General features: G+C 64.1%; 108 protein-coding genes, 5 tRNA genes, 1 pseudogene and 1 other annotated feature (2 of these 115 only partly in view). Of the genes and pseudogenes, 64 read left to right on the top strand and 50 right to left on the bottom strand.

Annotated features, from left to right (window positions below; all coding sequences use genetic code 11):
- On the bottom strand, positions 1-3,471 hold the 5' portion of the coding sequence (gene putA, locus BN1132_RS03175) for a trifunctional transcriptional regulator/proline dehydrogenase/L-glutamate gamma-semialdehyde dehydrogenase (protein WP_042074933.1). It extends 477 nt beyond the left edge of the window; 3,471 of the gene's 3,948 nt are visible here — the first part of the coding sequence; it begins with the start codon at positions 3,469-3,471; its stop codon lies off the left edge, out of view.
- 408 nt (positions 3,472-3,879) lie between these two features.
- Here putA and BN1132_RS03170 point away from each other — a divergent pair, with 408 nt between their 5' ends.
- Complete coding sequence (locus BN1132_RS03170; protein WP_042074930.1) at positions 3,880-4,317, top strand: VOC family protein; 438 nt, start codon at positions 3,880-3,882, stop codon at positions 4,315-4,317.
- A gap of 85 nt (positions 4,318-4,402) precedes the next feature.
- On the opposite strand, the gene fumC is transcribed toward BN1132_RS03170, so the two are convergent.
- A complete protein-coding gene (fumC, locus tag BN1132_RS03165; protein ID WP_042074928.1) occupies positions 4,403-5,794 on the bottom strand; it encodes a class II fumarate hydratase in 1,392 nt (463 codons plus the stop codon).
- 362 nt (positions 5,795-6,156) lie between these two features.
- On the opposite strand from fumC, the gene nosR reads away from it, so the two are divergent.
- From nosR to BN1132_RS03125, 8 genes are all read left to right on the top strand, one after another.
- Entirely contained in the window at positions 6,157-8,265 is a 2,109-nt protein-coding gene (gene nosR / locus BN1132_RS03160) for a transcriptional regulator NosR (RefSeq protein WP_244462900.1), read from the top strand.
- 65 nt (positions 8,266-8,330) lie between these two features.
- Complete coding sequence (nosZ, locus tag BN1132_RS03155; protein ID WP_042074926.1) at positions 8,331-10,238, top strand: TAT-dependent nitrous-oxide reductase; 1,908 nt, start codon at positions 8,331-8,333, stop codon at positions 10,236-10,238.
- Between the two features lie 55 nt (positions 10,239-10,293).
- A complete protein-coding gene (locus BN1132_RS03150) occupies positions 10,294-11,628 on the top strand; it encodes a nitrous oxide reductase family maturation protein NosD (protein ID WP_244462899.1) in 1,335 nt (444 codons plus the stop codon).
- Complete coding sequence (locus tag BN1132_RS03145; protein WP_042074922.1) at positions 11,625-12,551, top strand: ABC transporter ATP-binding protein; 927 nt, start codon at positions 11,625-11,627, stop codon at positions 12,549-12,551. The genes BN1132_RS03150 and BN1132_RS03145 overlap by 4 nt, the downstream gene beginning before the upstream one ends.
- Entirely contained in the window at positions 12,548-13,378 is an 831-nt protein-coding gene (locus tag BN1132_RS03140) for an ABC transporter permease (RefSeq protein ID WP_042074919.1), read from the top strand. The genes BN1132_RS03145 and BN1132_RS03140 overlap by 4 nt, the downstream gene beginning before the upstream one ends.
- Positions 13,379-13,402: 24 nt before the next feature.
- Complete coding sequence (locus BN1132_RS03135; RefSeq protein ID WP_042074917.1) at positions 13,403-13,942, top strand: nitrous oxide reductase accessory protein NosL; 540 nt, start codon at positions 13,403-13,405, stop codon at positions 13,940-13,942.
- Positions 13,943-14,005: 63 nt separating this feature from the next.
- Positions 14,006-14,155 (top strand): twin-arginine translocase TatA/TatE family subunit, encoded by a 150-nt coding sequence (tatA, locus tag BN1132_RS03130; protein WP_042074916.1) that lies wholly within the window; start codon positions 14,006-14,008, stop codon positions 14,153-14,155.
- 130 nt (positions 14,156-14,285) lie between these two features.
- On the top strand, positions 14,286-14,603 hold the full coding sequence (locus BN1132_RS03125) for a c-type cytochrome (protein WP_042074913.1): 318 nt from the start codon (positions 14,286-14,288) through the stop codon (positions 14,601-14,603).
- A gap of 379 nt (positions 14,604-14,982) precedes the next feature.
- On the opposite strand, the gene pepE is transcribed toward BN1132_RS03125, so the two are convergent.
- The 11 genes and pseudogenes from pepE to BN1132_RS03065 form a co-directional block, all read right to left on the bottom strand.
- Positions 14,983-15,711: a dipeptidase PepE gene (gene pepE / locus BN1132_RS03115; protein WP_042074906.1), complete on the bottom strand. Its 729-nt coding sequence runs from the start codon at positions 15,709-15,711 to the stop codon at positions 14,983-14,985.
- Positions 15,712-15,927: 216 nt separating this feature from the next.
- Complete coding sequence (locus tag BN1132_RS03110; RefSeq protein ID WP_042074905.1) at positions 15,928-17,736, bottom strand: carbon starvation CstA family protein; 1,809 nt, start codon at positions 17,734-17,736, stop codon at positions 15,928-15,930.
- A 211-nt stretch (positions 17,737-17,947) separates the two neighbouring features.
- Complete coding sequence (btsR, locus tag BN1132_RS03105) at positions 17,948-18,685, bottom strand: two-component system response regulator BtsR (protein WP_042074903.1); 738 nt, start codon at positions 18,683-18,685, stop codon at positions 17,948-17,950.
- Positions 18,679-20,373 carry a sensor histidine kinase gene (locus BN1132_RS03100; protein WP_042074901.1) on the bottom strand — a complete coding sequence of 565 codons (1,695 nt, stop codon included), beginning with the start codon at positions 20,371-20,373 and terminating at the stop codon, positions 18,679-18,681. The genes btsR and BN1132_RS03100 overlap by 7 nt, the downstream gene beginning before the upstream one ends.
- Before the next feature lie 153 nt (positions 20,374-20,526).
- Positions 20,527-21,835 (bottom strand): annotated as a pseudogene (locus BN1132_RS03095) (endonuclease/exonuclease/phosphatase family protein).
- Between the two features lie 82 nt (positions 21,836-21,917).
- On the bottom strand, positions 21,918-22,649 hold the full coding sequence (locus BN1132_RS03090) for an EAL domain-containing protein (protein WP_042074898.1): 732 nt from the start codon (positions 22,647-22,649) through the stop codon (positions 21,918-21,920).
- A 136-nt stretch (positions 22,650-22,785) separates the two neighbouring features.
- Complete coding sequence (locus BN1132_RS03085; RefSeq protein WP_042074895.1) at positions 22,786-23,061, bottom strand: hypothetical protein; 276 nt, start codon at positions 23,059-23,061, stop codon at positions 22,786-22,788.
- Between the two features lie 135 nt (positions 23,062-23,196).
- A tRNA-Tyr gene (locus tag BN1132_RS03080) sits at positions 23,197-23,281 on the bottom strand.
- A 31-nt stretch (positions 23,282-23,312) separates the two neighbouring features.
- Positions 23,313-23,397: transfer RNA gene (locus BN1132_RS03075), tRNA-Tyr, on the bottom strand.
- Positions 23,398-23,440: 43 nt separating this feature from the next.
- Positions 23,441-23,525: transfer RNA gene (locus BN1132_RS03070), tRNA-Tyr, on the bottom strand.
- A 250-nt stretch (positions 23,526-23,775) separates the two neighbouring features.
- A complete protein-coding gene (locus BN1132_RS03065; RefSeq protein ID WP_042074893.1) occupies positions 23,776-24,864 on the bottom strand; it encodes a ketoacyl-ACP synthase III in 1,089 nt (362 codons plus the stop codon).
- A gap of 199 nt (positions 24,865-25,063) precedes the next feature.
- On the opposite strand from BN1132_RS03065, the gene BN1132_RS03060 reads away from it, so the two are divergent.
- From BN1132_RS03060 to BN1132_RS03040, 5 genes are all read left to right on the top strand, one after another.
- The gene (locus BN1132_RS03060; RefSeq protein ID WP_042074892.1) at positions 25,064-26,017 is read left to right on the top strand and encodes a LysR family transcriptional regulator; all 954 of its coding nucleotides are present in this window, start codon (positions 25,064-25,066) and stop codon (positions 26,015-26,017) included.
- A 129-nt stretch (positions 26,018-26,146) separates the two neighbouring features.
- Positions 26,147-26,758 (top strand): LysE family translocator, encoded by a 612-nt coding sequence (locus BN1132_RS03055; RefSeq protein ID WP_042074890.1) that lies wholly within the window; start codon positions 26,147-26,149, stop codon positions 26,756-26,758.
- Positions 26,759-26,921: 163 nt separating this feature from the next.
- Complete coding sequence (locus BN1132_RS03050; RefSeq protein ID WP_042074888.1) at positions 26,922-28,784, top strand: peptidase U32 family protein; 1,863 nt, start codon at positions 26,922-26,924, stop codon at positions 28,782-28,784.
- Between the two features lie 116 nt (positions 28,785-28,900).
- Positions 28,901-29,230 carry a DHCW motif cupin fold protein gene (locus BN1132_RS03045; RefSeq protein WP_042074885.1) on the top strand — a complete coding sequence of 110 codons (330 nt, stop codon included), beginning with the start codon at positions 28,901-28,903 and terminating at the stop codon, positions 29,228-29,230.
- Between the two features lie 44 nt (positions 29,231-29,274).
- Positions 29,275-29,532, top strand: a complete 258-nt coding sequence (locus BN1132_RS03040) for a DUF1272 domain-containing protein (RefSeq protein WP_042074882.1) — start codon at positions 29,275-29,277, stop codon at positions 29,530-29,532.
- A gap of 197 nt (positions 29,533-29,729) precedes the next feature.
- Here the strand turns inward: BN1132_RS03040 and BN1132_RS03035 are convergent, their stop codons facing one another.
- The 7 genes from BN1132_RS03035 to BN1132_RS03010 form a co-directional block, all read right to left on the bottom strand.
- Positions 29,730-30,104, bottom strand: a complete 375-nt coding sequence (locus tag BN1132_RS03035; protein ID WP_042074881.1) for a cupin domain-containing protein — start codon at positions 30,102-30,104, stop codon at positions 29,730-29,732.
- A 345-nt stretch (positions 30,105-30,449) separates the two neighbouring features.
- Positions 30,450-30,926 (bottom strand): methylated-DNA--[protein]-cysteine S-methyltransferase, encoded by a 477-nt coding sequence (locus BN1132_RS03030; RefSeq protein ID WP_042074878.1) that lies wholly within the window; start codon positions 30,924-30,926, stop codon positions 30,450-30,452.
- Positions 30,923-32,431: an AlkA N-terminal domain-containing protein gene (locus BN1132_RS03025; protein WP_042074877.1), complete on the bottom strand. Its 1,509-nt coding sequence runs from the start codon at positions 32,429-32,431 to the stop codon at positions 30,923-30,925. Before BN1132_RS03025 ends, BN1132_RS03030 begins: the two co-directional genes overlap by 4 nt.
- A 139-nt stretch (positions 32,432-32,570) precedes the next feature.
- Positions 32,571-34,049, bottom strand: coding sequence for a carboxypeptidase M32 (locus tag BN1132_RS03020; RefSeq protein WP_042074875.1), 1,479 nt, complete (start codon positions 34,047-34,049; stop codon positions 32,571-32,573).
- A gap of 106 nt (positions 34,050-34,155) precedes the next feature.
- Positions 34,156-34,737 (bottom strand): DNA endonuclease SmrA, encoded by a 582-nt coding sequence (smrA, locus tag BN1132_RS03015; protein WP_042074873.1) that lies wholly within the window; start codon positions 34,735-34,737, stop codon positions 34,156-34,158.
- 115 nt (positions 34,738-34,852) lie between these two features.
- Positions 34,853-35,002: a DUF3149 domain-containing protein gene (locus tag BN1132_RS19295; protein WP_010673287.1), complete on the bottom strand. Its 150-nt coding sequence runs from the start codon at positions 35,000-35,002 to the stop codon at positions 34,853-34,855.
- 155 nt (positions 35,003-35,157) lie between these two features.
- Entirely contained in the window at positions 35,158-36,045 is an 888-nt protein-coding gene (locus BN1132_RS03010; protein WP_041211227.1) for a TraB/GumN family protein, read from the bottom strand.
- A gap of 70 nt (positions 36,046-36,115) precedes the next feature.
- Here BN1132_RS03010 and BN1132_RS03005 point away from each other — a divergent pair, with 70 nt between their 5' ends.
- Entirely contained in the window at positions 36,116-36,448 is a 333-nt protein-coding gene (locus BN1132_RS03005; protein ID WP_010673289.1) for a DUF1904 family protein, read from the top strand.
- A 60-nt stretch (positions 36,449-36,508) separates the two neighbouring features.
- Here BN1132_RS03005 and BN1132_RS03000 read toward each other — a convergent pair whose 3' ends face one another.
- The 10 genes from BN1132_RS03000 to ltnD all read right to left on the bottom strand — a co-directional run bounded on the left by BN1132_RS03000 (position 36,509) and on the right by ltnD (position 48,533).
- Positions 36,509-37,336, bottom strand: coding sequence for an SDR family oxidoreductase (locus BN1132_RS03000; RefSeq protein ID WP_042074871.1), 828 nt, complete (start codon positions 37,334-37,336; stop codon positions 36,509-36,511).
- Positions 37,337-37,456: 120 nt separating this feature from the next.
- A complete protein-coding gene (locus BN1132_RS02995) occupies positions 37,457-38,857 on the bottom strand; it encodes an OprD family outer membrane porin (protein ID WP_042074868.1) in 1,401 nt (466 codons plus the stop codon).
- 656 nt (positions 38,858-39,513) lie between these two features.
- A complete protein-coding gene (locus BN1132_RS02990) occupies positions 39,514-41,451 on the bottom strand; it encodes a methyl-accepting chemotaxis protein (RefSeq protein ID WP_042074865.1) in 1,938 nt (645 codons plus the stop codon).
- 59 nt (positions 41,452-41,510) lie between these two features.
- Positions 41,511-42,401: a DMT family transporter gene (locus tag BN1132_RS02985; RefSeq protein ID WP_042074861.1), complete on the bottom strand. Its 891-nt coding sequence runs from the start codon at positions 42,399-42,401 to the stop codon at positions 41,511-41,513.
- Positions 42,402-42,491: 90 nt separating this feature from the next.
- Positions 42,492-43,997, bottom strand: coding sequence for a GntP family permease (locus tag BN1132_RS02980; RefSeq protein WP_010673294.1), 1,506 nt, complete (start codon positions 43,995-43,997; stop codon positions 42,492-42,494).
- On the bottom strand, positions 43,994-44,944 hold the full coding sequence (gene denD, locus BN1132_RS02975; RefSeq protein WP_042074859.1) for a D-erythronate dehydrogenase: 951 nt from the start codon (positions 44,942-44,944) through the stop codon (positions 43,994-43,996). The genes BN1132_RS02980 and denD overlap by 4 nt, the downstream gene beginning before the upstream one ends.
- A 35-nt stretch (positions 44,945-44,979) precedes the next feature.
- Entirely contained in the window at positions 44,980-45,753 is a 774-nt protein-coding gene (otnI, locus tag BN1132_RS02970) for a 2-oxo-tetronate isomerase (RefSeq protein WP_042074857.1), read from the bottom strand.
- The gene (otnC, locus tag BN1132_RS02965; protein WP_041214644.1) at positions 45,750-46,382 is read right to left on the bottom strand and encodes a 3-oxo-tetronate 4-phosphate decarboxylase; all 633 of its coding nucleotides are present in this window, start codon (positions 46,380-46,382) and stop codon (positions 45,750-45,752) included. Before otnC ends, otnI begins: the two co-directional genes overlap by 4 nt.
- The gene (gene otnK, locus BN1132_RS02960; RefSeq protein ID WP_042074855.1) at positions 46,375-47,628 is read right to left on the bottom strand and encodes a 3-oxo-tetronate kinase; all 1,254 of its coding nucleotides are present in this window, start codon (positions 47,626-47,628) and stop codon (positions 46,375-46,377) included. Before otnK ends, otnC begins: the two co-directional genes overlap by 8 nt.
- On the bottom strand, positions 47,625-48,533 hold the full coding sequence (ltnD, locus tag BN1132_RS02955; RefSeq protein ID WP_042074854.1) for an L-threonate dehydrogenase: 909 nt from the start codon (positions 48,531-48,533) through the stop codon (positions 47,625-47,627). Before ltnD ends, otnK begins: the two co-directional genes overlap by 4 nt.
- A 256-nt stretch (positions 48,534-48,789) precedes the next feature.
- Between ltnD and BN1132_RS02950 the strand changes: the two genes are divergently transcribed.
- Complete coding sequence (locus tag BN1132_RS02950; protein ID WP_042074853.1) at positions 48,790-49,578, top strand: DeoR/GlpR family DNA-binding transcription regulator; 789 nt, start codon at positions 48,790-48,792, stop codon at positions 49,576-49,578.
- A 41-nt stretch (positions 49,579-49,619) separates the two neighbouring features.
- Here the strand turns inward: BN1132_RS02950 and BN1132_RS19290 are convergent, their stop codons facing one another.
- Positions 49,620-49,775 carry an entericidin A/B family lipoprotein gene (locus BN1132_RS19290; RefSeq protein ID WP_084202561.1) on the bottom strand — a complete coding sequence of 52 codons (156 nt, stop codon included), beginning with the start codon at positions 49,773-49,775 and terminating at the stop codon, positions 49,620-49,622.
- Positions 49,776-49,791: 16 nt separating this feature from the next.
- The gene (locus BN1132_RS02945) at positions 49,792-50,853 is read right to left on the bottom strand and encodes a PQQ-dependent sugar dehydrogenase (protein ID WP_042074850.1); all 1,062 of its coding nucleotides are present in this window, start codon (positions 50,851-50,853) and stop codon (positions 49,792-49,794) included.
- A gap of 169 nt (positions 50,854-51,022) precedes the next feature.
- Between BN1132_RS02945 and BN1132_RS02940 the strand changes: the two genes are divergently transcribed.
- Positions 51,023-52,687 (top strand): SulP family inorganic anion transporter, encoded by a 1,665-nt coding sequence (locus BN1132_RS02940; RefSeq protein ID WP_042074846.1) that lies wholly within the window; start codon positions 51,023-51,025, stop codon positions 52,685-52,687.
- On the opposite strand, the gene ppk2 is transcribed toward BN1132_RS02940, so the two are convergent.
- From ppk2 to BN1132_RS02925, 3 genes are all read right to left on the bottom strand, one after another.
- Entirely contained in the window at positions 52,684-53,508 is an 825-nt protein-coding gene (gene ppk2, locus BN1132_RS02935) for a polyphosphate kinase 2 (protein WP_042074843.1), read from the bottom strand. The two genes, BN1132_RS02940 and ppk2, sit on opposite strands and share 4 nt — an antisense overlap.
- Before the next feature lie 271 nt (positions 53,509-53,779).
- Positions 53,780-53,856: transfer RNA gene (locus BN1132_RS02930), tRNA-Arg, on the bottom strand.
- A 50-nt stretch (positions 53,857-53,906) separates the two neighbouring features.
- Entirely contained in the window at positions 53,907-55,061 is a 1,155-nt protein-coding gene (locus tag BN1132_RS02925; protein ID WP_042074842.1) for a flagellar assembly protein FlgT, read from the bottom strand.
- Between the two features lie 265 nt (positions 55,062-55,326).
- Between BN1132_RS02925 and BN1132_RS02920 the strand changes: the two genes are divergently transcribed.
- Both BN1132_RS02920 and BN1132_RS02915 read left to right on the top strand, forming a co-directional pair.
- A complete protein-coding gene (locus tag BN1132_RS02920) occupies positions 55,327-55,947 on the top strand; it encodes a FlgO family outer membrane protein (protein WP_042074841.1) in 621 nt (206 codons plus the stop codon).
- Positions 55,948-56,052: 105 nt separating this feature from the next.
- Positions 56,053-56,478, top strand: a complete 426-nt coding sequence (locus BN1132_RS02915; protein ID WP_042074840.1) for an LPP20 family lipoprotein — start codon at positions 56,053-56,055, stop codon at positions 56,476-56,478.
- A gap of 111 nt (positions 56,479-56,589) precedes the next feature.
- Here the strand turns inward: BN1132_RS02915 and pheA are convergent, their stop codons facing one another.
- Positions 56,590-57,765, bottom strand: a complete 1,176-nt coding sequence (gene pheA / locus BN1132_RS02910; protein ID WP_042074838.1) for a prephenate dehydratase — start codon at positions 57,763-57,765, stop codon at positions 56,590-56,592.
- Positions 57,766-57,803: 38 nt separating this feature from the next.
- Positions 57,804-57,937: a sequence feature (Phe leader region), on the bottom strand.
- Between the two features lie 162 nt (positions 57,938-58,099).
- Here pheA and BN1132_RS02905 point away from each other — a divergent pair.
- The 20 genes from BN1132_RS02905 to galE all read left to right on the top strand — a co-directional run bounded on the left by BN1132_RS02905 (position 58,100) and on the right by galE (position 75,537).
- Complete coding sequence (locus tag BN1132_RS02905; protein ID WP_042074836.1) at positions 58,100-58,696, top strand: HAD family hydrolase; 597 nt, start codon at positions 58,100-58,102, stop codon at positions 58,694-58,696.
- A 117-nt stretch (positions 58,697-58,813) separates the two neighbouring features.
- On the top strand, positions 58,814-59,677 hold the full coding sequence (locus tag BN1132_RS02900) for an adenine nucleotide alpha-hydrolase family protein (protein ID WP_167335696.1): 864 nt from the start codon (positions 58,814-58,816) through the stop codon (positions 59,675-59,677).
- A 95-nt stretch (positions 59,678-59,772) separates the two neighbouring features.
- Positions 59,773-60,327, top strand: a complete 555-nt coding sequence (locus tag BN1132_RS02895) for a DUF3157 family protein (protein ID WP_042074831.1) — start codon at positions 59,773-59,775, stop codon at positions 60,325-60,327.
- A gap of 177 nt (positions 60,328-60,504) precedes the next feature.
- Entirely contained in the window at positions 60,505-61,134 is a 630-nt protein-coding gene (locus tag BN1132_RS02890; protein ID WP_042074829.1) for an outer membrane beta-barrel protein, read from the top strand.
- Between the two features lie 173 nt (positions 61,135-61,307).
- The gene (locus BN1132_RS02885; RefSeq protein WP_042074826.1) at positions 61,308-62,252 is read left to right on the top strand and encodes a YbgA family protein; all 945 of its coding nucleotides are present in this window, start codon (positions 61,308-61,310) and stop codon (positions 62,250-62,252) included.
- A gap of 140 nt (positions 62,253-62,392) precedes the next feature.
- The gene (locus BN1132_RS02880; RefSeq protein WP_042074824.1) at positions 62,393-63,274 is read left to right on the top strand and encodes a MerR family transcriptional regulator; all 882 of its coding nucleotides are present in this window, start codon (positions 62,393-62,395) and stop codon (positions 63,272-63,274) included.
- A complete protein-coding gene (gene phrB, locus BN1132_RS02875) occupies positions 63,271-64,692 on the top strand; it encodes a deoxyribodipyrimidine photo-lyase (protein ID WP_042074823.1) in 1,422 nt (473 codons plus the stop codon). The genes BN1132_RS02880 and phrB overlap by 4 nt, the downstream gene beginning before the upstream one ends.
- A gap of 1 nt (position 64,693) precedes the next feature.
- Positions 64,694-65,122: a nuclear transport factor 2 family protein gene (locus tag BN1132_RS02870; RefSeq protein WP_042074822.1), complete on the top strand. Its 429-nt coding sequence runs from the start codon at positions 64,694-64,696 to the stop codon at positions 65,120-65,122.
- Positions 65,119-65,853, top strand: coding sequence for an SDR family NAD(P)-dependent oxidoreductase (locus tag BN1132_RS02865; RefSeq protein WP_042074821.1), 735 nt, complete (start codon positions 65,119-65,121; stop codon positions 65,851-65,853). Before BN1132_RS02870 ends, BN1132_RS02865 begins: the two co-directional genes overlap by 4 nt.
- Complete coding sequence (locus tag BN1132_RS02860; protein ID WP_042074820.1) at positions 65,850-67,109, top strand: NAD(P)/FAD-dependent oxidoreductase; 1,260 nt, start codon at positions 65,850-65,852, stop codon at positions 67,107-67,109. The genes BN1132_RS02865 and BN1132_RS02860 overlap by 4 nt, the downstream gene beginning before the upstream one ends.
- Entirely contained in the window at positions 67,106-67,843 is a 738-nt protein-coding gene (locus BN1132_RS02855; protein ID WP_042074819.1) for a DUF1365 domain-containing protein, read from the top strand. Before BN1132_RS02860 ends, BN1132_RS02855 begins: the two co-directional genes overlap by 4 nt.
- Positions 67,843-69,099 carry an SAM-dependent methyltransferase gene (locus BN1132_RS02850; protein WP_042074818.1) on the top strand — a complete coding sequence of 419 codons (1,257 nt, stop codon included), beginning with the start codon at positions 67,843-67,845 and terminating at the stop codon, positions 69,097-69,099. The genes BN1132_RS02855 and BN1132_RS02850 overlap by 1 nt, the downstream gene beginning before the upstream one ends.
- Positions 69,100-69,101: 2 nt before the next feature.
- Positions 69,102-69,581 (top strand): DUF2878 domain-containing protein, encoded by a 480-nt coding sequence (locus BN1132_RS02845; RefSeq protein WP_042074817.1) that lies wholly within the window; start codon positions 69,102-69,104, stop codon positions 69,579-69,581.
- Complete coding sequence (locus tag BN1132_RS02840; protein WP_042074816.1) at positions 69,578-69,796, top strand: TIGR02450 family Trp-rich protein; 219 nt, start codon at positions 69,578-69,580, stop codon at positions 69,794-69,796. The genes BN1132_RS02845 and BN1132_RS02840 overlap by 4 nt, the downstream gene beginning before the upstream one ends.
- Positions 69,753-70,295 carry a chalcone isomerase family protein gene (locus BN1132_RS02835; protein ID WP_042074815.1) on the top strand — a complete coding sequence of 181 codons (543 nt, stop codon included), beginning with the start codon at positions 69,753-69,755 and terminating at the stop codon, positions 70,293-70,295. Before BN1132_RS02840 ends, BN1132_RS02835 begins: the two co-directional genes overlap by 44 nt.
- Positions 70,296-70,306: 11 nt before the next feature.
- Entirely contained in the window at positions 70,307-70,849 is a 543-nt protein-coding gene (locus BN1132_RS02830; RefSeq protein WP_042074814.1) for a DUF3833 domain-containing protein, read from the top strand.
- A gap of 130 nt (positions 70,850-70,979) precedes the next feature.
- Positions 70,980-71,447, top strand: a complete 468-nt coding sequence (locus tag BN1132_RS02825; RefSeq protein ID WP_042074812.1) for a Dps family protein — start codon at positions 70,980-70,982, stop codon at positions 71,445-71,447.
- Between the two features lie 234 nt (positions 71,448-71,681).
- Entirely contained in the window at positions 71,682-73,331 is a 1,650-nt protein-coding gene (gene hcp, locus BN1132_RS02820) for a hydroxylamine reductase (protein ID WP_042074810.1), read from the top strand.
- Positions 73,332-73,432: 101 nt separating this feature from the next.
- Entirely contained in the window at positions 73,433-74,440 is a 1,008-nt protein-coding gene (locus tag BN1132_RS02815) for an FAD-binding oxidoreductase (RefSeq protein WP_042074808.1), read from the top strand.
- Between the two features lie 83 nt (positions 74,441-74,523).
- Positions 74,524-75,537, top strand: a complete 1,014-nt coding sequence (galE, locus tag BN1132_RS02810) for a UDP-glucose 4-epimerase GalE (RefSeq protein WP_042074807.1) — start codon at positions 74,524-74,526, stop codon at positions 75,535-75,537.
- A 66-nt stretch (positions 75,538-75,603) separates the two neighbouring features.
- Here galE and BN1132_RS02805 read toward each other — a convergent pair whose 3' ends face one another.
- Positions 75,604-76,353, bottom strand: coding sequence for a DsbA family protein (locus BN1132_RS02805; RefSeq protein ID WP_042074806.1), 750 nt, complete (start codon positions 76,351-76,353; stop codon positions 75,604-75,606).
- A 198-nt stretch (positions 76,354-76,551) separates the two neighbouring features.
- Here BN1132_RS02805 and BN1132_RS02800 point away from each other — a divergent pair.
- From BN1132_RS02800 to arsC, 9 genes are all read left to right on the top strand, one after another.
- Positions 76,552-76,639 (top strand) — tRNA-Ser (locus tag BN1132_RS02800).
- Between the two features lie 289 nt (positions 76,640-76,928).
- On the top strand, positions 76,929-77,297 hold the full coding sequence (locus BN1132_RS02790) for an ArsR/SmtB family transcription factor (protein ID WP_042074803.1): 369 nt from the start codon (positions 76,929-76,931) through the stop codon (positions 77,295-77,297).
- Positions 77,298-77,301: 4 nt separating this feature from the next.
- Complete coding sequence (gene arsD / locus BN1132_RS02785; protein ID WP_042074801.1) at positions 77,302-77,673, top strand: arsenite efflux transporter metallochaperone ArsD; 372 nt, start codon at positions 77,302-77,304, stop codon at positions 77,671-77,673.
- A 46-nt stretch (positions 77,674-77,719) separates the two neighbouring features.
- Positions 77,720-79,534, top strand: a complete 1,815-nt coding sequence (gene arsA, locus BN1132_RS02780; RefSeq protein WP_042074799.1) for an arsenical pump-driving ATPase — start codon at positions 77,720-77,722, stop codon at positions 79,532-79,534.
- A gap of 118 nt (positions 79,535-79,652) precedes the next feature.
- Positions 79,653-80,150: a phosphatase domain-containing putative toxin gene (locus tag BN1132_RS02775; protein ID WP_244462898.1), complete on the top strand. Its 498-nt coding sequence runs from the start codon at positions 79,653-79,655 to the stop codon at positions 80,148-80,150.
- Between the two features lie 10 nt (positions 80,151-80,160).
- Complete coding sequence (locus BN1132_RS02770) at positions 80,161-81,177, top strand: ArsJ-associated glyceraldehyde-3-phosphate dehydrogenase (RefSeq protein ID WP_042074795.1); 1,017 nt, start codon at positions 80,161-80,163, stop codon at positions 81,175-81,177.
- Positions 81,178-81,184: 7 nt separating this feature from the next.
- Positions 81,185-82,417 carry an organoarsenical effux MFS transporter ArsJ gene (arsJ, locus tag BN1132_RS02765; RefSeq protein ID WP_042074794.1) on the top strand — a complete coding sequence of 411 codons (1,233 nt, stop codon included), beginning with the start codon at positions 81,185-81,187 and terminating at the stop codon, positions 82,415-82,417.
- A 41-nt stretch (positions 82,418-82,458) separates the two neighbouring features.
- Positions 82,459-83,520 (top strand): ACR3 family arsenite efflux transporter, encoded by a 1,062-nt coding sequence (gene arsB / locus BN1132_RS02760; protein WP_042074793.1) that lies wholly within the window; start codon positions 82,459-82,461, stop codon positions 83,518-83,520.
- Positions 83,521-83,553: 33 nt separating this feature from the next.
- Positions 83,554-83,979, top strand: a complete 426-nt coding sequence (arsC, locus tag BN1132_RS02755) for a glutaredoxin-dependent arsenate reductase (RefSeq protein WP_042074792.1) — start codon at positions 83,554-83,556, stop codon at positions 83,977-83,979.
- A 371-nt stretch (positions 83,980-84,350) separates the two neighbouring features.
- Here the strand turns inward: arsC and BN1132_RS02750 are convergent, their stop codons facing one another.
- Positions 84,351-84,926 (bottom strand): DJ-1 family glyoxalase III, encoded by a 576-nt coding sequence (locus BN1132_RS02750; protein WP_042074791.1) that lies wholly within the window; start codon positions 84,924-84,926, stop codon positions 84,351-84,353.
- Between the two features lie 32 nt (positions 84,927-84,958).
- Positions 84,959-85,906 (bottom strand): ketopantoate reductase family protein, encoded by a 948-nt coding sequence (locus tag BN1132_RS02745; protein WP_042074790.1) that lies wholly within the window; start codon positions 85,904-85,906, stop codon positions 84,959-84,961.
- A 370-nt stretch (positions 85,907-86,276) separates the two neighbouring features.
- On the opposite strand from BN1132_RS02745, the gene BN1132_RS02740 reads away from it, so the two are divergent.
- Positions 86,277-86,759 carry a YajQ family cyclic di-GMP-binding protein gene (locus BN1132_RS02740; protein ID WP_005303589.1) on the top strand — a complete coding sequence of 161 codons (483 nt, stop codon included), beginning with the start codon at positions 86,277-86,279 and terminating at the stop codon, positions 86,757-86,759.
- A gap of 115 nt (positions 86,760-86,874) precedes the next feature.
- Here BN1132_RS02740 and BN1132_RS02735 read toward each other — a convergent pair whose 3' ends face one another.
- The 6 genes from BN1132_RS02735 to BN1132_RS02710 form a co-directional block, all read right to left on the bottom strand.
- A complete protein-coding gene (locus BN1132_RS02735) occupies positions 86,875-87,681 on the bottom strand; it encodes a nucleoside-specific channel-forming Tsx family protein (RefSeq protein WP_042074788.1) in 807 nt (268 codons plus the stop codon).
- Between the two features lie 156 nt (positions 87,682-87,837).
- On the bottom strand, positions 87,838-89,241 hold the full coding sequence (locus tag BN1132_RS02730; RefSeq protein ID WP_042074787.1) for an AmpG family muropeptide MFS transporter: 1,404 nt from the start codon (positions 89,239-89,241) through the stop codon (positions 87,838-87,840).
- A gap of 84 nt (positions 89,242-89,325) precedes the next feature.
- The gene (locus tag BN1132_RS02725; RefSeq protein WP_042075022.1) at positions 89,326-89,655 is read right to left on the bottom strand and encodes a hypothetical protein; all 330 of its coding nucleotides are present in this window, start codon (positions 89,653-89,655) and stop codon (positions 89,326-89,328) included.
- Between the two features lie 114 nt (positions 89,656-89,769).
- Positions 89,770-90,321 (bottom strand): peptidylprolyl isomerase, encoded by a 552-nt coding sequence (locus BN1132_RS02720; RefSeq protein WP_042074786.1) that lies wholly within the window; start codon positions 90,319-90,321, stop codon positions 89,770-89,772.
- Positions 90,322-90,335: 14 nt separating this feature from the next.
- A complete protein-coding gene (locus BN1132_RS02715) occupies positions 90,336-90,908 on the bottom strand; it encodes a YajG family lipoprotein (protein ID WP_042074785.1) in 573 nt (190 codons plus the stop codon).
- A gap of 24 nt (positions 90,909-90,932) precedes the next feature.
- Positions 90,933-92,066, bottom strand: a complete 1,134-nt coding sequence (locus tag BN1132_RS02710) for a methyltransferase (protein WP_042074784.1) — start codon at positions 92,064-92,066, stop codon at positions 90,933-90,935.
- A gap of 224 nt (positions 92,067-92,290) precedes the next feature.
- Between BN1132_RS02710 and BN1132_RS02705 the strand changes: the two genes are divergently transcribed.
- The 9 genes from BN1132_RS02705 to nqrM all read left to right on the top strand — a co-directional run bounded on the left by BN1132_RS02705 (position 92,291) and on the right by nqrM (position 100,114).
- Complete coding sequence (locus BN1132_RS02705; RefSeq protein ID WP_042075020.1) at positions 92,291-92,599, top strand: BolA family protein; 309 nt, start codon at positions 92,291-92,293, stop codon at positions 92,597-92,599.
- A 417-nt stretch (positions 92,600-93,016) separates the two neighbouring features.
- Positions 93,017-94,360: a Na(+)-translocating NADH-quinone reductase subunit A gene (locus BN1132_RS02700; RefSeq protein WP_042074782.1), complete on the top strand. Its 1,344-nt coding sequence runs from the start codon at positions 93,017-93,019 to the stop codon at positions 94,358-94,360.
- A 3-nt stretch (positions 94,361-94,363) separates the two neighbouring features.
- Positions 94,364-95,593 carry an NADH:ubiquinone reductase (Na(+)-transporting) subunit B gene (locus BN1132_RS02695; RefSeq protein ID WP_042074781.1) on the top strand — a complete coding sequence of 410 codons (1,230 nt, stop codon included), beginning with the start codon at positions 94,364-94,366 and terminating at the stop codon, positions 95,591-95,593.
- Positions 95,583-96,371, top strand: coding sequence for a Na(+)-translocating NADH-quinone reductase subunit C (locus BN1132_RS02690; RefSeq protein ID WP_042074780.1), 789 nt, complete (start codon positions 95,583-95,585; stop codon positions 96,369-96,371). Before BN1132_RS02695 ends, BN1132_RS02690 begins: the two co-directional genes overlap by 11 nt.
- The gene (locus tag BN1132_RS02685) at positions 96,364-96,996 is read left to right on the top strand and encodes an NADH:ubiquinone reductase (Na(+)-transporting) subunit D (protein WP_005303545.1); all 633 of its coding nucleotides are present in this window, start codon (positions 96,364-96,366) and stop codon (positions 96,994-96,996) included. Before BN1132_RS02690 ends, BN1132_RS02685 begins: the two co-directional genes overlap by 8 nt.
- Before the next feature lie 3 nt (positions 96,997-96,999).
- Complete coding sequence (gene nqrE, locus BN1132_RS02680) at positions 97,000-97,596, top strand: NADH:ubiquinone reductase (Na(+)-transporting) subunit E (protein ID WP_005303538.1); 597 nt, start codon at positions 97,000-97,002, stop codon at positions 97,594-97,596.
- A gap of 17 nt (positions 97,597-97,613) precedes the next feature.
- A complete protein-coding gene (gene nqrF, locus BN1132_RS02675; RefSeq protein WP_042074778.1) occupies positions 97,614-98,837 on the top strand; it encodes an NADH:ubiquinone reductase (Na(+)-transporting) subunit F in 1,224 nt (407 codons plus the stop codon).
- A 3-nt stretch (positions 98,838-98,840) separates the two neighbouring features.
- The gene (locus BN1132_RS02670; RefSeq protein ID WP_042074777.1) at positions 98,841-99,878 is read left to right on the top strand and encodes an FAD:protein FMN transferase; all 1,038 of its coding nucleotides are present in this window, start codon (positions 98,841-98,843) and stop codon (positions 99,876-99,878) included.
- A gap of 11 nt (positions 99,879-99,889) precedes the next feature.
- Complete coding sequence (gene nqrM / locus BN1132_RS02665) at positions 99,890-100,114, top strand: (Na+)-NQR maturation NqrM (protein WP_042074776.1); 225 nt, start codon at positions 99,890-99,892, stop codon at positions 100,112-100,114.
- Between the two features lie 79 nt (positions 100,115-100,193).
- Here nqrM and BN1132_RS02660 read toward each other — a convergent pair whose 3' ends face one another.
- Positions 100,194-100,400: a hypothetical protein gene (locus tag BN1132_RS02660; protein ID WP_042074775.1), complete on the bottom strand. Its 207-nt coding sequence runs from the start codon at positions 100,398-100,400 to the stop codon at positions 100,194-100,196.
- Between the two features lie 124 nt (positions 100,401-100,524).
- Here BN1132_RS02660 and dinB point away from each other — a divergent pair, with 124 nt between their 5' ends.
- From dinB to rlmM, 6 genes are all read left to right on the top strand, one after another.
- Positions 100,525-101,577: a DNA polymerase IV gene (gene dinB, locus BN1132_RS02655; protein ID WP_042074774.1), complete on the top strand. Its 1,053-nt coding sequence runs from the start codon at positions 100,525-100,527 to the stop codon at positions 101,575-101,577.
- Between the two features lie 66 nt (positions 101,578-101,643).
- Complete coding sequence (locus BN1132_RS02650) at positions 101,644-103,779, top strand: methyl-accepting chemotaxis protein (RefSeq protein ID WP_042074773.1); 2,136 nt, start codon at positions 101,644-101,646, stop codon at positions 103,777-103,779.
- A gap of 294 nt (positions 103,780-104,073) precedes the next feature.
- Positions 104,074-104,994, top strand: coding sequence for a transcriptional regulator GcvA (locus BN1132_RS02645; RefSeq protein ID WP_042074771.1), 921 nt, complete (start codon positions 104,074-104,076; stop codon positions 104,992-104,994).
- Complete coding sequence (locus tag BN1132_RS02640) at positions 104,987-105,622, top strand: alpha/beta fold hydrolase (protein ID WP_042074770.1); 636 nt, start codon at positions 104,987-104,989, stop codon at positions 105,620-105,622. The genes BN1132_RS02645 and BN1132_RS02640 overlap by 8 nt, the downstream gene beginning before the upstream one ends.
- Positions 105,623-105,646: 24 nt before the next feature.
- Positions 105,647-106,033, top strand: a complete 387-nt coding sequence (locus BN1132_RS02635) for a DUF423 domain-containing protein (RefSeq protein WP_042074769.1) — start codon at positions 105,647-105,649, stop codon at positions 106,031-106,033.
- On the top strand, positions 106,026-107,120 hold the full coding sequence (gene rlmM / locus BN1132_RS02630; RefSeq protein WP_042074766.1) for a 23S rRNA (cytidine(2498)-2'-O)-methyltransferase RlmM: 1,095 nt from the start codon (positions 106,026-106,028) through the stop codon (positions 107,118-107,120). Before BN1132_RS02635 ends, rlmM begins: the two co-directional genes overlap by 8 nt.
- Positions 107,121-107,246: 126 nt before the next feature.
- On the opposite strand, the gene BN1132_RS02625 is transcribed toward rlmM, so the two are convergent.
- The 4 genes from BN1132_RS02625 to ppnN all read right to left on the bottom strand — a co-directional run.
- Positions 107,247-107,690 (bottom strand): hypothetical protein, encoded by a 444-nt coding sequence (locus BN1132_RS02625; RefSeq protein WP_042074763.1) that lies wholly within the window; start codon positions 107,688-107,690, stop codon positions 107,247-107,249.
- Positions 107,691-107,809: 119 nt separating this feature from the next.
- Positions 107,810-108,817 (bottom strand): isocitrate dehydrogenase, encoded by a 1,008-nt coding sequence (locus BN1132_RS02620; RefSeq protein WP_042074760.1) that lies wholly within the window; start codon positions 108,815-108,817, stop codon positions 107,810-107,812.
- A 142-nt stretch (positions 108,818-108,959) separates the two neighbouring features.
- Positions 108,960-109,769, bottom strand: a complete 810-nt coding sequence (gene xni, locus BN1132_RS02615) for a flap endonuclease Xni (protein WP_042074758.1) — start codon at positions 109,767-109,769, stop codon at positions 108,960-108,962.
- 134 nt (positions 109,770-109,903) lie between these two features.
- Positions 109,904-111,073: the 3' portion of a nucleotide 5'-monophosphate nucleosidase PpnN gene (gene ppnN, locus BN1132_RS02610; RefSeq protein WP_042074757.1), read on the bottom strand. Its footprint extends 186 nt past the window's final position; 1,170 of the gene's 1,356 nt are visible here — the last part of the coding sequence; its start codon lies beyond the right edge, outside the window — the gene reads right to left on this strand; it ends in the stop codon at positions 109,904-109,906.

The following is a 111,073-nucleotide window of genomic DNA, read 5'->3' as shown; positions in this document are numbered from 1 at the left end:
GAGCGTGGCATAGCGATCACACAGGGCGGCGAGGGCCGGATCCTGCTTGCTCGCCCAGTTGCGCAGGGCCAGCAGGGGGGCCTTCGCCTCGGCCTGCAGGGCGCCGGACTCCTGGTTCAGCTGGTTGGCCACCGCCTCCTGGGGACGGGCGCCGAGCAGGCGGTACATGTAGAGCGGGCCGCCAGCCTTGGGGCCGGTGCCGGAGAGCCCTTCGCCGCCGAACGGCTGCACCCCGACCACGGCGCCCACGATGTTGCGGTTCACGTAGAGGTTGCCCACCTTGGCGGTGTTGACCACCTGGGCGATGGTCTCGTCGATCCGGGTATGGACCCCGAGCGTCAGGCCGTAGCCGCTGTCGTTGATCTGGGCGAGCAGCTCGCCGAGCCGGGCGCGGGGGTAGCGCACCAGGTGCAGCACGGGGCCGAACACCTCGCGGCCCAGTTCGTCCAGGCTGTCGAGCTCGATCAGGGTCGGCAGCACGAAGGTGCCACGGCTGCAGGCCTCCCCCTGGACGCGGGCGATCTGGTGCACCTTGCGCCCCTTGTCGCCCATGGCCTTGATGTGCCGCTCGATGTTGGCCTTGGCCTCGGCGTCGATGACCGGGCCGATATCGGTGGAGAGATGCTCGGGGCTGCCGACCCTGTACTCGGCCATGGCGCCCTTGAGCATGGTGGTGACCCGCTCCGCCACGTCGTCCTGCACGCACAGCACCCGCAGGGCGGAGCAGCGCTGACCGGCGCTGTCGAACGCTGAGGAGATAACGTCCATCACCACCTGTTCGGTCAGGGCGGAGGAGTCGACGATCATGGCGTTCTGACCGCCGGTCTCGGCGATGAGGGGTATGGTGCGACCCTGGGCATCGAGGCGACCGGCCAGGTTGCGGGAGATGATGCCCGCGACTTCGGTGGAGCCGGTGAACATGACCCCGCGGATACGTTCGTCCGCGATCAGCGCCGCGCCCACGGTTTCACCACGGCCCGGCAGCAGTTGCACCGCGCCGGCGGGCACGCCGGCTTCCAGCAGGATGCGCACCGCTTGCGCTGCGATGAGCGGGGTCTGCTCGGCGGGTTTCGCCAGCACCGTATTGCCGGCGGCCAGCGCCGCGCACACCTGACCGCTGAAGATGGCGAGCGGGAAGTTCCAGGGGCTGATGCAGACCACGGGGCCCAGCGGCCTGTGGCTGTCGTTGGCGAAGTGGTTGCGCGCCTGGGCGGCGTAATAGCGCAGGAAGTCAACCGCCTCGCGCACCTCGGCGATGGCGTTGCTGAAGGTCTTGCCGGACTCGCGCACCAGCAGGCCCATCAGGGGCTGCAGCTCGGACTCCATCAGATCGGCGGCGCGCTCCAGCACGGCGGCGCGCTCGGCGGGCGGGGTCGATTGCCAGATCTGGCCGCTGGCCAGGGCGCAGGCGAGGGCCTGATCGACCAGATCGGTGGTGGCTTCGCTCACCTGACCGACGATGTCGCGGTGATCCGCCGGGTTGACCACGGGCTGGAACTGGGTCGGCGCCTCGGTGTCGCAACCCAGCATGGGCACGGCCTGATAGGCGGTGTTGGTGCTGGCGAGCAGGGCGGCGGAGAGCGACCCCAGGCGATGTTCGTTCGCGAGATCCAGGCCGGCGGAGTTCGGGCGGGCTTCGCCGTAGAGATCCCGGGGCAGGGGGATGCGCGGGTGCGGCAGGCCCAGGGCCCCTTCACGGGCGGCCATCTGCTCAATCTGCTGCACCGGATCCTGCACCAGATCCGGGAGGGAGATGCTGTTGTCCGCGATGCGGTTGACGAAGGAGGTGTTGGCCCCGTTCTCCAGCAGGCGGCGCACCAGGTAGGCGAGCAGGGTCTCGTGGCTGCCGACCGGCGCATAGATGCGGCAGGGGCGGCCCAGCTTGCCGTCGGCCACCTTGCCGACCACCTGTTCGTAGAGCGGCTCACCCATGCCGTGCAGGCACTGGAACTCATACTGGCCGGGGTAGTAGTTCTGACCCGCCAGCTGGTAGATGGCCGACAGGGAGTGGGCGTTGTGGGTGGCGAACTGGGGATAGATGGACTCGGGCACCGCCAGCAGCTTGCGGGCGCAGGCGAGATAGGAGACATCCGTGTAGGGCTTGCGGGTGTAGACGGGGTAGCCTTCCAGGCCATCCTGCTGGGTGCGCTTGATCTCGCTGTCCCAGTAGGCCCCCTTCACCAGCCGGATCATCAGGCGGTGGCGGCTGCGCTTAGCGAGATCGATGACATAGTCGATCACATAGGGGCAGCGCTTCTGGTAGGCCTGGATGACGAAGCCGATGCCGTTCCAATCGGCGAGGCTGGGGTCGAAGCAGAGCTTCTCCAGCAGATCCAGCGAGATCTCCAGCCGATCGGCCTCCTCGGCGTCGATGTTGATGCCGATGTCGTACTGTTTGGCGAGCTGGGTCAGACCGAGCAGGGTGGGGTAGAGCTCCTCCATGACGCGGTCGTACTGGGCGCGGCTGTAGCGCGGGTGCAGGGCGGAGAGCTTGATGGAGATGCCCGGCCCCTCGTAGATGCCGCGGCCGTGGGAGGCCTTGCCGATGGCGTGGATGGCCTGCTCGTAGGAGGCCAGATAGCGCTTGGCATCCTCTTCGGTCAGGGCCGCTTCCCCCAGCATGTCGTAGGAGTAGCGGAAGCCCTTGGTCTCCATGGCGCCTGCATTGGCCAGCGCCTCGGCGATGGTCTCGCCGGTGACGAACTGCTCCCCCATCAGGCGCATCGCCATGTCGACGCCCTTGCGGATCAGCGGCTCACCACCCTTGCCGATCAGCCCCTTGAGGGAGCTGTTGAGCCCCGCCTCGTTGTGGGTGGCCACCAGCTTGCCGGTGATGAGCAGGCCCCAGGAGGCGGCGTTGACAAACAGTGAGGTGCTCTGGCCCAGGTGCTGGCTCCAGTTGCCGCCGCTAATCTTGTCGCGAATGAGGGCGTCGCGGGTCGCCTTGTCGGGAATGCGCAACAGCGCCTCCGCCAGGCACATCAGGGCCACCCCTTCCTGGGAGGAGAGGGAGAACTCCTGCAGCAGACCCTGCACCAGGCCCTGACGGCCGCTGGCACTCTTCTGGTTGCGCAGCTTCTCGGCGATGCTCATGGCGAGCTTCTGGGTGGCGTCGGCCTTCTCCTTGGGCAGGCGGGCCTGCTCCAGCAGCATGGGGACGGCCTCGGTCTCAGGGCGGCGATAGGCCCCCGTGATGGCGGCGCGCAGCACGGACTGGGGCAGAATGCTCTCGGCGAACTCGAGGAAGACCTGGATCCCATGCTCGGTCAGGGCCTCGACCGACTCATCCCCTGCGGCGGCGGCCAGCCCGGAGTGCTCGGGCGGGGTCAGGCCGCGATCCAGCTGCTCCAGGTAGGTGAAGATGGCCTGCTTGATCAGCCAGTGGGGGGTGCGATCCAGGGTCTGCGCCGCCTGCTTGAGGCGGTCGCGGGTCGCTTCATCGAGTTTGACGCCGAGGGTGGTAGTGGCCATGGGACTTCCTGTGTCTAGAAGGTAACAATATTACCGGACGGTTAAATTTTGCCGATGATGGTGCAACCAGGTGCAACCTTCAAGCTAGAAATTTTAATGTACTGGCTACATTGTTGAATTTATCCATCACATCCATCTCCGTAAGACACCCTTCAACATCGCTACTCTCCATTTTTTCACTGCATTATTAATGACTTGGAGATATATCTTTTGAACGGGGAGGGGGTGCAACCCACCTTGGGGTGGGTTGCTCTTTTTGCGGGTGAGACCGACTCTGTGCCGATGAGGGAGCCGACGCCCTCTGCCTCATATAGAGGGGGGCAAGCGGATCCGGGTCTGGCAATGAGCGGGCTCTTCTATGCTGATAGCTGGCCAAAGGGGCCAGCTATCGGTGACAAGGAGAAACCCATGGCGCGTGTCAGTACCTATCTCAATTTTGCCCGGGAGACGGAGGCGGCCTTCCTCTTCTATCGCGAGGTGTTCGGCGGCGACTTCGCCGGTCCCATCCACCGCTTCAAGGATTCCCCCGGCTGCCCGGACCAGCCCCCCCTGTCCCAGGAGGACGGGGAGCTGGTGATGCACGTGGCGCTGCCCATCCTCGGCGGTCATGTGCTGATGGGCACCGATGCCCCGGCCAGCATGGGCTTCACCCTGGTGCAGGGCAACAACAGCTACCTCAACCTGGAGCCGGACAGCCGGGCCGAGACCGATCGCCTGTTCGCGGTTCTGGCCGAAGGGGGCAAGGTGGAGATGCCGCTGGCGGAGATGTTCTGGGGGGCCTATTTCGGATCCTTGGTGGACAAGTTCGGCACCCACTGGATGTTCAACTGCGAGAGCAAGAGCTGAGTCCCTGCCGGTGAATGGAAAGGGGCGCCGCGGCGCCCCTTCTGTTTATTTGTGATCCCGCTATCCGTGCTCCCGAAATCGCGCCTTATTTGCCCCTCCCCACCATGTCGGCAGGCACCACCCAGGCATCGAACTGCTGCGCCGTGAGGTGGCCCGAGGCGATGGCCGCCTCCCGCAGGCTCAGCCCCTCGTGGTGCGCGCGCTTGGCGATCTCGGCCGCCTTGTCGTAGCCGATGTGGGGGTTGAGGGCCGTCACCAGCATCAGGGATCGGGCCAGCAGCTCGTCGATGCGAGCCCGGTTCGGGCTGATGCCGAGGGCGCAGTGCTCGTTGAAGCTCTTCATGCCGTCCGCCAGCAGCCGCACGCTCTGCAGGACGTTGTAAGCGATCATCGGCCTGAACACATTGAGCTCGAAGTTGCCGCTGGCGCCGCCGATGTTGATGGCCACGTCGTTGCCCATCACCTGGGCGCACAGCATGGTGAGCGCCTCGCTCTGGGTCGGGTTGACCTTGCCCGGCATGATGGAGGAGCCGGGCTCGTTTTCCGGGATGATGAGTTCCCCCAGCCCGCTGCGGGGGCCGCTCGCGAGCCAGCGCACGTCGTTGGCGATCTTCATGAGGGAGGCCGCCAGCGTCTTGAGGGCGCCGTGGGCATGGACCTGGGCATCGCTCGCCGCCAGGGCTTCGAACTTGTTGGGGGCGCTCACCAGCGGCAGACCGGTCTGCTCGGCCAGGGTCCTGGCCACCGCCTCGGCGAAACCTGGGGGGCAGTTGAGGCCGGTGCCCACCGCCGTGCCGCCGAGCGCCAGCTCGTACAGATGGGGCAGGGCGGCCCGGATGTGGCGTTCCCCCTGACCGAGCTGGGCGACCCAGCCGGAGATCTCCTGCCCCAGGGTGAGGGGCGTCGCATCCTGCAGATGGGTGCGGCCAATCTTGACGATGTCGTCGAAGGCGGCGGCCTTGCTGGCCAGCGTCTCCTTGAGCGCGATGAGCGCCGGCAGCAGCCGGCCCGTGATGGCGGAGACGGCGGCCAGGTTCATGGCGCTCGGGAAGACGTCGTTGCTGGACTGGCTCTTGTTCACCTCGTCGTTGGGGTGCACCAGCCGCCCCTCGCCACGGGGGCCGCCGAGCAGCTCGCTGGCCCGGTTCGCCAGCACCTCGTTGAGGTTCATGTTGGTCTGGGTGCCGGAGCCGGTCTGCCACACCATCAGGGGAAACTCGGCGTCGTGCTGGCCGCACAGGACCTCGTCGGCGGCCGCCATGATGGCCTGGGCCTTGCGCGCGGGCAGCAGTCCCAGGGCGTGGTTGACCCGGGCGCAGGCGGACTTGATGCGGGCCAGGGCATGGATGATCTCCCTGGGCTGGCGCTCCCCCGAGATGTTGAAGTGGTGCAGGGAGCGCTGGGTCTGGGCGCCCCAGAGTCTGTCCGCCGGGACGGCTATCTCCCCCAGGCTGTCTCTTTCCATCCTGATGTTCATCTGCGCTCTCCTGCCGATTGGGTGTTCCCTAGCATGACCATAAAGCGAGGCCGAGGCCAGTATCCGTCCGACAAAGGGCATCAACCCGATCAATGACCAAAGGTTGCGCTCCGACATGAGATTCGCGGGCATAAGTGTGATGGTGCTTTCAATTATGCAACTCAGTTGTCTATTTAGGTTGATCTCCATTAACCATGGGTTTTAAATGGTTACCATTGAGCGTTGTGAGCAGGGCACGGATTTTGGCAGCAACGCAGGTTGGCATCTCACGGGACTCTGGCGGAAAGGGGCATATGAATATGATGATGCGATCAGGACCTTACCCATTGCTCTCGTTATCCCACCTCTGGGCATTGCTGTTGATGACCTTGCTGCTCCTCCCCAGCCTGAGTCTCACCGCCAAAACGTACCCAGTCGAGCAGACCCGCATCGAGCAGTTCTTTCCGGGCGCCGTCCTTTCCAGGGCCAGCGGTCCCTATCAGGTGCGCACCCTGACCAAAGGGGGCAAACCGACGGGCTATGCCTTCCAGACCATCGATGTCGTCAACATCCCCGCCTATTCGGGCAAGCCGATCAACATGCAGATACTGCTCGACCCCAAGGGCGTGATCGTCGATGCCTATGTGCTCGAGCACCATGAGCCGATCCTGCTGGTGGGGATCCCGGAAGCGAAGCTGCATGACTTCAGCGCCGGATACAAAGGTGTCGGCGTCGGGCAACGGGTGGTGGTCGGCCACTCCAGCGACCCGGATGCGGTCACCATCGATGCCATCACCGGTGCGACCGTCACCGCCATGGTGGTCAACGAGATCGTCATGCACGGGGCGCACAAGGTCGCGCTGTCCCTGGGGCTGGTCAAGGAGCAGGGGGGGGCGAGACCCAAACCCGCTCTGGTGCGTAGCGACCTCTATGAGCCCCTCGATTGGACCGGTCTCACCGGCAATGGCGCCATCCGTCGGCTGCACCTGACCCGTGGTCAGGTCGACGAGGCGTTCAAGGGCACGGAGGCAGAAGGTGTCGGCACCGCCCCGGCCGAGCGGGCCAGCGATCCCTTCATCGATCTCTACGTCACTCATCTGAACCCACCGACCATAGGCCGCAACCTGCTGGGTGAAAAACAGTATCAGGCACTGATGGAGGGGCTCAAACCCGGCGAGCAGGCCATCGCCGTGCTGGGCAGCGGGGAGTACTCCTTCAAGGGATCGGGCTATGTGCGTGGCGGCATCTTCGATCGGGTGCAACTGCGCCAGTTCGGCGACACCATCAGCTTCCGCGATCTGGACTTCCAGCGCCTCGATGATGTCTACGCCGGGGGGATGCCGACGTTTGGCGAGATGGCCATCTTCACCATCCGCGCCCATACCGCCTTCGATCCTGGTTCACCCTGGAGTCTGGAGCTGCTGGTGCGTCGTCAGACCGGTCCCATCAAGAGTGTCTTCAGCAGTTTCGAGCTCCCCTACCAGTTGCCCGAGTCCTATCTGACAAGACCCCTGCCGAGTGCCGAGGAGCTGGCCGCCGCCGAAGAGGCCGCGCGACCGATGTGGGCGAAGATCTGGTACCAGAAGAGCGTGCAGATCGGCATCATCGGGCTCGCGCTATTGCTGCTCACCGCCATCCTGTTCTTCCAGGATCGCTTCACCCGGCGACCCCATTTCCTGCACTGGCTGCGCCGTGGCTACCTGCTGTTCACCCTGACCTACATCGGCTGGTATGCGCTGGGACAGCTCTCGGTGGTCAATGTGCTGACCTTCGTCCATGCGCTGTTCCAGGATTTTCGCTGGGAGCTGTTCCTCACCGATCCCGTCATCTTCATCCTCTGGACCTTCGCCGCCGCCACTATCCTGCTCTGGGGCCGCGGCGTCTTCTGTGGCTGGCTCTGCCCGTTTGGCGCCCTGCAGGAGCTGATCAACGAAGGGGCCCGCAAGCTGAAGGTCCGCCAGTTCGAGCTGCCCTTCGCCGTGCATGAACGGCTCTGGGCCATCAAATACATCATCCTGCTGGTGCTGTTCGGCATCTCGCTGGAGTCGATGCAGATGGCCGAGCAGGCCGCCGAAGTGGAGCCCTTCAAGACGGCCATCATCCTCGGCTTCGATCGGCAGTGGTGGTTCGTGCTGTACGCCGTGCTGCTGCTGGTGATCAACCTCTTCACCCGCAAGCTCTACTGCCGTTACATCTGCCCGCTGGGGGCCGCGCTGGCGATCCCCACCAAGCTGCGCCAGTTCGACTGGCTCAAGCGTCGCAAGGAGTGTGGCAGCCCCTGCCAGCTCTGCGCCAAGGAGTGCGAGATCCAGGCCATCCACCCGGATGGACGGATCAATGCCAACGAATGCCACTATTGCCTCGATTGCCAGATGACCTATCACAACGAGCGCAAGTGCCTGCCACTGGTGATGAAAAACAAGCAGGCCAAGCGTGGCGCCCAAGGACAGGTGGGCACTGAACGGATACCTGTCACCTCAATTGAAACCTGAATAACCAATAACCATCGCGAGGCGAGTCCGTTCGCCCCGTCTGAAAATGATAAAGGAGTCGGTTTATGAGTGATAAGTATCCTGACAACACCGAGCAGGAGCTGAGTCAAGGCGGCCTCAGCCGTCGTAGCTTCTTCAAGGGGGCGGGTGCGCTGACGGGGGCCGCCTTGGCGACCACGGCCTTCGGTGGCGCTGTGATGAGCCGGGAGAGCTGGGCGGCGGCCGTCTCCGAGGCCAAGCAAAACATTCATGTCGCGCCGGGCGATCTGGATGACTACTACGGCTTCTGGAGTGGCGGCCATCAGGGCGAAGTACGGGTCATGGGCATCCCCTCCATGCGCGAGCTGATGCGGATCCCGGTGTTCAACATCGATTCCGCCACCGGCTGGGGCCTGACCAACGAGAGCCGCCACATCATGGGGGAGAGCGCCAGGTTCCTGAATGGCGATTGCCATCACCCCCACATCTCCATGACCGACGGCAAGTACGACGGCAAGTACCTCTTCATCAACGACAAGGCCAATAGCCGGGTCGCCCGCATCCGGCTGGATATCATGAAGTGCGACAAGATGCTGACGGTGCCCAATGTCCAGGCCATTCACGGCTTGCGCCTGCAGAAGGTGCCTCACACCAAGTACGTGTTTGCCAACGCCGAATTCGTGATTCCCCATCCCAATGATGGCACCACCTTCGATCTGCAGAGCAAGAACAGCTACACCCTGTTCAACGTCATCGATGCCGAGAAGATGGAGATGGCCTTCCAGGTGATTGTCGATGGCAACCTGGATAACACCGATGCCGACTACACCGGCACCTATGCGGCGTCTACCTGCTACAACTCGGAGAAGGCCTACGATCTGGGCGGCATGATGCGCAACGAGCGCGACTGGGTGGTGGTCTTCAACATCCCGCGCATCGAGGCGGCCGTCAAGGCGGGCAAGTTCGTGACGCTGGGTGACAGCAAGGTGCCGGTGGTGGATGGTCGGGAAGGTTCCGAGCTGACCCGCTACATCCCGGTGCCGAAAAACCCGCACGGCTGCAACACCTCGTCCGATGGCAAGTACTTCATCGCCAACGGCAAGCTGTCACCGACCGTGAGCATGATCGAGATCGCCAAGCTCGACGATCTGTTCGCCGGCAAGTTCAAGGATCCGCGCGAGGTGATCGCGGCCGAGCCGGAGCTGGGCCTGGGCCCGCTACACACCACCTTCGACGGTCGCGGCAACGCCTATACCACCCTGTTCATCGACAGTCAGGTCGTGAAGTGGAACATGGCCGACGCCGTGCGCGCCTACAACGGCGAGAAGGTGGACTACATCAGACAGAAGCTCGACGTGCAGTACCAGCCCGGCCACATCCATGCGTCCCTGACCGAGACCAGCGAAGCCGATGGCAAGTGGCTGGTGGCGCTGTGCAAGTTCTCGAAGGATCGCTTCCTGCCCACCGGGCCGCTCCACCCGGAAAACGATCAGCTGATCGACATCTCCGGCGAGGAAATGAAGCTGGTGCATGACGGCCCCACCTTCGCCGAGCCCCACGACTGCATCCTGGCCCGCCGGGATCAGATCAAGACCCGCAAGCTGTGGGATCGCAAGGATCCCTTCTTCGCCCCGACCGTCGAGATGGCGACGAAGGACGGCATCAAGCTGGAGACCGACAACAAGGTGATCCGCGATGGCAACAAGGTGCGGGTCTATATGACCTCGTCGGCCCCGGCCTACGGCATCACCGAGTTCAAGGTCAAGCAGGGGGATGAGGTCACGGTGGTGATCACCAACATCGATCAGATCGAGGATGTCAGCCACGGCTTCGTCATGGTCAACCACGGTGTCAGCATGGAGATCAGCCCGCAGCAGACCTCCTCCATCACCTTCACCGCCGATAAGCCAGGCCTGCATTGGTACTATTGCAGCTGGTTCTGCCATGCGCTCCACATGGAAATGGTTGGTCGCATGCTGGTCGAACCGGCCTGACCATGGGCCAGGGTGGTGCCGGGCAGGCGCCACCCGCATTTTCAGGATGTTGGACATGAACCCTCTCTCGGTCTTACCGGCTTTGCCAAGGCGGCTTTGGCGCACCGTTGCGCTGTGGGTGCTGGGCTGTTCCTGCATCGGGGCCGCCTGTGCGGCACCTCAATCCATTCGCTCCCTGCCCCTGCAACCCGATGGCGAGGCGCGCTGGCGTCTGCCTGCCGGTGAGTACCGGGGGCAGTTTCGTATCGAAGCATCCCTGACGCTCAGTTGCGAGGCGGGGGCGGTGCTCGATGCCGAGGGGGAGGGCAATGCCCTCACCATCGCCGCGCCGGACGTGACGGTGCAGGGTTGCACCCTGACCAACTGGGGTAACAACCTCACCCAGCTCAATGCCGCCGTCTTCATCCAGCGGGAAGCCACCCGCGCCAGGGTGCAGGCGAACCGGATGCAAGGACCGGCCAGCGGGATCTGGGTGGATGGCACGAGCAACGTCAGCCTGCTGGAGAATGTCATCGAGGGAGATCCGCGGATCCGCTCCCAGGATCGCGGCAATGGCATCCATCTCTATGCGGTGCACGGGGCGCGGGTCATCGGCAATCGGGTACGCCACGCTCGCGATGGCATCTATATCGACACCTCCAACGGCAACAGCCTCGAAGGCAATCGGCTGGAGGATCTGCGCTACGGCATTCATTACATGTTTTCCAACGACAACAGGGTGGTGGGCAACCTGACCCGCCGTACCCGCACCGGTTACGCGCTCATGCAGAGTCGCAAGCTGACCGTGATCGGCAACCGCTCCGAGCAGGATCAAAACTACGGGATCCTGATGAACTACATCACCTATTCCATCCTCACGGACAACCTGGTCACGGGCGTGCGTGACGGCGGCTCGGGTGAGGACATGGCGATGACAGCAAGCTCCGGCTCCGAGGGCAAGGCACTGTTTATCTACAACTCGTTGTTCAACCGCATCGAGCGCAACCGATTTGAGCGCAGCACGCTCGGCATCCATCTCACGGCCGGTTCGGAGGATAACCGCATCAGCGACAACGCCTTCATCGACAACCGGCAGCAGGTGAAATATGTCGCCTCCCGGCGGCAGGAGTGGTCGGTGGAGGGGCGCGGCAACTACTGGAGCGATTATCTGGGCTGGGATCGCAACGACGACGGCCTGGGCGAGGTGGCCTACGAACCGAACGACAACGTGGACAGGCTGCTCTGGCTCTACCCGCAGGTCCGGCTGCTGATGAACAGCCCCGGTATCGAGGTGCTGCGCTGGGCCCAGCGCGCCTTCCCCATCATCAAGTCGCCCGGCGTGCAGGATAGCCACCCGCTGATGCGGCCTCCCGCCATTCAGGTGCATCAGAAACAGGAGGATCCCTCATGAAGGCGGTCGACATTCAGGGCGTGCACCAGCGCATCGCGGGCATGACCATATTGCAGGACTTGAACCTGAGCCTGCACGAGGGGGAGGTACTGGGGCTGTTTGGCCATAACGGCGCGGGCAAGACCACCAGCATGAAGCTGATCCTCGGCCTGCTGACGCCCAGCGAGGGCAGGGTCGAGGTGCTCGGTGGCCAGCCGCAGGATCTCGAGGTGCGGCGTCAGCTTGGTTATTTGCCGGAGAACGTGACCTTCTATCCGCAGCTCACGGGGCGGGAGACCCTCGCCCATTTCGCCCGTCTGCGGGGGGCGGCCCCCACACAGGTGGCGGGGTTGCTGGATCAGGTCGGGCTCGGCCACGCGGCGGATCGCCGGGTGAAGACCTACTCCAAGGGGATGCGCCAGCGGCTCGGCCTGGCCCAGGCACTGCTCGGCGAGCCTCGCCTGCTGCTACTCGATGAACCCACGGTGGGGCTGGATCCCATCGCCACCCAGGAGCTCTATCAGCTGATCGATCGCCTGCGCCAGGGGGGCACCAGCATCATCCTCTGCTCCCATGCGCTCGCCGGGGTGGAGGCTCACCTCAATCGCGTCGCCATTCTGGCCGCTGGCCGCTTGCAAGCCGTGGGCGACCTCGCCCAGTTGCGCGCCGACACCGGCTTGCCGGTACGGATGCGCGTTCACGGGCTGGCGGACGGCAACCATTGGCGTGACCGCTGGCAGGGGGCGGGCCACCAGACGCGCCTGCTCGATGCACAGAGCCTGGAAGTGGTGGTGCACAACGGCCACAAGCTGGCGCTGCTGCGCGAGTTATTGCGTGAATGCGAGCCGGGCGACATCGAGGTGCATCAACCCTCGCTGGAGGATCTCTATTGCCACTACATGGCGCGCGCCGATCAGGCGAACCGCAAGGAGGTACTGCCATGAATCAGGTCTGGAACATTGCCCGCAAGGAGTTCAGCGATGGCCTGCGCAACCGCTGGCTGCTGGCCATCAGCCTGCTGTTTGCGGTGCTGGCGGTCGGTATCGCCTGGCTCGGCGCCGCCGCCTCCGGCCAGTTGGGGTTTACCTCCATCCCCGCCACCATCGCGAGTCTGGCGAGCCTCGCCACCTTCCTGATGCCCCTCATCGCCTTGCTGCTGGCCTATGACGCCATCGTCGGTGAGGAGGAGAGCGGCACTCTGATGCTGCTGCTGACCTACCCCCTCGGTCACGGCCAGATCCTGATGGGCAAATTTGTCGGCCATGGCCTGATCCTGGCGCTGGCGACGCTGCTCGGCTTTGGCTGCGCCGCCCTGGCCATCGCCGTGCTGGTGGAGGATATCTCCCTCTCCACCCTGGTCTGGGCGTTCGGCCGTTTCATGGTGTCGTCGACCCTGCTGGGCTGGGTCTTCCTCGCCATGGCCTATGTACTGAGCAGCAAGGTCAGCGAGAAGTCCCGGGCCGCCGGGCTGGCGCTGGGCGTCTGGTTCCTGTTCGTGCTGGTGTTCGATCTGCTGCTGCTGGCCCTGCTGGTGCTGAGCGAGGGGCACTTCAGCGCCACCCTCCTGCCCTGGCTGCTGTTGCTCAATCCGGCGGACATCTACCGGCTGATCAACCTCTCCGGCTTCGAGGGGGAGAGTGGCGGGCTGGGGGTTCTTTCTCTGGGCAGCGAATTGCCCTTTCCCACCGAGCTGCTCGGGCTCTGCCTGTTGTTGTGGGTAGGCGTATCGCTGTGGCTGGCTTATGCCGTGTTTCGTCGTCGCTCGGTCTGAATCGGGTATAACAAGGATAGCAATATGCTGAATTCAAATGGTTTTTATCTCAAAGGCGGCCTGATGGCCCTGCTGCTTGCGCTGGCCGGTTGCAACGATGCCGGCTCGGATCGACAGGTTTATGAGCCGGTCGCCTTTCACTCCGGCGACGAGTGTCACGTCTGCGGCATGGCGATCGGTGACTTTCCCGGCCCCAAGGGCGAGGCGGTGGGCAAACAGGGGGCGATGAAGTTCTGCTCCACGGCCGAGCTGTTCGGTTGGTGGTTGCAACCGGAAAACCGGGGACAAGATATCACCCTCTATGTGCATGACATGGCGCGCTCGACCTGGGAGAAGCCGAATGATGACGCCCTGATCGACGCTCGTCAGGCCTTTTATGTCGTCGGCGCGAACCTGAAGGGGGCCATGGGGGCCGCACTGGCCTCGTTCGCCCGCGAAGAGGATGCCAAGGCGTTCGCCGTCAAACAGGGCGGCAGGCTGGTGCGATTCGGGCAGATAGATCTCGCCTTGCTGCAACCCGACTCCCATCAGGCCGAGCCGCACGGCGGTACGGCGGCCCATTGATCGGCTGGCATCGACCACATTTTTCACCCCTTCTCACTCATTAGATCGCAAGAGGATGCTCCCATGATGGGGATCAGTGTTTGGAAGCTTTTGATCATTCTCGCCATTGTCATCATGTTGTTTGGCACTGGACGCCTGCGTGGCATCGGTTCGGATCTGGGCAATGCCGTGCGGGGATTTCGCAACATGCTGGGCGATAAAGAGAGCCAGTAAGGGAACATGATCCGGTCGCGCCCGATATCTGATGCCCTTGGTCGCGCCGGGCCGCCAGCGTGACCGGGATCGAGAGGCCGGATACCAAGCGGGGGCGTTGCCTCCTCCATCAACAAAAGGAAATACCAACATGAAAAAAAGCGTGCTTTCACTGTTAGTACTGGGTTCTGTGTTCGGCCTGCAACCGGCGATGGCGCAAGATGGCGAGGCGCTGTTCAGGAGCAAGCCTTGCGTGGGCTGCCACATGGTGGACTCCAAGCTGGTCGGCCCCGCCTTCACGGATGTGGCCGCCAAGTATGCAGGGCAGAAGGACGCCGCCACCCTGCTGGCCGGTCGCATCAAGAATGGCACCCAGGGCACCTGGGGTGCCGTGCCCATGCCGGCCAACGCCGTCACGGAAGACGAGGCCAAGACCTTGGCCGAATGGGTGCTCAGTCAGAAAAAATGAGTCGTGTCGGCTCGCACTTGGGCCGATGTTGAGTCAGGGGGGATCCGGGACCTTGCCGCCAGGATCACCCTCTGACCATCGGGTCCCGCTCTCTTTCCACCTCAAGAGACGATGCCGGTGCTCCACATGATGAGTGTCCGGCGCCCGTCATCTCTCCCGACGCGCACCCAGGTTCCCCGCCCCCTGTCTATGCCGATGCCCGGCAGTCCCGACGACCCTCTCGTGAACCAGGCCGCCGATGATCGTCGCCTCCCTGACTTCCTCTATGCGGAGGCCACACAGGGTGGGGTCTGTCGTTGGCGAGCCGAAGAAAACGGGAGGGATGGCGTGGGCCATCCCTCTTTTCATTGATGCATCAGATCTGGCGATGCCAGTCGCGTCAGATCCTGGGGGTGAAGGGGGTCAGCTTGGCCAGCGGGGCGGCGTCCATAAACTCCTGGGACGCTTCACCGTGTTTGAAGATCTTGAAGCCCTCGCCCCGGGCGCTCCAGTACTCGATGGTGTCGCCGCTGATCTGCAGCAGGCTGGCCTCGCGCAGGGCCACCACGTGCTCGCTCGGGTTGATGGCGCAGAACTCGGCGAGCCGCTCGTCCCGGGTCTCCCCCATGTGGCCGCTGATGCCGGCATCCAGGTAGTGGGGGTTGATCTGCAGGGGGAACAGGCCCAGCGCCGGCAGCACGGCGGCGCTGCACACCGGCATGTCGTTGGTGGTGCGGATGCTGGGGGTAGCCACGTTGCAGCCGGCGCTCCAGCCCACATAGGGCACGCCTCGCTCGCGCACGGCACGCTGGATGGGCACCACCAGGCCGTATTCGTGCAGCAGCTGGTTCAGGCGCCAGGTGTTGCCGCCGCTGATGAAGATGGCGTCGGCCCGCTGGATGGCATCCACCGGATCGTCGAACTGGTGGATGCTGATGGCCTTCACCCCCAGGCTCTCGCTGAGTTCGAAGGCGCGGGCGTCCCAGTCGCTGCGGATCACCGCGTAGGGGATGAGCAGGATGCGCTTGACCTGTTTGCGGGCGAGCAGGGTTCGTACCCGCTCCCGGGCCCAGCCGAGCAGGCCGGGGTGTTCTGTGGTTTTGCCGTTGCTGAGCAGAAGCAGTTCCATGAAAGCTGTCCTCAAAGGGTGAAAGCGGAGGAGGGAGGATCACTTGGGCCGGTGCGGCCAAGTGGCCGTCGGGGCATGCTAGCACCCCGGGCTGGGCGGTTCTGTGATCCGGGGACCCATTCAACCACTGCGAAGGGGCGGGTCAATGCCAATGGATGAATGCGCAGCGCCAATGAAAGACCCCGCCGAGGCGGGGTCCGAGGAGGGCTGGACGGATCAGGAGGCGGTCGCCTCGGCCACCCGGAACTCGGGCTGCTGGCGCAGCTTCCACAGCTCGCTCCACTTGCGCAGGGCGGAGATCAGGATCAGCGCCCCCAGCACCAGCATGATGAGAGAGATGGCGCCGTTCATCGGGTTGTAGCCCTTGGCGGCCGAGTTGAAGTAGACGTTGCGCATCATCCAGTAACCGGCGTAGTTGACGGTCACGAACAGGTAGGCCAGCGGGATCAGGCAGGTCAGCATATAGCGGCGCTTGCTGGCGAGGCGCAGGATGATGGTGGCACCTATGATGAGGCCCACCGAGGCCATCAGCTGGTTCGATACCCCGAACAGGGCCCATACCGAGCCGATATCGCCGGACATCAGCAGATACCCCCACATGACGCAGGCGAGCACGCTGGCCCCGATGGCGCCCGGCATCCAGTCGATGCGCTTGAGGGGCGGGTAGAACTCGCCGAAGAAGTCCTGAATGAGGTAGCGGGAGACCCGGGTGCCGGAGTCGACGGCGGTCAGGATGAACACCGCTTCAAACATCACCACGAACTGGAAGAAGTAGGAGGCGAGGTTACTGAACCAGGGCACCTTGGTGAAGATGTAGGACATGCCCACCGCCAGGGTGACGGCGCCGCCGGTGCGGCCGTTCAGATCCATGCCGATCTCCTGGGAGAGGAAGGGCAAATCCACCACCTGCATCCCCAGCTTGGCGAAGGCCTCCGGAGTGGCGTTGATGGCGAAGTAATCCGCCGGGTGCAGGGCGGTGGCGGCGATCAGCGCCATCACGCCCACCACGCACTCGGCCAGCATGGCACCGAAGGCGACCGGCAGGATGTCGTTCCACTTGTCCACCAGTTTCGGGGTGGTGCCCGAGCCGATGAAGGCGTGGAAGCCGGAGATGGCGCCACAGGCGATGGTGATGGAGATGAAGGGCCAGACCGGGCCGCCCAGTACCGGGCCGCCGCCGTGGACGAACTGGGTCATGGCGGGGAACTGGATCTCGGGGTTGATGCAGATGACGCCGATCACCAGGGCGCCGAACACGCCGATCTTCATGAAGCTGGAGATGTAGCCGCGCGGGGTGAGCAGCAGCCAGACCGGCAGGGCGGTGGCGAAGAAGGCATAGATGGGCAGCGCCAGACTGATGGTCTCGGCGCGCAGGGTTAGCCAGGCACCGAAGGCGCTGTCCTGCACGTAGGGGCCGAAGAAGACGCAGGCCAGCACGGCGATGAAGCCCACCCAGGAGGCGGCTTGCAGGTTGCCGGTCAGCTTGTGCCAGATCCCCACCACCATGGAGATGGGGATGGTCATGAAGACCGCAAACACGCCCCAGGCGTTACGCTCCAGCGCGTGCACCACCACCATGGAGAGACCCGCCATGGTGATGGTGATGATGAACAGCATGGCGAGCCCCGTGCACCAGCCGGCGATGGGGCCGAGCTCGGCCTTGGCCACCTCGGAGAGGGACTTGCCCTGATGCTTCATGGAGGCGAACAGCACCACGGTGTCGTGCACCGCGCCGCCGATGACGCAGCCGATCAGCAGCCAGAGGAAGCTCGGCAGGTAGCCGTACTGGGCGGCCAGGACCGGGCCCACCAGGGGGCCGGCGGCGGCGATGGCCGCGAAGTGCTGGCCGAAGTTGACCCACTTGTTGGTCGGCACATAGTTCTTGCCATCTTCCAGCTCGTGGGAGGGGGTGACCAGCTTGTCGTCGGCCCGCAGCACCTTGCGCACAAAGAACACGCCGTAGAGGCGATAGGCGATGGCGAGGATGCAGAGGGCCGCAATGACGAAGGTGATTGCGTGTTGCATGACGGAGTTTCCTTTTCCTGCGGCCAATCTGGCCGGGCTCAGGCTGCACTCTACGCAGGCGGCAGGGAAAGGGGAGCGCAGAAAGGGTCAGTGGCAGAGGGCCGCCCGCGAGCGGCAGAAAAGCGGCCCCGAGCGGTTTGAGGGATGAGCCGGCGGGCGCGGGAAGCGGGTGAGCGGTAACGGGCAGGGGACGGGGCGAGTGGCCAGCCCCTCAGGGGATCTCCAACAATTCTTTGAGGGGCTTGAGGTAGCGCCGGCTCACCGGCACCTTGTGGCCGCCCTGGGTCACCACCTCCGCCAGGCCGCCGTCCAGCAGCAGGATCTCGCGGATCTGGCCCGGGTTGAGCAGGTACTGGCGGTGACAGCGCACGAAGCCGGTCTTCTCCTCCAGGGTGCGCAGGGTCAGCTCGGTGGTGCCTTGCTGCTGGGCGCTCACCACCTTGTTGCCGGCCAGATCGCTGTGGACGAACTCCACCTCGCCAAGGGGCAGCAGCAGGATGCGGTTGTGGCCGCTACAGGGAATGCTGCGCAGGGGCTGGGCGATGCGGGTCGGATCCGGCAGCGGTTGGCCCGCCAGCTCACCCTTTGGCGAAAGCAGCCGCTGGATGCGCTCCAGCGCCTTGTTCATCCGTTCGCTGGTGACCGGCTTGAGCAGGTAGTCGAGGGCGTTCTCCTCAAACGCGCGCAGGGCAAACTCGTCGTAGGCGGTGATGAAGATGATGTGGGGGCGCAAGTCCGGGTCCAGCATGCTCACCAGCTCCAGCCCGCTGATGCGTGGCATCTGGATGTCGAGAAACAGCAGGTCGGGTTTCAGGCGATGGATGGCGGGCAGCGCCTCCATGGCGTGGGCACACTCCCCCAGCAGGCGGATGTTGCCCGCCTGCTCCAGCAGCAGCCGCAGCTCCTCGCGGGCGAGGGGTTCATCGTCGACGATAAGGGCGGTCAGCATGGGCTCTCCTGCAGGGGAAGGGTGATCCTCACCCGGGTGGATTGATGGGGGACGCAGTGAATGGTGACCCCGTACTCGGCGCCGTAACGGGCCTTGATGCGCCGGTCCACTATGTTCATGCCAAGGCCGCTCTCCTCCCGCTTGGCCTGATAGAGGCCGGCGTTGTCGCACACCTCCAGCACCAGCTGCTCGCCCTCCTGTCGCGCGGTCAGGGTCAGTCGGCCGGGCTCGAACATCTGGGAGATGCCGTGCTTGATGGCGTTCTCGACGATGGGCTGCAGGGAGAAGGTGGGCAGCCGGTACTCCAGCAGCGGCTCGGGAATGTCGATCTGCACGCTCAGGTGCTCGGCGAAGCGGGCCTGCTCGATGTGCAGGTAGGCGTTCACGTGCTCCAGCTCGTCGGCCAGGGTCACCTCGTCCCCTTGCCGCTTGAGGTTCTTGCGAAAGAAGGTAGAGAGGTGGTGCACCAGGGTGCGGGCATCCTCGGGGTCGCGCCGGATCACCGCCGCCAGGGTGTTGAGGGCGTTGAACAGGAAGTGCGGGTTGATCTGCGCCTGCAACAGCTTGATCTCCGACTGGGCCAGCAGCCGCTTCTGCTCGTTGTATTTGCCCGCCAGGATCTGGCCGGAGAGCAGCCGCGCAATCCCCTCTCCCAGGGTGCGGTTGATGGAGGAGAAGAACTTGCGCTTGGGCTCGTAGAGCTTGATGGTGCCCACCACGGAGCCCTCTTCTCCCCGCAGCGGAATGACCAGGGAGGAGCCGAGCCGGCACTGGGGATGCAGGTTGCAGCTGTAGGGAATGAGGTTGCCGTCGGCATAGACCACCTCGTTGTGCTGGATCGCCTTGAAGGTGTGGGCCGAGTTGATGGCGGTGCCCGGCAGGTGGTGATCCTCGCCGATGCCGATGAAGGCGAGCAGCTTCTCCCGATCCGTGATGGCCACCGCGCCCACCCCGGTCTCCTCGTAGAGAATGCGCGCCATCTGCTGGCACGCCTGCTGGGTGAAGCCCTTGTCCAGCACCCGCATCGCCCGCTCGGCGATCTTGAGGGCGCGGGCGGAGAAGGCGACCGAGTACTTCTCCAGCATGGCGCGGTGATCGAGGATCATCCGCATGAACATGGCGGCCCCCAGGGTATTGGCCACCAGCATGGGGGCGATGATGTTCTCGATGAGGTGGATGGCGTCGTCATACGGACGGGCCACCAGCAATATGATCCCCATCTGCATCAGCTCGGCGATGAGGGCCACAGAGCCCACCACCCAGGGGCTGAACAGCAGATCGAGCCGGTGGCGGGCGACGAAGTGGCGGTGCACCAGGCCGCCGAGCAGCCCCTCGGCGATGGTGGAGAAGGTGCAGGCCAGGGCGGTAAAGCCCCCCAGCGAGTAGCGATGGAGGCCGCCGGTGAGCCCCACCAGGAGGCCCACCACAGGGCCGCCGACGATGCCGCCGAGCACGGCGCCGATGGCGCGGGTGTTGGCGATGGAGTCCTCGACCCTGAGGCCAAAGTAGGTGCCCATGACGCAGAAGCCGGAGAAGATGAGGTAGCAGAGGATCTTGTGGGGCCAGCTCAGGGTCACCTGAGTGAGCGGCATGAAGAGCGGCGTCTTGGAGAGCAGCCAGGCGATCACCAGATAGACGCACAGCTGCTGGAAGAGAGATATCACGAGCGCGAATTGTTCGAAAGCCACGGCACACTATCTCGAAAGGGATGCTCATCCAATGGACGCGGAGTATTAGCAAACCCCGATTTGCGCCGCAAGCCGCGGGCGCCGGAATAGCGCGCCTGCGCACAGATTTGCCGGCACCCTGAGCCAAAGGCATCCCTTCGCCCTGTCTGCCGGTCAATCGAGCGCGACGTCGACCCATACCAGGCGGTGATCCGAGCTGACTCCCTTGGCGATGCCGAGCTTGGCGTCATGCACCAGGTGATGGCCCGGCTCGAAGCTGGCCGGCCAGAACACGCCGGAGGCGACCGCGTTCAGGTTGGCGGAGGGCAGCACGTGGTCGAGCTGCAGGCCGCTGCTGCTGGTGATGCGCTCAGGGGTGGGGCGGTTGTTGTTGCGCTTGCACTGATCCGGCTGGCTGGCGAGGCACTCGGGGCCGCCCTGGCTGACCGGGATCAGGGCGCCGTTGGTGACGGCCTGATTGACCAGCGCATGGTTGTGCAGATCCTGAATGGCGGTCAGGTCGCCATCGCCAATCTGGGGATCGGCGTTGAGATCGCCGGCGATGACGAACCTGGCACCCGCGGGCAGGCCACCCGCCTTGCCGGCGTCATCCACCATGTAGCTGGCGGTCTCCACGTAATCCTGCCAGAAGGCTATCTCGGCGCGGTTGCGCCTGACGTTGTGGCGCGCCGCGTTGCCGAAGATGGGCGGAGTCGGGTGGGAGATGAGGAAGTGGATCACCTCCTCCTTGTTGCCACGCTTGATGCGCACCGGCACATCGGCGTGGTTCTTTGACGAGAGCGGGAAGGCCTGCCAGGCGGCGTCGTCATACCAGGCATCGCCGCACTGGCGGCCGGCCGGGATCGGCGCCTTGGCATTGTTGCAGTCGTCGATGACGGGGTTCGCTTCGCCCGGCATCTCCTTCCACTTGAATGTCTGGAAGGTGCGGATCTGCCTGGTATCGATGGGGTACCGGGACATCACGGCGAAGGCGTACTGGCCGTGGTAGTGGCCAAAGCCCCAGGCGTCGTCCGGCCCGTTGTTGCGCTTGCCGTCCAGGTTGAGGTCATGGCCGCTCATCAGACCGGTGTTGGTGGCGAAGTTCTGCAGCACCGGGTAGCCGATGGCCTTCACCTCGTCGTGCTGGGCATGGGCTAGGTAGTTCGCGTTGAAGGCTTTGAGGTCCGTGGTGTCGCTGCCCTTGCCGTCATTGTCGAATTCGCTCAGCAGCAACACGTCCGGCCGGGTGCGCTGGATGATTTCGGCGACGTTGCGGATCTGCTGCACGTCGAGGGCCCTGGTCTTCTCGGCGCCGCTCAGGGTGCCGTCGGCGAGGCGGGCCAGCAGGGCATCCTGCTCGGTGCGGCTCAGGGCCAGTTCACCGGCGAGCATGCCGGGGGCGGTGCGATCGAAGGCGAGGTTGAAGGTGGCAAAGCGGATCATGGCTGGTCTCGGCGTCATGGTGGCCGGGACAGCCTGCCATCTTTGGCAGAAAAATGGCAGCACCCTGCCGGATTTCCAGGGGAATGTGCCCCTGTTTCTCTCTTGAGGGTCAAGCGCTCCGCTCAGGCCCAGCGGGAGAGGGGGGAGGGCATGGCGTAGGCGTAGCCTTGCTGATAGTCGCAGTCGAGCCGGTTCGCCACCTGGATATGGGCCTGGGTCTCCACCCCCTCGCACACCACGGCCATGCCGAGCCGCTGCAGGTACTTCACCAGTCCGGTCAGCATGTTGAGGGCGTGGGTGCTGAGCGCAGCCTGAAGCAGCAGGGAGCGATCCAGTTTCACTATCTCGTAGGGGAGCATCATCAGACGCTGGAAGTTGCACGCCTGGGAGCCGAAGTCGTCGCAGGCGATGTGGGCGCCATGGGCCCGCAACACCTCGATCATCTCCCTGTGCTGGCGCTTGATCCTGACGTGCTCCAGCACCTCGAACCAGATGGCTATCCCCAGCTTGCGGGCCTGGAGCAGCACCAGCAACAGCAGGTTGCGGTAGGTGGGGCTGGAGAGCGCCGGATTGAGGTTGATGGAGAGCGCATAGGGGCCTTTTTGCGCGAGCACGGGCAGATCGCGCAGTATGGCCCTCAGCATGACGATATCCAGGTGCAGGGTGTCGTCCTCGCCGAGCGCGGCGAAGTCGATGCCCAGATAGCGCTGCTGCCCGACATCCCAGCGCCTAGCCAGCGCCTCATACCCCTTGACCTGACGATCCCGGCCTATGATGGGCTGATAAAAGGGGACGGCGATATCCGCCATGTTGGCCATGGCACTCACGGGATACTCTTCTTTGAACGCAAACATGGCTCTCACCTGACCGGAACATGGCTGCGCATCATACAGGGAAGACCTAAACGGGAGCTGTAGGAAGAGTCTGATAATCAGGCTGCCACCAGAACAGGGCGGGGGCGGGCCGCAAGCGAGGTGGAGAGCGCTCTGCTCAGATCAAGGCATTCGTCTGCTGGCGGCTTTCGGCCTTCTGGAGTGGCGTACCGTGCATGGCCTGGGCCAGCCACTCCCAATCCAGTGGCGGTGTACCCGCCTTGAAGCGCTGGTAGGCCTGGCCCTGATGGATGGTCAGGAACAGGGTCGTCGACAGGCCGAGGCGGTTGAGATAGCGCACCATGACGTCACCCTGATAGTTGTGCAGGCGTTGCTGCAGTTGGGGCAGGCTCAAGCCCTGCTCCTGGCCGGTTTCATCCCAGATTGCAAACATACGAGGTGGCTCCTGACGGTGAGGAGTCCACTGTTTCGAAAAATGCGGAGCGGGACAATTGTCAGATCTGACAGCTCCATATGGAGTCTGTCCTAAAAGGCGAAAACCCGGCGCAAGGCCGGGTTTTCTGAATAATGGTGGAGGGAGAAGGATTCGAACCTTCGAAGGCAGAGCCGTCAGATTTACAGTCTGATCCCTTTGGCCGCTCGGGAACCCCTCCACAGGGGCATTGCAGATTGTGTTCAGGAAGATGGTGGAGGGAGAAGGATTCGAACCTTCGAAGGCAGAGCCGTCAGATTTACAGTCTGATCCCTTTGGCCGCTCGGGAACCCCTCCACGGGGTATTTTCCTGATTTTTTGCTTACTTGGCGCACTTGAATGGTGGAGGGAGAAGGATTCGAACCTTCGAAGGCAGAGCCGTCAGATTTACAGTCTGATCCCTTTGGCCGCTCGGGAACCCCTCCCCAAGTGCGAGGCCGCATACTACCAGATCCGGCAAGGTTGTGAACCCCTTGGCCGCATTCTGACGACAAAAAAGTGCCGAGCGGTCATTTTTTGATACGTTTCGCTCAAAATTCACGCTTTTCAATGACTTTTATGCCGGGTCAGAGGGGGGGAAGCCCGGCATGAAGCGGGCCTGGCACGGGCATAAACACGGGCATAAAAAGAGGAGCCGCACCGGGCTCCTCCTTCATAGACCACTTTGGCGGGGCATCAGGCGTCCGGGTTGCGGGCCCGCTGGCAGCCCTGCACCGCATGGGCGATGAGTTCCAGGGCGCTCTGCTGGCTGGGGGGCAGCTCGTCGTCGCACAGGGCGAGGGGGGTGACGCGCTCGCCCCACTTGATGAGGGCGGCGCCCCAGGTCAGGCCGGCCCCGAAGGCGGCGGTGAGCAGGTAGCTGTTCGGCTTGACCCGGCCCTGCTCCAGCGCCTCGCACAGGGCGATGGGCACAGTCGCAGCCGAGGTGTTGCCGTACTGCTCTATGTTGACCATCACCTTGTCCATGGCGGCGTTCATCCGCTTGGCCAGGGTCTCGATGATGCGCACGTTGGCCTGGTGCGGCACGATGAGATCGACCTGCTCGGGGGCGATGCCGGCCTGGGCCAGCACGGCGCCGGTGGCCTCGCCCATGCCGCGCACGGCACGCTTGAAGATCTCCTGCCCCTCGAAGTTGAACGTGAAGAGGCCGTCGATGTCGGCAAAGCGCACCCGATCGGTGCCGAAGTTCGGCACGTGCAGTATCTCCCGCGCCTCGCTGTCACAACCGAGCTTGCTGGCAATCAGGCCGCTCTCCTGCTCGCTCGCCTCTATGATGACGGCACCGGCACCGTCGCCAAACAGCACGGCGGTGTCGCGCTTGGCCCAGTCCAGCAACTGGGTCAGCCGTTCGGCGCCGATCACCAGCACCCTCTGCATCATGCCGGTCTGCACCAGGGAGGTGGCGACGGAGAGGGCATACACGAAACCGGTGCAGGCGGCATTGAGGTCGAACACCGCCGCCTTGTGGGCGCCGAGGGCCTGCTGCACGGCGGAGGCGCCATTGGGCACGAGCGTGCCCGGGGTGGCGGTCGCGAGTATGATGCCATCGAGGGCGTCCGCCTCGAGGCCCGCGCAGGCCAGGGCGCGGCGGGCGGCCAGGGTGGCGAGCGCCGTGGTACTGACGTGGGAGACCCGACGGGCCTTGATGCCGGTGCGCGGGTAGATCCACTCGTCCGAGGTGTCCATGATGGTGCTGAGGTCATCATTGGTCAGCGCTGCGGGGGGCAGGCAGTTTCCCCAACCGGTGATATTGGCGTATTTCATCTTGTCGTCGCTTGTCGTGATGGCCGCCCGAGGGCGGAAAATTGCGCAATTATGCCGCACGGGGCCGCCACTGTCATCCTGCGGCCTGACCAGTGTAAGGGGAGTGGCGGGAGCAAGACCGTGATTTTGCTTAAATTTCCGCTTCTCCTTGTCTTAAGATGAACTCCCGATCCGGCCCGCCCCACCCGAGGTGATCCCAGTGCACAAAGCGAATCTCAACCTCCTGCCCACCCTCAAGGTGCTGCTGGAGACCCGCAACATCAGCCGGGCGGCGGAGCTGCTGCACCTGAGCCAGCCCTCCATCAGCAAGCAGCTGACCCAGCTGCGCAGCGAGTTTGGCGACGAGCTGCTGGTGCGGGAGGGGCAGCGCTGGCTGCTGACCCCGAGGGCCGAGGCGCTGGCGGCCCAGCTTGCCGATTCCCTCGGTGCCCTGGAACGGCTCTACGCGGCGCCGGAGTTTGTGCCCGAGCGCTGCGAGCGGGTGTTCCGACTCGCCTCCTCCGACTACGTGGCCCAGCACATCCTGCCCGATATCTGCGCGGCCCTGGCGAAGGCCGCCCCCCGGGCGGCGCTGGAGTACAGCCTGTGGGACAAGCGCCTGCTGCCGCAGCTCTGGCAATCCGAGCTGGATCTGGTCTCCACCATCACGGATCTGGTGCCGGACCAGATCCGCGGCCTGCATCAGGGGGAGGACAGGCTGGTGATGCTGATGGGGCGTCACCACCCGCTCGCGGGCACGGCGCCCAGCCTGGAGGAGTACCTCGCCTGGCCCCACCTGCAGGTGAGCGGCGGCGGCGACAAGGACAGCCCGGTGGAGCAGGTGCTGGCTCCCCTGGGGCGATCCCGTCGCTGGTTTGCCCGGGTGCCCTTCTTCCAGGCCGCGGTGGAGGTGCTGCTGCGCACCGACTGTCTGATGACCACCCCGGCCCACATCGCCTGGCAGCTCTCCCGGGAGCACGCCCTGAGTTTCTGCGATCTCCCCTTCGCCACCCGGGTCCAGCAGTATCATCTGCTGTGGCACCAGCGCCACCACTTGGATCCGGCCCACCGCTGGTTTCGCGAGCTGGCCTACCCCTTCCTGCGGGATCACCTGCAGTTCACCCTGGGGGAGAGCCGCAAGCAGCTGGCTACGGGGCCGGGCAAGCGCCGCTAGTGGCAGCGGCTTGTGCCACTCTATAGCCAACGGCTATGGGTTCTATTCATAACTTTCACTTCTGGCATAGCTGGGCGCCCCCTACCCTGAGCACATCAACCGACACTGGATTCGAAGAGAGGAGAGGGTATGGAATTGACGAGTTGGCTGGCGCTCGCCGCCATCTGCGTGATGGGGGCCATCAGCCCGGGGCCCAGCCTGGCGCTGATCATCCGCAACACGGTGCAGGGAGGGCAAGGCCACGGGGTGGCGACGGCGCTTGGCCACGGCCTGGGTGTGGGGATCTACGCCCTGATCACGGCGCTCGGCCTCTCCCTGCTGATCACCCAGACCCCGCTGCTGTTCGACCTCATCCGTTACGGTGGTGCGGCCTTCCTCGCCTGGCTCGGGGTCAAGGCGCTGCTGGCCAGGCCCGCTGGCGGCGAGTCCGGTAGCGAGGAGGGACATCCGCCACGTGGCCGTCAGGGGGCGTTCGAGGGCTTTATGGTGGCCTTCTTGAACCCCCAGCTCGCCATCTTCTTCATCGCCCTGTTCAGCCAGTTCGTGCACGCCGACACCGGCTGGCGCGAGGGGGGCATCATGATGCTGACCGCGGGCGGCATCGATGCGCTCTGGTATGTGCTGGTGGCCCTGGTGCTGTCTCGCGGGCCCGTGCTCGTCTGGCTCAAGGCCAAGTCCTTCGTGATCGACAAGGTCAGCGGCCTGGTGTTGCTGGGATTGGCGCTCAAGGTGGTGCTTTAACACCTCACCCTTCACAAGAAAGGCCAGGAGGGGGTCGATGGTGCTGATCGCGGGCCCAGGATCCAATCCTGCATTCTGCGGTGATCTTAAGCGGGATCAAGGCGGGGGGCGCCTGGTCTCGCTAGAGTGACGGGCATTTCTCGTCCGCCTTCAGACCAGACCCATGCAGGATCACACCCAGACTCAGCGCCTTGTACAGAATCGCCTCGAACTGCTGGCCCCGGCCAGGAACCTCGCCTATGGCATCGAGGCCATCAACCATGGCGCCGATGCCGTCTACATGGGCGGCCCCGCCTTCGGTGCCCGCAGTGCGGCGGGCAACAGCATCGAGGATATCGCAGCGCTGGCGCGCCACGCCCACCGCTTCGGCGCCCAGGTCTTCGTCGCCTTCAACACCCTGCTGCACGACCACGAGCTGGAGCAGGCCCGGCGCCTGACCCATCAGATCTACGAGGCGGGGGCCGATGCGCTGATCGTGCAGGATATGGGGCTGCTGGCGCTCGATCTGCCCCCCATCGCGTTGCACGCCAGCACCCAGACCGACAACCGCACGCCGGAAAAGGTGAAGTTCTTGCAGGACGTGGGCTTCTCCCAGGTGGTGCTGGCGCGCGAACTCTCGCTCGAGCAGATCCGTGCCATCAGCGCCCAGACCCAGGTGCAGCTGGAGTTCTTTATCCACGGCGCGCTCTGCGTCTCCTACAGCGGCCAGTGCAACATCAGTCACGCCCGCACCGGCCGCAGCGCGAACCGCGGCGAGTGCGCCCAGCTCTGCCGGCTGCCCTGCTCCCTGCAAACGCCGGCGGGGGAGGTGCTGGTGGAGAACAGCCACCTGCTCTCCTTGAAAGACATGGATCAGACCGCGAACCTGGAGGCGCTGATCGCCGCGGGCATCCGCTCCTTCAAGATCGAGGGGCGCCTCAAGGGGCTCGACTACGTCAAGAACGTCACCGCCTGGTATCGCCAGAAGCTGGATGCCATTCTGGAGAGCCGCTCCGATCTGGTGGCCGCTTCCGCCGGTCGCTGTAGCTATGGTTTCACGCCGGATCCGAAGAAGAGCTTCAACCGGGGCAGCACCGACTACTTCCTCCATGGCCGAAAGCCGGGCATCGACTCGCCGCGCAGCCCGAAATACGTGGGGGAGCCGCTCGGGCGCGTCAGCAGGGTGACCCGAGACGGCATCGAGATAGACGGGCAGCCCGTCACCCTCAACAACGGCGACGGACTTGGCTTCTTCAAGCCGGGGGGCGAGCTGGTGGGGATGCGCCTGAACAAGGTGGAAGGCAGGCAGTTGCTGCTGTCAGAGCCCGTACCCGGGCTCAAGGTCGGTGCCGAAATTTACCGCAACCACGATCAGGCCTTCAGCAAGCAGCTCGAAAAGGCGAGCAGCGAGCGCCGCATCCGGGTCGATATGCGGCTATCGGAGTGCGACGAGGGATTGCGGCTCGAACTGGTCGACGAGCAGGGCATTGGCGCCGCCGTCACGCTCCCCTGCGACAAGCAGCCGGCCGACAACCCGGCACGGGCACTGCAACAGGCGCGCGATCAGCTTGGCAAACTCGGCAACACCCTGTTTGTGGCTCGCCAGATTGAGCTGGCATTCACCACTCCCCTGTTTATTGCCGCCTCACAACTCAACGGCCTGCGCCGGGACGCCATCGCCGCCCTGGAGGCGGCGCGTCTTGCCGCCTATCGGCGACCCGAGCGACGCATCCCCCTGCGTGACGTCCCCTATCCCCAACACCGCCTCTCCTATCTTGGCAACGTGCTGAACAAGGCCGCCGAGCAGTTCTTCCGCGAACACGGGGTGGAACGCATCGCCCCCGCCTATGAGGCGAACCAGGAGCAGGGGGAGGTGGTGCTGATGACAACGAAGCACTGCATCCGCTACAGCCAGAATCTCTGCCCCAAGGAAGTGCCAGGCCTGAAGCCAGAGCCGCTGGAGCTCAAGATGGGCAAGGAGAGTTTCCGCCTGCGCTTTGACTGCCGCCGCTGCGAGATGCAGGTGATGGGGAGCCTCAAGCGCTGACAGCTGCCTGTGTGGGGATAGGGTGGCAGCGGATTAGATGGCAGTATGGGGCGGCGCTGCCCAAGGGGCTTGTCTCTCTAAGCAGCCCCATACCGTCAGCTGACAAAGGAACCGTCATGAAGATCGATGCATTGCCGTTTTGCACGACCCGCTGGGCCGATATAACGCCGACCGAGCACAAGGGGGAACGCGGCGTCGCCCGCTGGTACAGCCAGCAGTTCGGGGATCTGCGGGTGCGGATGGTGGAGTACTCACCCGGGTATCTGTCGGATCACTGGTGCAGCAAGGGCCATGTGCTGCTCTGCCTCGAGGGGGAACTGCACACCGAGCTGCAGGATGGCCGCGTCTTCACCCTGACGCCGGGTATGAGCTATCAGGTGGCCGATGACGCCGAGCCCCATCGCTCCTACACCGAACCGGGCGCCCGCCTCTTTATCGTCGACTGAGCCGCCCCCTTTCCCGCTTCCCCTTTTGCTTCAGGATCTTGCCCATGCTTGAACTCAGACCCAACTGTGAGTGCTGTGACCGGGATCTGCCCGCCGACACGGCGACGGCCTATATCTGCTCCTTCGAGTGCACCTTCTGCGCCGAGTGCAACGATCAGTATCTGCACCTGACCTGCCCCAACTGCGGCGGCGAGCTGGTCAGGCGCCCGCGCCGCCCGGCGGCCAAGCTGGTGAACCATCCCGCCTCCCTCCAGCGCATCTTCAATCCGGACCTCAAGGCGACCCTGGGCAAGGGGCGCTAGGGCCGCCGTCCCCATGGAGGAATACCTGCCGGCAAGGGGCGCCACTATCCTGCCCGCGTCTCCAGCCATCAGGGGGAAGCGGTACGGCAGTGGAACCATGATGGGGTGGACAAGACCGGGCTGCTGGGGGGCTGTGCCGGTGGGCGAGCGCCCACCGGAAGGTTCGCGCGCAACCCTGGCGGGTTGCCGACGACACACTATGGCTTGGCGAACTGATCGGCGCTCAGCACCTCGATGCCAACGAAGGGCTGATCCCCCTCGACCCAGGCATCGTGCCCCGGCGGTATGGTGTAGGACTCGCCGGCGTTGATGGTTTTGAGGGTGCCATCTGTCAGGCGCACCGTGAGTGACCCCGAGACGGCGTAACCCAGGTGCGAGAGCTGGCATTGCTCCGTCTTGACGACAGGTTTGATGCAGTCAGACCAGCGCCAACCGGGGGCGAAGTTGAACCGCCCTATGGTGTAGCCATCGAGTTTGACGACCTCGACCCGGGTCTTGTCGGGGGTGCGCACCTCGTCGGGGGCGCCGTGGGAACGCACCTGAAATTGAGTGACGGTGACTGGAGTTAACATGTTGCCTCCTCATTTCAAACGGATCGCAGCCCAGGGCCGCGACCGGATCGCCAGGAACACGCCGTGATCTCTCTGGTCAACACGTTGGCAAGGCACAGCGTCATCCCGGTAGGTGAAGTATTCGCCCAAACGGGCGCAGGCGCAGGGGAGGGAGGGCCGTCACGGGCAAGTATTCGAGCCAGGGGCGGCGTCCCGGTTCTTCCAGGTTGACGCCGTCGGTATAAACGCTGTTTTTTCAATCCCTTGTCTTGAGAGTGCCAGACGACGCACCCCCTGACAGTGCAGACCGGATGGATTGGGTGCTAGGGACCGAATGGCCCCTGGCCGGGGAGAGGATGCGGCGGATCAGCGCGGGATCCCCTCGAGGCGTAGCAGCGCCTGCTTGATGGGCAGGCCTCCCGCATAGCCGGTGAGGCTGCCGTTCTGACCGATCACCCGGTGGCAGGGCACTATGATGGACAGCGGATTGCGACCGTTCGCGGCCCCCACCGCCCGCACCGCACTCGGCTTGCCGATGGCGCGGGCGATGTCGCCGTAGCTGCGGGTCTCCCCGTAGGGGATGTCGCACAGCGCCTGCCATACCGCTTGCTGAAACGCCGTGCCCCGAGCCGCGAGCGGCAGCGTAAAGCGTTGCAGCCGGCCCGCGAAGTAGGCCTCAAACTCGGCAAGGAAGGGGGCCAGCGCCTCGCGGTCCTGCCGCCAGCCGCTCATGTCGGGCAAGGGGCGCAGCCCTGCCACAAAGTCCACGTGCACCAGGCCGTGATCGTCGATGGCGATCAGCAGCCGACCGCACAGGGTCTCCAGAAAGTCGTAACGGATCATGATGTCGTCTCCTCGTCCTGTTCAGGTCCGGGCTGCGTGAGCAGCGCCGGTTGTTCACTCATGGCGTGCCACAGCCAGCTCGCGGCATAGGCGCGCCACGGCTGCCAGGGGGCGCTTCGCGCCTCTGCCTCCTTCACCGGCAGCCTGGCACCGCCCCCGAGCGCCTTTTGCAGCACGAGATCCGAGGCGGGGAAGGCATCCGTGTCCAGCCCGCAGCGCAGCCGCCAGTAGGCGACCGTCCAGGGGCCTATGCCCGGCAGCGCGAGCAGTTGCTCGTCGCTTGCCGTGCCCAGAATGAGCGCGCCGCTTGCGAGCGCCGAGGCCAGCCCTTTCAGCGTGCGGATGCGGCTGCCCGGCATGCCGATGCCGTCCAGATCCAGCTCGCACAGCTGGGCCGGCGTGGGCAGCTGAGCCGTGCCGAACTGCGCCAGGGTGCGCGCCACCAGGCGCCCCATGATGGTGATGGCACCCTTGACCGACACCTGCTGGCCGACGATGGCGCGCAGCATCACCTCGTATTCGTCCCAGCCGCCCGGCAGCCGTACCCCTGGCCAGCGTGCCTGTATCCGCGCCAGCAGCGGATCTTGCCCGAGCAGATCGCCGATGCGCCCCATGTCGGCGTCGAGATCCCACATGCGGCGCACGCGGTACAGGATGTCCGGCAGCGCGCCCGGCGGCAGATCCTGCACCGTCAGCCTGAGCCTCTCCCCCTCGACGGGCTCGATGCGGATGAGCCCCTCCTGCTCGCCGACCCGGTGACGCCGCTCGTAACCGTGCTCATCCACCCGCTCCAGCCCCGGAATGGCGCGCAGCCGGTAGAACGCGAGCATGGCCTGGACGTCGAACGGTGGGCGATACAGCAGGTGCAGTTGCAGGCTCGATTGCGGCGCCGCCTCGCCAGTCCCCCCTTCCTGCTTGCGCAGCGCGCTCGGTGCGAGGCCATACGCCTGCAGCCAGGCGTCGTTGAAGCGACGAATGCTCGCAAAGCCTGCGGCAAACGCCACGTCCGTGATGGGCAGGCGCGTCTCCGTCAGCAGCCGCTTCGCGAGCAGCAGGCGGCGCGTCTGCTCCACCTGTTTCGGCGACGCACCGAGGTGTTGCTCGAACTGGCGCCGCAGCGTGCGCTCCGTGATCCCCGCCTGCGCCGCGAGCGTGCCCAGGCTGTGCTCCGCGAGCTCGCCGCGCTCGATGCGCGCCAGCACCTGGGCGACGAGCGGCGGCAGATCGCCGCTCTGCGCCGGTGCGAGCTCGGGGCGACAGCGCAGGCAGGGGCGCAGCCCGTGCTGCTCCGCCGCCGCCGCGAAGCGAAAATACTGCACGTTGTGCTCGTGCGGCGCGCGCGCAGGACACACGGGGCGGCAATAGATGCCGGTGGACAGCACCCCTGTGAAGAAGCGGCCGTCGAACCGCGCGTCTCGCGCGAGCCGCGCGGCGTGGCATTGCTCCCGGGTGAGGCCCGGGATGATCTCGTCCCTTTGGGATGAATGCAGGGGCACTGTGGTCATGACATGACTCGGATTGCTGTGGGCATGTCCCAGAGACTAAGCGGGTGCGAGAGGGGTGACTAGCCAGAAACGGACAGGGATAGCAAAAATAGTCGGGCAGGGGAAAAGCGGGCGCGACGAGGGGCGCGCCCGGGAGCGGTTATTTCAGATAGCGCTGTTCGAGGTGCTTGCGCAGCCACTGCGGATTGAGCGCCTCGCCGGTCGCGCGGCGAATGAGCTCGTCCGTGCCGTGCAGGCTGCCCTGGGACCAGATGTGGCGGCCGAGCCAGCCAAAGATCTCCGGCAGACGGCCGGACTCTACGAGCGTGCCCATGTCGCCGAGCTCACGCTCCAGCGCGAAGCGCAGCTGCGCCGCGTACATGGCGCCGAGCGTGTAGCTCGGGAAGTAGCCAAACGAGCCGTCCGTCCAGTGGATGTCCTGCATGCAGCCGTCCCGGTAGTTGCCGTTCGTGGACAGCCCGAGCCACTGCTGCATCTTCGCATCCCACAGCGCGGGGATGTCCGCGACCTCGATGCGCCCTTCTATCAAGTCCCGCTCCAGCTCGTAGCGCAGGATGACGTGCGCCGGGTAGGTGACCTCGTCCGCATCGACGCGGATGAAGCCGGGCTCGACCCTGTTGTACAGCTTCTCGAGGTTCGCCGGCGCGAGCGCGGCCTGCTCGCCGAAGTGCGCGCGGATGCGCGGCGCTATCAGCGAAAGGAACGCGGGGTGATGGCCGAGCTGCATCTCGCAGAACAGGCTCTGGCTCTCGTGAATGCCCATGGAGCGTGCCTCGGCCACCGGCTGGCCGAGCAGAGTGCGCGGCAAGCCCTGCTCGTAGCGCGCGTGGCCCGTCTCGTGCACTATGCCCATCAGGCTGGAGACGAATTCGTCCTCGTTGTAGCGCGTGGTGATGCGCACGTCCGTCGGCACGCCGCCGCAGAACGGGTGGCTGCTCACGTCGAGCCGGCCGTGCGCGAAATCAAAGCCGAGCAGCCCCATCACCTCCTGGCCGAGCGCCTGCTGCGTCGCAACCGGGAACGGGCCTTGCGGCGTCAGGATCACGTCGCGCTTCTGCCGCTCGCTCACGGTCTGGATGAGGCCGGGCAGCCAGCTCGTGAGATCGCCGAAGATCTGGTCCAGCCGCGCGCTCGTCATGCCGGGTTCGTACAGCGCCAGCATGGCATCATAGGGACGCACCCCGAGCGCCTCGGCGCGCAGGCGTGCCACCTCCCGCGACAGCCGCACCACCTCCTCGAGATTCGGGGCAAAGCCCGCCCAGTCGTTCTCCTTGCGCTGGCGGCGCCAGGCGTGCTCGCACTTGCTGCCGGCCAGGGAGAGCGCCTCCACCAGATCGCTTGGCAGCAGGCTCGCATCCTGCCAGTGGCGCTTGATCTCCGCGAGGTTCGCACGCTGGGCCGCATCCAGTGGTTCTTCTTCGGCCGCCGCTATCCAGTCGCCGAGTTCCGGGGCGGTGCGCTTGCCGTGGATCAGCACGCCGAGCTCCGCCATCGCCTCGGCGCGGGCCTCGTTGCCCCCCTCCGGCATCATGGCGGCCTGATCCCAGCCGCAGATGGCGGACAGGTGGGAGAGGCGGTGCAGCTGTTGCTGATGTTGTTCGAGTTTTTGATATGACATGGGATTGTCCTTGTTATCGTCCCTGATGGTATGCACCCCGTACCTGGCATGATCGGGGCCGTCCGATGCTAGCACTGTGCCGCGGGCGGGGGCCACCCTCAGGCGGTCAGCCTAGGCGCTTCTGGTGCCGTTCGCGGTTTTCCGCCTTCTTGCGCTCGCTCTTGCGCAGCAATACGTAGAGCGCACCGCTGCCGCCGTGGCGGCGCTCGGCGCTGTGCATGGCCATCACCGAAGGCAACTGTGGCAGCCAGGCGCTGACATGGCTCTTGAGCAGGGCACGCGGGGTGCTGCGCTCCCCCTTGCCGTGCAGGATCAGCAGGCAGCGGATATCCCGCACTTCGCATTCGGCAATGAACTGCACCAGGGCGATACGGGCCTCGTTGAGCGTCTTGTGGTGCAGGTCGAGGGAGCCTTGCAGCTCGTACTTGCCAAGGCGCAGCTTCTTGTAGACCCCCTCCTGCACGCCGTCACGCTTGAAGCCGACGATGGCGTGGGGGTCCAGCATCTCGACTGCTTCCGTGCCGAGGTGATCCAGGGTGAGTTGTTCGGCGGTGGCGGCTTCCCGGCGCGCGAGTTGCGCCTCGGTGGGCTGGTTGTTGCCCGCAACGGGGGCGATATGGTCGCTGCGAAGGGGCCGCACGTCGGCCACTTCCTGCAGGAACAGTGAGAGTTCGTCGTTATGAGACACGGCAGGCTCCCCGCATGAAAATGAGGGAGCCAGTATAGCGGGCCTTGGTGGGCCTTAGAATGGCAACGCTCGCGGGCCCCGGCTCTGCCGGGGAGGGCGGTCTGAGCGAGCCTGGTTATTGCCCCTCTTTGGGGGGCTCTGCGTGCATCACCTTGTAGATGAAATAGACCGCATAGGCGCTGATGAGCAGGAAGGTGCCGAAAATCACCAGCATGGACATCAGCCCCACGCTGTTGCCGAACATCAGGTTCATCCAGAATTCCATCTCGTTCACTCCTGTCACTGGGCGGTGACAGGCATGATAGATACCTCTTCAGGAGGGAGGGGATGATCTCGATCAACTCCCTCTCTGGTTATTTAATCGGCAGCAAATTCTGTGAGCCGACGCGCATCCGGCGCGTCAGGTCGCCGGACTGGACGCTATTTTGCTTTCTCCAGGGTCGGTTCGGTGAGGGGCGTGATGCGCCAGCCCTGCTGCTCCAGCAGGGCGAGCAGCCCATGCTCGCCGTAAAGATGCAGGGCCCCTACCACGATAAAGCTCTCGTTCGGCAGGCTGGGCCACTTCTTGACCCAGTTGCGGTTGCGCTCTGCCAGCAGGGTCTGTTCCAGCCAGGCTTGCAGCTTGGGCGGCGCCATCTCCTCCCTGAGCAGATTGATGAGGGTGTCCTGATCCCCGTTCTGCCAGGCGGTCATCACGGCGTCGAACCCCTGCTGGATGTCGGGCAGCTCGTCCAGGGTGCTCTCCAGCATCAGGGTCTGGTTGTCGCCGACGCTCGCGAGATAGCCGAGCTGCTCCAGCAGGGTCTCCAGCCCGACGATGGGTTTGCCGCCGTCGTTCGCCCGCTTGGCGAAGTGCTGGTCGACACCGTATTCACCGCGATAGCCGGTGCGCTCCAGGGCCGCCTGGGTCAGGGTAATGGCCGCAAACCAGGGACGCAGCGGGGCCAGCATGCTCTCGTTCAGACCGTTCTGGCCCGCGGCGATGAGGGTGCGACGGTAGAGGTCGATGGGCAGGTGATCCTTGAGGGTCTTGCCGTCGACGAGCCGGGTGATGGCGCCCATCTCCTGCCACTGCTCCTGGCTGATGTGGGTCATGTCCACCTCCATCACCAGGGCGCGGCTCTGCTGCCAGGCGCGCTCCACCGGGTCCGGCAGGGGATAGAGAGAGGGTTTGCCCGCATGGATGGACCCCAGCAGCCAGTGCTGTTCGTTGCCCTTGTTGATGCGGTAGAAGGCCGGATCGGCCATGGCATGGAGCGGCAGCAGCAGGCAGAGCAGGAAGGAGAGCAGCGTGGGATGGAATCTCATGAGGCACCTTATGTGAGCTGGATGAGTGCTCTATGATAAGTCCTCATTTGTCACAGCCAAGAGGTTTCCCATGCCCCACCTTCGTTTTCGGGCAGTTTCTGTCGACACCCTGCAGCGGATAAGCGCCCCCCTGATGACGGATCTCTGCGCCCTGACCGGTGGCAAGCCGGAGTTCGTCACCCTGGAGTGCGTGCCGAGCCAGTGGGTACGAGATGGCCAGCCCGAAGCCGGTTTCCCCTTCGTGGAGCTGGTCTGGTTCGAGCGACCGCAGGAGATGCAGGATGCCGCCGCCGCCCTCATCACCCGCCACCTGAAAGGGGTGCTGGGGGAGCAGACCTATGTGGTGGTGCAGGTGCTGCCCATCGTCAAGAGTCACTACTACAGCAACGGCCAGCACTATTGAGCGGGTATCGTTGCTGAGACAGGTGCATGTCAAGAGGAGGCCCGCCGAGGGCCCCTTTTATCAGGCGGATTTGATCAGCAGCTTGTCAAGCCAGCGGCTTGGCAGCAGGCGGCGCAGCACGGTAAACAATTTGGTCGGGAAGGTGACCGGGTAGCGGTGCCTGGGACGCTTGCTCGTGAGCGCATGCACTAACGGCGGGATGCAGGCCTCGCTTGGCAGGGTAAAGCCCCGGGCACCCCCTTCACGCTCCAGCCTGGCCAGTGTCTGGGCATAGGCGTCCTGATGGCGGCTGGTGGCGGGATCTATGTGGCGCAGGAAGGCCTCCCGGGCATTGGCGCGAAACCGGGTGTCGATGGGGCCGGGTTCGATCAGGCTGATGTGCACGCCGCTGCCCGCGAGTTCCAGGCGCAGGGTGTCGGTATAGCCTTCCAGCGCGAACTTGCTGGCGTTGTAGGCGCCACGATACTTCATGGCCACCAGGCCAAGCACGGAGCTGTTCTGCACGATGCGCCCCTCGCCTGCCGCCAGCATGGGGGGCAATATCTGGCGAATGAGGTGATGCCAGCCAAAGAGGTTGGTCTCGAACTGCTCGCGCAGCGCCTCGGTGGGCAGATCTTCCAGCGCACCGGGCTGGCCGTAGGCGCCGTTGTTGAAGAGGCCGTAGAGGCGCCCTTCTGCCAGGGCCAGCGCCTCTGCCGCCCCTCGCTCTATGCTGGCGCTGTCCGCCAGATCCAGTTGCACCGCCAAGAGACCCTGTTGCTGCAACAGGGCCACGTCCCCGGCCTTGCGGGCGGAGGCGATGACGGTGAAGCCGTGGGCGCCGAGCGCCCTGGCGGCGGCGAGGCCGATGCCGCTGGAGCAGCCTGTGATCAGAACGAAGCGGGACATGGTCGCATCCTTGTGGTGACGGGGCGGGCAAAAGTGCCAGCGGCTTTGCATGTTAACCCGCTGATCAGAAAAAAGAAAACCGGGCCAATCGGCCCGGTTTGCTGAAGTTCAACCCCCTGCTTACAGGATGGTGAACGGCATGATGATGTGGAACTTGACGTCATGCTCGGAGCTGAACATGTTCGGGTAGTACCAGCTGCCCTTGTCGTCCTGTTCGTTGTTGTAGTCGGTGTAGTGCAGCTTGAACAGGGTGCCCTTCAGCTTGCCATCCTGCACCGTGTACATGACGTCGAAGTTCGCCGCCCACTCTTTGCCGCCTTCCAGGGAGCTGTCGCCGTTGTTGGCATCCCAGCCGTAGGCACCGGAGATACCGGCGGCCCAGCCAGGGGCGCCCACCAGATCGTCCAGGGAACGGGTCACGCCGAAGAACACGGCCTTCTCGTCGTTGTGGTTCCAGTCAGAGCGGGAATCCCACCAGATCTCGTTCGCGCCCTGGGAGTTGCCGTAGCCGCGGGTCAGACGGGGCAGGTAGTTGCCCTGGTCACCCTCGGCCTTGGTCCACAGCCCTTCCAGACGGAAGCCATACTGGGCGTAGTTCCAGGAGGCGGTCAGCGCTTGCTGCCATGCCAGGCCGTCGTAATCGTTGTTGTCGGTCTCGGAGCCGTAGAACTGGTAGCTGGTGTTCAGGCCACCCAGTACGTCGAACTTGTGGGCCAGCTTGAAGTGGTAGCTGTCCATGTAGCCTTCGGACTGACCGAAAGCACCCGTGATGGCGGTGCCGTTCTCGAAGGTGTAGCGCGCGGCCAGACCGTGGATGTAGTCGATCTTGTTCTCGTCGCTGAAGGGATCGCTGGCATAGGGGTTGCTCTTGGAGAAGCCGGCGGTGTTCTTGAACCAGGGCGCCTTGTATTCGTCGGCGATGGCGTAGGTCAGGTAGAGGCCGCCGAAGGTGCCTTCGATCTGGCCGCCGCGGTAGGTACCGGGTTGATAGGACCAGTTGACCCCCAGGATGCCGGGTACGTAGAGCTGGGTATAACCCCCCTTGGCGGTGACATGCTCACCGAACTTGAATTTCAGGGCGGCGTTGGAGAGGCTGAAGCCGTTCTCGGGGACGCCGTCACCACCTGAACCCCACTGGTCGCCCCAGAAGGAGAATTCGTTCTCTTCGTTGACGCCGTTGCTCTCGTCGACGGCCAGGTCATAGGCGCCGAAGCCGCCCAGGTCGATACCCACCACGTCCCAGGCATAGCCGGAGTTGAAGTTCAGGGCCGCCTGGGTGGTGGCATGGCTCAGGTTGGAGTGGTATTTGCCATCTTGGCCGGGGCCGGCCTGCTTGCGGTCACGCTCGCGCTGGAAGTAGAAGAGACCGCCGGTGACTTTGGCATCCTCGGTGAACGCCTCGTAGGACTTGCCGTACTCGGGGCTCATCATGTCCTGGGCTGCGAGCGCCATTCCCGGGGCGACCAGTGCCGCGACCACGGAGGCACTCAAGGCGGCGCGCTTGAAGATCACTTTTTCCATTTGTTATTGCTCCTGATTTTATGGACTTAGCTTTTTTATCCGGCAGTCGGACGCAGACCCGCCGCTCGGTATTGGCATTGCAATCAAGGCCCCGCAGGGCAAAAAAACGTCTGTCTGTGCTGTGGCCCTTTCCCGGATGCCTTGGCGCATCTGTGATGGGCGGTCTGTATCGTGACAGTCTTTATTTTGTGTGTGCCGACCCTTGGCGATCGGACAACTCAAGAGTACGTTCGCGGTGCGAAATATCAACATGAAGTTCCCGCCAAGTTTCAAAAATATGACCGAGTGCAAATAATCATGATTCTTGATGTGGGCACTCCAAGCCCACGTACATCGGCAATGAGAGCGCTTTCAGGTGGTGTTCACCGTTATCCTGTGCGGATCTTGTCGGGAAGGCAGAACTTTCTTTGTTAACTTGGTGGCAACATATAATTTTGTGTCACAAAAAAAGATTCGGCCTGCTCCGGATGCACATCGCCGACGCAGGCTGGGGAGCCTTGTCTGCAACCCGGGTGCCGGCATGGGGGAAGAGTCGCGAAGGATTGTTCCGGCCTCGCCGGCCTGTGGGCCCGGACTGGAGATCCCGGCGGCGAGTATGGGAGGAAACGCAGGCCCGGCCCGGCCCGGCCCGGCCCGGCACGGCGCCGGGCCCGGGATCAGGCCTGGCTCAGGATCCGGGGGATCTGCTGGGCCTGGTGGTGGATGTGCTCCGAGACCTGCACCGAGAGACGGCTGCCCTGACGGGCGTGCTGGCTGATGCGGCCGATGAGGGCGGCGAAGCTGGCGAGCCTGTGCTCCTGGCTGCGGGCGTTGTCGGCCCCCTGCAGCGCGATGACGGCGGTGCTGCGCGCCATCTCCCGCACCGTCTGGGTGGTCTGGCGCAGCTGTTCGGCCTGCTGGCGCTGATCGGCGGCCTCCGCGGTGATGCGGGACAGCACGGTGGCGAGCTGATCCCCCGCCTGGGTGAGGCTCGCCAGGATCTCGGTGATCTGGCCGAGGGAGCGCTGGGTGTCGGCGGAGAGGTGACGCACCTCGTCGGCGACGACCGCAAAGCCGCGTCCCTGCTCCCCGGCGCGGGCCGCTTCGATGGCGGCGTTGAGCGCCAGCAGGTTGGTCTGCTGGGAGATGTGGCCGATGACGTCGACGATGGCGGTCACGTCCTCCACCGAGCGGGTGAGTTGGGCCAGGGCCGCGCTGCTCTCGTCGATGGCAAGCCCGGTCTGGGCGGTGGCCGTCAGCATGCCACCCACCAGCTGCTCGCTCTGGGTCATGGAGTGTTCGTTGTGCTGGGCGTGCTGGGCGATTTCGGCGGCGACCTGGTGCACCTCGCTGGCGAGCTGGTTGAGCTCCTGCATCATGGTGTCGCTCTCATCCACCGCCTGCTCCGTGGTGCGGGTACTGTGATGGATCTCCTGCACCTGGGCCACCATCTCCTGCAGGCTGGAGGAGACGCTGGAGAGTTGCCCCGCCTTCTGCTGCTGATCCTGTTGCAGCCGCTCAATGAGGCGGTTGTAGCTCGCGACTATGTCGGCAAGCTCGTTGCGCTCGCGCCCCTGGGCCAGCAGCTGGGCCTGACCCGTGGCATCGAGCTGCAGGAAGGCGGCCCGCAGTTGCAGCAGGGGGCTGACCAGCCAGCGGCGCTGCACCAGAGCGAACAGCAGGGCGACCACCACCAGGCAGAGCGCCAGCACGCCGAGCACGGTGGCCAGCTCCCGGTTCATCGTCTGACGGGCGGCGGCGAGCCGCTCTCCCAGCTGTTCCCCGGCCTGCAGCAGCTGGCTGATGTCCTGCTGCACCATCTGACGCGCGGCCTGCTGCTGTTGCAGCGCCTTGCGGCTGTTCTGGAGCTCCTGCGGATAGCGTTTGAGCAGGGAGGTCAGCTCGGCTTTGGGCTGATCCCCGAGCTCCTTGCGCTGCGGCTCCCCCAGGGTGAACTCGTCGGCCGGGGCCTCCTCGAAGAAATCCAGGCTCGGCAAGGCCGCCAGGGAGTCTGCCTGCCTTTGCAGGGCGGCCAGCTCGAACTGCAGCCCTTCGAGGCGCTTGGCGCTCGCCTGCTCCATGTAGTTCTGGCGCTGGTGGGCGAGGGCGGGCAGGGCGGCCAGTATGTCGACGGCCCCCTGGCGATACTGCTCGGCGAGCGCCGGATCCCGCCCGGAGGCGACCCCCTGCTGGCCATAGCGCAGCAGGGCGCGGGCCTGGGTGGTCAACTCGTTCTCGGCATTTTGCAGCAACCACTGGCTGTTGCCGGAGAGCTTGCCCGCCGCCAGGTAGTCGCCGTCGATACGTGCCCCCATCTGTTCGAGCCGGGCCCGCAGAGGGCCGGTCAGGGTGTCGTCCTGGCTGGATAGCAGGGCCAGCGCCTGCTGGCGTACGCCCTGGGCCTGGGCCAGCAGCAGGGGATCCCCGCTGCCGAGGTAGTCGCGAAGCGCCCCTTGCAGGGAGCCGCTCAGCTGCCGCTGCAGTTGCTCCTGCTGGCGCTGGGCCTGCTCGGCCCGGTTGAACTGCTGCCAGCCCTGATAGAGGGCGGCGGCCTGAACACCGGCCACCAGCAACAAGACGAGGGAGGAGAGGGAGGCGTAATGGGCAATTTTCACTTTTCAGTCCTGCTTGAACCACGCAATGGGCGTGAGCTTAAGCAGGCCTGATGGCGTTTTTATGACATAGGCTCTGCAACTGGCTGAGTCTTGGGTGTTTTTACCAGCAGGCCCAGCAGGGCGCCGCCCATGATAAGGGCCCCCGCCAGCAGATGGCGCGGGGTGAGCGCTTCGCCGTTGAGCCAGACCAGCAGCAGGGTACTCAGCAAGGGGGTGAGGTAGGCGAGTGCCCCGATGCGGCGCGGATCCCCGTCCCGCAGCGCCAGATACCAGGTGACGAAGGCCGCCCCCATGGGGCCGAGGGCGAGCCCGGCGATGAGCAGCCAGTCCCCCTGGGGGATCCGGGCGAATGGCAAGGGGCCTTCCAGCATCCATGCCAGCAGCAGGGCCAGGAGCCCTGCGGGCAGGCAGGCGGCGGCCGTGACCACGGCGGGAGCGGGAGGCAGGCGGCGGGAGAGCACGGAATAGGCGCCCCAGACGATGGCAGCGCCGAGGGCCAGCAGGTAGCCGGGCAGATGGGCCTGTTGCAGTTGCAGGTGACCATCGACCATCACCAGCACCGATCCCGCGAGACCCAGGGCCCCGGCCAGCAGATGGGACAGGCTCAGGGGATGACCCGGCAGCAGCAAGGGGGTGAACAGGATGATGCACAGGGGCCAGAGGTAGTTGATGAGGTTTGCCTCCAGCACGGGGGCGTGGCGAAAGCTTGTGAACAGCAGCAGGTGATAGAGCAGCAGGGCGGTGATTGTCACCAGCCAGGTGAGGGGGCTGGCGCGCCACTGGCGCCAGAATGGCAGGGTGCCCGCCCCGCAGAACAGCAGCACCAGCCCGACCAGTACCAGCGGCGAGACGCTGGTGATCCGGGAGGTGAGCGCGGCGAGGGAGGCCCACAACAAGATGGTGAGCAGGGCAAAACCGGTGGACTTGTCCCACCAGGAAGACGCAGGCATCCAACACTCCTTTGCAAGATGAATGAACGAAAAAGAGGGCCAGTCTAGCAGACTGGCCCTCGTCACACAGCGTTGCCGTGACGGTGCGAGTTATGACTCCCGGCTCGGGACGGCCCCTGCCGCCGGGGCCAGGGACTGCCCCTTGACGTACCAGACGATGAGGGCCAGCACCAGCAGCGGCAGCACGGGGTCGAACCAGGTGCCGCCGGAGCCGAACAGCAGGTTCAGCAGGGCGACGCCGGTGCCGCCGATGGCCCAGGCGATGGTGGTCGGGATGGACCAGACGATCATCTGTTGCTTGACGTCGGAGATCCCCATCATGCGGTTGACCACCCAGAACAGGCTGTCGTTGAAGTAACCGAAGAAGAGCGACCCCATGGTGGCGGCCTGGGCGGCCAGCAACATGTTGACCCCGGGGATCTGCGCCAGGATGGGGGCGGAGATGGAGGCCGCCGTCACCATGGCCACGGTGCCGGACCCCTGGATGAGGCGCACCAGAGTCGCCACGATGAAGGGGATCAGGATGGGGGAGATGGGCAATTGGGCGATCTGCTCGGCCAGTTGCTGGCCTGCACCACTGTCGCGCAGCACGGCCCCCAGCGCCCCACCGGCACCGGTCACCAGCAAGATGATGCCGGCGGATTGCAACCCCTCTTCCAGGCGGGCGGCGGTGGCGTGCCTGTCCATGTGCGGGACCAGGGTATAGACCGCCAGCAGCACGCTGATGGCCAGCGCGATGATGGGGGTGCCGATGAAGTTGATGCCCTGCACCAGGGGGTTCGCCATCAGGCCGTCCATGCCCTCCAGGGTGGCCAGAGTGGTGAAGATGGCCTTGACGAAGATGAGCACGATGGGCACCAGGATCGGCAGCAGCGACAGGGTCAGGCTCGGCAGGGTCTTGCCCTCCTTCTCCTTGAGGTACTGCTCATAGGTGGCTTGCAGCTCGTCCGGGGTCTGGGCGGCCTGGGCACCGAACTCGGGGTACTTCTTGTCGAGCCACTGGGCGTAGAAGACGATGCCGAGCACGCAGGGGATGGCCAGGGCCATGCCGGTCAGCAGCATGGCGCCGATGTCCACGCCAAACAGGCCTGCAACCCCCAGCGGGCCTGGGGTCGGCGGCACGGTATGGTGGGTTACCACCAGGCCGCCCGCGAGCGCCACCCCCAGGGTGAGCAGGGAGCGCTTGCCGCTTTTCGCCAGCGCCTTGGCCACCGGATAGAGGATGACGAAGGCGGAATCCACGAAGATGGGGATGCTGACGATGTAGCCCGTGATGGCCAGGGCCCACTCCTCGCGGCGCTTGCCGAGCCACTTGATGAAGCTGTAGGCGATCTGTTCGGCGGCGCCGGAGACCTCAAGCAGGCGACCCATCATGACCCCGAGGCCGATGACGATGCCGATGCTGCCGAGGGTGGAGCCAAAGCCCTGGGTGATCACGGTGAGGGTCTTGTCGATGCTCATGCCGCCGGTGATCCCGGCGATGCAGGCCGCCGCCAGCATGGCGATCAGGGCGTGCACCCGGGTACGGATGACCAGGAACACCAGCACGAAGACCGCGATGATGAGACCGATGATGGGGGTTGGGATGTCGCTCATGATGCCTCCTGCATGTCATGGGTGATGAAACTGTCGATGATGTCGGCAAACGTCCTGTCTGCCGCGAAGCCGAGGGCGCTGGCCCGCTGGTTGTCGATGCGCCCCGGCCAGCTCGCGACGATGCGCTCGATGGCCGGATCGGCGGCAAACTGCACCCGATCCCGGGCCGCCTGACCCCCGACTCTGGCGAGGGCCTCCAGCATCTCGCCGACGGTCACGCTGATGCCGGGCAGGTTGATGCTGCGGGCGTCACCGGTGGCGGGAAGCCTGGCCGCGAGCAGGAAGTTCGCGACCACGGTGGCGGGGCTGGAGAGCCAGAGTCGCAGATCCGAGCTCACCGGGCAGATGGCGCTCTCCCCTTGCAGCGGTTCGCGGATGATGCTGCTGACAAAGGAGGAGGCGGCGCGGTTCGGCTTGCCCGGCCGCACGCAGATGGTGGGCAGGCGCAATACCAGACCGTCGACGAAGCCCTTGCGGCTGTAGTCGTTGACCAGCAGTTCCCCCATGGCCTTCTGGGCACCGTAGGAGGAAGTGGGGGTCAGGGCCGTGCCGTCATTCACCAGCTCCGGCAGCGGGCCGCCATAGACGGCGAGCGAGCTGGTGAAGACGAAGCGGATGCCCGGCCGGGCATGGCGGCACGCCTCCAGCAGGGTGCGGGTGGTGTCCAGGTTGACCTTCCAGCCCAGATCGAAGTCCTGCTCCGCGTGGCTGCTGACGATGGCGGCCAGGTGGTAGACCACGGCGGTCCGCTCGCCGATAAGGGACTCGGCGACACCGGGTTCGGTGAGGTCGGCCCGCAGGCAACGAACCCTGGGGTCCGGCAGGGGGGATTGCGGCTGCTGGATGTCCACCAGCAGCAGCTCGGTGAAGGGGTGGGGGCCTTGCAGCAGGGCCCGGGCCAGTTTCTGGCCCAGGAAGCCACCGCCGCCGGTGATGATGATCTGCATCTTGTTATCCTCAGACTCGTTCATGTTCAGGGTCGTTATTGTTGTGTCAGCCAGCCCAGCCCTTCCCGGGTGCTGGCTCTGGGGTTGTATTCGCAGCCTATCCAGTCGTGGTAGCCCGCCTGCGCCAGCACCTTGAACAGGTGGGGGTAGGCGATCTCCCCTTCGTCCGGCTCGTGGCGATCCGGCACCGAGGCGATCTGGACGTGGCCGATGGCCTGGCCCAGCTTGCCGATGAGACGGGTGAGATCCCCGTCCATGATCTGGGCGTGGTAGAGGTCGAGCTGCACCCCCACGTTGGGTCTGTCTATCTCCTGCACCAGGGCCAGGGCGTCGAGCTGGTGGGCCAGGAAGTAGCCGGGCACATCCCGATCGTTGAGGGGCTCGAGCAGTACCTTGATGCCGTCTTCGGCCAGGAAGTCGGCGGCGAAGCGGATGTTGTCGATCAGGGTCTGGCGGTGGGCCGAGAGGCTATGAGCCGGGTCGACTATGCCGCTCATGGCGTGCACCTTGGTGCAGCCGAGCGCCAGGGCGTAGTCACGCACGGTTGGCAGGTGGGCGCGAAACTCCGCTTCCCGCCCCGGGATGGCGGCCATGCCGCGCTCCCCCGCCCCCCAGTTGCCCGGCGGCATGTTGAACAGGGCCTGGGAGAGTCCCTGCTCGCGCAAGCGGCGGCCCAGCTCTGCGGCCGGCCACTCGTAGGGGAAGAGGAACTCCACCGCGGCGAAGCCTGCGTCGCGGGCGGCGGCGAAGCGCTCCAGGAACGGCACCTCGGTAAACAGCATGGTGAGATTGGCGGCAAACTTGCTCATGGTTTCATCCTCCTCAATTCATCAATTTCGGGTTCGCTCAGGTAGCGGATGGAGTGGCCATGGAGCATCAGTGCCAGGCGCGCCGTCTCCTCCAGCTCTTCCATGTTGTTGACTGCATCCACCAGATCCTTGCCCGTCACCACGGGGCCGTGGTTGGCAAGCAGGAAGGCGTTGCCCTCGGGGGCGCGGCGCCCCAGCTCCTCGGCGATGCGGGCATCCCCCGGTTTGTAGTAGGGGATGAGCGGCAACTGGCCGACCCGCATCACGTAGTAGGGGGTGAAGGGGCGGATGACGTTGGCCGGATCCAGCCCCTCCAGGCAGGAGAGGGCGGTCAGGTGGGTGCAGTGCAGGTGCACCACGGCCCGGCAGTCCGGATTGTTGTGGTAGATGGCGAGGTGGAAGGCCACCTCCTTGGAGGGGCGATCCCCCCCCAGGTGTTCCCCCTGCAGGTTGACGTGAGAGAGCCTGTCGGCGCTCAGGCGTCCCAGGCAGGAGCCGGTGGGAGTGGCGATCAGGGTGCCGTCCGGCAGCAGGGCGGAGAGGTTGCCGGCGCCCCCGGTGGCGTAACCGCGCTGGAAGAGGGAGGCCCCCAGCATCACCATGGTGTCGCGCAGTGCCTGTTCAGTCATGGAAGTACTCCTGAGCCTTGTCGAAGAAGTCGTCGCTCCCGAAATTGCCGGACTTGAGGGCCAGCGACAGGGGGGCGTCGAGGGCCCGCACCCAGGGCACACCGGGGGCGATCTGCGGGCCTATGTGGAACGCCTTGACGCCGAGGGCCTGGGTGACCCGGCTCGAGGTCTCACCACCGGCGATGATGAAGCGATCCACCCCGGCCTCCTGCAGCAGTTGGGCGAGGCGGGCAAAGCAGTGCTCCACCGCGTCGCTGGCCGCCTGCTGGCCGTGGGTCTCCTGAATGCGGGCCAGCTCAACCGGGCTGGTGGTGGCGTAGACGAGCGGCGCCGGGGTCCGGGGCTGGGCCAGTACCCAGCGCGCCAGCTCGGCCGGGTAGTCGGCCTCCTCGAGGCAACGCACCACGTCCAACGCCAGGGCTGGGGCGTGCTGGCGGTAGCGGGCCACCTGGCGGTTGGTCATCTCGGAGCAGGATCCCGACAGCACCGCGGCGCGGGTGCCTCTGGGCCAGCCCGCCTCGCGGGCACCCTGCAGATCGCCGCTGCCAAGTTGGCGGGCCAGGCCGATGGCGAGGCCGGATCCGCCGGTCACCAGGGGCATGTCGAGGGCGGCGGTGGCGATGTCCAGCAGGTGCTGCTCGGTCAGGGTGTCGACCACGGCGTAGCGCACGCCAGCTTGTGTTAGCTGCTCAAAGGCGTCGGCAATGGCGGTGGCACCCTGTGCGATGGTATTGAACGGCACCAGACCGGCGCGGCCCTGGGCCTGTCCCTCCATCAGCCGCAGCAGGTTGCTGTCGGTCATGGGGGTGATGGGGTGGTGGCGCATGCCGGACTCGGCCAGCGGCTGGGCGCCGACGAAGAGGTTGCCCTGATAGACGGTGCGACCATTCACCGGCAGGGCCGGGCAGATCAGGGTGAACTTGCTCTCCAGCGCCGCCAGCAGGGCGTCGGTGACGGGGCCGATATTGCCCGCCGCCGTGCTGTCGAAGGTGGAGCAGTACTTCTGGTAGATGCGCGGGCAGCCGCGGGCCTTGAGCCAGTCGAGGGCCGCCAGGGAGTCGCGCACCGCTTCGCCTGCGGGGCAGGAGCGGCTCTTGAGGCTGATCACCACGGCATCGACCGGGGGCAGATCCCCGTCATGCTCCGGCACGCCAGCGAGTTGCAGGGTGGAGAGGCCGTTCTCCACCAGGAAACCGGCGATGTCGGTGGCGCCAGTGAAGTCGTCTGCGATGACACCGAGTTTCATGCCTGATCCTCCTGACCCGGCAGGGTGATGCCTGAGAAGATCTTGATGACGGCGCTGTCATCTTCCTGGCCGTGCCCTGCGTTGCTGGCGCCGAGGAACATGTTCAGCGCCGTGCTCGCGAGCGGCAGCGGGAAGCGCAGCGCCTTGGCGGTGTCCGCCACCAGGGTGAGATCCTTGACGAAGATGTCCACTGCGGAGCGGGCCTGGTAGTCACCGGCCAGCACCCGGGGCATGCGGTTTTCAAACATCCAGGAGTTGCCGGCGGCATGGGTCACCACGTCATACATGAGATCCAGGGACACCCCTGCCCGGCTGGCCAGCGCCATGGCCTCGGCGGCGACGGCTATGTGCACCCCGGCCAGCAGCTGGTGGATGATCTTGACCGTGCTGCCCTGGCCCGGCTCGCTGCCGACCCGGTAGACCTTGCCGGCCACCGCATCCAGCACCGGGGCCAGCTTGTCGAAGGCGGTGTCGGAGCCTGCTGCCATCACCGTCATTTCGCCCGCGTCGGCCTTGATGGCGCCACCGGAAACCGGCGCATCCAGCATCGGCAGTCCCAGCTGCGCCAGCTCGGCGGCCAGGGCGCTCGCCTCTTCGGCGGCTATGGTGGAAGAGACCATGATGGCGGTGCCCGGTTTGAGGTGGCGAGCCAGCCCCGCTTCGCCGAGCAGGATGCGGCGCACCTGGGTGGCGTTGACCACCAGCAGCAACACGGCATCGAGCGTCTCGGCCAGGGGCCTGGCATCGGCCATGACGGCGGCGGCACCGGCCTGCTGCAGCTGGCCGCGGGCCTGTTCGCTGAGGTCGATGCCATAGGTGGTGAGCCCGGCCCGCAGGCAGGAGCGGGCGGCGCCCATGCCCATGGCGCCCAGGCCGATGACCGCAACATGATAGGGAGTGCTCATCTCGTGATTCCTCGATTACGACTGATGAGCCGATAGTAGAGGCTTGCGGCGATGAAATATCAGGTAGTCGTCACAAAAAATAACTTATTTGGTGTTAATTTTTGTTATTTGTGTGGGTTAAGATTCTTTCGAGTCAAGTTTTGGCGTTTTTAGTGTGAATAAATGTGATTTGTGAGCCCGTTTCAGGTTATTTATCATTTTTTCCCAGGTCGCTGGGGTAGAATGGCACCTTCCTTTTCCCGAGGCGCGAGGCAAGATGATTCCCGTAGAGCGACAGCAACGTATCCTGCAACTGCTGGCAGAGCGCGGCGTGGTCAGCATAGTGGAGCTGACCGACTGGCTGCAGGTCTCCCACATGACCATCAGGCGCGACATCCAGAAGCTGGAGGAGCAGGGGCGGGTACTCTCTGTCTCCGGCGGGGTCAGCCTCTCCCAGCGGATCAAGAGCGAGCCCTCCCACGCTGCCAAGCGCAGCCTGATGCAGGGGGCCAAGCTGGCCATCGCCCGGCTCGCCGCCGCCCAGGTGAGCGAGGGGTGCACCGTCTATCTGGATGCCGGCACCACCTCCCTGGAGCTGGCCCGGGAGTTGGCGCTGCGGGAAGACCTGATGATAGTGACCAACGACTTCATGGTGTGCGCCTATCTCATCGAGCACGGCCGCTGCCGCCTCTATCACACCGGGGGCCAGGTCATTCGCGAGAACCAGTCCTGCGCCGGGGAGGCCACCGCCCACTTCCTGCGCAACCTCCATCTGGACGTTGCCTTCCTGTCAGCCTCCTCCTGGGACAGTCAGGGGATCTCCACCCCTAGCGAACAGAAGGTGCCGGTGAAGCGGGCCGTGGTGGAGTCGGCGGCGACCCGCATCCTCATCTGCGACTCGTCCAAATATGGCAAGGTGGGGACTTTCAACGTGGTGGGCTGGGATGCGATCGATCAGGTGATCACCGACGAGCAGCTGCCCCAGAGCGCCCGCGAGGCGCTGGCCCAGCACGGGGTCAGGGTGACCATGGCACCGCTGGCCAGCCTGGCGGTCAGCGCCGAGTGAGGGGGACTCGTCCCTGAGACTGGTCAGGGACGGGCCCCGGGTCAGCGGCTGCCTGCCGCCGGCTCCTCCGCCAGGTTGGCGGAGCCCTGGATCACCTCCCCCGCCTTCTCGATGTCCCGTCCCATCCCGTGGATGGTGTTGCAGCCCAGCAACCAGAGGCTGGCACAGAGCACCAGCAGCATGCGATTTGCGTTCATCCTTCCTCCTTGCATCCTATGGGGTCAGTTTGAGCAGGCGTCCCTGACCCGAGTCCGTCAGCAGATAGAGCGCGCCGTCGGGGCCCTCCTTGACGGTACGGATCCGCTCCCCCAGATCGGTCAGCAACCGCTCCTGTGACACTATGGTGTCCCCGTCGAGGCGCAGGCGCAACAGGGCCTGACCGCGCAGGGCGCCGACCAGCAGATCCCCCCGCCACTCCTTGAACAGCTCCCCCTGATAAAAGGTCATGCCCGAGGGGGCGATGGAGGGCACCCAGATCCAGCGCGGCGCCGTCAGGCCCGGCGCGCTCTGGCCCACGCCAATCTTGCCGCCACCGTACTCCTCGCCGAAGGTCACTCTGGGCCAGCCGTAGTTGTGGCCGGGCAGGATGAGGTTCACCTCGTCCCCGCCCTGGGGGCCGTGCTCGTGGGCCCAGAATTGCTGGCTAACCGGGCGCAGCGCCGCCCCCTGCATGTTGCGATGACCCAGGCTCCAGATCTCCGGCAGGGCCCCCGCCGTCTTGACGAAGGGATTGTCGGCGGGGACCCGGCCATCCTTGTGCAGGCGCACCGTCTTGCCGAGGTGGTTGTCGAGGGTCTGGGCCCGCTCCCGCTCGCTGTAGCGATCGCCCAGGGTGATGAAGAGATAGCCATCCTCGGTCAGTACCAGGCGGGAGCCGAAGTGGGCGCCGCCGGCGACCTTGGGCTGCTGGCGAAACAGCAGTTGCCAGTCGACGAGGGCGTCCTTTTGCAACCGGGCTCGGGCCACTGCGGTGCCGGCGCCGCCGTCCCCCGGCTCGCTGTAGCTGAGATACACCCAGTCATCGCCGTCCAGGGCGAGATCGAGCAGCCCCCCCTGACCCGCGGCGGCGAGGGGGGGCAGGCCCGAGATCACCTGGCGGTTGCCGTCTGCGTCGATGCGCAGCAGGCGGCCCGGGCGCTCGCTGACGAGGTAGCCGCCATCGGGGAGAAACGCGAGCCCCCAGGGGTGGCGCAGATCCCCCGCCACTTGGGTCAGGGTCAGCGCCCGCACCGGGAGCGCCAGGCAGACAAGCAGCAGGGCAAGCAGTCGCAACATGGGGGATATCCTCTCTCGGGCCAGGCCTGAACGTCGCTGAAGTATAGGGGAAGGGAGCGGGAAAAACGTGAGACACAACAAGCTATTGCATCACTTCGCCGCCTACACTTCACACTGTCATCAAGGCGAATAGTGCGCCAGCCCGGGCCCGGGATAATGGAGGATTCAGATGTCATCACTTGCGTCGGCGCCTGGGCGCCTCCTGTCCGATCTGCTGGCCGGCGTCACCGCGGCGGCCGTGGTGCTGCCCAAGGCCATGGCTTATGCCACGGTGGCGGGGTTGCCGGTGGCGATCGGTCTCTACACCGCGTTCGTGCCCATGGTGATCTACGCCTTGCTGGGTTCCTCCCGGGTGCTCAGCGTCAGCTCCACCAGCACCCTGGCTATCCTGACCGCCACCCAGCTCGGACTGGTGGTACCGGACGGCGACCCCGGCCGGCTGCTCACTGTGACGGCCACCCTGACCCTGATGGTGGGGGCCATGCTGATGCTGGCGGCCGCGCTGCGGCTCGGCTTCATCGCCAACTTCATCTCCCTGCCGGTGCTGGTGGGGTTCAAGAGCGGCATAGGGCTGGTGATCATCCTCGACCAGCTGCCCAAGCTGTTCGGGGTGCACCTCCAGAAGGAGAACTTCTTCCTGGATCTCTACCACCTCGGCCAGGCGCTGCCCCAGACCTCCTGGCTGACCCTGGGGGTCGCCCTCGCCACCCTGGTGGTGCTGGTGTTCATGGAGTGGCGCTTTCCCCACTCTCCCGCCCCCCTGCTGGGGGTGGGTGTCGGCATCGCGCTGGTGTGGGGCCTCGGCCTGAACGAGGCGGGCGTCGCCATCGTCGGGAGCATTCCCACCGGCCTGCCCGGCCTGACGATGCCGGATCCGACCCTGGTGTTGCAGCTGCTGCCGGGGGCGGCGGGCATAGCGCTGATGAGCTTCACCGAGACCATAGCCGCCGGGCGGGCCTTCGTGGGGAAGGAGGAGCCCGAGATCAATGCAAACCGGGAACTGGTGGCCACCGGGCTGGCCAACCTGGGGGGCGCCTTCTGCGGCAGCATGCCGGCGGGGGGCGGCACCTCCCAGACGGCGGTGGTGCGCTCCGTCGGGGGCCTGAGCCAGCGGGCCTCCGCCGTCACCGCCGCGATGGCGCTGGCCACCATGATCTTCCTCGCCCCGCTGCTCTCCTGGCTGCCGAGCGCCACCCTGGCGATGGTGGTCATCGTCTACTCGGTGGGGCTCATCCAGCCGGGGGAGTTTCGCAAGATAGGGCAGATCCGCATGATGGAGTTTCGCTGGGCCGTCATCGCCTGCCTGGGGGTGCTGCTGTTCGGCACCCTGGAGGGCATAGTGGTCGCCATCCTCGCCTCCCTGCTGGGGCTGGCGAGCCAGACGGCGCACCCCAGGGTCTATGTGATCGGCCGCAAGCCTGGGGAGGATGTGCTGCGCCCGCTCAGCGAGCAGCATCCCGATGACGAGACCATCCCGGGCCTGCTGATCCTGCGCCCGGAGGGGCGCCTCTTCTTCATCAACGCGCAACACGTGGCGGCCCAGGTCCGGCAGCTGACCGAGACGCACAGGCCCGAGGTGGTGGTGCTCGACATGAGCCGGGTGCAGGACGTGGAATACTCGGCCCTGATGATGCTGATGGAGGGGGAGCGACAGGTGCGTGACAAGGGGGTCACGCTCTGGCTGGCCGGGCTCAATCCCGGGGTGCTCGAGAACGTGCGCCGCAGCGGGCTGGCCAGCCAGCTGGGGGAGGGCCGCATGCTGTTCAATGCCAGGGCGGCCATCCGCCAGTATCGGCAGGGCAGGGGTGAGCCCGGGCTCACCCCGCTTGCCTAGAAGCGCTCCGGAATGATGCGCAGCGGGTGTTCCGAGGGGGTGACCTTGCCTATCTTGCGCCTGGGTAGCTTGACCGGCTCGGCCGGCAGCGCCTCGTAGGGGATGTGCGACAGCAGGTGGGAGATGATGTTGAGGCGCACCCGCTTCTTGTCCTCGGAGCGGGCCACGAACCAGGGGGCCCAGGCGGTGTCGGTGGCGATGAACATGGCATCCCGCGCCCGGGTGTAGTCATCCCAGCGGTTGAAGGACTTGATGTCCATGGGGGAGAGCTTCCAGATCTTGCGACCGTCGTCGATGCGATCCCGCAGCCGCCGCTCCTGCTCCTCTGGGGTCACCTCCAGCCAGTACTTCAGCAGTATGATGCCCGAATCGACCATGGCCTTCTCCACCATGGGGGTGCCTGCCAGGAATTTGTCGCTCGCCTCCTCGCTGCAAAAGCCCATGACGCGCTCCACGCCGGCCCTGTTGTACCAGCTGCGATCGAAGATGACGATCTCGCCCGCCGCCGGCAGGTGGGGGATGTAGCGCTGGAAATAGAGCTGGCTCTTCTCCCGCTCCGTGGGGGCGGGCAGCGCGACGACGCGAAAGACCCGGGGGCTGACCCGCTCGGTGATCGCCTTGATGGTGCCCCCCTTGCCGGCCCCGTCGCGCCCCTCGAACACGATGCAGACCTTGAGCCCCTTGTGCACCACCCACTGCTGCAGCTTCACCAGCTCCACGTGCAGGCGGCGCAGCTCCTTCTCGTACTCCTTGTTGCCGAGGGGCTTCTGCTCCTCGACCACGACCGGCTGTTCAGCCCTGGATTTTTTTTTGCTGCCCATGATGTCCTTCTTGTGTCTCAAACGGATGGAGAGTGGCCGTCATCCCGGACGGCGCCCTTCAAGCGTAGATGACGGCGCCGGCTCGCCGTTGGCGGCGAGGGCAGAGGGTGATCGGGATCATGGATGGGCAGGTGGACGGCGAGCCCTTGCCCCGGTTGTCGCCAGCCCCCGGGGCAGGGGCCGCACTGCGCACAGTGCTGGCGGGGGACGATGGAGGGGCCAAGAACGACCAAGGGGTTGGCATCTTGCGATGCCAACCCCTTGTTTTGTATGGCGTTCCCGACTGGAGTCGAACCAGTGGCCTGTCCCTTAGGAGGGGACCGCTCTATCCTGCTGAGCTACGGGAACCTTGTGGCGGGCATTATACAAGAAGCATTGTGCTTTTAAACCCTTGATTCCTATTCCAATACGGCCAAATCACCGATTTGGACATTGAATGGCGAATATTTGTTCTGACTGCTGATGACGGCGCCGTCCTCGAACACCTGCACCACCTCGAACAGGCCGTCGGCGGGATTGCGCATCACCCTGGACTTGCCGTAGGGGTCGACGAAGTCGGCGCTGTGCTGGACGCGGAACTGATCCCCGAGCTTGACGCCGTTGCGACGGCCCAGATTGATGTGGGGACCGCGCTCGTGCTGGGCCACGATCCGGGCGGTGACGGGGGCGCAGGCAAGCTCGGCGACGATGTCCTGGGCAGCCTCCTTCAACTGGTAGCCCACCTCCTGGCCATAACTCGACTGCCAGAACCGGCCGCCGCTGCTGCCGACCTGTTCCCGCTTGGAGAAGGTCCAGTTGGCACGCCCCTGGTACTCCTTGCGACCGAGCAGGGTGCCGTTGATGCCGTCAAACAGGTAGAGCTGCATACGGAAATTGCGCACGGGATCCTCATACCAGCTGGTCAGGGCGTTGCCCTGAGGCTCGAGGGAGAGATCGTCGATGCTGCCGAGCACCAGGTACTGGCTGTCGGTGCGCAGGCTCAGGGCCTTGATCTCCTCGAGGGCGCTGCGATCCCCCTGCTGCAGGTGGAGCGGATCGATGCGCAGGTTCTCGTCCAGCCACTGGCGGGCGACCACCCCCTGGGGGGCTGCCGCCAGGGTCTCGAACAGGCGGCGGGAGAGATCGGCGGGCATGTCGTCCAGGGCGCCGGTGCTCGCCTGATCCGGGTAGCGCATGCGCAGGCGTACCAGCGTCAAATCCTTGGCGTAGTGCTGGGTCTGGCAGATCTGGCGCTCGGCCTGGATGTCGGCCACCAGCGTGATGTACATGCGGCCGTTGCGCACCTCTTCGCGCTTGAGGCGGTACTGGCGGATGTCGCCGCCGGAACGGATCTGGATCTGCTCCGAGCGCAGGCTGCCATTTTCCAGGCGCTGGATGCTGGAGACGGAGGCGCCGCTGGCCAGCAGGGCCTGGCGCAGCGCATCCCGGGTTGCCTGCTCGCGGGCATAGACCTCGTCACCCCCCAGGATGGCGGCACTGCCCTGGGCCTCGATGAGCTCGGCCCGGGCCGACAGGCTGGCCAGCAGCAGGGTTAACAGCAGCGAAACTTTCATGACGGACACCTTGAATGGGTGACCCCGTGGCCGCCGGCAAGGCGGGCCAGGGGCCTGGACACTGACCCGATCCACATCGGGCAGCCAAATAAAAGCAAGATCCATGCCTTGTCCCCGGGGCCGGGGATCCTCGTTGCGCCGGCTGGTGCCGTCCGGCGCGGCCGGCCCCTGTGCGGATCGTCGGGGGATCCTGGGTGCATTCCCGGCTCAAGTGTTGGCGTTTGCGACCGATAACAGGTCAGGTGCAGATGCAGGAAAAGTATCCATGAAGAGAGTTATCACGGTGCTGGCGGTGGCGCTGGCATTGGCCGGTTGCGGGTCGACCGACCCCATCAACCGGGATCAGGGGGATCCTCGCCAGGCGGCGAAGGGGATGGAGCTGAACTGGCTGGTGGCGCGCATGACGGATCAGCTGATGGAGCGCAAGTCCCTCACCACCCTGAGCGAGCCCATCGCGGTCGCGTCCTTCGTCGATCTCGACACCCTGAAGGACACCAACTGGATGGGGCAGCAGATCGAGGAGAGCTTCATCTACGAGTTGAACCGGCGCGGCGAGGTGGTGGTGGACTTCAAGACCACGGGCAGCATCCAGGTGACCCCGCAGGGGGACTTCGTGATGAGCCGCAACTACAAGGATCTCTCGTCCCGTCTGCCCATCTCCCGCATCCTGACCGGCACCTTCAGCCGCAACCAGCAGGGGATCCTGGTCAACGCCCGCATCATCGATCTGCGGACCAAGATGGTGGAGACCACGGCCCAGAGCCTGATCCCGAAACAGTATCTGTCCGGCGCCAGCAACTCCTTTGGCCGGGCCTCCATCAACCGCGGTTACCTGATGCGGGGCGGCCAGAGCCCGTCCGGCCATCTGGTCAACCTGACCCCCTGAGGAGTAAACGGCGATGAACATCTTGTTGGGTTGCCTGATGGCCATGTTGCTGACGGCGTGCAGCGGAAAATCTGGTGTGGTGAACTGCGAGACGGGGAAACTGCGATGAAAATCTTGTTGGGTTGCCTGATGGCAATACTGCTGACGGCGTGCAGCGGCAACCGGGTGGTGAACTACGACGTGGGCGAGAAGCCGGATGATTTCCCGGTACTCAAGGCGGTGGGCTATGCGGTGATCGACATCCAGCCCGGTCCCTCCCAGTCCGAGAAGATGCTGCAGGCGATCCGGGCCTCCAAGATGGATGCCTACCGGGAGCTGGCCGAGCAGCTCAACGGCCAGCAGGTGCGCGGCCAGAGCAGCTACAAGGACCTGACCCAGACCTCCAACTCCCTGGACGTGTCGGTGGCCGGCATGGTGCGCGGTGCCCGTGTAGTGGCGACCTATCCCCGTGGCAACACCTATGCCACCGAACTGGAGCTCGATACCCGCAACCTCTACCACCTGAACCAGCTGATGGCGGGTCAGTTCTGAGGCGCCTGACAGTCAGGCGGGCACAAGCGGCGCCAGGCACAGACACAGAAGGCGAACCCCAGGGTTCGCCTTCTGCTTATTTTGCTGGTCTCGGGGCGGCAGCCCCAGGGCTCACTGGTTGCCCATCAGTACCGGCGGCACTGCGGTCGGCTTGACGTCTTCGCTCGGGTAGCAGCCCAGCACCTTGATGTAGCGGGTGATCTTGGTCAGCTCCAGCAGGGCGGCCTGCATGGCCGGGGTCTGCAGGTTGGCGGAGACGTCCAGGTAGAACATCTCTTCCCAGGGGTTGCCCTGCACCGGACGGGATTCCAGCTTGGTCATGTTGATCTCGTGGCTGCGCAGCACCAGCAGCGCCTCCACCAGAGAGCCCGGCTTCTGGGAGGTGGACATGATGAGGGTGGTCTTGGCCGGGATCTGGGGCGCCACGTCGATGGGCTTGCGCGCCACTACTATGAAGCGGCTGTAGTTCTCCTTCTGGTTCGCGAGCTGCTCGGCCAGCACGTCCAGGCCATAGAGCTCGCCGCCGGCGGCGCTGCCGATGGCCGCCGCCTCCGGGCTCGCCAGCTCCTTCACCTTCATCATGGCGCTGGAGGAGGAGTCGCAGATCTCGTGGCGCGCCCCTTCCAGCTTGCTCAGATAGTGGGAGCACTGCTGGAACACCTGGGGGTGGGCGTAGAAGGTCTTGATGCGAGAGAGCTCGGTGGGCACGGCGGTGAGGATGCAGTGCTCTATGGGGTAGGTGAGCTCGCCGACGATGGAGAGGGTGGTGTGCTGCATCACGTCATACACCTCGTTGATGGAGCCCGAGCTGGTGTTCTCGATGGGCAGCACCCCGAAGGCGGCGCGGCCCGACTCCACGGTGTCCAGCACCTCGCGGAAGTTCTGGCAGTTCACCTCGATCACCTGATCCTTGTAGCGGGCCAGGTATTTGCGGGCCGCCAGGCTGGAGTAAGAGCCGCGCGGGCCCAGGTAGGCGACGCTGGTCATGGGCTCCTGCTGCTGGGGGTTCAGCAGGCTCTGCAGGTAGGCCTGCTGGGAGAGCACGGAGTCCTCGATGATGGTGTGATAGATGCGGGTGATGTACTGGGCGTCCAGCCCGAGCGCGCGCCCCTTCTGGATCAGGGCGACCAGTAGATCCTGCTCGCGCTGGTGGTCACGGATGGGACGGGGGTTGGCCTGCTTGGCGCGGGCAACCTCGATGCTGAGGGTCTTGCGCTTGGCCAGCAGGGCGAGCAGCTCCTGATCCAACTGGGTGATGTCGTGTCTGATCTCGTCGAGCGTAGCCATGGTGGTTCCCTATCCAAATCTTCTGTGGTGGTTGGTGCAAAAAAAAGCCTCCGCTGGGGAGGCTCGATTCGTCTTTGGTTTCTGTTTACGCGAATGGTTCACGTGACGACGGGCCTTCCCTCATGTGGGCCGGGTAAACGAGAAAACAAAGAAGAATGCTGTGTGCATGGGCGTGTCCTGAAGGTAACGCCATAACCATTAAGGGATTTGGCGGTGCGATGCAAGTAAAACTTGCCCGGGGGCGTTGAACGGGGCAGGGTAGTGGCTCGGGCTGCCAGGGGGAGTGAGCGCCGTTTTGGCCCGATCTGTGACAACGAAAAGAGGAGGCGAGGCGATGGCGATTATCTTCGATCTGGGTCGGGTGGTGGTGAGCTGGGATCCGGTCGGCATAGTGAGTGCGGTGCGAGGACCCCAGGGGGCGGCGGAGCTGGCGGAGCGGCTGTTCAACCACCCGGACTGGCTGGAGGTGGACAGGGGCACCCTCTCCCTTCACACCATGGCCCGCCAGGCGCAGGCGCGCACCGGCCTGAGCGCGGCGGACAACCTCGCCATCCTGCAGGCGGTTCCCGCCTCCCTGCTGCCGGATCCCGCCATGGTGGCCCTCATCGAGGAGCTGCATGGCGCCGGCCACGCCCTCTACGCCCTCTCCAACATGGGCCACGCCAGCATCGACTGGCTGGAGCGGCAGGATTTCTGGCGCTTCTTCAGCGGCAAGGTGGTGTCGGCCCGGGTGCGGATGATGAAGCCGGAGCCCGACATCTACCGCTACCTGCTGGTGTCGTTTGACTTGCAGGCCGAGGAGTGCCTCTTTATCGACGACAGCCCGGCCAACGTGGCGGCGGCCGAGGCGCTCGGCCTGCGGGGGCTGGTCTTCACCGATGCGCCCTGGTGCCGCCAGCACCTGGTGGAGCAGGGCCTGCTGCCCGCCTGAGGGGGTGGAGAACCCAGGATGGGTGGCGAAGAAAGCGAGTCAAGCGTTGCCATAGAGCAAATAACGTTCAGATTTGACCATGTCATTTAAGGGTATATTCAGCTTGGTACGCGCAAAATGGTATCCAATTCATCATCCGGAGTTGTTGTTATGGATGCCAATGTAGTCGCGCTGAATCGGGGATACGATCAGACCTTCCAAGCCAGGGAACAGAGGCTCATCAATACCCTGGCCGGTTACGGCGAACTGCTTGTCTCCTTCTCCGGTCGACTGGAATCCTGCTACAGCATGGATCTTTGCCGGGCCAGCGGGGTCCGCTTTCGCGCCATCACCCTGGACAACCCCACCCTCAGCCGTCAGTCGGTGGCCAGGGCCAGGCGCTATTGCCGGCACTACGGCATCCCCCACCAGGTGCTCAAGACGGACGAGATGATCTTCAGCGTGCACCTCGGCCACCTCGACGAGGTGACGGATCCGGTGCGCTATCTGTGCCGGCAGCTCGAGCATGACGACGGTCCGCCGCTGCTGATGTCGGCCTCCGTCGAGGAGATGCGGGAGTATCTGCGCCGGTTTCACAGCCTGCCAGCCAACACCCTCTGGCTGTTTGCCGAGCAGGGCATGACCCAGCGGGACTTTCGCTACGGTTTCCACAAGCGGCAGCTGGATCTCTGGGGCAAGGGAGGGGAGGCCTGCCTGAGCCGGCGCTTCTCCGACATCGAGTCTCTGGATCGGCGGAATCTGCGCATGGTCGACATGGCCGAGCAGATGCTGTTCGACATGGGGCTGGATGGTGCCCAGGTCTTCTTCCATACCCTGGCGGACAGGGTCACCACCCTGGCGAGGATCCAGGTTCCCCAGCGCATGCGGGCCCTGGTGTTCGACATGCAGCCGAGCATCCAGAAGGCGCTCAAGAGCGCCCAGTTCGATCTGGTGACCCTGGATATGGCCGCGGGGGAGGATCCCCAGTCCCTGGTCATCTGATCCCGCGCCGGGGTCGCAACGTGAGTCGGGTCATAGGCAAGGGGGGCCCGACTCTTTATACTGCTGCTTCTCCGTCCCTTACCGAGTCTTTGCCCATGAAGCCCCTCTCCCGACTGCTGGTTGCCCTCTGCCTCTTCCCTCTGCTGGCCGAGGCCGCCCCCCTGCACCAGATCACCCTGCCCGACGGCCGCCAGGTACAGCTCAACGATGACTTCACCTGGGAATACCTGCTGGTCAAGCCCGCCGAGGCGAGCCCCGGCAAGACGGTGACGGCAAGCGTGGCGGCCCCGGTGCTGACCGAGCAAGCCCTGGCCCATCCCGAGCTGCTCTCCCAGGCGACCCGGGACGGCATCACGGTGAAGCTGGACCAGGTAACGGGCGAGGATCCCCTGAGCCTGCAGTTCCTGGTGAGCAACACCGGCAGCCGCAACGTGGTGCGGGTGAACGGCAGCCTGATCCTGTTCAGCGCCGAGGGCGTGCAGCTCTCGAGCCAGCCCGTGCGTTTCTGGGTCGGGGAGAACCGCTTGCCCGAGTCCTATCTGCGCAAGGGGGAGGCGAGAGCGTCCCGGGCCATCGAGCTGGCTCGACCGGCCAGTCTGACCGGCAAGCCGCTGGTGCGGGTGCAGATCGACGAGGTGGAGTTCCGCTAGGATGACGGCGGGGGAGCCCTCGCTCCCCCGCAGAGTGTTGCACCGGTAACCGCCAGCAATATCCGCTTACATCTGCCATGGTTTGGCAACAGCTTGCCGCTCGGCGCCTCCCCGTTTGCCCGTCACAATGACTCCATTCCAGTGAGGTCCCCTCACTCAACCCATGGAGTCAACAAAATGCAAAAGATCGCACTGTCTGTTCTGGTTCTGGCCGGTCTATCTTCCACCTCCGTCCTAGCACAGGATGCCTTCAGCTACGCCAAGGGCTCTGCCACCTGGGCGCACACCAAGTCGGACTACATCGGTGGCAAGGACAGCGACAACCGCGATTTCGGCGGTCTGAGCCTGGATCTCTCCAAGAGCTTTGGCAGCAACGTCTACGGTCGGGTCGGTACCGAATACACCTCCCGCAGCAGCGGCAACGACAGCATGGCCATCTCCAGCCTGGGGGTGGGGGTCTTCACTCCCCTCAGCACCGGCCTGAACCTGTACGGCGAAACCGGTCTGATGGGCTACAGCCTGGAGCGCGAGCTCGCCTCCAACGTGAATGACAGCGGCTGGGACGACATCACCCGCAAGCAGAGCGGCAGCCTGTACGGGGAAGTGGGCCTGCGCTACGACATCGGCGCCGTCGAGCTCTCCACCGGTTACCGCTACGCCAACATGACCGACGACATGCACGACTTCAAGGCGGGGGCGGCCTACAAGCTGACCCAGAACCTGGCCCTCACCGCCGACTACACCTATCGCAACTGGGATCTGCAAAAAGGCTCCATCTCCAGCCTGGGCGTGAAATACAGCTTCTGATCTTCCTGCCTGTAGTGTCTTCCTTTTTACCCATGACCCCGGTCATGGGTTTTTTTGTCTGTGGTTGATCCTGTCGTCGCTCTCCTGTCGTATCAGTCCGCAATAGTTATACAACTTCCATTTTCTTGTATAACTGCTATAACGGATTCAATACTTATACAAGGGGTGTTTCCATGTACAAGATAAAGGTCGGTATCAGCGCCTGTCTGCTCGGACAGGAGGTTCGCTTCGACGGTGGACACAAGCGCTCCAGCTTCTGCGAGCGGGATCTCGGCGCCCATTTCGACTATCACCCCGTCTGCCCGGAGATGGCCATCGGCCTCGGCGCCCCCCGTGCCGCCATCCGGCTGGTGAAGCGCCACGGCGAGATCCGCGCCGAGGCGAGCAACGGCAGCTTCGACGTCACCGACAAGCTCATCGCTTTTAGTGAGCAGAAGGCGCGCCAGCTCGACTTCATCTCCGGTTATATCCTCTGTGCCAAGTCCCCCAGCTGCGGCATGGAGCGGGTGCGCATCTATGGTGCCAACAACGAGGGCTGCGCCAAGGAGGGGGTCGGCCTGTTCGCCAGGGCGCTGATGGAAGCCAACCCCCTGCTGCCGGTGGAGGAGGACGGCCGACTGTGTGACCCCATATTGCGGGAGAACTTCGTGCTGCGGGTCTTCGCCTATCACGACTGGCAGCAGCTCTGTGCCCGAGGGATCACCGCCTCCGCCCTCATCCGCTTCCATTCGCGCTACAAGTACCTGGTGCTCTCCCATGCCACCAGCCACTACCGCGCCCTGGGTCGGCTGCTCGGCAACCTCGGCAAGGCCAACCTGCAGGAGGTGGCCGACAGCTACATCCAGGGGCTGATGGCGGCGCTGACGATCCGCGCCAACCGCCGCAGCCACACCAATGTGCTGATGCACCTGCAGGGTTACTTCAAGCGGATGCTGACCCCGGCCCAGAAACAGGAGCTGTGCGAGGCCATCGACAAGTACCGTACCGGCGTCTTCCCGCTGCTGGTGCCGCTCACCCTGATCCGCCACTACCTGCGCGAGCACCCCAACCCCTATCTCTCGGATCAGGTCTATCTCAATCCCCATCCCGATACGTTGAAACTGCGTTACGGGCTCTAAAAACGTGGTGCCATATGGTCGAGCAGCGCTATCCCGACCCTCATCCCGATACGCTGAAACTGCGTTACGGGCTCTGAACACCCTGTGCAGGCCCCGGCGGATAGCCGGGGTCTTTCCCGCAACCCTTGATGGAAGTCGTTATGTCTGATTTACCCCATGCCCCTTCGCCGGAGGAGGGGATCTACCCCATCCGCGAGGTCTCCCGCCTCACCGGGGTCAACGCCGTCACCCTGCGCGCCTGGCAGCGCCGCTACGGGCTGGTGCAGCCGGCCCGTACCGAGAAGGGGCACCGCCTCTACAGCGAGCAGGACATCCGCCAGATCGGCGAGATCCTGAGCTGGCTGGAACGGGGAGTGAGCATAGGCCAGGTCAAGGGGCTCCTGAGCGAACCCCAGATCGCGCCGGTGAGCGATCACTGGCAGCAGACCCTGGAGCAGTTTGGTCAGGCGCTGCTCGCCTTCAATCAGCGCAAGGCCGAGGCCCTGCTCGGCGAGCTGTTGGCGAGCTATCCGTTCGAGCTGGTGCGCAGCCGGGTGCTGCAACCCCTGGTGGAGCGGCTGCTGGGGCTCTGGCGCGAGCGCCCCGATGGCGAGCTGCTGCACCAGGTGTGGCTCGGCTGGCTGCATACCCGCTTCGCCCGCCACCTCATCGAGCAGGAGAAGGGCATCCCCGTCACCCTGGCAAGCTGGGGGCAGGTGGGGCCCCTCGATCTGGTCTGGGCCGCTTATGAGCTCATCGGTCAGGGTTATGAGGTGCAGCTGCTGGGGGCGGTGGAGCCCCGCCATGCCTCCCTGCTGGAGGGACGCGCCACTCCCCCCTGGCTGATACTGCTGGGAGCCGGGCTCGGCAAGCAGGATCTGGCCGCCGAGTGGCCTGCCGGCACCCGCTTCTTTGGCGAGCTGGGACGCCTCTACGACGAGGAGTGGCTGCGTGCCCGGGACTGGCACGCCACCCTGGCCGAGGTCAGTGCGACGCCCCGCACTGCCAAGGCGAGGGGCAAGGGCGGGAGAAAACCATCATGAGGCTGGTCTGGTTTCGAAACGATCTGCGCCTGGCCGACAACCCGGCCCTGCGGCACGCCTGCGCCGGGGAGGAGCCGGTCGCGGCGCTCTTCATCCTCTCGCCGACCCAGTGGCGGCAGCACAAGTTGGCCCCGGTCCGCCAGCGCTTCATCCTGGCGCAGCTCGATGCGCTGGGCCGCGAGCTGGCGGCCCTCGGCATCCCGCTCCATCTGCTGCGGGTCGAGACCTTTGCCGAGGTGCCGGCGGTGCTGGCTGACTTAAGCCGCGAGCTCGGGGTAAGCGAGCTCTATGCCAACCAGGCCATCGAGATAGACGAGCTGCGCCGCGATCAGGCGGTCACCGCCGCGCTGGCGGAGCAGGGCATGACCAGCCACTGGTTCAACGGCTGCTGCGTGCTGCCGCCTGGGCGGGTGCTGACCGGTTCGGGGGAGATGTTCAAGGTGTTCACTCCCTTCAGCCGCGCCTGGCTCAAGGCCCTCGAGGAGGATGGCTTCGTCATTCACCGGGCCCCCGCACCGCGCGGCGAGCCGTTGCCGTGGCTGCCCCTGGCCGAGCGGGAGTGGGTGGACGACGCACTGGGGGAGCTGACGGCGGACGCCCGCTGGCCTGTGGGCGAGGTGGAAGCTCTGCGTCGTTTGAACATTTTTCTGGATCAGGCGGTGCTGGACTACGGCGAGACCCGGGACTTTCCGGCGCAGGCCGGCACGTCCGTGCTCTCCCCCTATCTGGCGGCGGGCATCATCAGCCCGCGCCAGTGCGTGGGGGCGCTGCAGCAGCGCCTCGGCTACCGGCCCCAGTCGAAGGCGCAGCCCGGTTTTGTCTGGCTCAACGAGCTCATCTGGCGCGAGTTCTACCGCCACCTGCTGGTGCTGATCCCGGCCCTCTCCATGAACCGCCCCTTCAAGCCAGAGACGGCGGCCCTGCCCTGGAGCTGGGATCCGGAGGCCTTCGCCGCCTGGTGCGAGGGGCGCACCGGCTACCCCGTGGTCGATGCGGCCATGCGCTGCCTCAACGCCACCGGCTGGATGCACAACCGGCTGCGGATGATAGTGGCGAGCTTCCTCACCAAGGATCTGCACATCCACTGGCGGCTCGGGGAGGACTACTTCATGAGCCGGCTCATCGACGGGGATCTGGCGGCCAACAACGGCGGCTGGCAGTGGGCGGCGGGCACCGGGGTCGATGCGGCACCCTATTTCAGGGTCTTCAACCCCACCACCCAGGGGCAACGATTTGATCCGCAAGGGGAGTTCATTCGTATCTGGGTCACTGAGCTGGCCGATGTGCCTGCCGCCTATGTGCACGAGCCCCACGACTGGTTGCGGCTCAAGGGGCGGCGGGATTACCCGGCGCCCATGGTGGACCATGCCGTTGCCCGGGTGAAAGCCATCGAGATGTTCCGCGAACTGGAGAGATAACATGGATGAGTCGCTGGCCCGCTTTGTCGCCCTCTATCAGCAGCTGAGCAGCGCAGAGCTGCACCGTCTGCCCGAGGTCTATGGGAAAGAGGTGATCTTCATCGACCCGGCCCACCGCATCGAGGGGTTGGCGGCGCTCACCGACTATTTTGCCGTCCTCTATCGGCGCCTTGCCTACTGCCGCTTCGACATCACCAGCCAGCTGCTGCAGGGGCGCCAGGCCTGGCTCGGCTGGACCATGACCTTCTCCCACCCAAGGTTGCGCGGCGGTGCGCCTGTGACGGTGGAGGGGGCCACCCGCCTCGCATTCGACGAGGAAGGCAAGGTGTGCCTGCACCGGGACTACTTCGATCTCGGGGCCATGCTCTACGAGCAGCTGCCGCTGCTGGGCGCCGTGGTGCGCACCCTCAAGGGGAGGCTAGGCGCATGAGCGGCCGGGTGCTGATCACCGGCGCCACCTCCGGCATCGGCCGCCAGCTGGCGCTGGATTACCGGCGCGCTGGCTGGCAGGTGTGGGGCTGCGGCCGGGACGAGATGCGCTTGCAGGCTTTGGCGGACGCGGGGATCACGCCCCTGGGGTTCGATGCCCGCGACAGCGTGGCCATGACGGGGATCGCCGCCAGCCTGCCCCCCCTTGACCTGCTGATCCTCAACGCCGGCAACTGCGAATACATGGACCTGACAGAGGGCTTTGACGGCGCCCTCTTTGCCCGGGTCATCGAGACCAACCTCCTCGCCACGGGTCATGCGTTGGCCGCCTTCTTGCCGCTGCTGGGGCCAGGGGCGCGCCTTGCCATCGTCAGCTCCTCGGTGAGCTGGCTGCCGCTGCCCAGGGCCGAGGCCTATGGCGCCTCCAAGGCGGCCCTCGACTACCTGGCCGATACCCTGCGCCTCGAACTGGCGGGCAAGAGGATAGGGGTGACCCTGATCCGCCCCGGCTTCGTGCAGACGCCGCTCACCGACAAGAATGATTTTCCCATGCCCTGCCTGGTGACGGTGGAGCAGGCTGCCCGCGCCATCATGACGGGGCTCGCCGCCGGTCGCCACCAGATCCACTTCCCCCGCCGCTTCACCTGGCTGCTGCGCCTGCTGGGGGCTCTGCCGACGGGGCTCTGGCTGCGCCTCGGCCGCACACTCGTTTCGAAAGGACGCACTTCATGAAGAAAAAGATCGCCATCGTCGGCTCAGGTATTTCGGGGCTCACCGCCGGCTTCCTGCTCCACAAACTCCATGACATTACCCTGTTCGAGGCGGCGCCGACCCTGGGGGGCCACACCGCCACCGTCGACGTGGAGCTGGGCGGGCGCAGCCATGCCATCGACACCGGTTTCATCGTCTTCAATGACCGCACCTACCCCCACTTCCTGAAGTTGCTTGAGCGGATCGGGGTCGGGCGGCAACCGGCCGAGATGAGCTTCTCGGTCAGAAGCCCCGAGGGGCTGGAGTACAACGGCCACAACCTCGACACCCTGTTCGCCCAGCGCAGCAACCTGCTGAGCCCGCGCTTCTACCGCTTCGTCGCCGAGATCCTGCGCTTCAACCGGGAGGCTCGGGCCTGGCTTGCACAGCACCGGCAGCAGGAGGCGGAGCCCGGACTGACCCTGGGGGCCTTCCTGCAGGCGGGCGGTTTCAGCGACTACTTCGCCCGCCACTACATCCTGCCCATGGGGGCGGCCATCTGGTCATCGACGCTGGCGGACATGCGGGCCTTCCCCCTCGGCTTCTTCCTGCGCTTCTTCGCCAACCATGGCTTGCTGGAGGTGGCCAACCGGCCCCAGTGGTACGTCATTCCCGGCGGCTCGCGGGAATACATAGGGCCGCTCACGGTGGGCTGGCTGCCGCGGATCCGCCTCGCCTGCCCGGTGCTGGGGATCCGCCGGGGGGCGGACGGGGTCCTGCTCCAGAGCAGTTATGGCGAGGAGCGGTTCGACGAGGTGATCCTCGCCTGCCACAGCGATCAGGCGCTGGCCCTGCTGACGGATGCGAGCGAAGGAGAGCGGGCCATCCTCGGCGCCATGCCCTACCAGGCCAACGACGTCTGGCTGCACACGGATGCGGGCTGCCTGCCCGTGCGCCGCAAGGCCTGGGCCAGCTGGAACTATCGGCTCGGCGAGGATGACGGGGCGCGCCCCCTGGTGACTTACAACATGAACATACTGCAGGGGCTGAGCTCGCCGCAGCCCTTCTGCGTCAGCCTCAATCCAGAGGGGCGGGTAGATGAGCGCAAGGTGCTGCGCCGCTTCGTCTATCACCACCCCGTATTCAATCAGGGCTCCATCGCCGCCCAGGGCCGACGCGCCGAGATCTGCGGCCGGCAGCATACCCACTTCTGCGGTGCCTACTGGTACAACGGCTTTCACGAGGACGGGGTGCGCAGCGCCCTGGACGTGGCCAGCCGCTTCGGGGCCCGCCTGTGAACGCCGCCATCAGCGCCATCTGGCAGGGTTCGGTGCGCCACCGCCGCTTCGCGCCGCGTCCCCACGCCTTCTCCTACAGCCTCTTCATGCTGGGGCTGGATCTGGACGAACTGCCCGGGCTTGAGCAGGGGCGCTGGTTCGCCGTGGAGCGGGCCGGGCTGCTCGCCTTTCGCCGCGACGACTACCTGAGAGGCAGCGAGGGGCCCCTCAAGCAGGCGGTGTGGGACAAGGTGGCCGAACTGGGTGGCGATGCCGAACCCGGGGGGCGGGTACTGCTGCTCGGCAACGTGCGCTGCCTCGGCTTCTACTTCAGCCCGGTCAACTTCTACTTCTGCGAGCGGCAGGGGGAAGCCCGCTACCTGCTGGCCGAGGTGTCGAACACCCCCTGGAACCAGCGCCACTACTACCTGCTGGATCTGGCGGCGCTCGCCCCCCACGACAAGGATTTTCACGTATCCCCCTTCATGGGGCTGGCCATGCGCTACCACTGGCGCATCCGGCCGCCGAAGGAGGAGGCATTGATCCACATCGAGAGCCATCCCGTATCCGGTGAGGCCAAGCTGTTCGACGCCACCCTGGCCCTGCGCCGGGCACCGCTGTCGCGCAGGGGGCTGGCGGCGCTGCTGGCCCGCTGGCCCTGGATGACCATGAGGGTGCTGCTCGGGATCTACTGGCAGGCCTTGCGCCTTTTTATCAAACGAACGCCCATCTTCACCCACCCGGAGAGCCGCTAATGGAACTTGCTCAATCAACCCTCTCTGCCTCTTTCATCGACAAGGGGGCCAGGCAATTGCTGCTCAGGCTGCTGGGGCGCCTCGAACATGGCCAGCTGCTGCTGCGCGATGGCGGCGAGCGTCACAGCTTCGGCGCCGCGGGCAGCGACCTGCACGCCGAGCTGGTGGTGCTGGATCCGGCCTTCTATCGCCGCCTGCTGCAGGGGGGCAGCATATCCGCCGGGGAAACCTGGGTGGAGGGGCTCTGGACCAGCCCGGATCCGGTGGCCCTGGTGCGGTTGCTGGCCAGGAATCTGGCGCTGCTCGACAGCCTGGAGCGGCGCCTCGGCTGGCTCAGCTTCCCGTTCAACAAGGTGCGTCACTGGCTCAATCGCAATACCCTGACCGGGTCGAGATCCAACATCGCCGCCCACTACGATCTCGGCAACGCCCTCTATCAGGGCTTTCTCGACAGCCACATGCAGTATTCGAGCGCCATCTACCCGAGTGCCGATGCCAGTCTCGAGGAGGGGCAGCAGGCCAAGCTGCGCACCATCTGCGAACGGCTGGCGCTCGGGCCTGACGATCATCTGCTGGAGATAGGCACCGGCTGGGGTGGCCTCGCCGTCTATGCCGCCCGTCACCATGGCTGCCGGGTCACCACCACCACTATCTCCCGGGCCCAGCACGACTACGCCAAGGCGTGGATCGAGCGGGAGGGGCTGGAGGATCGCATCACCTTGCTGCTGGAGGATTACCGCAAGCTGGAGGGGCGCTTCGACAAGCTGGTCTCCATCGAGATGATAGAGGCTGTGGGGCACGCCTTCCTGCCGGACTACTTCCGCCAGCTGTCACGCCTGCTCAAGCCCGGCGGTCGTCTGCTGATCCAGGCCATCACCATTGCCGATCAGCGCCACGCCCAGTATCTGCGCGGGGTGGACTTCATCCAGCGCTACATCTTCCCGGGTGGCTGCCTGCCCTGCGTCTCCCAGATGGCGGGGCTGCTGGCGCGGGAGACCGACATGCAGCTGGTGCGGCTGCACGATCACGGCCATCACTATGCCCGTACCCTGGCCCACTGGTGCGAGCGCTTCCTGGCGCTGGCCCCCGAGCTGCCGAGGCTCGGCTACAGCCAGGATTTCATCCGGCTGTGGCACTTCTACTTCGCCTATTGCGAAGGGGGCTTCTGGGAGCGGGCCATCAGCCTGGTGCAGCTGGAGGCGGCCAAGCCGGGCCCCCATGGCTGGGCGGGAGACCTGCCGGTAAGCGGTCACTGACCATGTGGCAGTGGGCCCACCTGCTGGGATTCAACCTCTACTGGGTGCTGGCGGTGAAATGGCAGCAACCGGGCCCGCTGCTGGCGCTGTTGCTGCTCCATTTTCTCTTCTCCCCCCGCCGCTGGCAGGACTGGCGGCTCATTCCCGTCGCCCTGGCTGGCTGGCTGCTCGACCTCCTGCTCTGGTGGCTCGGCCTGTTTCACTTTTCGTCCGGTTTTCCGCTCTGGCTGGTGCTGCTCTGGTGCGGTTTTGCCCTGACCCTCTCCCACGGCCTGCGCTGGCTGCGGCCCCTGCCGCGCTGGCAGCAGGGGCTGTTCGGCATGCTGGGGGGCGCCTCCTCCTATGTGGCGGGGGCCGCCATGGGGGCTGTAAACTTACCCTGGGGCATCTGGATCAGCACGGCACTGCTGGCGGTGATCTGGATGTGGTGGTTACCCGTACTCCTGTGGGTAACGGTCAAGCTGGAGGGTGATGCGAGATGAACACCTTTTCGACCGACGCCTTGTTGTTTTCCAAGTGGACCAGGGATGGCCAGTGCGAGCTGGCCGAGCGTTTCTATCTGGTGGTGGCCTGCCAGCGGGACGCCCAGGGCCACCTGGCGAGCGTGGTGATGCAGGATATCAATACCCTGCAGGAACAGGAGATGGACTGGCATGAACTGGAGGATCCCGCCCGTTGGCACATGGGGTGGAACTAGCCTGCTGCTGGCGGCCTTGAGCCTGCCGCTGTTTGCGACCGCCCAGACCTTAGCCGCACCCTGGCAGGGACTGCGCACCGTGGGGCAGGGGGAGATGCGCTGGCTCTGGTTCAAGCTCTATGACGCCACCCTCTACAGTGAGAGCGGCCGCTATCAGCCGGGGCGCTATCCCCAGGCCCTCAGCCTCACCTATGCCAGGGCCATCGAACGCCAGGATCTGCTGGAGGCGACCGCCGCCGAGTGGCAACGGCTCGGCCTTGGCAGCGAGAGTGAGCGCCAACGCTGGCTGGCAAAACTGGCCGCCCTCTGGCCGGATGTGGCCCCCGGTGACAAACTGGTTTTCTATGTGGACGAGCAGGGCATGGGCCACTTCTGGTTGCGTGATCGCCTGCTCGGCTCTCTCGATGATCCCGCCTTCGCCCCTGCATTTCTTGCCATCTGGCTGACCGACGACAGCCGGGATCCCGCCCTTACCCGCCGCCTGCGCGGCCAATCCTGATGGAGTATTCCATGAAGCTCTCTTCCTGGTGGCGTCTTGCCTGGTTGCTGCCCCTGCTGTGGCTCTCTGGCTGCGGCGCCAGTCTGGACGATTATCGCGGCTCCCAGCCGGGTTGGGATCTGGCCCGTTTCTTCAATGGCAAGCTGGTGGCTCACGGCCTGGTGACGGACCGTAGCGGCGAAGTGACCAGTCGCTTTCGGGTCGAGATGCAGGGGCACTGGCAGGATGGAAAGGGGGAGCTGCTCGAGCAGTTCTACTTCGACGATGGCCGCAGGCAGACCCGCACCTGGTTTTTGAGCAAGGGGGCGGATGGTCACTGGCGCGGCACCGCCGCCGACGTGGTGGGGGAGGCCGTGGGCAAGACGGCAGGCTTTGCACTCAACTGGCGTTATCAGCTGGATCTGGCGCTGCCGGACGGGGAGGTGGTGCGGGTGAGCTTCGACGACTGGATGTACCTGCTGGATGAAGATCGCCTGATCAACCGCGCCGGGATCAGCAAGTTCGGCATTCACCTCGGCGAGGTGATCCTCTACATCGAGCGGCTCGAGCGATGAAAGGGAGGCTTTTGCCCATCGGCGATAGCCGTTCACTATGGGTCGGCAAGGTAGAGCCGATTGTCCTTTGAGTCTGTGCGGGGATATGCTGACCCTGTTCCCGATAATGCTTACCACCTGGAGGTGAATCATGAAGAGCCCCATCGGTCTTGATACCGTTCAATCCCAAGCCCTGGCCGCCGAGCTGAACAGGCTGCTGGCCAGCTACCAGATCCTCTACATGAATGTTCGCGGCTTCCACTGGAACATCCGTGGCAACCAGTTCTTCGAACTGCACCTGAAGTTCGAGGAGATCTACAACGATCTGCTGCTGAAGGTCGATGCCCTGGCCGAGCGCATCCTGACCCTGGATGGGGTGCCCCTGCACAGCTTCAGCGACTACATCCAGGTGTCCGCCATCCCCGAGCAGAAGGGGCTGCACGACGGCCGTGCCTGCGTCGAATCCCTGCTGGAGAGCTTCCGCGAGCTGCTGGTGGCCCAGCGCCGCATCCTGGGGCAGGCCGCCGAGGCTGGCGACGAGGGGACAGCATCCATCCTCTCCGACTATGTGCAGCAGCAGGAGAAGCTGGTCTGGATGCTGCGCGCCTACCTGGCCTGATGACCCTGGGGCCGGATGCCCATGCCCCGGTCCGTATCATTGCCCCTGCTGTTGTAAACCCGAGTTGTCTCTCCTTTTATCCACCCGCTTGCCGCCCGATTCGGGCGGCTTTTTTGTATTTGATCTGCATCAATGAAAAGTTAATTGGTAAATTGAATGCCTATTAAGTTTTGAGTCGGAGGAATAGAATCGCCACAAAACAAACAACTGAAATGTCCAATTAGGAGAGGCATGATGTTTTGTGTGCAATGTGAACAGACAATTCGTACCCCGGCAGGCAATGGCTGCGCTTACGCACAAGGCATGTGCGGCAAGACGGCGGAAACCTCGGATCTGCAGGATGTGCTGATCTACACCCTGCAGGGTCTCAGCACCTGGGCCCTGGCGGCCCGCGAGCACGGCATGATCGACAGCGAGATCGACGCCTTTGTGCCCAAGGCCTTCTTCGCCACCCTCACCAACGTCAACTTCGACTCCGCCCGCATCGTGGCCTATGTCAACCAGGCGCTGGCCTATCGTCAGCAACTGGCCGCCAAGCTGGCACCACTGGCGGTGCAGGCCGACACACTGCCCTCCGCCGCCCGTTTCGAGCCGGGTGCCGATCTGCTGGCCCAGCTCGCGCAGGCGCCGCAGACCGCGGTCAACCGCGGCAAGAACGAGGTCAACGAAGACATCATGGGGCTGCGCCTGCTCTGCCTCTACGGTCTCAAGGGGGCCGCCGCCTACATGGAACACGCCCGGGTGCTGGATCAGCAGGATGCCGGGGTGGCCGCCGAATTCCATCGCATCATGAGCTGGCTCGGCACGGATCCGAGCGAGCTGGAACCGCTGTTCAAGTGCTCCATGGAGATCGGTCTGCTGAACTTCAAGATCATGGAGATGCTGGATCTCGGTGAAACCACCGCCTTTGGCCATCCGGAGCCGACCCGGGTGCGCGTTACTCCGGTACCGGGCAAGTGCATCCTGGTTTCCGGTCACGACATGGTGGATCTCAAGCTCATCCTGGAGCAGACCAAGGGCACCGGCATCAATGTCTACACCCATGGCGAGATGCTGCCGGCGCTGGCCTACCCCTTCTTCAAGCAGTACCCGCACCTGGTGGGCAACTACGGCTCCGCCTGGCAGAACCAGCAGAAGGAGTTCGCGAACTTCCCGGGCGCCGTGGTGATGACCTCCAACTGCATCATCGACCCGAACGTGGGTAACTACTCGGATCGCATCTTCACCCGCTCCATCGTCGGCTGGCCTGGCGTGACCCACCTGGAAGGGGAAGATTTCTCTGCGGTCATCGCCAAGGCGCAGGCGCTGGAAGGCTTCAAGCACGTTGAGCTCGAGCACTTCATCACCATCGGCTTTGCCCGCAACGCCCTGATGCAGGCTGCCCCTGCGGTGATTGACAAGGTGAAGGCCGGCGAAATCAGCCACTTCTTCCTGGTGGGGGGCTGTGACGGTGACCGTGCCGAGCGCGCCTACTACACCGAGTTTGCCAAGGCGATCCCGCAGGACAGCCTGCTGCTGACCTTGGGCTGCGGCAAGTACAAGTTCAACAAGCTCGATTTCGGCGACATCGGCGGCATTCCGCGCCTGCTGGACGTGGGTCAGTGCAACGACGCCTACTCCGCCATCCAGCTGGCCCTGGCGCTCTCCGAGGCGTTCGAGTGCGGCGTCAACGATCTGCCCCTGACCCTGGTGCTCTCCTGGTTCGAGCAGAAAGCCATCGTCATCCTGCTCACCCTGCTGGCACTGGGTGTGAAGGACATCCGCACCGGCCCGACCGCCCCTGCCTTCCTCACCCCGGCCCTGCTCAAGGTGCTGGAAGAGCAGTTCGGTCTGAAAGGTACCACTACCGCAGAAGCGGATCTCGCCGAGATCCTGGCGGCCTGACCCGAGACACAGCCTGACACGCTCAGCATGTTGTAAGCCTTTGGCGAGCCTGATGGCTCGCCTTTTTTCGACGCCATTCTTTCAACAAGAGGAGCCTTGCGATGACCTCCACCTCTTTCACCTTGCGCTGCATAGGTCGCCTTGCAGATACCCACGACGTGGCGAGCTGGCAGTTTGCCCCGCTGGCGGGCGAACTGCCCCCGGTGCTGGCCGGTCAGTGCGTCACCCTGCACACCGAGATTGACGGCAAGCCCCAGTGCCGCGCCTATACCCTCTCCTCCAGCCCGCAGGATCCTTTCTGGCAGGTCACCATCAAGGACGTGGGGCTGGTCTCCCACCACCTGCACCAGAGCCTGCAGGTCGGGGACGAGATCCGGGTCGACGGCCCCTTCGGCGACTTCCACCTGACGGCGCTCCCCTGCGAGCGGCCACTGCTGCTCAGCGCCGGCTCCGGCATCACCCCCATGTGGGCCATGCTGCGGGACGAGCTCGCCAGGCGGCCCGAGGCGGATATCCGCTTCATCCACAGCGCCAGATCCCCCGAGGATGTGATCTTCGCAGACGAGCTGGCCGCGCTGGCAGAGGCCCATGCCGGTGTGCGCCATGCCCTGATACTGGAAGAAGCCCCTTCAGAGCACCCCTGGGTAGGCAGGCTCACGCCGGAGATGCTGAGGGAATTGGCGCCGGATCTCTTGAGCCGCCACGTCTATCTGTGCGGACCCGCGCCCTACATGGCCGCGGTGAGCGAGATGCTGGCCGGGCTCGGCCTGCCCGCCGGGCAGTTGCACCAGGAGTCCTTCGGTCTGCCTGCTGTGACATCGAGCGCAGTGCCAGTGGACACCGGCAGCGACCACTTCTGGCTGACCCTGAAAAAGAGCGGCAAGAAGGTGAAGATACTGCCGGGCCAGACCCTGCTGGCGGCGCTGGAGGGGGCGGGGGAGACCATGATGGCGGCCTGCCGCGCCGGGGTGTGCGGCGCCTGCCGCTGCACCACGGAAGGGGAGATCGAGCGCCAGAGCGTGATGACATTGAGCGCGCAGGATCTGGAGGGCGGCGTCGCCCTGGCCTGCTCCTGTACCGCCAGGGGGGATATCAGCCTGGATTATTGATGGTGTCATCAGAGCCTCGTGCTTTTCTCGCATCGGCCCGGCGGGTACACTCAGCCCAGTTTCATCAGAACACGGGATTAGACATGACAATATTGGTCACAGGCGGTGCCGGTTACATCGGTTCCCACACCCTGGTCGAGCTGCTCGGTACCGGGCAGCAGGTGGTAGTTCTGGACAACCTCTCCAACTCATCGCCTGAGTCCCTCAGGCGAGTGGAGCGGATCACCGGCAAGCCGGTCACCTTCGTGGAGGGGGACATTCTGGACAGGGCCTGCCTGCAGCGGCTGTTTGCCGAGCACAGGATCGAATCCGTGATCCACTTCGCCGGCCTCAAGGCGGTGGGGGAGTCCAGCCAGATCCCGCTCACCTACTATCAGAACAACATCACAGGCACCCTGGTGCTGTGCGAGGAGATGGCCAGGGCCGGCGTGTTCCGCCTGGTGTTCAGCTCCTCGGCCACCGTCTATGGGGATCCCGCGTCTGTGCCCCTGCGGGAAGACTTCCCCACCGGCGCCACCAACCCTTATGGCCGCTCCAAGCTGATGGTGGAAGAGATACTGAGGGATCTGTCCAAATCCGACCCTCGCTGGGCCATCGTCCTGCTGCGCTACTTCAACCCGGTCGGTGCCCACGAGAGCGGCCTCATCGGGGAAGATCCCAACGGCATTCCCAACAACCTGCTGCCCTATATCAGCCAGGTTGGGGTGGGCAAGCTCAAGGAGCTGGGGGTATTCGGCAACGACTACCCGACGCCGGATGGCACCGGGGTGCGCGACTACATCCACGTCGTGGATCTCGCCATCGGTCACCTCAAGGCGCTGGCCCGCATCGCGGGCGACACCGGGGTCTTCACCTATAACCTCGGCACCGGCCAGGGCTATTCCGTGCTGGAGATGGTCAAGGCGTTCGAGGCGGCCAGCGGCCGCGCCATCCCTTATCAGATCAAGCCCCGCCGCCCTGGCGACATCGCCGAGTGCTGGGCCGAGCCCACCCTGGCCCGTGACGAGCTGGGCTGGCAGGCCGAGCGGGGTCTGGAGCAGATGATGATCGATACCTGGCGCTGGCAAAGCCAGAACCCCGACGGCTATCAGGCCTGAGTGTTAAAGCCTGAATAGCAAAACGCCCCGGCATGCCGGGGCGTTTTTTCATGAACAACGCGCGGGTTACTGAATGCTCTTGCCGGCGCGCACATCCTTGACGATGGCCTTGAGGCTCGCCAGATCGCGGGGGGCGCCGCGCAGGATCTGGTCGCCGATGATGAACCCCGGGGTACCGGAGATGCTCATGGCCTCGGCCAGGGCGCGGTTGGTTCCCAGGTTCTGATCGATGCTGCCATCCTTGATCTTCGCCTCGACCTTGCTCCAGTCCACCCCGGCGGACTTGGCGATGGCCTGCACCTGGGCCTCGTCGGCCAGCGATCCCTGATGGGCGTACAGCTTGTCGTGGAAGGCCTGGTACTTGTCGGGCTGACCGAGCTGCACCGCCAGCGCCGCGCGGGCGGCGTAGTAGGAGGTCTCGCTCAGGATGGGGAACTGCTTGTAGATATAGCGGATGTCCTTGTCTTCATCGAGCAGTTGCTGGACGAGGGGATGGGCGCGTTTGCAATAACCGCAGTTGTAGTCGAAGAACTCGACCACGGTCAGGCTGCCCTTGGGATTGCCGCTCTCGGGATCCTGGTTGGAATAGAGCTGCTTGGCATGGGCCTGGATCAGCGTCTTGTCGTTCTCGGCCTGCTGGCTCTCCTGCTTGGCACGCAGGGCGTTGGACATCTCGACCAGGATCTCAGGATTTTTGACCAGATAGTCGCGCACTATCTGCTCGACATCGCTTTTGGTCAGCTCGCTCGCCTGTACCGGCGCCATGAGCAGGGTCGCGCCGGTGAGGGCGGCGAACAGGGCATGTGTGATTTTCATAAGTCCATCTTGCTGGGAATATCGTAGTGGTCACTATAGTGGGTGAGTCTGTTTTCAAGTCAAGCCATCTGCTTTAAAAAGCGGGGTTGGGAGCGAGTTTGCAGCCCTTGTGCGCCAGATAGCCCAATAAATGGGCAAACAAACTGGGTGGGGATTTACAAGGGCGGGGGGCATGGGTAATATGCGTCGCACTGCTGCGGAGGGGTGGCAGAGCGGCTGAATGCACCGGTCTTGAAAACCGGCGATGGGCGACCATCCGTGGGTTCAAATCCCACCCCCTCCGCCACATATTTAAACCCATCTCATTGAATGAGATGGGTTTTTTCGTTTATGGCCTGTCTCCTTTTCTTCCGCCTGCTGTCCTATGGACTCCTCTGCCGGCCCCTTGCCACCAAGGTTCTTGGAGACTGGTCGCCTGCCGGGAAACCGGTATTACCCAGGGCCGCGGCCGGCCAGGCGGGGCGGGGGTCGTTGTGGCTGCGCATTGAGGCGGGGGGCTATCGGAGTGCCGCCGCGTTGATCATTTCAATATTTCTTGTATAGTTGATTTATTGAAGTGAATGAAAGGCCTTGTCATGAACAAAGAGATCGCTACCAAGGTGTTTGAATCCCTCGCCTCCGGCATTCGCCTCGATGTGTGGCGCCTGCTGGTCAAGGCGGGGCTGGAGGGGCTGGTTGCCGGTCAGCTTGCCAGCGAGCTCGACATCGCCCCCAATACCCTCTCGTTTCACCTGAAGGCCATGCTGCACGCGGGCCTGCTCTCGGTGGAGCAGGAGGGGCGCTTCCTGCGCTATCGCGCCAACATTCCCCTGATGCTGAGCCTTATCGGCTACCTCACCGAGGAGTGCTGCGCCGGTCACCCGGAAGCCTGCGGGGTGATGAGAGCCGAGTCCGGCTGCTCGCCCCATGTATTGCCTGCGCAGCCCTGCTGCAACAAGGAGTAATGCCATGTCCGTCATTCAAGTGTTCGATCCGGCACTGTGCTGTGCCAGCGGTGTGTGTGGGACCGAGGTAGAACAGCGCCTGGTGAGTTTTGCCGCCGATGTCGCCTGGGTCAGATCGCAGGGGGTGGCCATCGAGCGTTTCAATCTGGCTCAGCAGCCCATGCAGTTTGCCGAGACGCCTGCGGTCAGCGCTTTCCTGACTCATGCGGGAGAGGAGGGGCTACCCCTGGTGCTGGTGGATGGCCAGGTGGTGCTCACCGGTCGTTACCCCGGCCGCGCTGAACTGGCCCGTTATGCCGGTCTGCCCGCCCCGCAGGCCGCCATCAAGGGGATCGTCAAGAGTGGATGCTGCTCCGGCAGCAGTGGTTGCTGCTAAATCGCCATCTCGCCAATCCTGGCCGTTGCCCAGAGAGGAGCCTCGTATGTCCCGGTTACTGGCCTGCCCGTGTCTGAACTACTCGTTTTTCCATGATGCGCCCCCGTTTCTCTTCTTCACCGGCAAGGGGGGAGTGGGCAAGACCTCGCTGGCCTGCGCCAGTGCGGTTGCCCTGTGTGACAGTGGCAAGCGGGTGCTGCTGGTGAGCACGGATCCGGCCTCAAACGTAGGCCAGGTGTTCGATACCCGGATCGGGAACCAGGTAACCCGGATCCCCCAGGTCGATGGGCTGTCGGCTCTGGAGATTGACCCACAAGCCGCCGCGCAGGCCTATCGGGAGCGGATCGTCGGCCCGGTGCGTGGCAAGCTGCCCCCGAGCGTGGTGCGCAGCATCGAGGAGCAGCTCTCCGGTGCCTGCACCACCGAGATCGCCGCCTTTGACGAGTTCACCGGCCTCTTGACCGACAGCCGCCTGGTGGGGGAGTACGACCACATCGTCTTCGATACGGCACCGACCGGCCACACCATCCGTCTGTTGCAATTGCCGGGGGCATGGAACGAGTTTCTGGAGCAGGGCAAGGGGGATGCTTCCTGTCTGGGGCCGTTGGCCGGATTGGAAAAACAGCGTAGCCAATACGCAGAGGCCGTCGCGGCCCTGTCGGATGCAAAGCGAACCCGGCTCATCCTGGTGGCCCGTGCGCAGGCCTCGACCCTGCGGGAAGTGGCGCGTACCCACGACGAGCTGGCGGCCATCGGCCTTGCCAATCAGCAGCTGGTCATCAATGGCATCTTCCCGCAAAGCGAGCTGGCCGAGGATCCCCTGGCCCGCGCCCTGTGGCAGCGAGAGCAAGAGGCGATGGCGCAGATGCCACCGTTGCTGACCAGTCTGCCGCAAGACAGAGTGCCGCTCCTGGCGACCAATCTGGTGGGGGTGGAGAGCCTGCGTCAGTTGCTCGGTGCCGCGTCCGTCAACGGGGCATGTGAGGCCGAGAACACGCCCCCTGGGCAGCACCCCGGGCAGCACCCCGGGTTGCAGCAACTGGTCGATGAGCTGGCCCGCGATGGCCACGGGCTCATCATGCTGATGGGCAAGGGCGGTGTGGGTAAAACCACTCTGGCGGCCGCGGTGGCGGTGGAACTCGCCAGTCGCGGGTTGCCGGTGCATCTCACCACGTCCGATCCTGCCGCCCATCTGGGGGAGACCCTGGCAGGAGCACTGCCAAACCTGGCGGTGAGCCGCATCGATCCTCACGCCGAGACCGAGCGTTACCGTGCCCAGGTGTTGGCCACCAAGGGGGCGAGCCTGGATGCCCAGGGGCGCGCCCTGCTGGAAGAAGATCTGCGCTCCCCCTGTACCGAAGAGATCGCCGTGTTTCAGGCTTTCTCGCGGATCATTCGCGAGGCGGGCAGGCGCTTCGTGGTGATGGACACGGCACCGACCGGCCACACCCTGCTGCTGCTCGATGCGACCGGTGCCTATCACAGGGAGATCGCCCGCCAGATGGGGGGCAAGGGGATGCACTTCACCACCCCCATGATGCAGTTGCAAGACCCGAAACAGACCAAGGTGATGATAGTCACCCTGCCCGAACCGACTCCGGTGCAGGAGGCGGCCAACCTGCAAGCCGACCTGCGCCGCGCCGGCATCGAGCCCTGGGCCTGGGTGGTCAATCATGTGCTCTCCCCGGCCCTCGTGACGTCCCCCCTGCTGGCCCAGCGCGCCCGTCGCCAGCAGCCCCACATCGCCGCGATCAAGGAGGCGCATGCCCGGCGTTATGCCGTGGTGCCCTTGCTGGCCGTCGGGCCGGTGGGAAGGGAAGCGCTGCAAGGGTTGTGTCACCCCGCCCCGAAGAAGGGATGAGAGAGTGGCAAGGTGCGGCGTGCGCGGCCGCCTTCTCGTGCTCCGTGCCCGTGCGCCGGTCACCCCCGATTTTTCATCAATCTGACGTTCTCAACGAGACATGGAGTCGCTGTTTATCATGCACCCGTTTGACATCCTGACGCTGGATAATGGCGCCCGCCTTATCTTCACTCCCTGCCCAGGCACTAAGGCTGCCTCCCTGCAGGACTCCCTCAAGACCCTGCAAGCCGCCGGAGCAGACGCCCTGGTCACCCTGATGCCGAGTGCCGAGCTTAGCGAATTCAAGGCCGATGCCGTGCCCGCCGAGTGCAATGCCCTGGGGCTGGCCTGGTTCCACTTGCCGGTCGAGGACGACTGCGCCCCCGAGGCACAGTTTGCCGCCGCGTTTGCCAACCACAAGGCGGACTTGCTGGCGCGTCTGGCGGCGGGTCAGACCCTGGCCATTCATTGCCGTGGCGGCTCGGGTCGTACCGGACTAATGGCGGCCATCCTGCTGCTGGAGACGGGTTACGCCCCCGCCAAGGTCAAGACCCTGGTACAAGGGCTGCGTCCCAAGGCGTTGACCCTGACCCCGCACGTCGACTACCTCAACACCCACTACGCATTCGCCGGTTAAGGAAAACAGCATGACTATCAAGGTTGGTATCAACGGCTTTGGCCGCATGGGCCGTCTCTCATTTCGCGCCGCCTTCGACTGGGCGGATGTGGAGTTTGTACGCATCAATGACCCGGCTGGCGATGCTGCCTCGCTGGCACACCTCATCACCTTCGATTCTGTCCATGGCCGCTGGCATCATGAAGCCAGCAGCGAAGGGGACGAGATGGTGATCGGTAACCATCGCATCCTCTGCACTCGCAACAAGGAGATCGGTCAGACCGACTGGTCTGGTTGTGATGTGGTGATCGAGGCTTCCGGCAAGATGAAAACCAAGGCGCTGCTTGACGCCTATCTGGCGCAAGGAGTGAGGCGGGTCGTGGTGACAGCTCCGGTCAAGGAGGAGGGGATCCTCAACGTCGTGATGGGGGTCAACCACCACCTCTACGACAAGGCGCAGCACCCTATCGTGACGGCAGCCTCCTGCACCACCAACTGCCTGGCGCCCGTGGTGAAGGTGATCCACGAGCAGCTCGGCATCAGGCACGGCGCCATGACCACCATCCACGACATCACCAACACCCAGACCATCCTGGATGCCCCCCACGCCGACCTGCGCCGTGCCAGGGCCTGCGGCCTGAGCCTCATCCCCACCACCACGGGGTCTGCCACCGCCATCACTCACATCTTCCCCGAGCTCAAGGGCAAGCTGAACGGTCATGCGGTGCGGGTGCCGCTCGCCAACGCCTCCCTCACCGACTGCGTGTTCGAGGTGAGCCGCCCCACTACCGAGGGCGAGGTCAATGCACTGCTCAAGGCCGCCGCCATGAACGAGCTCGAGGGGATCATGGGGTATGAGGAGCGCCCCCTGGTGTCGGTGGATTACAGGACGGATCCGCGCTCCTGCACCATAGATGCCCTCTCTACCATGGTGGTCAATGACACCCAGGTGAAGATCTACGCCTGGTATGACAACGAGTGGGGCTATGCCAACCGCACCGCCGAGCTGATGCGCATGATTGGTCAAATGGACAAGGCGCAAGGATAACCCGGCCATGGCACTGACCCGCCTCTCCCCCGATGCTCGCCAATACCTGCTGGTGACCGGCAACTACTGGGCCTTCACCCTGACCGATGGCGCCCTGCGCATGCTGGTGGTGCTCTACTTCCACGGGCTCGGTTATAGCCCGCTGGCCATCGCCTCCCTGTTTCTCTTCTACGAGATCTTCGGGGTGGTGACCAATCTGGTGGGGGGCTGGCTCGGCGCCCGCCTCGGGCTCAACCGCACCATGAACATAGGCCTCGCCCTTCAGGTACTGGCGCTGGGCATGCTGCTGGTGCCACCGCTCTGGCTGACGGTGCCCTGGGTGATGGGCGCGCAGGCGCTCTCAGGAGTGGCCAAAGACCTCAACAAGATGAGTGCCAAGAGCGCCATCAAGTTGCTGGTGCCGGGAGAGGAGCAGGGCCAGCTCTACCAGTGGGTAGCACTCCTGACGGGCTCGAAGAATGCCCTGAAGGGGATGGGGTTCTTCCTTGGGGGCGTCCTGTTGACCCTGTTCGGGTTTCAGGGGGCCGTGCTGGTCATGGCACTGCTCCTGGCGCTGGTGTGGGGCGCCAGTATGCTGACCCTGACACGGGATCTCGGCAAAGCCAGGAACAAGCCCAAGTTCAGCGAGCTCTTCTCCAAGAGCCGGGCCATCAATTACCTCTCGGCGGCCCGCCTCTTCCTGTTTGGTGCCCGCGATGTCTGGTTTGTGGTGGCGCTGCCTGTCTACCTCGCCTCCAGTTTTGGCTGGGATCACGGGTATGTGGGGGGCTTCCTGGCGCTCTGGATCATCGCCTACGGGGTGGTACAGACCCAGGCCCCCCGCTTTACCGGCAAGCGCGAGGGGCGGGTGCCCGATGGCAAGGCCGCCATGGGCTGGGCACTGTCGCTGGCTCTGGTCCAGGCCCTGATTGCCCTGGCGCTCCACTATGAGGTGCATCCGGCCATCAGCCTGGTGGGCGGCTTGATGGTGTTTGGCGCTCTGTTTGCCATCAACTCTTCCCTGCACAGCTACCTCATCGTCAGCTATGCCGGTGCAGATGGGGTATCGCTGGATGTGGGCTTCTACTACATGGCCAATGCCCTGGGGCGCCTGCTTGGCACCCTGCTCTCCGGGCTGGTGTTCCAGCTTTATGGTCTCGAGGCCTGCCTCTGGATCTCCACTCTCTTTATTCTGCTGGCGGCGTTGATCTCCCTGGGTCTGCCGCGCCATCAGTTGAATGTTGGTAACGAGGGTCGCTGACCCTCCTCTTTTTGATGGGTCTGTGACCCTTTGGAGTCGTCATGTCAGCACAATGCAAGGCAGCCGAAGCGCCTGCCATCGGTTTTTTTGAACGCTATCTGACCGCATGGGTGGCAATCTGCATCCTGGTCGGGATCACCTTGGGGCAGGTATTTCCCAGCCTGTTCAAGGCGATTGGCGCCATGGAGATTGCGCAGGTCAATCTGCCTGTCGGTCTGCTGATTTGGGTCATGATCATCCCCATGCTGCTCAAGATCGACTTCTCTGCGCTGCATCAAGTAAGGGGGCATGTAAAAGGGATTGGTGTGACCCTGTTTATCAACTGGTTGGTCAAGCCCTTCTCCATGGCCTTCCTTGGGTGGTTGTTCATTCGTGTACTGTTTGCCGACATGCTTCCTGGCGATCAGTTGGATAGCTATATTGCCGGACTCATTTTGCTAGCCGCAGCGCCATGTACAGCCATGGTCTTTGTCTGGAGCAGACTGACGAACGGAGACCCCTACTTCACCTTGTCTCAGGTGGCCTTGAACGACCTCATCATGGTGTTTGCGTTTGCGCCCGTTGTGGGTCTCTTGCTGGGCGTGTCCAGCATTACCGTGCCATGGGACACCCTGCTTATCTCTGTGGTGCTCTACATCGTTATCCCGGTGATCATGGCTCAGCTTATCCGCAAAGCCTTGTTGCGCCACGGACAAGCCAGCTTTGATGAGGCGATGCACAAGATCCAGCCTTGGTCCGTGGCAGCGCTGCTGCTGACCCTGGTACTGCTGTTTGCCTTCCAAGGCAATGCCATCATTGAGCAACCTCTGGTCATTGCCCTGCTGGCCGTGCCCATCCTGATCCAGGTCATCTTCAATGCCAGCCTGGCCTACTGGCTCAACAAAAAAGTGGGAGAAAAGCATTCGGTGGCCTGTCCGTCAGCCCTCATAGGTGCATCCAACTTCTTTGAACTCGCCGTCGCGGCTGCCATCAGCTTGTTCGGTTTCCACTCGGGCGCCGCATTGGCAACCGTGGTTGGGGTATTGATCGAGGTGCCTATCATGCTGCTGGTCGTGAAGGTCGTGAATGCCACCAAGCCGTGGTACGAAGGCAAGACGGCGTAAGGCTCGGACTGCATACGCAATAAAGGGAACCATATGACTGCAATAACCATCTACCACAACCCTGCCTGCGGCACCTCCCGCAATACACTGGCGCTTATCCGCAACTCAGGGGTTGAACCGACCGTTATCCACTATCTGGAGACACCGCCGAGCCGTGAAACCCTGATCGCACTCATTGCCGCCATGGCCATGCCGGTACGCGAGCTGCTGCGCCGGAACGTGCCCCCATACGAGGCATTGGGGCTGGCCGAGGAGAGGTTGAGCGACGGGGAACTGATCGACACCATGCTGGCCCATCCTATCCTGATCAACCGGCCCATCGTCGTCACCCCGCTGGGCGTCCGGCTGTGCCGCCCGTCCGAAGTGGTGCTGGACATACTGCCCAACCCCCAGCGAGGGGCCTTCACCAAGGAAGATGGTGAGCAGGTGGTGGACGCCCAGGGAAAGCGCATCCTGTGACCCTGATGCCCTGATCGGGGCTGCGCTGGCGATATGACGACGCCGATGGCGGCCGGCAGGCTGCCAGAGGCACCTGGCTGGTCCTGGGTCCGTTGCCTTATCGAGGCGTTGCTGGCATCGATCTTTATCAGGGGGGCTGGGAGTGCAGCTACGAAGAGACAAGGTCGAGGTGATCTGTACGGGGCTTTTCGACAGCTATGCCCCAGTCTGCTCGGTATGGGGACACTATTGCCGATCTCTGGTGGTAGGTCTGTGCATCAAAGTCTGGTTGGCGTGCCGTTGGGGGACCGCTACTTTGCAAGTCGCCAATAGCAGAGCCCCTTGCCGTTAGACAAGGGGCTCTGTCGTTACAGGAGATACCGGGTAAGCCGTTATGACTGCACCGAAGGAGCTAGCACCATGGGCCCGGCTACCGCACGGGCGGTTTCATCGCCGCGCAGCACCCGCACCAGTTCGAGGGCGAACTCGATGGCGGTGCCCGGGCCCTGACTGGTGATCAGGTGATGGTCGTCGTCCCGTACCACCCGTGCCGTGCTCAGCTGCGCCGCAGGCAGGCGGGCCTGAAAGCCGGGATGGCAGGTGACGCTGGCATCCCCCAGCAAGCCGTGATGGTGCAGCACCACGGCGGGGGCGGCGCAGATGGCCGCGCGCCAGCGGCCGAGCTGGGCCTGTTCTCTCAGCAGGTCGATGGCGAGGGGCGTGTCGCGGATCACTTCGCTGCCAGGCAGCCCGCCGGGCACGACCATGGCTTCGAAATCACGGCTGGTCAGCTCGTCGAGGTGGCAATCCGCCACCAGCTGCACGCCGCGAGAGGCGCGGATCTGGCGCTGCCCCGCCGGACAGCAGGAGGCCAGCACCACCTCCATGCCCCCGCGCACCAGGGTGTCGACGATGGCGACCGTCTCTATCTCTTCCGACCCGGGGGCCACCAATACCAGTACGCTCATCCTGCACTCCTCCGCCGCCCGCACTCCCGGGCTCAGCGTTTCTCTTTGACGGCCTGATAGAGGCCCTGGTTGACCGGTACCGCGATGCCGTGCGCCGCGGCCTTGCCGAGCAGGAAGCCGGTGATGGCCTCGATCTCGGTCTCTCGGCCCTGCTCCATGTCCTGATACATGGAAGAGTAATTGTCGGCGGTGAGCTCCACCACCGTCATGACCCGGCGCAGCAGCTCATCGCTGCCGGTCGGCTGGCCTTCGGCCTGCATCACGTCCGCCACTTCCACGCAGATCTGCTGCAAGACGTCGGCAAAGCGCGGGCCCGCCAGATCGCCATTCTTGAGTCGATACAGGGCGGTGAGCGGATTGATGGCGCAGTTGACGGCGAGTTTCTGCCACTGGCGGGTGAGGATCTGCTCATCCCAGCCGGCCTGGCCGAGGGCGCGAGCGAGCTCGTCCGCCAGATGGGCACAGGAGCGGGCCGCCTCATTGACGGGGCCGAGCCAGGTCTCCCCCTTGCCGGTGTGGCGGAACACGAAGTGGCCGCTCTGCAGGGCGCCGTGGCTGGTGACGCCGGCGATGACAGGATTGTGGGGGAAAAGGGCTGCCACCCGTTCGGCGACCCCCATGCCGTTGTGCAGCAGTACGATGGGAACCCCTGCTGCCAGTTGCCCGACCAGGGGGGTGAGGGCCGAAATGACCTGCCCCGCCTTGGTCATCACCAGCAGGCGTCTGATGGGGCCTGGCTTGTCGATGAAGGCGCGCTCGATGGCAAGGAGCTGGGTATGGCCGTCGAGGGAGGTGAAGTCGATGCCGGGGTGCAGGGTGGCACGGTGCCGCTCGCGCAGCAGGATGCGCGTCGGTTGGCCGCTTAGGGTCAACAGGGAGGCGAAGACGCCACCCAGGGCGCCGCAGCCCAGCAAGGTCCACTCGGGAGAGACGGGGTGACGGCGGGTTTTCAGGTTGTTGTCGCGTAATCCGCTTGGCATGGAGAGGCTCGATCAGGGTAAGGGCTGCAATCCGGTCAACCGCCTACCGGGATAAGGGAAGATGTCGCTGGTGGACACCAAGAACCGGTTCATGATCTTGCTGAGAGGTTGTGTTCAAGGCTCATGCGCGGCCCGCTTATGTGAAACCGGAGGCTCATGCATTCATATACACTCCGGTTCCTGCGGCGCTCTTCACCGAGTTTCCCGATCTCTCGCGACAGATCCTGAAAGGGTTCTAACGGGTCTCACCATTCCTGTGCGCAGGGGATTCTAGCAGAGCAGTCCCATCGAAATCAGCAAATTTGCCCGTTTTCTGGTAGATTTGCCCACCGATAAGCACAACCTGAAGCACAGCATGAGGAGCCCGGCTATGCCGTCATTCGATATTGTCTCTGAAGTCAAAATGAACGAGGTGTTGAACGCCGTCGATAACGCCAATCGTGAACTGGCGACCCGTTTCGATTTTCGTGGCGTGGAAGCCAGCTTCGAATTGAACAAGGAAGAGGTGAAGCTGGAGGCCGACGCCGACTTCCAGCTCAAGCAGATGGTCGAGATCCTGCGCGGCGCCCTGCTCAAGCGCAACATCGAGAACAGCTCCATGGACGTGGGTGACAGCGTTCACTCCGGCAAGCGTTTCCACCTGACCGTGAAATTCAAGCAGGGGATCGACAAGGAAGTCGCCAAGAAGCTGGTGAAGCTCATCAAGGACTCCAAGATCAAGGTGCAGGCCGCGATCCAGGGCGACGAGGTGCGGGTCACCGGCAAGAAGCGCGACGATCTGCAGGAGACCATGGCCCTGGTGCGTGGCGCCGAGCTGGGTCAGCCGATGCAGTTCCAGAACTTCCGCGACTAATGGCGGACGGGGAGGGCTCGGTCCTCCCCATTGTCACGGCAAAGAGGTCGGCGAAGGCGCCATAAAAAAACCGGAGCGACTGCTCCGGTTTTTTGTTTCTGCGTAACCCGTTCGATTAGAACTTGTAGGTCACGGAGAAGTAGTGGCCAAAACCAGTGGTCTTCAAACCGTAGGAACCATTCTGGATACCGTAGATGTCGTTGAAGTACTTCAGGCCGTAACCGACGGCGTAGCGGTCGGAGTGCCAGTACAGGCCGTTGAACATGGCGGTACCGTCGGTGGAAGTGTCCTTGGCATCAAACAGGTGATCCAGGTAACCCTGATAGGCTACGAAGCTGCCGTTGGAGAAGGTGTAGAAAGGCTTGAACCAGTTCATGGAGAACTGATAGCCGTTCCAGCCCTGCTCGCCACCGCCTTCGTTGACGTGACGGGCATACAGGTTCATGCCAACCTTGCCGAACCAGGGCACTTGTACGTCTGCACCCAGACCGGTCATTGCTTCAAACAGACCATCCGGACCCCCCACGTTGATCAGGTTGGCGATGTAGACTTCCTGCACCGGGCCGAAGGAGAGATCTTTGCCGGTCATGGCATCGATGGAGATACGCGGTGCGAACTTGATGAACAGGTTGTCCTGGTTGTGCTTGTCGTCGTGACGGTTCTGGAAGATGTCGAACACGTCGACGTAACCGTACAGATCGAAGATACCGGAACGGCCACCAAACTCCATTTCGAAGTAGGTATCGTTGTAGCCACCTTCGGACTCAGCGTAGGGCAGCTGGTCGATGGTGTGCATCACGTTGAACTGGAACCACTTGTAGTCGTTCTTGTGGATGTCGCCGCTGTAATCGGCAGCCAGGGCCGGAGTGGCGGAGGCAGCCAGCAGACCGGCAGCGATCAGAGTCTTGGTAAATTTGGCCATTTTATTGGTCTCTTGTGCGTTAGTTGAGGTTTTCCGTAGCCTGCCCACAAGGAGCGGAAGGGATTCTAGCCAAATAAATTCAACGGATAAACAAGAGCCAGGGAACTTTGTCAGGATTTGTGAATCTAATCACCCCCAAAAATCCGCAAACGCTTGCTATTTGTTCGTTTCTGGTGACAAAGCACTGCCTCGTTTGGCAACCATAATGATCAGTATCATCACCGGAATGCCGAGCAGGCTGGTGCCGATGAAGAAGTGGCTGTAGCCGATCAGCTCGACCACCCGACCGGAGAAACCCGCAAGCAGCTTGGGCAGCAGCAGCATGATGGAGCTGAACAGCGCGTACTGGGTGGCCGAGAAGGCCACGTTGGTGAGGCTCGACAGATAGGTCACAAACGCAGCCGTCGCGATGCCGGCGCTGAGGTTGTCCAGCGAGATGATGAGGGTCAGCAGCTCCAGGTTGTGGCCCACCTCGTTGAGCAGGGCGAACAGCAGGTTGGTGCTGGCGGTCAGCACGGCGCCGAGGAACAGGATCCGCAGGGTGCCGAAGCGCATCACCAGCACCCCACCGAGCGCCGCCCCCACCAGCGTCATGATGACGCCGTACACCTTGGTGATGGTGGCCACTTCCGTCTTGCTGAATTGCAGGTCCACGTAGAAGCTGTTGGACATCACCCCCATCACCACGTCCGAGATGCGATAGCAGGCGATAAGCCCGAGGATCAGCAGGGCCGAGGAGCCGTAGCGGCGGAAGAAGTCGGCGAAGGGACACCAGATGGCCTCGTAGGTCCAGGCGCCCAGCCCGGCCAGCGTGGGCGCCCAGCCCCGCTCCAGCAGCAACGCCTTGCGTGCCATCTGCTGCTCGTCCTGACCCTTGAGATCGATATCCGGCTCGTGACTGACCAGGGTGGTGATGACGCCGAGGGACATCAGGCCCCCCATCAGCAGATAGGTAAGCTGCCAGCCGCGATAGTCATAGCCGCTGTTGCTGCCGAGCCAGGCGGCCAGCGCCAGGGCCCCGGCACCGGCCATGATCATGGCGAGCCGGTAACCCGTCATGTAGGAGGCCGCCATGGCCGCCTGCAGCCGCTCCGGTGCAGACTCTATACGATAGGCGTCGATGACGATGTCCTGGGTGGCGGAGGCGAAGGCCACCAGCAGGGCGAACAGGGCGAGCTGGGCGAGCTGGGTCTTGGGATCGCAATAGGCCATGCCGACCAGGGAGAGTGCGATCAGCACCTGGGAGAGCAGCATCCAGCTGCGCCGCCGCCCCAGCAGCCGTGAAAGCAGGGGCAGGGGCAGTCGATCCACCAGGGGTGACCATAGCCACTTGAAGCCATAGGCCAGCGCCACCCAGCTCATGTAGCCGATGTCGGTCAGGCTGACATCCGCCTCGCGCAACCAGAACGACAGGGTGCCAAAGACCAGCAGCAGCGGCAGGCCGGAGGAAAATCCCATGGCAAACAGGATGAGCACCCGCGCTTCCAGATAGACGGCGAGGGCATCTCGCCAGCTGGTGGCACGGCCCGGGGTATGGCTGGGCGGGCTGAGATTGTTCAACTGCCTGACTCCTCTGGGAAAAGGGGGTCATTTTGTCAGGTTCGCGCGGCCTAGCCAAGGCAAGCCGAACGGGACGGGCAGGATTCAGGGGCGCGAGCCGATGCAGTGGCCCGGGCAGGGCCCCTCGGCGACGAGAAAATTGGCGCAGGCCATCAGCTGCAGGCGCAGCCAGGTCTCGCTGACGAGTTGCTGTTCATCCCACAGGTGCAGGCTGTGCAGCAGGTGCCAGAATACGCCCTCCTGTTCGCTGGCGGGGGACTTGTCCAGGGGGATGACGGGGAGGGCCTGCCAGAGGGAGAGAAGCTGCCAGCTCAAGTCTTCCAGCTGGTGATAGGGGATTTCCCGTGCCAGGAAATGACGGACCGCCTGGGCCAGCGGGCCGGCGTGTTGGGCTATGTAATCGTGACAGGTCACCGGTTCCTCCTGGCTCAGTCGCTGCATCTCCCGCAAACCTCGGGCAAGGGCTGAGTATAGAAAAGGATACCGGTGACCCGTTCATGGGGGCGGCGGAGTGTGATCCGGCGCGCGTTATTTGTCCGCCAGCAGCACCACTTTTTTCAGGATGATGGGGCTGGTGGGCACGTCGTTGGCACGCAGGATGGAGCTGTAGCCCGTCTGGACCTGGGCCAGCTTGTCCAGCACCTCCATGCCCTGCACCACCTGGCCGAACACGGTGTAACCGGCGCCGGCATTGGCGTTGAGGTTGTCGTTGTCCACCAGGTTGAAGTAGAACTGGCGAGTGGCGCTGTCGACTGCCTGGGTGCGGGCCATGGCGATGCTGCCGCGCTTGTTGGGCAGGCCGCCCCTGGACTCGTTGACCACGGGATCGAAGGTCGGCAGCGGCTGGAACTGCTGATTGTAGCCCCCGCCCTGTACCACGAAGTTCTGGATCACCCGGTGGAAGAGGCTGCCGTCATAGCTGCCGTCCGCCACGTAGCGCAGGAAGTTCTTCACCGTCTGCGGCGCCTGCTTGGGAGCCAGCTCCACCACTATGGTGCCATGATTGGTCTCCATATGGACCTTTTGGCCGGCAAAGGCCAGGGGGGCGATCAGGGTGATCAGTAACCAGAGTTTCTTCATCTATATGTCCTCGCTCAGCTCGGCTGACCCTTGAGATAGCCGCGCAGCGCCTCGTCGGCCATGATCTGCTGCAGCACGCTGCCCAGTTGCTGGTTCAGGGTGGACTCCAGATCCGCCATGCTCGGCTCCCCCGGGCCTTCCTTGCTGGAGGACATGTTGAACTGCTTGGTCAGCTTGCTGCCCTGGAAGTCGGCGATCACCTGCAGGCTGACGCGGGACTTGGTGACATAGGTGAAGGTCTTCTCTTCCACGGTGACGGCTGCGGTGGAGATGGCCAGGGTCAGGTTGGTGGTGCCGCTGTTGCCCACTTCCAGCCCCTGGCTGCGCAGCCCTTCCGCCAGTTTTTCCGCCAGCAGGCTGTTGAGGGGCTGGCTGCTGTTGACCAGCACGGGGGCCTTCTCTTTCTTCTTGATGGAGAAGACGTAGGCGGCCTCGCGCTTGTCCACCCCTTCCATGGTGATGCGGTTGCCTGAGTAGTACTGCTGGTTGGAGGGGATGATTTGCGGGTTGAGCAGGGCGCTCTCCGGCCAGTGAGTGGCACAACCACCCAGCACCAGGGCGGCCAGCAGCAAGAGTGACTTTTTCATCATGGGTTTCCTTTGGCTTTAGCTTCAGCGTTTGATGGCTTTCAAAATAACGAATTTGCTGTTCGACGCAACGACTTGTGCGTTGCCAAACAGGCGCTTGAGTTTGTTGTGATAGTCCAGGTGACGGTTGCCTACTATCCAGAGTTCCCCCCCCTGAGGCAACACCCGGTGCGCATCGGTGAACATCTGCCAGGCGATGTGATCGGTGATCGCCTGCAACTGATGGAACGGCGGGTTGCAGAGGATGCGATCCGCCGAGCCGGCCGGCACGCCGTCGAGACAGTTGTTGACCAGGAAGTGGGCGCGGGGCAGGGCATCCGGCAGGTTGTGCTCGACGTTCAGCCGCGCCGAGGCGACCGCCATATAGGACTCGTCGATGAAGGTCACCTCCACCTCGCTGTCCTTGGCCAATAGCGAAAGCCCGAGCACGCCGTTGCCACAGCCCAGATCGATCACCTTGCGCGCGCTGTGGATCGGCAAATTGTCCAGCATGAAGCGGGCACCGATATCCAGACTGGTGCGGGAAAACACGTTGGCATGGTTGTGGATCAGCATGCCGCTGCCCTCCAGCGGCCAGACGGTCGGGAAGGGGTTGGGCAGGGGCGGGCGCTCGGCGGCCGGCGTGCAGTGAATGAGCCGCGCCTTCTTCCAGGCGAGCGAGGTGCGGGTCTCGCCCAGATACTTCTCGAACAGCTTGAGGGTGGAGGTGTGAATGTCCTTGGCCTTGCCGGCGGCCAGGATGCGGGTCGCCGGCGTGACCACCTGGCGCAGCGCCAGCAGTTGCTGCTCCAGCAGCGCCTGGTACTTGGAAACCTTGATCACCACCAGAGCCGGGGCATCGGGCAGTGGTGCCAGGGCATCCTGCAGGCGGATGGCATCGGGATCCAGGCCATTCTCCGCCAGGTTGGCCAGGGTCGCCCGCTCGCCGACATGGGAATCGGTCACGCAGACGGGGGCGTGGGCGTGCAGGAAGGCCGCCAGGGCGCCGAAGCCGTCGTTCATGATGATGACGGGACCATCAGGTGCTTGCTGCGATTCGGCAAGCTCATTGATCAGATACTCGTCCGCCGCATCCCAGGCCTGCAGGGGATCCTGGTTCTGCCGCGGGTAACGGTACAGGGTCAGGCGGCAGTGGGCCGTGTCGAGCAGGGTTTGCATAGGCAGGAGTCCAACATTGTGGTTGATGAATGGCGACCGTCTGCCCCGTATTGCCCGGCAGCGGTGAAAGTGGCGCTATTCTAGCGGCGACGGAGAAATTCACCAGCCCGGTGCGACCGGGGGATGGCCAATTCCCTCACGCCTGATGCATCCGGCAGGCAACCCTGGCTACAATGGCGGGACATTAATGGCCGGACATTCGACGAGGAGTCTTCACCGTGAGCATGCAACAGCAGATAGAGGCCAAGCTGGCCGCCGCGCTCTCCCCGAGCCACCTGGAGGTGATCAACGAGAGCTACATGCACAGGGTAGCACCTGGGTCTGAAAGCCACTTCAAGGTGGTGGTGGTGAGCCAGGTGTTCGAGGGGCAGCGCCTGCTGGGGCGCCATCGCCAGGTCAATGCCGTGCTGGCCGAGGAGCTGGCGGGCGCCATCCATGCGCTGGCGTTGCATACCTATACACAAGCCGAGTGGCTGGCCCGGGAGCAGGCCCCCAAGACGCCGAGCTGTGTCAGCAAATCCCCCTTTGCGTGAATCATTGACCTTTTGATTACTCAATCCTCGACCAATTAACTGAATCATCACGAGCGGATCGCCCCAGGCGGGCAAGAGGAGGATTATTTTTTCTAATCCTTCTCCGCACACTCCAAAAAATACCCCTATAGGGTTAGCTTTGCGAAAAATCCTTTAAAACCACGGGTTGCAGGGGCGGAGGGAAAATATTCATTGAAGGTTAATTTTGTGATAGGGCGGGGATTTTCCCCATTTGGCGTGGCGGCAAACTTGCCTAAGGTGGTAAACTCAGGCGCTTTTGAATGATCCTGTATGTTGCTGATTTGTTTGTTTTCTCGACAGTTTGTCGCGATATGGACGGGCTCATTCAACAACTCGTCGTGATGTATTTCTCGGCGCTAACCAACCTGTCTTCCCTTAACGGTAGTGCAAGTGAGTATGATTACAATTAAAAGAGGACTGGACATCCCCGTGCTGGGTGCTCCGGAGCAAGTAATCTACGATGGCCCGGCCATCACCCGTGTTGCTACACTCGGCGAAGAGTTCGTGGGGATGCGTCCTACTATGTTTGTCAAAGTAGGTGATCGCGTCATTAAAGGTCAGGAGCTCTTCGAAGATAAGAAGAATCCCGGCGTTAAATTCACGGCCCCTGCCACCGGTGTGGTTTCTGAGATCAACCGTGGTGCCAAGCGTGTTCTGCAATCCGTTGTCATCGACATCGATGGCTCTGACGAGCAGGTGACCTTCGAGCACTTTGCCTCCGCCGAGCTGCCCAAGCTCGAGCGCAGCAAGGTGCAGGAGATCCTGGTCGCATCGGGCCAATGGACCGCGCTGCGTACCCGTCCGTTCAGCAAGGTGCCGGCCCTGGGTTCAGCCCCGCGCGCCATCTTCGTCACCGCCATGGACACCAATCCGCTGGCCGCCAGTGCGGAGCTGATCATCAAGGAACAGGCCCAGGCCTTCCTCGACGGTCTGGCCGTGCTGACCCGCCTGACCGACGGCACAGTCCACGTCTGCAAGGGCGAAGGCAGCCTGCCGCACTCCTCCCTGGCCCAGGTCAAGGAAGCCGTGTTCGTCGGCCCGCACCCCGCCGGTCTGCCGGGCACCCACATCCACTTCCTGGATCCGGTCGGTGCCAACAAGGTGCAGTGGCACATCAACTACCAGGACGTGATCGCCTACGGCAAACTGTTCACCTCCGGCCAGATCTTCACCGACAAGGTGATCTCCCTGGCCGGCCCGAACGTGATCAAGCCGCGCCTGCTGCGCACCCGCCTCGGTGCCTGCCTCAGCCAGCTCACCAACAACGAGCTGCGCGCCGATGAAAACCGCGTCATCTCCGGTTCCCTGCTGAGCGGTGCCAAGGCCGAAGGGGTCCATGACTACCTGGGTCGCTTCCACAACCAGGTGAGCGTGCTGGGCGAAGGTCGCGAGAAAGAGTTCCTGGGCTGGGTCAAACCCAGTGCCAGCAAGTTCTCCATCACCCGTACCACCCTCTCTCATCTGATGAAGGGCAAACTCATCAACTTCACTACCACCACCAACGGTAGTGATCGCTCCATGGTGCCTATCGGCAACTATGAGCGCGTGATGCCGCTCGACATCCTGCCGACCCTGCTGCTGCGGGATCTGATCTCCGGCGACACCGACAGCGCGCAGGCGCTCGGCTGCCTGGAGCTGGATGAGGAAGATCTGGCGCTCTGTACCTTCGTCTGCCCCGGCAAGACAGAGTACGGCCCGGTCTTGCGTGAGTGCCTGACCAAGATAGAACTGGAAGGTTAAGCGATGAGTTTCAAGCAACTTCTTGAAAATATGGAACATCACTTCGAGCCGGGTGGCAAGTACGCCAAGTACTATGCCCTGTTTGAAGCGGCGTACACCCTGTTTTATACCCCGGGTTCCGTGACCCGCAATGCCGCCCACGTCCGTGACGCCATCGATCTGAAGCGCATGATGATCATGGTGTGGCTGGCCGTGTTCCCGGCCATGTTCTGGGGCATGTACAACGTCGGCAACCAGGCCATCGCCGCCATCGCCCACCTGGGCACGGCAGCCGGTGCCGATTCCTGGCAATACGCCCTGGCTACCCTGTTTGGTGCCTCGCTGGATCCGGCCGTGGCCGGCATCGGCAGCAAGATGCTGATCGGTGCTGCCCACTTCCTGCCCATCTACCTGACCGTGTTCCTGGTCGGTGGCTTCTGGGAAGTGCTGTTCGCCATGGTGCGCAAGCACGAGATCAACGAAGGCTTCTTCGTGACCTCCATCCTGTTCGCGCTGATCGTGCCGCCCGAGCTGCCCCTGTGGCAAGCTGCCCTGGGTATCACCTTCGGTGTGGTGCTGGCCAAGGAAGTGTTCGGTGGTACCGGCAAGAACTTCCTGAACCCGGCGCTGGCGGGTCGTGCCTTCCTGTTCTTCGCCTACCCGGGTCAGATCTCTGGTGATGCGGTCTGGGTCGCCGTCGACGGCTTCTCCGGCGCCACCGCGCTGAGCCAGTGGGCACAGGGTGGCCAGATGGCGCTGATCAACGGTGCCACCGGCGAGGCCATCAGCTGGATGGACGCCTTCCTCGGCAACCTGCCGGGTTCCATCGGTGAAGTCTCCACCCTGATGATCCTCATCGGCGCGGCCATGATCGTCTACATGCGTATCGCCTCCTGGCGCATCATCGCCGGCGTCATGGTGGGCATGGTAGCGACCTCCCTGCTGTTCAACGTCATCGGCTCCGATACCAACCCCATGTTCAACATGCCGTGGCACTGGCACCTGGTGCTGGGTGGCTTCGCGTTCGGCATGGCCTTCATGGCGACCGACCCCGTCTCCGCTGCCTTCACCAACAAGGGCAAGTGGTGGTACGGCGCCCTGATCGGGGTGATGGTGGTGCTGATCCGGGTCGTGAACCCCGCGTTCCCGGAAGGCATGATGCTGGCCATTCTGTTTGCCAACCTGTTTGCCCCCCTGTTTGACCATTTCGTGGCGCAGGCGAACATCAAGCGGAGGATCGCACGTGGCGTTTAATAAAGACTCTACTACCGGCACTCTCGCCGTAGTGACTGGTCTGTGTCTGGTCTGCTCCATTGTGGTCTCCGTGGCCGCCGTGGGTCTGCGTCCGGCCCAGCTGGAAAACAAGGCGCTGGACAAGCAAAGCAACATCCTGTCCGTCGCCGGCGTCGACATCAGCGCTGTGGCCAAGCGCGACCTGGCCAAGCTGTATGGCGACAAGATTGAGGCGCGTCTGGTCGATCTGGCCACCGGCGAGTTCGTCGACGGCGATGCCGACAACTTCGACACCAAGCTGGCGGCGAAAGACCCGGCCAAGAGCATTCGTCTGGCCCCGGCCGACGACAAGGCCGGCCTGCGTCAAATCTCCAAGCTGGTCCCCGTGTTCTTCGCGAAAGACGCCGAAGGCAAGGTCGACAACATCATCCTGCCGATCTACGGCCAGGGTCTGTGGTCCACCATGTATGCCTTCGTGGCGGTCGCGGCCGACGGCCAGACCATCAAGGGCATCACCTACTATGACCACGGCGAGACCCCGGGTCTGGGCGGCGAGATCGAGAACCCGGCCTGGCGCGAGCTGTTTGTCGGCAAGAAGCTGTTCGATCAGGATGGCCAGCCGGCGCTGAGGGTGATCAAGGGCCATGCTCCGGCTGGCTCCGAGCATGAAATCGACGGCCTGTCCGGCGCGACCCTGACCGGCAATGGTGTACAGCACACCTTCGACTTCTGGATGGGCCCCAAGGCCTTCGGTCCCTTCCTGGCCAAGGTACGTGCAGGAGAAATCAACAATGGCTGACAAGAGCGAAATGAAAAAGTTGCTGTTGACGCCTGTGCTTGGCAACAACCCCATCGCACTGCAGGTGCTGGGTGTCTGTTCCGCGCTGGCCGTTACCAGTCAGATGAAGACGGCGTTCGTGATGACGCTGGCCGTGACCGCGGTCACCGCCTTCTCGAACCTGTTCATCTCCCTGATCCGCAACCAGATCCCGAACAGCGTGCGGATCATCGCCCAGATGGCGGTGATCGCGTCCCTGGTTATCGTGGTTGACCAGGTGCTCAAGGCGTATGCCTACGACATCTCCAAGCAACTGTCGGTGTTCGTCGGCCTCATCATCACCAACTGTATCGTGATGGGTCGTGCCGAAGCCTACGCCATGAAGAGTGCCCCGCTGCCCTCCTTCCTGGACGGCATCGGCAACGGTCTGGGTTATGGCGCCGTGCTGCTGACCGTGGCCACAGTGCGCGAGATCCTGGGTTCCGGCACCTGGTTCGGCATCGAGCTGCTGCCGCTGGTGAACAATGGTGGCTGGTATGTGCCCAACGGCCTGCTGCTGCTGCCGCCGAGTGCGTTCTTCATCATTGGTCTGATCATCTGGGGCGTGCGCACCAAGGATCCCAAGCAGGTGGAGGCGAAGGATTAAGGTATGGAACACTATATCAGTCTGTTGATTCGCTCGATCTTCATCGAGAACCTGGCGCTCTCCTTCTTCCTGGGGATGTGTACCTTCCTGGCGGTGTCCAAGAAGGTCAAGACCGCCATGGGCCTGGGGATCGCCGTTATCGTGGTTCAGACCGTGGCCGTCCCGGCCAACAACCTGATCTACAACTACGTGCTCAAAGACGGCGCCCTGGTGTCCGGTCTGGATCTCAGCTTCCTGAGCTTCATCACCTTCATCGGGGTGATCGCGGCCCTGGTGCAGATCCTGGAGATGGCGCTGGACAAGTATTTCCCGGCCCTCTACAACGCCCTCGGTATCTTCCTGCCGCTCATCACCGTGAACTGCGCCATCTTCGGCGGCGTCTCCTTCATGGTGCAGCGTGACTACAACTTCGTGGAGTCCGTAGTCTATGGCGTGGGGTCGGGTGCAGGCTGGATGCTGGCCATCGTCGCGATGGCGGGGATCCGCGAGAAGATGAAGTATTCCGATGTTCCGGAAGGCCTGCGCGGTCTCGGCATCACCTTCATCACCGCGGGTCTGATGGCGCTGGGCTTCATGTCCTTCTCTGGTATTTCCCTGTAATCGGAAAGGAAATATAGATGGAAATTATTTTGGGTGTGGTCATGTTCACCGTGATCCTGCTGGCCTTGGTGGCAGTCATTCTGTTTGCCAAGTCCAAGCTGGTGACCGCCGGTGACGTGACAATCAGCATCAACGGCGACCCGGCCAAGGCTGTGACCAGCCCGGCGGGTGGCAAGCTGCTCGGCGTGCTGGCCGGCAGCGGTATCTTCGTCTCCTCCGCCTGCGGCGGCGGCGGCTCCTGTGGTCAGTGCAAGGTGCGGGTGAAGTCCGGCGGCGGCGATATCCTGCCGACCGAGCTGGATCACATCAGCAAGGGCGAAGCCCGTCACGGCGAGCGTCTGGCCTGCCAGGTCACCGTGCGCTCCGACATGGACATCGAGCTGCCGGAAGAGATCTTCGGCGTGAAGAAGTGGGACTGTACCGTCATCTCCAATGACAACAAGGCCACCTTCATCAAGGAGCTCAAGCTGCAGATCCCCGATGGGGAGAGCGTGCCGTTCCGCGCCGGTGGTTATATCCAGATCGAAGCCCCTGCCCACCACGTGCAGTACAAGAACTTCGACATTCCCGAGGAGTATCGCGGCGACTGGGATCGTTTCAAGATCTTCGAGCTGGAGTCCAAGGTCAACGAGCCGATCATCCGTGCCTACTCCATGGCGAACTATCCGGAAGAGTTCGGCATCATCATGCTGAACGTGCGGATCGCGACCCCGCCGCCCAGCAACTGGACCGCTCCTCCCGGCCAGATGTCCTCCTACATCTTCAGCCTGAAGGCGGGGGACAAGGTGACCATCTCCGGTCCGTTCGGCGAGTTCTTCGCCAAGGACACCGACGCCGAGATGGTGTTCATCGGCGGTGGTGCGGGCATGGCGCCGATGCGCTCCCACATCTTCGACCAGCTGCGCCGTCTGAAGACCAAGCGCAAGATGAGCTTCTGGTACGGTGCCCGTTCCAAGCGCGAGATGTTCTATGTCGAGGACTTCGACATGCTGGCGGCCGAGAACGACAACTTCCAGTGGCACGTCGCCCTGTCGGATCCGCAACCGGAAGACAACTGGGACGGCTATACCGGCTTCATCCACAACGTGCTCTATGAGAACTACCTCAAGAACCACGAGGCGCCGGAAGATTGCGAGTTCTACATGTGCGGGCCTCCCGTGATGAACGCGGCCGTCATCAACATGCTGAAAAATCTCGGCGTTGAAGACGAAAACATCCTGCTGGATGACTTCGGTGGTTGATCCATGCACAGCGTTGTAAAGACCTGGCTAGCCTTCGGGCTAGCCTTTTTCTTGACGGGGTGCGGTCAGGAAACGGTCCAATCCAAGCCGGAGATCCACATCACCGGCAGCACCATGGGGACCTACTACTCCATCAAGGTGGCGGATGACGCCGTCAAGGATGGGGCCAAGTTGCAGGCGGAGGTCGACGTCCTGCTGGAGCGGGTCAACGATCAGATGTCCACCTACAGACCCGATTCCGAGTTGTCGCGCTTCAACCAGCACAGGGACAATACCCCGGTGGTGGTCTCTCGCGACACCGCACGGGTGGTGACAGAGGCCATACACATCGGCCGCGAGAGCCGCGGCGCGCTGGACGTGACCGTGGGCCCCCTGGTCAATCTGTGGGGCTTTGGCCCGGATGCCAAGCCGACCAAGGTGCCGTCCGACGAGCTGATCAGCCAGACCCGTCAGAAGACCGGGCTCGGCAATCTGCACGTGATCACCTCGGTAGACGCGGACACCCTGCAGAAGGACATCCCGGATCTCTACGTGGACCTCTCCGCCATCGCCAAGGGCTTCGGGGTGGACAAGGTGGCCGAATATCTGGAATCCTTGGGGGCGCGCAACTACCTGGTGGAGATCGGCGGCGAGCTGCGCATCAACGGGGTCAACGGCAAGGGGCATCCCTGGCGGGTGGCCATCGAGAAGCCGACCCTCAACGCCGGCTCGGTGCAGGAGGTGATAGTGCCGGGCGACAATGGCGTGGCTACCTCGGGGGACTATCGCAACTACTACGAGATGGACGGCAAGCGCTTCTCCCACACCATAGATCCGCTGACGGGCAAGCCTATCCAGCATCGTATGGTGTCGGTGACCGTGATCCACCCCTCCTGCATGACGGCGGACGGGCTGGCCACGGCGCTGACCGTCATGGGCCCGGAGAAGAGCTTGGCCTATGCCAGGGAGCGGGGCCTGGCGATCTTCGTGATCACCAAGACGGACGACGGCTTCGAGGAGACCTACTCGGAGGCCTTCAAACCCTATCTGGTCAAGAAGTAAGGGGTAACGACATGCAGATTTTTCTGATCACCTTCGGGGTGTTTCTGGCGGTGGTGGTGGCCATGGCCATCGGCTACATCTTCCAGAAGAAGAGCATCTCCGGCTCCTGTGGCGGCCTTGGCACCATAGGCATCGAGAAGGAGTGCGACTGCCCCGAGCCCTGCGACAACCGCAAGAAGAAGATGGCCAAGGAAGAGGCCCGTCGCAAGATGCTGGAGGAGAACCGCATCCTCTGACGCTGTTGCCTGCACCGGCAGGCACCTGGCATGCAAGCGAGTCGACCCGGGTCGGCTCGCTTTTTTATGTGGTATGGACTCAGTAGTCGTATTGGCTGCACGCCTTGAGCTTGAACTCTTTCTTTCGCTTTGCCAGCTCCTCCCTGGTGCCCAGTTTGTCCCCCTGTTTGATGGCCTTCTCCAGTATCTCGATGCGCTCGAACAGCCAACTGCACTCGGCGGTCGGGTAATCCTTTGCCGTGCCCAGCAGTGGCAGCAGGCAGAGTCCAAGCCAGATTGCTCTCATCTCTCTTCTCCCTTAGATCCCATCTTGCCTCGGGAGTCTATCTCCCTGGCGGCCCTGCGTGACTGGCAGAAATGACAGGGCTAGGGTAGCATGGGCTCAGTTAACTGTTTATTTGTACAGTGGTATGCGCAAGATCATTCACATCGACATGGACTGCTTCTTCGCGGCGGTGGAGATGCGGGACAACCCGGCCCTGCGGGAGGTGCCGCTCGCCATCGGCGGCTCGGCGGACAGGCGCGGCGTCATCTCCACCTGCAACTATGTGGCGCGCCGCTTCGGGGTGCGATCCGCCATGCCGAGCGCCCTGGCCAGGAAGCTCTGCCCGCCGCTGGTGCTGATCCCCGGGCGGATGGCCGTCTACAAGGAGACCTCCCGCCAGTTGCGCGCCATCTTCCTGCGCTATACCGAGCGGGTGGAGCCCCTGTCGCTGGATGAGGCCTACCTCGACGTCACCGACAGCCCCCACTGCGGCGGCAGCGCCACCCTGATGGCGATGGAGATCCGTGCCGCCATCCTGGCCGAGCTGGGGTTGACCGCCTCCGCCGGGGTGGCGCCGAACAAGTTCCTGGCCAAGCTCGCCTCCGAGCAGCGCAAGCCGGACGGTCTGTTCGTCATCCACCCCCGGGAGGTGGACGAGTTCGTGCGCCAGCTGCCTTTGGCCAAGCTGCCCGGGGTCGGGCGCAAGACGGCGGAGCGGCTGGAGTCGCAAGGCCTCTACTCCTGCGAGGATGCGCGCCAGCTCGGCAACGAGGAGCTGATCGCTCGTTTCGGCAAGCTCGGGGAGATGCTGGCCGGGCGGATCTGGGGTCACGACGAGCAGCCGGTGCAGCCCCAGCGGGTGCGCAAGACGGTCGGCGTGGAGACGACCCTGGCCAGCGACGTGCTGGACGAGGCGGCCTGCTGGGAAGTGCTCAGCCGGCTCATTCCCGAGCTGGAGCTGCGTTTCGCGAAGTCCTGCCCCACCGAGGCGCTGATGGGGCAGGGGATCAAGCTGAAATTCGCCGACTTTCACCAGACCACCGTCTATCGCAAAGGCAGCTATCAGGCGACCCGCTTCCACGATCTGCTGCACGAGGGCCTGCAACGGGCTCAAGGAAAGCCCATTCGTCTGCTCGGCCTGGTGGTCGGTCTGCCCGGCAGCGATGAAATCAACCAACTGAGCCTGGATCTGAGTTGATTTAGTTAAGTTTTTGTTTCCAAATCCGATACAGTGTCTACCTCTGTAGAAGTCAGGAAATCATACATGAGTGCTTTTTCTGTTCAGGGACGGATCACCCTGATCGCCGGTTGTTGCCTGTTGGCCAGTGCCGCCGCCCTGGTCGCCTCTTCCCTCTTCAACGCGGCCCGCATGCAGGAGCAGGTGCTCACCTCCACCACGCTGGAGGGGCAGCACGCGGCAGAAAACTGGATGCAGGCCATGGGGGCCACCCAGGCGGCCCGGGTCACCAGCTACCTCGACGAAGCCTATTTCAGGGCCACCCTGCTGGCCGAAGGCATATTGTTCCAGCGCAAGAATGCGGCCGACAACTTCGTCCACTCCGAGGCGCTGCGCAATGCGGTCAACCAGCAGTTGCAGGATGCGGCGGAGTCTTCCGCCAACCTGATCGGGGTCTACGGGGTGTTCGAGCCGAACCAGCTCGACGGCGAAGACGCCAACTATCAGGGCTCGACCGCGCTCGGGGCCAACGACAAGGGACGTTTCTCCAGCTACTGGGCCAGGGTCGATGGCAAGGTGACCCTGGAGGTGATGGACGAGGCCATGCTGGCCAATGACAAACCGTCAGAGCACGGCGGCCTGGAGAACGACTGGTACAGCTGCAGCATTCGCAGCAAGGCCCTCTGCCTGCTCGAACCCTATGTGGACGAGGTGGGGGGCAAGTCGGTGCTGATGACCTCGGTGACGGCTCCCCTGCTGGAGGAGGGCAATCTGCTCGGCATGGTCGGGGTCGACATCTCCCTAGCCACCCTGCAGAGCCTGGTGGAGGAGATGGACAAGACCCTCTACGGGGGGCAGGGCAAGGTGCTGCTGCTCAGCCACGAGGGACGGGTCGCCGGTGTGGAGGGATTCCAGGTCGCCCCTGGCAACCGCCTGGCGCAATCGCCGTTGGCGCAGGATCTCGACGGCTGGCTCGCCAAGGGGGACGTGGCCACCCGTTGGAGCCCGGACGGCGCCCTGTTGCAGACCTTCGTGCCGGTCAGCATGCGCGGCACGGATCGCAAGTGGGGCATCTACATCGAGCTGCCCCGCGCCGTGGTGCTCGCCTCCGCCCTGCAACTGCAGGGGCAGCTTGAGGAGCAGGCCCAGCACAGCGTGGCCGCCCAGCTGCTGATCGGTGGAGGGATCTCGGTGATCGCCCTGTTCTGCATCTGGCTGATGGCGCAGCGCATCGTCGCGCCCATCCGGACCGTGGTGGCTCGTCTCAAGGACATCGCCAGCGGCGAGGGGGATCTGACCCAGCGTATCGTGCTGCAGCGGGACGACGAGATAGGCGAGCTGGCCAAGTGGTTCAACAACTTCCTGGACAAGCTGCAATCCACCATCAGCCAGGTGATCGACACCGTCTCGGGTACCCGGGCCAGCGCGGCCCTGGCGGCCCAGGGAGCTGCCCGGACCAGTGCCGGCATGCAGGCCCAGTATCAGGAGGTGGACCTGGTGGCGACGGCGTTCGAGGAGCTGAGCGCCACCGCCCTGCAGGTGGCCGGCAACGCGAACTCGGCGGTGAGTGCGGCCAATCAGGCGGACATGGCGGCCCAGGAGGGCAAGTCCGTGGTGGCGCAGACACAGGAGGCCATGTCCAGGCTGATGACGGTGATCAGCGACGCCAAGCCGGTGGTGGAGCATTTGGCCGCCAACAGCGACAACATCAACGACATCCTGGTGGTGATCCAGGGAATAGCCGAACAGACCAACTTGCTGGCGCTCAACGCCGCCATCGAGGCGGCGCGGGCCGGCGAGCAGGGGCGCGGGTTCGCCGTGGTGGCGGACGAGGTGCGCAATCTGGCGGGCCGCACCCAGAACGCCATCGTCGAGATCCAGACGCTGATCACCGAGCTGCAGTCCGGCACCGAGGCGGTGGTGAAGGCGATCCTGACCGGCCACAGCCAGGCGGACGTGACCCTCGGCAAGGTGGAGCTGTCGGTCAGCGTGCTGGAGCAGATCATCCAGTCGGTCGGCACCATCCACCAGATGAACGAGCAGATCGCGAGGGCGGCGCAGGAGCAGAGCGGGGTGGCGGACGAGATCAACCGCAACGTCAGCAACATCCGCGATGTGAGCCACAGCATCCGGGCCGAGGCGGCCAACTCCGCCGACAACGGACGGGAGCTGTCGCAACTGGCGGACAAGCAGCAGCAACTGGTGGGGCAGTTCCGGGTGTAGTGACGCGTGCAGGGATAAGAAAAAAGGCGCCATCCAGGGGAGGCGCCAAACACATTCAGATGACAGACTGGGTTAAATCGACCTGATTTAGCCCCTTCTTCCCGCAGAGGAAGAAACACAACACCACAATCTTTGTCAGCCCACCCACAAAAACCACATGTAAACCAACATGGAAGAGAAGGTGTGAGCCATATGACAACGAATTGCAGGGCGAATTATGTTTATTCACTGGTCGACCCGCAACCGACAATTTATAATGCGCCCCATTAGAAAAATTCATCGTCGGCCGATCCCATGTCTCGTCGTTTACCTCCGCTCAATGCACTGAAGGCGTTTGAAGCCGCGGCTCGTCACTTGAGCTTTACCCGCGCAGCAGAAGAGCTGTTCGTGACCCAGGCCGCCATCAGCCACCAGATCAAGGCGCTGGAGGAGTACCTCGGCATCAAGCTGTTTCGCCGCAAGAACCGCTCCCTGCTGTTGACCGAGGAGGGGCAGAGCTACTTCCTCGACATCAAGGACATCTTCGCCTCCATCTCGGAGGCGACCGACAAGCTGCTGGCCCGCAGTGCCAAGGGGGCGCTCACCGTCTCCCTGCAGCCGAGTTTCGCCATCCAGTGGCTGGTGCCCAGGCTGGTGAAGTTCAGCGAGCGCCACCCGGATATCGACGTGCGGATCAAGGCGGTGGACATGGACGAGGGCTCGCTCACCGACGACGTGGACGTGGCCATCTACTACGGTCGCGGCAACTGGCCTGGGTTGCGCTCTGACAAGTTGCACACCGAGTACCTGATCCCGGTCTGTTCGCCGCTCTTGCTGAGCGGCCCCAAGCCCCTGCGCACCCCGGAGGATCTGACCCGGCACACCCTGCTGCACGACACCTCCCGACGCGACTGGAAGGCCTGGTTCCGCCAGCTCGACATCGACGCGCCAAACGTCAACCAGGGACCCATCTTCAGCCACTCCACCATGGTGATCCAGGCGGCGATCCACGGTCAGGGGGTGGCGCTGGGCCACAGCGTGCTGGCCCAGCCGGAGATCGAGGCGGGGCGCCTCATCTGCCCGTTCGAGCAGGTGCTGGTGAGCAAGAACGCCTTCTACCTGGTGTGCCAGGAGCAGCAGTCCGATCAGGGCAAGATAGTGGCCTTCCGCGACTGGATGCTGGAGCTGGTGGAGCAGGAGGAGGCCCGTCGCCGGGCCCGGCTCGCCGATGGCTGAGGCGCTGGACGTGATCCGGGAGGGGGCGCACGACGCCCCCGTTCGCATTCTGCTGGCCCACGGCGCGGGTGCCGACATGGAGCACGACTTCCTCGCCCGGCTCTCGGCTCTGCTGGCCGGGCCGGACATCGAAGTGGTGCGCTTCAACTTCCCCTATATGAGCAAGCGGGCCCAGGACGGCAAACGCAGGCCGCCGGACAGACAACCCGTGCTGCTGGCACACTGGCGGCAAATGGCGAAGGAGTTTTCCCATCCCAGGCTGTTTCTGGCGGGCAAGTCCATGGGCGGGCGCATGGCCGCCGAGATCTGCGATGAGATGAATGCTGCAGGATTGGTCGTTCTCGGGTATCCTTTCCACCCCCCGGCCAAGCCCGATAGCTGGCGAGGGGAGGTGCTCAAGCAGATCACGACGCCCACCCTGCTGCTGCAGGGGGAGCGCGATACCTTCGGCAGCCGCGCCGAGCTGGCCGACTTCCCCTTCTCCCCCGCCGTATCGGTCCACTGGCTGACCGACGGGGATCATGGTTTCAAGCCGAGAAAGGCGAGCGGTCTTGGCGAGCAGGACAACCTGCGGGAGGCGGCGGAGCGGATCCGGGCCTTTGTCACCGACAGGCTGGCGCACGCCTGAGGGGCGCGAATGCAAGGAGAAAAGATGCAGATCCAACGACACTGGCTGGTGCTTGCCGGTTTCTTCGGCCTGACGGCCACCATACTGGGGGCCTATGGCGCCCACGGGCTGGCGGCGACCGGTATCGCCCCCTCGCTGCTGGCGGCGTTCAACACTGCCGTGCAGTATCAGTTTTTCCACGCCCTGGCCCTGATGGTGCTGGGGCTCTGCGGCGTGCGCGGCAAGGTGATTACCTTCGCGGGCACGGCCTTTGTGCTGGGGATCCTGGGATTCTCCGGCAGTATTTACGCCATGGTGCTGCTCGGCAGCAAGGGGCTGGGGCTTATCACCCCGGCCGGTGGCCTCTGTTTTATGTTGGGATGGGCGGCTCTGATATGGGCCGGCTGTCGTCTTGGAGGAAAGAATGAATAATCTGCTGCTTTATTGCCGCCCGGGTTTTGAGAAAGAGGCGGCGGCAGAGATCACCGAGCGTGCCAGCAACATGCAGTGTTACGGTTTCGCCCGGGTCAAGGACGACAGCGGTTACGTGCTCTTCGAGCTGTATGACGAGGAGCAGGCCGACCTGCTGGCCCGCAAGCTGCCGTTCCGGGAGCTCATCTTCATCCGCCAGATGCTGGTGGTGACCCACGAGCTGAAGGAGCTGGATCTCTCCGATCGGGTCACTCCCATCGTCGAGGCGACCCGGGGCTACGCCATCTGCGGCGATCTGCGGGTGGAGACGGCCGACACCAACGAGGCGAAGGAGCTCTCCGCCTTCTGCCGCAAGTTCACCGTGCCCCTGCGCCAGGCCCTGCGCGGCAACGAGATCCTGACCAAGAAGGAAACGCCCCACCGTCCGGTGTTCCACGCCTTCTTCCTGGCCAACGATCACCTGATGCTGGGTTACTCCTACTCCTTCAACAACTCCGCGTTCCACATGGGGATCCCGCGCCTGCGCTTCCCGGCCGATGCGCCGAGCCGCTCCAGCCTCAAGCTGGAAGAGGCCTTCTACGTCTTCGTGCCGCGGGAAGAGTGGGACTTGCGCCTGTGCTCCGGCCTGAAGGCGGTGGATCTCGGCGCCTGCCCGGGGGGCTGGACCTATCAGCTGGTGCGTCGCGGCATGATGGTGACCGCGGTGGACAACGGCATGATGGCGCAGTCCCTGATGGATACCGGTCAGGTCAAGCACATCCGCGACGACGGCTTTGTCTGGCGTCCGAGCAAGAAGAACACCTACTGGCTGGTGTGCGACATGGTGGACAAGCCGGCGCGGGTGACCCACATGATCGCCGACTGGTTCAGGGAGAACGACTGCCAGGAGGCCATGTTCAACCTCAAGCTGCCGATGAAGAAGCGCTACGCCGAGGCGGTGCACAACATCGAGGTGCTGCGGGAGCTGCTCAGGGAGATCGACAACGGCTTCGTGATCCAGGCCAAGCAGCTCTACCACGATCGGGAAGAGATCACGGTACATGTCTACAACAAGTTCTGGGTCTCCAAGCTGTCGCCCAAGACCTGATCGCCGGTCAGAAAGCCAGTTCGATTGGCGAGGCGTAATCGGACGATCACGACCATAGTGATGGCAAGAGCGATGGCAAAAAAACCGGACGGGGTAACCCGTCCGGTTTTTTGTTCCCTGACCCCGTTAGAAACGGTAGTCGAAGGTAACCTTGGATTCGTCGTCCGTGACCTTGATCTCCACCTGCAGGGGGATGCTCTTGTCGGTCGGGGTGAACTGCATCTTGACGCCGTCTCCGCGCAGCTTGACCGCGGTGTTGAGTCCCCCGGCGTTGAACTTGATCCTGGGTTTGTGCTTCTCGAAGGAGAGGCTCACGCTCTTCTCGGCGGTCAGGTTCAGTTTCTGATAGGGGGTCACCTGGCTGTTGCCGTTGCTGTCGGTCACGATGTCCAGGCCGAAGGAGAGGGGTTTGGGGGCCTTGAGCAGGTCGTTGGTATCCAGGTTCGACGTCCAGACCTGCTTGGCAGGCGGCTCGTGCTGGGGAGGTTTTGTCAGCCAGGCATTGTCGATGGGCCTGTCCAGGGCCAGGGCACTGCTGCTGACGATCAGCAAGATGAAAGTAGCACGCATGGTGGATCTCCTTATCCTCCATATGAACATAGTATTCATCTGACGAGGGAGGTAGGGGGATCCGGCATGAAATGAAGGGAGCCTAAGCTCCCTTTTTAGATCAATCGGTTAGACAGGATTCACAGACGATCTATGATGGCCTGGGTGAATTCGCTGGTGGAGGCGGAGCCCCCCAGGTCCCGGGTCACCCGATCGCCGGACTCGATGGTCGAGCGCACGGCCTCGCGAATGCGCTCCGCCTTGTCCTGCATGCTCAGGTACTCCAGCATCTGGATGGAGGCGAGGATCACCGAGGTGGGGTTGGCGATGTTCTTGCCGGCAATGTCCGGCGCAGAGCCGTGCACCGCTTCGAAGATGGCGGCCCCTTCACCTATGTTGGCGCCCGGCGCCATGCCTAAGCCCCCCACCAGACCGGCGCACAGATCCGAGAGGATGTCGCCGAACAGGTTGGTGGTGACCATGACATCGAACCGCTCCGGGTACATCACCAGGTTCATGCAGGCGGCGTCGACGATCATCTCCTCGTTCTGGATGTCCGGGTAGCGGGCGGCCACCTCGCGCGCCACTTCCAGGAACAGGCCGGAGGTGGACTTGAGGATGTTGGCCTTGTGGATGATGGTGACCTTCTTGCGCCCTTCCTGACGCGCCAGCTCGAAGGCGAAGGTGACGATGCGCTCGGCCCCTTCCCGGGTGATGATGCTCATCGCCTCGGCGCTCTGGTTGTCATCGCTGCGCTTCTGGCCCGCGCCCGAGTACATGCCCTCGGTGTTCTCGCGCACCGTGATGATGTCGATGTTGTCGTAGCGGCTCCTGGTGCCCTTGAAGGAGAGCACGGGGCGCACGTTGGCGTAGAGGTTGAACTTCTTGCGCAGGGAGACGTTGATGGAGGTAAAGCCGCCGCCGACCGGGGTGGTGAGCGGGCCCTTCAGGGTGACCTTGTTCTTCTCGATGAGATCCAGCGTGGACTGGGGCAGCAGCTCGCCGTGTTTCTCCAGCGCGACCAGGCCTGCGTCTGCATATTCGTAGTCGAAATCACACCCCGCGTGGGTCAGGATCTGGATGGCGGATTCGATGATGCTGGGGCCTATGCCGTCGCCCGGGATGACGGTAATTTTTCTTTTTGACATGAGACGTATCCACTTCTAGGGAACAGAGGGGGAGGATTCGGCGGTTTTATACCATTTTTGCACCACTTTCTCCATGTTTCTTTACATATATCCCATTTATGTCAACAGGTACGGCCTGTCTGGGGGAAGGGTGTGCTGGTGATCAGGCCCCTGCTTCCTGTGCGGGCGGGTAGCGGATCTCCCTGAGGTTGAAGCCGAGGGGAATGTCCAGCTGCAGCCGTACCAGCCGCTGGGCCAGCAGGGCGTCATCCCTGTGCTGGCGCAGCTTGAGCAGGGGTTTGGCCGCGCTCTCCTGCTCGCAGGCATCGAGCAGGGCGGCCAGGGTCCCGTATTGCTGCAGCAACTGGGTGGCGGTCTTGGGACCTATGCCCGGCACCCCCTTGATGTTGGAGCCGCCTATCCCGGTCAGGGCCCAGAAGTCCACCAGCTGCGATGGCGCAACGCCGTACTGCTGCTGGACGAAGGCGGCATCCAGCCAGCGCTTGTTGAAGTAGTCCCGTACCCGGATCTGCGGGCAGATGAGCTGGCAGAACCCCTTGTCGGTGGAGATGATGGTGGCCCGCGCCCCGCGCCTGGCCATGCCGTCGGCCAGGGTGGCGATGAGATCGTCCGCCTCGTCGGTCTGGGAGAGCAGGGCATCGACGCCGCACTCCCAGAAGGCATCCTGCAGCCCGGCGAGCCCCTCTCTCAGCTCCTGGGGCATGGGGGTTCGCCCCTCCTTGTAGGCCGGATAAATCTCCTTGCGCCAGCTGTGCACCTCGCCGTCGAATACCGCGATGGCATGGGTCGGCTCGCTGTTGGCCAGCAGCTTCTTGCTGGTGTTGATGAGGTTGGCGCGGGTGGCGATCAGGGCCTGGGCCGGAGTCAACCCCTGCTGGGCCTGGACCGCGTGCAGCCGACGGATCAGGTTGAGGGCATCGATGATAAGCAGGTGCGGCCTGAGGTTTGGCATGGAAGGGGCACTCTTGGCGGTCGGGACGGCCCATTGTAACAAGGGATGAACGCCTTGCTAACCCTGAAGGGGCGTAACGGCAAGATGCGAAGAAGGGGCCTGTCGGCCCCTTGGGTCACTCGGGGGCATGCCCCTCATTTCACGATTTCGTAGCAGGGGATGTACTGGCTGCCCGGCAGCTTCATGCGCTGCTGCCTGACGAAGCTCTCCAGCAGCCTGTCCATCAGGTGCATCAGCTCCTTGTCGCCGTGCAGCTTGAAGGGGCCCTTCTTCTCGATGGCCCGGATGCCCCCTTCCTTGACGTTGCCGGCGACGATGCCGGAGAAGGCGCGGCGCAGGTTGGCCGCCAGCAACTGGGGCGGCTGGTTGCGGTGCAGATCCAGGCTGGCCATGCTGGCGTGATCCGGCTCGAACGGCAGCTGGAACTCCGGCTCTATCCGCAATGACCAGTTGAAGGAGTAGGCATCCCCCACCGACTTGCGATACTCGCGGATCTTCGGCATCGCCTCCTTCATGACGCGGGCCACCTCGGGCGCATCGCCGATGATGATCCGGTAGAGGCTGGTGGCGGTTTCCCCCAGGGTCGCCTTGACGAAGTCGTCGATGGCGCGGAAGTAGTCGGCGCTCTCCCTGGGGCCGGTGAGCACTATGGGGATGGGTTGGCGCTCGTTGGCCGGGTGCATCATGATGCCGAGCAGGTAGAGCAGCTCCTCGGCGGTGCCCACCCCGCCCGGGAAGATGATGATGCCGTGGCCCAGGCGCACGAAGGCCTCCAGTCGCTTCTCGATGTCCGGCAGGATCACCAGTTCGTTGACGATGGGGTTCGGCGGCTCGGCGGCGATGATGGAGGGTTCGGTCAGGCCGATGTAGCGGCCGTTGCGCACCCGCTGCTTGGCGTGGCCGACGGCGGCTCCCTTCATGGGGCCCTCCATGGCACCCGGGCCGCAGCCGGTGCAGATGTTGAGCTCCCGCAGCCCCAGCTCGCTCCCCACCGCGCGGGTGTACTGGTACTCCACCTCGTTGATGGAGTGGCCGCCCCAGCAGACCACCAGGTTGGGGTCGGCGCCGGGCAGGATCGCCTTGGCGTTGCGCAGGATGGCGAACACCACGTTGGAGATGTGGGTGGAGCTGGTCAGGTTGACCAAACGGTTGGACTCGAGCTGGGTCGACACATAGAGGATGTCCCGCAGCACGGAGAAGAGGTGCTCCTGGATGCCGCGGATGATCTCGCCATCGACGAAGGCGTGCTCGGGGGCGTTGAACAGCTCGAGCTTGACCCCGCGCTCGCGCCGGATCACGTGAAT

Origin of the sequence: Aeromonas sanarellii (genome assembly GCF_000820085.1) — a bacterium.
GTDB lineage: Bacteria > Pseudomonadota > Gammaproteobacteria > Enterobacterales > Aeromonadaceae > Aeromonas > Aeromonas sanarellii.
This window is presented reverse-complemented; position numbering and strand designations above follow the sequence as displayed.

What these genes read in the sequence shown, in the direction of transcription:
- BN1132_RS02950 (WP_042074853.1), top strand. Translation starts at nt 48,790, where the DNA reads ATGATTCCCGTAGAGCGACAGCAACGTATCCTGCAACTGCTGGCAGAG.
- BN1132_RS02705 (WP_042075020.1), top strand. Translation starts at nt 92,291, where the DNA reads ATGCAACAGCAGATAGAGGCCAAGCTGGCCGCCGCGCTCTCCCCGAGC.
- BN1132_RS02920 (WP_042074841.1), top strand. Translation starts at nt 55,327, where the DNA reads ATGAAGAGAGTTATCACGGTGCTGGCGGTGGCGCTGGCATTGGCCGGT.
- BN1132_RS02895 (WP_042074831.1), top strand. Translation starts at nt 59,773, where the DNA reads ATGAAGCCCCTCTCCCGACTGCTGGTTGCCCTCTGCCTCTTCCCTCTG.
- BN1132_RS03030 (WP_042074878.1), bottom strand. Translation starts at nt 30,926, where the DNA reads ATGATCCGTTACGACTTTCTGGAGACCCTGTGCGGTCGGCTGCTGATC.
- BN1132_RS02625 (WP_042074763.1), bottom strand. Translation starts at nt 107,690, where the DNA reads ATGCGTGCTACTTTCATCTTGCTGATCGTCAGCAGCAGTGCCCTGGCC.
- BN1132_RS02635 (WP_042074769.1), top strand. Translation starts at nt 105,647, where the DNA reads ATGCAGATCCAACGACACTGGCTGGTGCTTGCCGGTTTCTTCGGCCTG.
- BN1132_RS03045 (WP_042074885.1), top strand. Translation starts at nt 28,901, where the DNA reads ATGAAGATCGATGCATTGCCGTTTTGCACGACCCGCTGGGCCGATATA.
- BN1132_RS02995 (WP_042074868.1), bottom strand. Translation starts at nt 38,857, where the DNA reads ATGGAAAAAGTGATCTTCAAGCGCGCCGCCTTGAGTGCCTCCGTGGTC.
- arsD (WP_042074801.1), top strand. Translation starts at nt 77,302, where the DNA reads ATGTCCGTCATTCAAGTGTTCGATCCGGCACTGTGCTGTGCCAGCGGT.
- BN1132_RS02815 (WP_042074808.1), top strand. Translation starts at nt 73,433, where the DNA reads ATGACCTCCACCTCTTTCACCTTGCGCTGCATAGGTCGCCTTGCAGAT.
- BN1132_RS02775 (WP_244462898.1), top strand. Translation starts at nt 79,653, where the DNA reads ATGCACCCGTTTGACATCCTGACGCTGGATAATGGCGCCCGCCTTATC.
- BN1132_RS03170 (WP_042074930.1), top strand. Translation starts at nt 3,880, where the DNA reads ATGGCGCGTGTCAGTACCTATCTCAATTTTGCCCGGGAGACGGAGGCG.
- arsA (WP_042074799.1), top strand. Translation starts at nt 77,720, where the DNA reads ATGTCCCGGTTACTGGCCTGCCCGTGTCTGAACTACTCGTTTTTCCAT.
- otnI (WP_042074857.1), bottom strand. Translation starts at nt 45,753, where the DNA reads ATGAGCAAGTTTGCCGCCAATCTCACCATGCTGTTTACCGAGGTGCCG.
- BN1132_RS02805 (WP_042074806.1), bottom strand. Translation starts at nt 76,353, where the DNA reads ATGAAAATCACACATGCCCTGTTCGCCGCCCTCACCGGCGCGACCCTG.
- BN1132_RS02925 (WP_042074842.1), bottom strand. Translation starts at nt 55,061, where the DNA reads ATGAAAGTTTCGCTGCTGTTAACCCTGCTGCTGGCCAGCCTGTCGGCC.
- BN1132_RS02900 (WP_167335696.1), top strand. Translation starts at nt 58,814, where the DNA reads ATGGTATCCAATTCATCATCCGGAGTTGTTGTTATGGATGCCAATGTA.
- xni (WP_042074758.1), bottom strand. Translation starts at nt 109,769, where the DNA reads ATGCCAAACCTCAGGCCGCACCTGCTTATCATCGATGCCCTCAACCTG.
- BN1132_RS02660 (WP_042074775.1), bottom strand. Translation starts at nt 100,400, where the DNA reads ATGAGAGCAATCTGGCTTGGACTCTGCCTGCTGCCACTGCTGGGCACG.
- BN1132_RS02700 (WP_042074782.1), top strand. Translation starts at nt 93,017, where the DNA reads ATGATTACAATTAAAAGAGGACTGGACATCCCCGTGCTGGGTGCTCCG.
- ppk2 (WP_042074843.1), bottom strand. Translation starts at nt 53,508, where the DNA reads ATGGGCAGCAAAAAAAAATCCAGGGCTGAACAGCCGGTCGTGGTCGAG.
- BN1132_RS03020 (WP_042074875.1), bottom strand. Translation starts at nt 34,049, where the DNA reads ATGTCATATCAAAAACTCGAACAACATCAGCAACAGCTGCACCGCCTC.
- BN1132_RS02750 (WP_042074791.1), bottom strand. Translation starts at nt 84,926, where the DNA reads ATGAGCGTACTGGTATTGGTGGCCCCCGGGTCGGAAGAGATAGAGACG.
- BN1132_RS02685 (WP_005303545.1), top strand. Translation starts at nt 96,364, where the DNA reads ATGGCTGACAAGAGCGAAATGAAAAAGTTGCTGTTGACGCCTGTGCTT.
- denD (WP_042074859.1), bottom strand. Translation starts at nt 44,944, where the DNA reads ATGCAGATCATCATCACCGGCGGCGGTGGCTTCCTGGGCCAGAAACTG.
- BN1132_RS03140 (WP_042074919.1), top strand. Translation starts at nt 12,548, where the DNA reads ATGAATCAGGTCTGGAACATTGCCCGCAAGGAGTTCAGCGATGGCCTG.
- BN1132_RS02720 (WP_042074786.1), bottom strand. Translation starts at nt 90,321, where the DNA reads ATGAAGAAACTCTGGTTACTGATCACCCTGATCGCCCCCCTGGCCTTT.
- BN1132_RS02715 (WP_042074785.1), bottom strand. Translation starts at nt 90,908, where the DNA reads ATGAAAAAGTCACTCTTGCTGCTGGCCGCCCTGGTGCTGGGTGGTTGT.
- BN1132_RS03145 (WP_042074922.1), top strand. Translation starts at nt 11,625, where the DNA reads ATGAAGGCGGTCGACATTCAGGGCGTGCACCAGCGCATCGCGGGCATG.
- rlmM (WP_042074766.1), top strand. Translation starts at nt 106,026, where the DNA reads ATGAATAATCTGCTGCTTTATTGCCGCCCGGGTTTTGAGAAAGAGGCG.
- BN1132_RS19295 (WP_010673287.1), bottom strand. Translation starts at nt 35,002, where the DNA reads ATGGAATTCTGGATGAACCTGATGTTCGGCAACAGCGTGGGGCTGATG.
- BN1132_RS02885 (WP_042074826.1), top strand. Translation starts at nt 61,308, where the DNA reads ATGTACAAGATAAAGGTCGGTATCAGCGCCTGTCTGCTCGGACAGGAG.
- BN1132_RS02640 (WP_042074770.1), top strand. Translation starts at nt 104,987, where the DNA reads ATGGCTGAGGCGCTGGACGTGATCCGGGAGGGGGCGCACGACGCCCCC.
- BN1132_RS03040 (WP_042074882.1), top strand. Translation starts at nt 29,275, where the DNA reads ATGCTTGAACTCAGACCCAACTGTGAGTGCTGTGACCGGGATCTGCCC.
- BN1132_RS02865 (WP_042074821.1), top strand. Translation starts at nt 65,119, where the DNA reads ATGAGCGGCCGGGTGCTGATCACCGGCGCCACCTCCGGCATCGGCCGC.
- BN1132_RS03125 (WP_042074913.1), top strand. Translation starts at nt 14,286, where the DNA reads ATGAAAAAAAGCGTGCTTTCACTGTTAGTACTGGGTTCTGTGTTCGGC.
- BN1132_RS02835 (WP_042074815.1), top strand. Translation starts at nt 69,753, where the DNA reads ATGAACTGGAGGATCCCGCCCGTTGGCACATGGGGTGGAACTAGCCTG.
- nqrF (WP_042074778.1), top strand. Translation starts at nt 97,614, where the DNA reads ATGGAAATTATTTTGGGTGTGGTCATGTTCACCGTGATCCTGCTGGCC.
- BN1132_RS03025 (WP_042074877.1), bottom strand. Translation starts at nt 32,431, where the DNA reads ATGACCACAGTGCCCCTGCATTCATCCCAAAGGGACGAGATCATCCCG.
- otnC (WP_041214644.1), bottom strand. Translation starts at nt 46,382, where the DNA reads ATGACTGAACAGGCACTGCGCGACACCATGGTGATGCTGGGGGCCTCC.
- BN1132_RS02940 (WP_042074846.1), top strand. Translation starts at nt 51,023, where the DNA reads ATGTCATCACTTGCGTCGGCGCCTGGGCGCCTCCTGTCCGATCTGCTG.
- BN1132_RS02845 (WP_042074817.1), top strand. Translation starts at nt 69,102, where the DNA reads ATGTGGCAGTGGGCCCACCTGCTGGGATTCAACCTCTACTGGGTGCTG.
- BN1132_RS02915 (WP_042074840.1), top strand. Translation starts at nt 56,053, where the DNA reads ATGAAAATCTTGTTGGGTTGCCTGATGGCAATACTGCTGACGGCGTGC.
- BN1132_RS03090 (WP_042074898.1), bottom strand. Translation starts at nt 22,649, where the DNA reads ATGTTTGCGTTCAAAGAAGAGTATCCCGTGAGTGCCATGGCCAACATG.
- BN1132_RS02645 (WP_042074771.1), top strand. Translation starts at nt 104,074, where the DNA reads ATGTCTCGTCGTTTACCTCCGCTCAATGCACTGAAGGCGTTTGAAGCC.
- BN1132_RS19290 (WP_084202561.1), bottom strand. Translation starts at nt 49,775, where the DNA reads ATGAACGCAAATCGCATGCTGCTGGTGCTCTGTGCCAGCCTCTGGTTG.
- BN1132_RS02840 (WP_042074816.1), top strand. Translation starts at nt 69,578, where the DNA reads ATGAACACCTTTTCGACCGACGCCTTGTTGTTTTCCAAGTGGACCAGG.
- galE (WP_042074807.1), top strand. Translation starts at nt 74,524, where the DNA reads ATGACAATATTGGTCACAGGCGGTGCCGGTTACATCGGTTCCCACACC.
- BN1132_RS02830 (WP_042074814.1), top strand. Translation starts at nt 70,307, where the DNA reads ATGAAGCTCTCTTCCTGGTGGCGTCTTGCCTGGTTGCTGCCCCTGCTG.
- fumC (WP_042074928.1), bottom strand. Translation starts at nt 5,794, where the DNA reads ATGAACATCAGGATGGAAAGAGACAGCCTGGGGGAGATAGCCGTCCCG.
- arsB (WP_042074793.1), top strand. Translation starts at nt 82,459, where the DNA reads ATGTCAGCACAATGCAAGGCAGCCGAAGCGCCTGCCATCGGTTTTTTT.
- nosZ (WP_042074926.1), top strand. Translation starts at nt 8,331, where the DNA reads ATGAGTGATAAGTATCCTGACAACACCGAGCAGGAGCTGAGTCAAGGC.
- BN1132_RS03135 (WP_042074917.1), top strand. Translation starts at nt 13,403, where the DNA reads ATGCTGAATTCAAATGGTTTTTATCTCAAAGGCGGCCTGATGGCCCTG.
- BN1132_RS02740 (WP_005303589.1), top strand. Translation starts at nt 86,277, where the DNA reads ATGCCGTCATTCGATATTGTCTCTGAAGTCAAAATGAACGAGGTGTTG.
- BN1132_RS02985 (WP_042074861.1), bottom strand. Translation starts at nt 42,401, where the DNA reads ATGCCTGCGTCTTCCTGGTGGGACAAGTCCACCGGTTTTGCCCTGCTC.
- BN1132_RS02695 (WP_042074781.1), top strand. Translation starts at nt 94,364, where the DNA reads ATGAGTTTCAAGCAACTTCTTGAAAATATGGAACATCACTTCGAGCCG.
- BN1132_RS03150 (WP_244462899.1), top strand. Translation starts at nt 10,294, where the DNA reads ATGAACCCTCTCTCGGTCTTACCGGCTTTGCCAAGGCGGCTTTGGCGC.
- BN1132_RS03110 (WP_042074905.1), bottom strand. Translation starts at nt 17,736, where the DNA reads ATGCAACACGCAATCACCTTCGTCATTGCGGCCCTCTGCATCCTCGCC.
- arsJ (WP_042074794.1), top strand. Translation starts at nt 81,185, where the DNA reads ATGGCACTGACCCGCCTCTCCCCCGATGCTCGCCAATACCTGCTGGTG.
- BN1132_RS02650 (WP_042074773.1), top strand. Translation starts at nt 101,644, where the DNA reads ATGAGTGCTTTTTCTGTTCAGGGACGGATCACCCTGATCGCCGGTTGT.
- BN1132_RS02880 (WP_042074824.1), top strand. Translation starts at nt 62,393, where the DNA reads ATGTCTGATTTACCCCATGCCCCTTCGCCGGAGGAGGGGATCTACCCC.
- hcp (WP_042074810.1), top strand. Translation starts at nt 71,682, where the DNA reads ATGTTTTGTGTGCAATGTGAACAGACAATTCGTACCCCGGCAGGCAAT.
- BN1132_RS03005 (WP_010673289.1), top strand. Translation starts at nt 36,116, where the DNA reads ATGCCCCACCTTCGTTTTCGGGCAGTTTCTGTCGACACCCTGCAGCGG.
- BN1132_RS03035 (WP_042074881.1), bottom strand. Translation starts at nt 30,104, where the DNA reads ATGTTAACTCCAGTCACCGTCACTCAATTTCAGGTGCGTTCCCACGGC.
- BN1132_RS03000 (WP_042074871.1), bottom strand. Translation starts at nt 37,336, where the DNA reads ATGTCCCGCTTCGTTCTGATCACAGGCTGCTCCAGCGGCATCGGCCTC.
- BN1132_RS02735 (WP_042074788.1), bottom strand. Translation starts at nt 87,681, where the DNA reads ATGGCCAAATTTACCAAGACTCTGATCGCTGCCGGTCTGCTGGCTGCC.
- BN1132_RS03065 (WP_042074893.1), bottom strand. Translation starts at nt 24,864, where the DNA reads ATGAAATACGCCAATATCACCGGTTGGGGAAACTGCCTGCCCCCCGCA.
- BN1132_RS02790 (WP_042074803.1), top strand. Translation starts at nt 76,929, where the DNA reads ATGAACAAAGAGATCGCTACCAAGGTGTTTGAATCCCTCGCCTCCGGC.
- BN1132_RS02890 (WP_042074829.1), top strand. Translation starts at nt 60,505, where the DNA reads ATGCAAAAGATCGCACTGTCTGTTCTGGTTCTGGCCGGTCTATCTTCC.
- nqrE (WP_005303538.1), top strand. Translation starts at nt 97,000, where the DNA reads ATGGAACACTATATCAGTCTGTTGATTCGCTCGATCTTCATCGAGAAC.
- BN1132_RS03010 (WP_041211227.1), bottom strand. Translation starts at nt 36,045, where the DNA reads ATGAGATTCCATCCCACGCTGCTCTCCTTCCTGCTCTGCCTGCTGCTG.
- BN1132_RS03050 (WP_042074888.1), top strand. Translation starts at nt 26,922, where the DNA reads ATGCAGGATCACACCCAGACTCAGCGCCTTGTACAGAATCGCCTCGAA.
- BN1132_RS02945 (WP_042074850.1), bottom strand. Translation starts at nt 50,853, where the DNA reads ATGTTGCGACTGCTTGCCCTGCTGCTTGTCTGCCTGGCGCTCCCGGTG.
- BN1132_RS02980 (WP_010673294.1), bottom strand. Translation starts at nt 43,997, where the DNA reads ATGAGCGACATCCCAACCCCCATCATCGGTCTCATCATCGCGGTCTTC.
- nqrM (WP_042074776.1), top strand. Translation starts at nt 99,890, where the DNA reads ATGCAGATTTTTCTGATCACCTTCGGGGTGTTTCTGGCGGTGGTGGTG.
- BN1132_RS02770 (WP_042074795.1), top strand. Translation starts at nt 80,161, where the DNA reads ATGACTATCAAGGTTGGTATCAACGGCTTTGGCCGCATGGGCCGTCTC.
- dinB (WP_042074774.1), top strand. Translation starts at nt 100,525, where the DNA reads ATGCGCAAGATCATTCACATCGACATGGACTGCTTCTTCGCGGCGGTG.
- ltnD (WP_042074854.1), bottom strand. Translation starts at nt 48,533, where the DNA reads ATGAGCACTCCCTATCATGTTGCGGTCATCGGCCTGGGCGCCATGGGC.
- btsR (WP_042074903.1), bottom strand. Translation starts at nt 18,685, where the DNA reads ATGCTGACCGCCCTTATCGTCGACGATGAACCCCTCGCCCGCGAGGAG.
- BN1132_RS02620 (WP_042074760.1), bottom strand. Translation starts at nt 108,817, where the DNA reads ATGTCAAAAAGAAAAATTACCGTCATCCCGGGCGACGGCATAGGCCCC.
- BN1132_RS02670 (WP_042074777.1), top strand. Translation starts at nt 98,841, where the DNA reads ATGCACAGCGTTGTAAAGACCTGGCTAGCCTTCGGGCTAGCCTTTTTC.
- BN1132_RS03055 (WP_042074890.1), top strand. Translation starts at nt 26,147, where the DNA reads ATGGAATTGACGAGTTGGCTGGCGCTCGCCGCCATCTGCGTGATGGGG.
- arsC (WP_042074792.1), top strand. Translation starts at nt 83,554, where the DNA reads ATGACTGCAATAACCATCTACCACAACCCTGCCTGCGGCACCTCCCGC.
- otnK (WP_042074855.1), bottom strand. Translation starts at nt 47,628, where the DNA reads ATGAAACTCGGTGTCATCGCAGACGACTTCACTGGCGCCACCGACATC.
- BN1132_RS02860 (WP_042074820.1), top strand. Translation starts at nt 65,850, where the DNA reads ATGAAGAAAAAGATCGCCATCGTCGGCTCAGGTATTTCGGGGCTCACC.
- phrB (WP_042074823.1), top strand. Translation starts at nt 63,271, where the DNA reads ATGAGGCTGGTCTGGTTTCGAAACGATCTGCGCCTGGCCGACAACCCG.
- pheA (WP_042074838.1), bottom strand. Translation starts at nt 57,765, where the DNA reads ATGGCTACGCTCGACGAGATCAGACACGACATCACCCAGTTGGATCAG.
- BN1132_RS02870 (WP_042074822.1), top strand. Translation starts at nt 64,694, where the DNA reads ATGGATGAGTCGCTGGCCCGCTTTGTCGCCCTCTATCAGCAGCTGAGC.
- nosR (WP_244462900.1), top strand. Translation starts at nt 6,157, where the DNA reads ATGACCTTGCTGCTCCTCCCCAGCCTGAGTCTCACCGCCAAAACGTAC.
- BN1132_RS02850 (WP_042074818.1), top strand. Translation starts at nt 67,843, where the DNA reads ATGGAACTTGCTCAATCAACCCTCTCTGCCTCTTTCATCGACAAGGGG.
- BN1132_RS02825 (WP_042074812.1), top strand. Translation starts at nt 70,980, where the DNA reads ATGAAGAGCCCCATCGGTCTTGATACCGTTCAATCCCAAGCCCTGGCC.
- BN1132_RS02710 (WP_042074784.1), bottom strand. Translation starts at nt 92,066, where the DNA reads ATGCAAACCCTGCTCGACACGGCCCACTGCCGCCTGACCCTGTACCGT.
- BN1132_RS02745 (WP_042074790.1), bottom strand. Translation starts at nt 85,906, where the DNA reads ATGCCAAGCGGATTACGCGACAACAACCTGAAAACCCGCCGTCACCCC.
- tatA (WP_042074916.1), top strand. Translation starts at nt 14,006, where the DNA reads ATGATGGGGATCAGTGTTTGGAAGCTTTTGATCATTCTCGCCATTGTC.
- pepE (WP_042074906.1), bottom strand. Translation starts at nt 15,711, where the DNA reads ATGGAACTGCTTCTGCTCAGCAACGGCAAAACCACAGAACACCCCGGC.
- BN1132_RS02905 (WP_042074836.1), top strand. Translation starts at nt 58,100, where the DNA reads ATGGCGATTATCTTCGATCTGGGTCGGGTGGTGGTGAGCTGGGATCCG.
- BN1132_RS03085 (WP_042074895.1), bottom strand. Translation starts at nt 23,061, where the DNA reads ATGTTTGCAATCTGGGATGAAACCGGCCAGGAGCAGGGCTTGAGCCTG.